The 110,730-nt window shown below is 67.0% G+C and carries 107 protein-coding genes, 1 tRNA gene and 1 pseudogene (2 of these 109 only partly in view); 60 read left to right on the plus strand and 49 right to left on the minus strand.

Annotated features, from left to right (window positions below):
• From C8J30_RS00265 to C8J30_RS00295, 7 genes are all read left to right on the plus strand, one after another.
• Positions 1–906 carry the 3' end of a molybdopterin-dependent oxidoreductase gene (locus C8J30_RS00265; protein ID WP_110803738.1) on the plus strand. The gene continues 1,854 nt to the left of window position 1, outside the view, so the window shows 906 of its 2,760 coding nt (coding positions 1,855–2,760); its start codon lies off the left edge, out of view; its stop codon occupies positions 904–906.
• Positions 903–1,604: a 4Fe-4S dicluster domain-containing protein gene (locus C8J30_RS00270; protein WP_110803739.1), complete on the plus strand. Its 702-nt coding sequence runs from the start codon at positions 903–905 to the stop codon at positions 1,602–1,604. Before C8J30_RS00265 ends, C8J30_RS00270 begins: the two co-directional genes overlap by 4 nt.
• Positions 1,604–2,470: a dimethyl sulfoxide reductase anchor subunit family protein gene (locus tag C8J30_RS00275; protein ID WP_110803740.1), complete on the plus strand. Its 867-nt coding sequence runs from the start codon at positions 1,604–1,606 to the stop codon at positions 2,468–2,470. Before C8J30_RS00270 ends, C8J30_RS00275 begins: the two co-directional genes overlap by 1 nt.
• 210 nt (positions 2,471–2,680) lie before the next feature.
• On the plus strand, positions 2,681–3,148 hold the full coding sequence (locus C8J30_RS00280) for a rhodanese-like domain-containing protein (protein WP_110803741.1): 468 nt from the start codon (positions 2,681–2,683) through the stop codon (positions 3,146–3,148).
• A gap of 52 nt (positions 3,149–3,200) precedes the next feature.
• Complete coding sequence (gene epsC / locus C8J30_RS00285; protein WP_110803742.1) at positions 3,201–4,160, plus strand: serine O-acetyltransferase EpsC; 960 nt, start codon at positions 3,201–3,203, stop codon at positions 4,158–4,160.
• Between the two features lie 78 nt (positions 4,161–4,238).
• A complete protein-coding gene (locus C8J30_RS00290; protein WP_110803743.1) occupies positions 4,239–5,162 on the plus strand; it encodes a family 2A encapsulin nanocompartment shell protein in 924 nt (307 codons plus the stop codon).
• Positions 5,137–6,936 carry a family 2A encapsulin nanocompartment cargo protein cysteine desulfurase gene (locus C8J30_RS00295; RefSeq protein ID WP_110803744.1) on the plus strand — a complete coding sequence of 600 codons (1,800 nt, stop codon included), beginning with the start codon at positions 5,137–5,139 and terminating at the stop codon, positions 6,934–6,936. Before C8J30_RS00290 ends, C8J30_RS00295 begins: the two co-directional genes overlap by 26 nt.
• A 60-nt stretch (positions 6,937–6,996) precedes the next feature.
• On the opposite strand, the gene C8J30_RS00300 is transcribed toward C8J30_RS00295, so the two are convergent.
• From C8J30_RS00300 to C8J30_RS00310, 3 genes are all read right to left on the minus strand, one after another.
• Positions 6,997–8,250, minus strand: coding sequence for an ABC transporter permease subunit (locus tag C8J30_RS00300; RefSeq protein ID WP_110803745.1), 1,254 nt, complete (start codon positions 8,248–8,250; stop codon positions 6,997–6,999).
• Positions 8,247–9,062 (minus strand): ATP-binding cassette domain-containing protein, encoded by an 816-nt coding sequence (locus tag C8J30_RS00305; RefSeq protein ID WP_110803746.1) that lies wholly within the window; start codon positions 9,060–9,062, stop codon positions 8,247–8,249. The genes C8J30_RS00300 and C8J30_RS00305 overlap by 4 nt, the downstream gene beginning before the upstream one ends.
• A gap of 74 nt (positions 9,063–9,136) precedes the next feature.
• A complete protein-coding gene (locus C8J30_RS00310; protein ID WP_110804254.1) occupies positions 9,137–10,135 on the minus strand; it encodes a taurine ABC transporter substrate-binding protein in 999 nt (332 codons plus the stop codon).
• 323 nt (positions 10,136–10,458) lie between these two features.
• Between C8J30_RS00310 and C8J30_RS00315 the strand changes: the two genes are divergently transcribed.
• From C8J30_RS00315 to C8J30_RS00345, 7 genes are all read left to right on the plus strand, one after another.
• Positions 10,459–11,838, plus strand: coding sequence for an aminotransferase family protein (locus C8J30_RS00315; RefSeq protein WP_110803747.1), 1,380 nt, complete (start codon positions 10,459–10,461; stop codon positions 11,836–11,838).
• 51 nt (positions 11,839–11,889) lie between these two features.
• Positions 11,890–13,344 carry a MocR-like taurine utilization transcriptional activator TauR gene (gene tauR / locus C8J30_RS00320; RefSeq protein WP_110803748.1) on the plus strand — a complete coding sequence of 485 codons (1,455 nt, stop codon included), beginning with the start codon at positions 11,890–11,892 and terminating at the stop codon, positions 13,342–13,344.
• A gap of 82 nt (positions 13,345–13,426) precedes the next feature.
• The gene (xsc, locus tag C8J30_RS00325; protein ID WP_110803749.1) at positions 13,427–15,199 is read left to right on the plus strand and encodes a sulfoacetaldehyde acetyltransferase; all 1,773 of its coding nucleotides are present in this window, start codon (positions 13,427–13,429) and stop codon (positions 15,197–15,199) included.
• 419 nt (positions 15,200–15,618) lie between these two features.
• Positions 15,619–16,845 carry a radical SAM protein gene (locus C8J30_RS00330; protein WP_110803750.1) on the plus strand — a complete coding sequence of 409 codons (1,227 nt, stop codon included), beginning with the start codon at positions 15,619–15,621 and terminating at the stop codon, positions 16,843–16,845.
• 31 nt (positions 16,846–16,876) lie between these two features.
• Positions 16,877–17,746, plus strand: a complete 870-nt coding sequence (locus C8J30_RS00335; protein ID WP_110803751.1) for a nucleotide-binding protein — start codon at positions 16,877–16,879, stop codon at positions 17,744–17,746.
• Position 17,747: 1 nt separating this feature from the next.
• A complete protein-coding gene (locus C8J30_RS00340) occupies positions 17,748–19,103 on the plus strand; it encodes a nitrogenase component 1 (protein ID WP_110803752.1) in 1,356 nt (451 codons plus the stop codon).
• On the plus strand, positions 19,103–20,425 hold the full coding sequence (locus C8J30_RS00345) for a nitrogenase component 1 (protein ID WP_110803753.1): 1,323 nt from the start codon (positions 19,103–19,105) through the stop codon (positions 20,423–20,425). The genes C8J30_RS00340 and C8J30_RS00345 overlap by 1 nt, the downstream gene beginning before the upstream one ends.
• 76 nt (positions 20,426–20,501) lie before the next feature.
• On the opposite strand, the gene C8J30_RS00350 is transcribed toward C8J30_RS00345, so the two are convergent.
• From C8J30_RS00350 to C8J30_RS18480, 9 genes are all read right to left on the minus strand, one after another.
• Positions 20,502–21,062 carry a hypothetical protein gene (locus C8J30_RS00350; RefSeq protein ID WP_110803754.1) on the minus strand — a complete coding sequence of 187 codons (561 nt, stop codon included), beginning with the start codon at positions 21,060–21,062 and terminating at the stop codon, positions 20,502–20,504.
• A gap of 258 nt (positions 21,063–21,320) precedes the next feature.
• On the minus strand, positions 21,321–22,658 hold the full coding sequence (locus C8J30_RS00355; RefSeq protein WP_110803755.1) for an FAD/NAD(P)-binding protein: 1,338 nt from the start codon (positions 22,656–22,658) through the stop codon (positions 21,321–21,323).
• A 233-nt stretch (positions 22,659–22,891) separates the two neighbouring features.
• Positions 22,892–23,440 carry an RBBP9/YdeN family alpha/beta hydrolase gene (locus tag C8J30_RS00360; protein ID WP_110803756.1) on the minus strand — a complete coding sequence of 183 codons (549 nt, stop codon included), beginning with the start codon at positions 23,438–23,440 and terminating at the stop codon, positions 22,892–22,894.
• Between the two features lie 132 nt (positions 23,441–23,572).
• On the minus strand, positions 23,573–24,046 hold the full coding sequence (locus tag C8J30_RS00365; RefSeq protein ID WP_110803757.1) for an Lrp/AsnC family transcriptional regulator: 474 nt from the start codon (positions 24,044–24,046) through the stop codon (positions 23,573–23,575).
• A 454-nt stretch (positions 24,047–24,500) separates the two neighbouring features.
• Positions 24,501–25,232, minus strand: a complete 732-nt coding sequence (locus C8J30_RS00370; protein WP_245909675.1) for an ABC transporter ATP-binding protein — start codon at positions 25,230–25,232, stop codon at positions 24,501–24,503.
• Positions 25,233–25,320: 88 nt separating this feature from the next.
• Complete coding sequence (locus tag C8J30_RS00375) at positions 25,321–26,301, minus strand: ABC transporter substrate-binding protein (RefSeq protein ID WP_110803759.1); 981 nt, start codon at positions 26,299–26,301, stop codon at positions 25,321–25,323.
• Between the two features lie 34 nt (positions 26,302–26,335).
• Positions 26,336–27,187 (minus strand): ABC transporter permease, encoded by an 852-nt coding sequence (locus C8J30_RS00380; RefSeq protein ID WP_110803760.1) that lies wholly within the window; start codon positions 27,185–27,187, stop codon positions 26,336–26,338.
• Positions 27,188–28,558, minus strand: coding sequence for an LLM class flavin-dependent oxidoreductase (locus C8J30_RS00385; protein WP_110803761.1), 1,371 nt, complete (start codon positions 28,556–28,558; stop codon positions 27,188–27,190).
• Between the two features lie 477 nt (positions 28,559–29,035).
• Positions 29,036–29,176, minus strand: coding sequence for a hypothetical protein (locus C8J30_RS18480; protein WP_181420719.1), 141 nt, complete (start codon positions 29,174–29,176; stop codon positions 29,036–29,038).
• Positions 29,177–29,950: 774 nt separating this feature from the next.
• On the opposite strand from C8J30_RS18480, the gene C8J30_RS18985 reads away from it, so the two are divergent.
• Positions 29,951–30,121 (plus strand): helix-turn-helix domain-containing protein, encoded by a 171-nt coding sequence (locus C8J30_RS18985; protein ID WP_245909676.1) that lies wholly within the window; start codon positions 29,951–29,953, stop codon positions 30,119–30,121.
• Positions 30,122–30,406: 285 nt separating this feature from the next.
• On the opposite strand, the gene C8J30_RS00395 is transcribed toward C8J30_RS18985, so the two are convergent.
• From C8J30_RS00395 to gltX, 5 genes are all read right to left on the minus strand, one after another.
• A complete protein-coding gene (locus C8J30_RS00395) occupies positions 30,407–31,252 on the minus strand; it encodes a M10 family metallopeptidase C-terminal domain-containing protein (protein WP_181420720.1) in 846 nt (281 codons plus the stop codon).
• A gap of 198 nt (positions 31,253–31,450) precedes the next feature.
• The gene (locus tag C8J30_RS19450) at positions 31,451–31,690 is read right to left on the minus strand and encodes a WCX domain-containing protein (protein WP_220033680.1); all 240 of its coding nucleotides are present in this window, start codon (positions 31,688–31,690) and stop codon (positions 31,451–31,453) included.
• A 24-nt stretch (positions 31,691–31,714) separates the two neighbouring features.
• On the minus strand, positions 31,715–32,095 hold the full coding sequence (locus C8J30_RS19455; RefSeq protein WP_220033681.1) for a WYL domain-containing protein: 381 nt from the start codon (positions 32,093–32,095) through the stop codon (positions 31,715–31,717).
• A 50-nt stretch (positions 32,096–32,145) separates the two neighbouring features.
• On the minus strand, positions 32,146–33,441 hold the full coding sequence (gltA, locus tag C8J30_RS00405) for a citrate synthase (RefSeq protein WP_110803763.1): 1,296 nt from the start codon (positions 33,439–33,441) through the stop codon (positions 32,146–32,148).
• A gap of 101 nt (positions 33,442–33,542) precedes the next feature.
• Positions 33,543–34,943, minus strand: coding sequence for a glutamate--tRNA ligase (gltX, locus tag C8J30_RS00410; RefSeq protein WP_110803764.1), 1,401 nt, complete (start codon positions 34,941–34,943; stop codon positions 33,543–33,545).
• Positions 34,944–35,079: 136 nt separating this feature from the next.
• On the opposite strand from gltX, the gene C8J30_RS00415 reads away from it, so the two are divergent.
• Complete coding sequence (locus C8J30_RS00415) at positions 35,080–37,215, plus strand: ComEC/Rec2 family competence protein (RefSeq protein ID WP_181420721.1); 2,136 nt, start codon at positions 35,080–35,082, stop codon at positions 37,213–37,215.
• On the opposite strand, the gene lexA is transcribed toward C8J30_RS00415, so the two are convergent.
• The 5 genes from lexA to C8J30_RS00440 all read right to left on the minus strand — a co-directional run bounded on the left by lexA (position 37,209) and on the right by C8J30_RS00440 (position 40,898).
• Positions 37,209–37,925, minus strand: coding sequence for a transcriptional repressor LexA (lexA, locus tag C8J30_RS00420; RefSeq protein WP_110803766.1), 717 nt, complete (start codon positions 37,923–37,925; stop codon positions 37,209–37,211). The genes C8J30_RS00415 and lexA overlap by 7 nt on opposite strands.
• 120 nt (positions 37,926–38,045) lie before the next feature.
• A complete protein-coding gene (gene moaC / locus C8J30_RS00425; RefSeq protein WP_110803767.1) occupies positions 38,046–38,519 on the minus strand; it encodes a cyclic pyranopterin monophosphate synthase MoaC in 474 nt (157 codons plus the stop codon).
• Positions 38,513–39,307, minus strand: coding sequence for an indole-3-glycerol phosphate synthase TrpC (gene trpC / locus C8J30_RS00430; protein WP_110803768.1), 795 nt, complete (start codon positions 39,305–39,307; stop codon positions 38,513–38,515). The genes moaC and trpC overlap by 7 nt, the downstream gene beginning before the upstream one ends.
• Positions 39,304–40,314: an anthranilate phosphoribosyltransferase gene (trpD, locus tag C8J30_RS00435; protein ID WP_110803769.1), complete on the minus strand. Its 1,011-nt coding sequence runs from the start codon at positions 40,312–40,314 to the stop codon at positions 39,304–39,306. Before trpD ends, trpC begins: the two co-directional genes overlap by 4 nt.
• Positions 40,311–40,898 (minus strand): anthranilate synthase component II, encoded by a 588-nt coding sequence (locus C8J30_RS00440; protein ID WP_110803770.1) that lies wholly within the window; start codon positions 40,896–40,898, stop codon positions 40,311–40,313. The genes trpD and C8J30_RS00440 overlap by 4 nt, the downstream gene beginning before the upstream one ends.
• Before the next feature lie 147 nt (positions 40,899–41,045).
• Between C8J30_RS00440 and C8J30_RS00445 the strand changes: the two genes are divergently transcribed.
• Entirely contained in the window at positions 41,046–42,434 is a 1,389-nt protein-coding gene (locus C8J30_RS00445; protein ID WP_110803771.1) for a divergent polysaccharide deacetylase family protein, read from the plus strand.
• 203 nt (positions 42,435–42,637) lie between these two features.
• On the opposite strand, the gene trpE is transcribed toward C8J30_RS00445, so the two are convergent.
• The 6 genes from trpE to fabI form a co-directional block, all read right to left on the minus strand.
• Positions 42,638–44,146, minus strand: a complete 1,509-nt coding sequence (gene trpE, locus C8J30_RS00450) for an anthranilate synthase component I (protein WP_110803772.1) — start codon at positions 44,144–44,146, stop codon at positions 42,638–42,640.
• Positions 44,147–44,157: 11 nt separating this feature from the next.
• Positions 44,158–46,011, minus strand: coding sequence for a SurA N-terminal domain-containing protein (locus C8J30_RS00455; RefSeq protein WP_110803773.1), 1,854 nt, complete (start codon positions 46,009–46,011; stop codon positions 44,158–44,160).
• Positions 46,012–46,097: 86 nt separating this feature from the next.
• On the minus strand, positions 46,098–47,276 hold the full coding sequence (locus C8J30_RS00460; RefSeq protein ID WP_110803774.1) for an aminotransferase: 1,179 nt from the start codon (positions 47,274–47,276) through the stop codon (positions 46,098–46,100).
• Between the two features lie 143 nt (positions 47,277–47,419).
• Positions 47,420–47,926, minus strand: a complete 507-nt coding sequence (gene gpt / locus C8J30_RS00465) for a xanthine phosphoribosyltransferase (RefSeq protein ID WP_110803775.1) — start codon at positions 47,924–47,926, stop codon at positions 47,420–47,422.
• A gap of 10 nt (positions 47,927–47,936) precedes the next feature.
• A complete protein-coding gene (locus C8J30_RS00470) occupies positions 47,937–48,554 on the minus strand; it encodes a LysE family translocator (RefSeq protein ID WP_110803776.1) in 618 nt (205 codons plus the stop codon).
• A 1-nt stretch (position 48,555) separates the two neighbouring features.
• On the minus strand, positions 48,556–49,377 hold the full coding sequence (gene fabI, locus C8J30_RS00475) for an enoyl-ACP reductase FabI (RefSeq protein ID WP_110803777.1): 822 nt from the start codon (positions 49,375–49,377) through the stop codon (positions 48,556–48,558).
• Between the two features lie 127 nt (positions 49,378–49,504).
• On the opposite strand from fabI, the gene pdxH reads away from it, so the two are divergent.
• The 7 genes from pdxH (at position 49,505) to C8J30_RS00510 (ending at position 57,223) form a co-directional block, all read left to right on the plus strand.
• Entirely contained in the window at positions 49,505–50,128 is a 624-nt protein-coding gene (gene pdxH, locus C8J30_RS00480) for a pyridoxamine 5'-phosphate oxidase (RefSeq protein WP_110803778.1), read from the plus strand.
• 187 nt (positions 50,129–50,315) lie between these two features.
• Positions 50,316–50,849, plus strand: coding sequence for a cold-shock protein (locus tag C8J30_RS00485; RefSeq protein WP_110803779.1), 534 nt, complete (start codon positions 50,316–50,318; stop codon positions 50,847–50,849).
• Positions 50,768–51,313 (plus strand): DUF192 domain-containing protein, encoded by a 546-nt coding sequence (locus C8J30_RS00490; protein WP_146227833.1) that lies wholly within the window; start codon positions 50,768–50,770, stop codon positions 51,311–51,313. Before C8J30_RS00485 ends, C8J30_RS00490 begins: the two co-directional genes overlap by 82 nt.
• Before the next feature lie 49 nt (positions 51,314–51,362).
• A tRNA-Pro gene (locus C8J30_RS00495) sits at positions 51,363–51,439 on the plus strand.
• Positions 51,440–52,123: 684 nt separating this feature from the next.
• Entirely contained in the window at positions 52,124–55,810 is a 3,687-nt protein-coding gene (locus tag C8J30_RS00500) for a vitamin B12-dependent ribonucleotide reductase (protein WP_110804255.1), read from the plus strand.
• Between the two features lie 75 nt (positions 55,811–55,885).
• Positions 55,886–56,131: a hypothetical protein gene (locus C8J30_RS00505; protein WP_110803781.1), complete on the plus strand. Its 246-nt coding sequence runs from the start codon at positions 55,886–55,888 to the stop codon at positions 56,129–56,131.
• A 267-nt stretch (positions 56,132–56,398) separates the two neighbouring features.
• Positions 56,399–57,223, plus strand: coding sequence for a hypothetical protein (locus tag C8J30_RS00510; RefSeq protein WP_146227834.1), 825 nt, complete (start codon positions 56,399–56,401; stop codon positions 57,221–57,223).
• Between the two features lie 670 nt (positions 57,224–57,893).
• On the opposite strand, the gene C8J30_RS00515 is transcribed toward C8J30_RS00510, so the two are convergent.
• Positions 57,894–58,754 (minus strand): DMT family transporter, encoded by an 861-nt coding sequence (locus C8J30_RS00515; protein ID WP_110804256.1) that lies wholly within the window; start codon positions 58,752–58,754, stop codon positions 57,894–57,896.
• Between the two features lie 113 nt (positions 58,755–58,867).
• Between C8J30_RS00515 and C8J30_RS00520 the strand changes: the two genes are divergently transcribed.
• Complete coding sequence (locus tag C8J30_RS00520; protein ID WP_110803783.1) at positions 58,868–59,770, plus strand: helix-turn-helix transcriptional regulator; 903 nt, start codon at positions 58,868–58,870, stop codon at positions 59,768–59,770.
• Here C8J30_RS00520 and C8J30_RS00525 read toward each other — a convergent pair.
• Positions 59,691–60,140 (minus strand): hypothetical protein, encoded by a 450-nt coding sequence (locus C8J30_RS00525; protein WP_110803784.1) that lies wholly within the window; start codon positions 60,138–60,140, stop codon positions 59,691–59,693. The genes C8J30_RS00520 and C8J30_RS00525 overlap by 80 nt on opposite strands.
• A 96-nt stretch (positions 60,141–60,236) precedes the next feature.
• Between C8J30_RS00525 and C8J30_RS00530 the strand changes: the two genes are divergently transcribed.
• Positions 60,237–60,704 (plus strand): MarR family winged helix-turn-helix transcriptional regulator, encoded by a 468-nt coding sequence (locus C8J30_RS00530; protein WP_110803785.1) that lies wholly within the window; start codon positions 60,237–60,239, stop codon positions 60,702–60,704.
• Positions 60,705–60,756: 52 nt separating this feature from the next.
• Here C8J30_RS00530 and rsgA read toward each other — a convergent pair whose 3' ends face one another.
• The 4 genes from rsgA to C8J30_RS00550 form a co-directional block, all read right to left on the minus strand.
• A complete protein-coding gene (gene rsgA, locus C8J30_RS00535; protein WP_110803786.1) occupies positions 60,757–61,791 on the minus strand; it encodes a ribosome small subunit-dependent GTPase A in 1,035 nt (344 codons plus the stop codon).
• A 229-nt stretch (positions 61,792–62,020) separates the two neighbouring features.
• The gene (locus C8J30_RS00540) at positions 62,021–62,395 is read right to left on the minus strand and encodes a GFA family protein (RefSeq protein WP_110803787.1); all 375 of its coding nucleotides are present in this window, start codon (positions 62,393–62,395) and stop codon (positions 62,021–62,023) included.
• Between the two features lie 67 nt (positions 62,396–62,462).
• Entirely contained in the window at positions 62,463–62,783 is a 321-nt protein-coding gene (locus C8J30_RS00545; protein ID WP_110803788.1) for a DnaJ family domain-containing protein, read from the minus strand.
• Positions 62,783–63,397: a TetR/AcrR family transcriptional regulator gene (locus C8J30_RS00550; RefSeq protein ID WP_110803789.1), complete on the minus strand. Its 615-nt coding sequence runs from the start codon at positions 63,395–63,397 to the stop codon at positions 62,783–62,785. The genes C8J30_RS00545 and C8J30_RS00550 overlap by 1 nt, the downstream gene beginning before the upstream one ends.
• A 1,032-nt stretch (positions 63,398–64,429) precedes the next feature.
• Between C8J30_RS00550 and C8J30_RS00555 the strand changes: the two are divergent.
• The 9 genes and pseudogenes from C8J30_RS00555 to C8J30_RS19205 all read left to right on the plus strand — a co-directional run bounded on the left by C8J30_RS00555 (position 64,430) and on the right by C8J30_RS19205 (position 72,491).
• Positions 64,430–66,465 (plus strand): annotated as a pseudogene (locus C8J30_RS00555) (type VI secretion system Vgr family protein).
• A 12-nt stretch (positions 66,466–66,477) separates the two neighbouring features.
• Positions 66,478–67,296, plus strand: coding sequence for a hypothetical protein (locus C8J30_RS00560; protein ID WP_110803790.1), 819 nt, complete (start codon positions 66,478–66,480; stop codon positions 67,294–67,296).
• Positions 67,297–67,555: 259 nt separating this feature from the next.
• Positions 67,556–67,780: a hypothetical protein gene (locus C8J30_RS18820; RefSeq protein ID WP_110803791.1), complete on the plus strand. Its 225-nt coding sequence runs from the start codon at positions 67,556–67,558 to the stop codon at positions 67,778–67,780.
• Positions 67,781–67,786: 6 nt separating this feature from the next.
• Positions 67,787–68,326, plus strand: a complete 540-nt coding sequence (locus C8J30_RS00570; RefSeq protein WP_110803792.1) for a hypothetical protein — start codon at positions 67,787–67,789, stop codon at positions 68,324–68,326.
• Positions 68,327–68,341: 15 nt separating this feature from the next.
• Entirely contained in the window at positions 68,342–68,710 is a 369-nt protein-coding gene (locus C8J30_RS00575) for a hypothetical protein (protein WP_110803793.1), read from the plus strand.
• 122 nt (positions 68,711–68,832) lie between these two features.
• Positions 68,833–69,852 carry a PAAR-like domain-containing protein gene (locus C8J30_RS00580; RefSeq protein WP_181420722.1) on the plus strand — a complete coding sequence of 340 codons (1,020 nt, stop codon included), beginning with the start codon at positions 68,833–68,835 and terminating at the stop codon, positions 69,850–69,852.
• Positions 69,853–69,871: 19 nt separating this feature from the next.
• Complete coding sequence (locus C8J30_RS19460; protein WP_110803795.1) at positions 69,872–71,476, plus strand: type VI immunity family protein; 1,605 nt, start codon at positions 69,872–69,874, stop codon at positions 71,474–71,476.
• On the plus strand, positions 71,464–72,042 hold the full coding sequence (locus C8J30_RS19200) for a DUF2169 domain-containing protein (protein WP_110803796.1): 579 nt from the start codon (positions 71,464–71,466) through the stop codon (positions 72,040–72,042). Before C8J30_RS19460 ends, C8J30_RS19200 begins: the two co-directional genes overlap by 13 nt.
• Positions 72,009–72,491, plus strand: a complete 483-nt coding sequence (locus tag C8J30_RS19205; RefSeq protein WP_281269348.1) for a DUF2169 domain-containing protein — start codon at positions 72,009–72,011, stop codon at positions 72,489–72,491. Before C8J30_RS19200 ends, C8J30_RS19205 begins: the two co-directional genes overlap by 34 nt.
• 252 nt (positions 72,492–72,743) lie before the next feature.
• Here the strand turns inward: C8J30_RS19205 and C8J30_RS00600 are convergent, their stop codons facing one another.
• Positions 72,744–73,268: a hypothetical protein gene (locus C8J30_RS00600; RefSeq protein ID WP_146227837.1), complete on the minus strand. Its 525-nt coding sequence runs from the start codon at positions 73,266–73,268 to the stop codon at positions 72,744–72,746.
• Here C8J30_RS00600 and C8J30_RS00605 point away from each other — a divergent pair.
• Positions 73,267–73,533, plus strand: coding sequence for a hypothetical protein (locus C8J30_RS00605; protein ID WP_110803798.1), 267 nt, complete (start codon positions 73,267–73,269; stop codon positions 73,531–73,533). The genes C8J30_RS00600 and C8J30_RS00605 overlap by 2 nt on opposite strands.
• Here C8J30_RS00605 and C8J30_RS00610 read toward each other — a convergent pair whose 3' ends face one another.
• Both C8J30_RS00610 and C8J30_RS00615 read right to left on the minus strand, forming a co-directional pair.
• Positions 73,534–74,367, minus strand: coding sequence for an alpha/beta fold hydrolase (locus C8J30_RS00610; protein ID WP_181420723.1), 834 nt, complete (start codon positions 74,365–74,367; stop codon positions 73,534–73,536). It lies immediately after the preceding gene.
• A 107-nt stretch (positions 74,368–74,474) separates the two neighbouring features.
• Positions 74,475–74,810: a hypothetical protein gene (locus C8J30_RS00615; protein ID WP_110803800.1), complete on the minus strand. Its 336-nt coding sequence runs from the start codon at positions 74,808–74,810 to the stop codon at positions 74,475–74,477.
• 406 nt (positions 74,811–75,216) lie between these two features.
• Here C8J30_RS00615 and phnC point away from each other — a divergent pair, with 406 nt between their 5' ends.
• Genes phnC through C8J30_RS00645 form a run of 5 tightly spaced genes read left to right on the plus strand, consistent with a single transcriptional unit; the run spans position 75,217 to position 79,869 of the window.
• Positions 75,217–76,038 (plus strand): phosphonate ABC transporter ATP-binding protein, encoded by an 822-nt coding sequence (gene phnC / locus C8J30_RS00625; RefSeq protein ID WP_110804258.1) that lies wholly within the window; start codon positions 75,217–75,219, stop codon positions 76,036–76,038.
• A gap of 43 nt (positions 76,039–76,081) precedes the next feature.
• Complete coding sequence (gene phnD, locus C8J30_RS00630; RefSeq protein ID WP_110803802.1) at positions 76,082–77,005, plus strand: phosphonate ABC transporter substrate-binding protein; 924 nt, start codon at positions 76,082–76,084, stop codon at positions 77,003–77,005.
• Positions 77,006–77,065: 60 nt separating this feature from the next.
• Complete coding sequence (gene phnE, locus C8J30_RS00635; protein ID WP_110803803.1) at positions 77,066–77,920, plus strand: phosphonate ABC transporter, permease protein PhnE; 855 nt, start codon at positions 77,066–77,068, stop codon at positions 77,918–77,920.
• Entirely contained in the window at positions 77,917–79,239 is a 1,323-nt protein-coding gene (gene phnE, locus C8J30_RS00640; RefSeq protein ID WP_110803804.1) for a phosphonate ABC transporter, permease protein PhnE, read from the plus strand. The genes phnE (C8J30_RS00635) and phnE (C8J30_RS00640) overlap by 4 nt, the downstream gene beginning before the upstream one ends.
• A 3-nt stretch (positions 79,240–79,242) precedes the next feature.
• Complete coding sequence (locus C8J30_RS00645) at positions 79,243–79,869, plus strand: LbetaH domain-containing protein (protein ID WP_110803805.1); 627 nt, start codon at positions 79,243–79,245, stop codon at positions 79,867–79,869.
• Here C8J30_RS00645 and phnF read toward each other — a convergent pair.
• On the minus strand, positions 79,848–80,582 hold the full coding sequence (phnF, locus tag C8J30_RS00650) for a phosphonate metabolism transcriptional regulator PhnF (RefSeq protein ID WP_110803806.1): 735 nt from the start codon (positions 80,580–80,582) through the stop codon (positions 79,848–79,850). The genes C8J30_RS00645 and phnF overlap by 22 nt on opposite strands.
• Before the next feature lie 77 nt (positions 80,583–80,659).
• Here phnF and phnG point away from each other — a divergent pair, with 77 nt between their 5' ends.
• The 3 genes from phnG to C8J30_RS00665 are packed head-to-tail and all read left to right on the plus strand — an operon-like array spanning position 80,660 to position 82,760.
• Positions 80,660–81,121 (plus strand): phosphonate C-P lyase system protein PhnG, encoded by a 462-nt coding sequence (gene phnG, locus C8J30_RS00655; protein ID WP_110803807.1) that lies wholly within the window; start codon positions 80,660–80,662, stop codon positions 81,119–81,121.
• The gene (gene phnH / locus C8J30_RS00660; RefSeq protein ID WP_110803808.1) at positions 81,121–81,687 is read left to right on the plus strand and encodes a phosphonate C-P lyase system protein PhnH; all 567 of its coding nucleotides are present in this window, start codon (positions 81,121–81,123) and stop codon (positions 81,685–81,687) included. The genes phnG and phnH overlap by 1 nt, the downstream gene beginning before the upstream one ends.
• Positions 81,687–82,760 carry a carbon-phosphorus lyase complex subunit PhnI gene (locus C8J30_RS00665; protein ID WP_110803809.1) on the plus strand — a complete coding sequence of 358 codons (1,074 nt, stop codon included), beginning with the start codon at positions 81,687–81,689 and terminating at the stop codon, positions 82,758–82,760. Before phnH ends, C8J30_RS00665 begins: the two co-directional genes overlap by 1 nt.
• Positions 82,761–82,762: 2 nt before the next feature.
• Here C8J30_RS00665 and C8J30_RS19210 read toward each other — a convergent pair whose 3' ends face one another.
• A complete protein-coding gene (locus tag C8J30_RS19210; protein ID WP_281269349.1) occupies positions 82,763–82,891 on the minus strand; it encodes a hypothetical protein in 129 nt (42 codons plus the stop codon).
• A 28-nt stretch (positions 82,892–82,919) separates the two neighbouring features.
• On the opposite strand from C8J30_RS19210, the gene C8J30_RS00670 reads away from it, so the two are divergent.
• Genes C8J30_RS00670 through C8J30_RS00685 form a run of 4 tightly spaced genes read left to right on the plus strand, consistent with a single transcriptional unit; the run spans position 82,920 to position 85,813 of the window.
• Positions 82,920–83,783 (plus strand): alpha-D-ribose 1-methylphosphonate 5-phosphate C-P-lyase PhnJ, encoded by an 864-nt coding sequence (locus C8J30_RS00670; RefSeq protein ID WP_110803810.1) that lies wholly within the window; start codon positions 82,920–82,922, stop codon positions 83,781–83,783.
• Positions 83,780–84,589 carry a phosphonate C-P lyase system protein PhnK gene (gene phnK / locus C8J30_RS00675; RefSeq protein WP_110803811.1) on the plus strand — a complete coding sequence of 270 codons (810 nt, stop codon included), beginning with the start codon at positions 83,780–83,782 and terminating at the stop codon, positions 84,587–84,589. Before C8J30_RS00670 ends, phnK begins: the two co-directional genes overlap by 4 nt.
• 4 nt (positions 84,590–84,593) lie before the next feature.
• On the plus strand, positions 84,594–85,277 hold the full coding sequence (gene phnL, locus C8J30_RS00680; protein WP_110803812.1) for a phosphonate C-P lyase system protein PhnL: 684 nt from the start codon (positions 84,594–84,596) through the stop codon (positions 85,275–85,277).
• Positions 85,274–85,813: a phosphonate metabolism protein/1,5-bisphosphokinase (PRPP-forming) PhnN gene (locus C8J30_RS00685; protein ID WP_110803813.1), complete on the plus strand. Its 540-nt coding sequence runs from the start codon at positions 85,274–85,276 to the stop codon at positions 85,811–85,813. The genes phnL and C8J30_RS00685 overlap by 4 nt, the downstream gene beginning before the upstream one ends.
• Here C8J30_RS00685 and C8J30_RS00690 read toward each other — a convergent pair.
• Positions 85,795–86,466 carry a DUF1045 domain-containing protein gene (locus C8J30_RS00690; RefSeq protein WP_110804259.1) on the minus strand — a complete coding sequence of 224 codons (672 nt, stop codon included), beginning with the start codon at positions 86,464–86,466 and terminating at the stop codon, positions 85,795–85,797. The two genes, C8J30_RS00685 and C8J30_RS00690, sit on opposite strands and share 19 nt — an antisense overlap.
• An 89-nt stretch (positions 86,467–86,555) precedes the next feature.
• Here C8J30_RS00690 and C8J30_RS00695 point away from each other — a divergent pair, with 89 nt between their 5' ends.
• Positions 86,556–87,701 carry an alpha-D-ribose 1-methylphosphonate 5-triphosphate diphosphatase gene (locus C8J30_RS00695; RefSeq protein ID WP_110803814.1) on the plus strand — a complete coding sequence of 382 codons (1,146 nt, stop codon included), beginning with the start codon at positions 86,556–86,558 and terminating at the stop codon, positions 87,699–87,701.
• 85 nt (positions 87,702–87,786) lie between these two features.
• Here C8J30_RS00695 and metZ read toward each other — a convergent pair whose 3' ends face one another.
• Positions 87,787–88,986, minus strand: coding sequence for an O-succinylhomoserine sulfhydrylase (metZ, locus tag C8J30_RS00700; RefSeq protein WP_110803815.1), 1,200 nt, complete (start codon positions 88,984–88,986; stop codon positions 87,787–87,789).
• Between the two features lie 142 nt (positions 88,987–89,128).
• Between metZ and C8J30_RS00705 the strand changes: the two genes are divergently transcribed.
• A complete protein-coding gene (locus C8J30_RS00705; protein WP_110803816.1) occupies positions 89,129–91,009 on the plus strand; it encodes an elongation factor G in 1,881 nt (626 codons plus the stop codon).
• Between the two features lie 66 nt (positions 91,010–91,075).
• On the opposite strand, the gene C8J30_RS00710 is transcribed toward C8J30_RS00705, so the two are convergent.
• Positions 91,076–91,564 (minus strand): hypothetical protein, encoded by a 489-nt coding sequence (locus C8J30_RS00710; RefSeq protein ID WP_146227838.1) that lies wholly within the window; start codon positions 91,562–91,564, stop codon positions 91,076–91,078.
• Positions 91,565–91,721: 157 nt separating this feature from the next.
• On the opposite strand from C8J30_RS00710, the gene C8J30_RS00715 reads away from it, so the two are divergent.
• Positions 91,722–92,150 (plus strand): SufE family protein, encoded by a 429-nt coding sequence (locus C8J30_RS00715; protein ID WP_110803818.1) that lies wholly within the window; start codon positions 91,722–91,724, stop codon positions 92,148–92,150.
• Positions 92,151–92,249: 99 nt separating this feature from the next.
• Positions 92,250–93,017: a gamma-glutamyl-gamma-aminobutyrate hydrolase family protein gene (locus C8J30_RS00720; protein WP_110803819.1), complete on the plus strand. Its 768-nt coding sequence runs from the start codon at positions 92,250–92,252 to the stop codon at positions 93,015–93,017.
• 43 nt (positions 93,018–93,060) lie between these two features.
• Here the strand turns inward: C8J30_RS00720 and C8J30_RS00725 are convergent, their stop codons facing one another.
• Genes C8J30_RS00725 through glmU form a run of 3 tightly spaced genes read right to left on the minus strand, consistent with a single transcriptional unit; the run spans position 93,061 to position 97,055 of the window.
• Positions 93,061–93,900 carry a DNA alkylation repair protein gene (locus tag C8J30_RS00725; RefSeq protein ID WP_110803820.1) on the minus strand — a complete coding sequence of 280 codons (840 nt, stop codon included), beginning with the start codon at positions 93,898–93,900 and terminating at the stop codon, positions 93,061–93,063.
• A complete protein-coding gene (gene glmS, locus C8J30_RS00730; RefSeq protein WP_110803821.1) occupies positions 93,897–95,708 on the minus strand; it encodes a glutamine--fructose-6-phosphate transaminase (isomerizing) in 1,812 nt (603 codons plus the stop codon). Before glmS ends, C8J30_RS00725 begins: the two co-directional genes overlap by 4 nt.
• Positions 95,709–97,055, minus strand: a complete 1,347-nt coding sequence (glmU, locus tag C8J30_RS00735) for a bifunctional UDP-N-acetylglucosamine diphosphorylase/glucosamine-1-phosphate N-acetyltransferase GlmU (RefSeq protein WP_110803822.1) — start codon at positions 97,053–97,055, stop codon at positions 95,709–95,711.
• Positions 97,056–97,157: 102 nt separating this feature from the next.
• On the opposite strand from glmU, the gene C8J30_RS00740 reads away from it, so the two are divergent.
• The 3 genes from C8J30_RS00740 to C8J30_RS00750 are packed head-to-tail and all read left to right on the plus strand — an operon-like array spanning position 97,158 to position 100,235.
• Positions 97,158–97,835, plus strand: a complete 678-nt coding sequence (locus tag C8J30_RS00740) for an HAD-IA family hydrolase (RefSeq protein WP_110803823.1) — start codon at positions 97,158–97,160, stop codon at positions 97,833–97,835.
• Positions 97,828–99,042, plus strand: coding sequence for an MFS transporter (locus C8J30_RS00745; RefSeq protein WP_110803824.1), 1,215 nt, complete (start codon positions 97,828–97,830; stop codon positions 99,040–99,042). Before C8J30_RS00740 ends, C8J30_RS00745 begins: the two co-directional genes overlap by 8 nt.
• Positions 99,039–100,235, plus strand: a complete 1,197-nt coding sequence (locus tag C8J30_RS00750; RefSeq protein WP_110803825.1) for a DegT/DnrJ/EryC1/StrS family aminotransferase — start codon at positions 99,039–99,041, stop codon at positions 100,233–100,235. The genes C8J30_RS00745 and C8J30_RS00750 overlap by 4 nt, the downstream gene beginning before the upstream one ends.
• Here C8J30_RS00750 and C8J30_RS00755 read toward each other — a convergent pair.
• The 3 genes from C8J30_RS00755 to C8J30_RS00765 all read right to left on the minus strand — a co-directional run bounded on the left by C8J30_RS00755 (position 100,226) and on the right by C8J30_RS00765 (position 104,392).
• Entirely contained in the window at positions 100,226–100,978 is a 753-nt protein-coding gene (locus tag C8J30_RS00755; protein WP_110803826.1) for a hypothetical protein, read from the minus strand. The genes C8J30_RS00750 and C8J30_RS00755 overlap by 10 nt on opposite strands.
• A gap of 139 nt (positions 100,979–101,117) precedes the next feature.
• Complete coding sequence (locus tag C8J30_RS00760) at positions 101,118–103,790, minus strand: hybrid sensor histidine kinase/response regulator (protein ID WP_110803827.1); 2,673 nt, start codon at positions 103,788–103,790, stop codon at positions 101,118–101,120.
• 35 nt (positions 103,791–103,825) lie between these two features.
• Entirely contained in the window at positions 103,826–104,392 is a 567-nt protein-coding gene (locus C8J30_RS00765) for an oxidoreductase (RefSeq protein ID WP_110804260.1), read from the minus strand.
• A gap of 249 nt (positions 104,393–104,641) precedes the next feature.
• Between C8J30_RS00765 and C8J30_RS00770 the strand changes: the two genes are divergently transcribed.
• A complete protein-coding gene (locus C8J30_RS00770; protein ID WP_394341893.1) occupies positions 104,642–105,244 on the plus strand; it encodes a response regulator transcription factor in 603 nt (200 codons plus the stop codon).
• A gap of 122 nt (positions 105,245–105,366) precedes the next feature.
• Here C8J30_RS00770 and C8J30_RS00775 read toward each other — a convergent pair whose 3' ends face one another.
• Positions 105,367–105,621, minus strand: coding sequence for a hypothetical protein (locus C8J30_RS00775; RefSeq protein WP_110803829.1), 255 nt, complete (start codon positions 105,619–105,621; stop codon positions 105,367–105,369).
• Between the two features lie 212 nt (positions 105,622–105,833).
• Here C8J30_RS00775 and C8J30_RS00780 point away from each other — a divergent pair, with 212 nt between their 5' ends.
• From C8J30_RS00780 to C8J30_RS00795, 4 genes are all read left to right on the plus strand, one after another.
• Entirely contained in the window at positions 105,834–106,994 is a 1,161-nt protein-coding gene (locus C8J30_RS00780) for an acyl-CoA dehydrogenase family protein (protein WP_110803830.1), read from the plus strand.
• Positions 106,991–108,595, plus strand: a complete 1,605-nt coding sequence (locus C8J30_RS00785; protein WP_110803831.1) for a carboxyl transferase domain-containing protein — start codon at positions 106,991–106,993, stop codon at positions 108,593–108,595. Before C8J30_RS00780 ends, C8J30_RS00785 begins: the two co-directional genes overlap by 4 nt.
• Positions 108,596–108,744: 149 nt before the next feature.
• Complete coding sequence (locus tag C8J30_RS00790; RefSeq protein ID WP_110803832.1) at positions 108,745–110,667, plus strand: acetyl/propionyl/methylcrotonyl-CoA carboxylase subunit alpha; 1,923 nt, start codon at positions 108,745–108,747, stop codon at positions 110,665–110,667.
• A protein-coding gene (locus C8J30_RS00795) for a glutathione S-transferase family protein (RefSeq protein WP_110803833.1) crosses the window boundary here: on the plus strand, positions 110,664–110,730 show its 5' portion. It continues 581 nt past the right edge of the window; 67 of the gene's 648 nt are visible here — the first part of the coding sequence; the start codon lies at positions 110,664–110,666; its stop codon lies off the right edge, out of view. Before C8J30_RS00790 ends, C8J30_RS00795 begins: the two co-directional genes overlap by 4 nt.

Genomic DNA, 110,730 nt, shown 5'->3' on the forward strand with positions numbered 1-110,730 from the left:
AAGGACTATGCCGATTACCTTGTCACGCACCAGCGCCGCCCCGGCATCGGCGTGCTGGCAGGCTGGCGCGGCGACGGCACCGAACATGGCCGTGGCGCACCGAATCCGGCGCAGCTTGATCGCTACATCGAAAATGGCGGCGTGTTTCAGGCGGAAATCCCGCCCGAGGCGCAGTTTTGCAAGCCCTGGAACCGGGCCTGGCAGGACTGGGCGGTGAAGATGGGGCTGCAGGACAAGCCGCAGCCCTATCTGTTCAGCCTCTGGTGCGAGCCGCTGCGGCGCTTCCAGCTGGCGGCCGAGGGGCACGGCGCGCAGCAACCGCCCGATCATCTGCGCCTGTCGCTTCTGGGGGCGATGGACCCGCTGCCGCATTGGACGGCGCCGCAAAACACCGACACCGAGGCCGAGTATCCGCTGCATGCGCTGACGCAGCGCCCGCCCGCGATGTATCATTCCTGGGGCTCGATGAATGCCTGGTTGCGGCAGATCCTGGGCCACAACGTGCTCTACATCCCGAAGCCGGTCTGGCGCGACATCGGCTTTCGCGCGGGTGACTGGGCGCGGGTGATCTCGCCCCACGGCGCGATCGAAGTGGCGGTGGCGCCGATGGCCGCGCTGAACCCCCACACCGTCTGGACCTGGAATGCGATCGGCAAGCGCAAGGGCGCCTGGGGGCTGTCGCAAGATGCGCCCGAGGCCGAAAAGGGCTTTCTGCTCAACCACCTGATGCACGATCTTATGCCGCCCGATGCCACCGGCGCGCGGGTCTGGAATGCCGATCCGGTGACCGGGCAGGCCGCCTGGTTCGACCTGCGGGTGCGGATCGAACGCATCGCGCGGCGCCGCTTCAGCCTGCCGCGCCTGCCCGAACTGTCGCTCAAGATCCTGCGCCGGAGACCTGCATGAGCCGAACCCTCGTCATCGACCTCGACAGCTGCACCGGCTGTCACGCCTGCACGATTGCCTGCAAGGGCTGGCAGAATGCGAACGAGGACACCCGCCTGCCCGATGCGGAGGCTTACGGCGCCGCCCCCTTCGGCGCCTTTCTGAACCGCGTGCATTCCTACGAGGTGATCGCGGACGACACCCCGGCGCGGCTGATCCATTACCCCCGCACCTGCGTGCACTGCGAAAATCCGCCCTGTGTTCCGGTTTGCCCGACCGGGGCGAGCCATCAGACCGCCGATGGTCTGGTGCAGATCGACGCCAAGCGCTGCATGGGCTGCGGGCTTTGCGCCTGGGCTTGCCCCTATGGCGCGCGGGAGCTCGACCCGGTGGCGGGGGTGATGCGCAAATGCACGCTTTGTGCCAATCGCATCGACGATCCCGCCCGGCCCGCGGAAGACCGCATCCCCGCCTGCGTCCGGGCCTGTCCGACCGGCGCGCGGCATTTCGGCGACCCCACCGACGCCGAAAGCCCGCTGGGCCGGTTGGTGGCCGCGCGCGGCGGCTTCGCGCCGATGCCCGAGTTCGGCACAAAGCCCACCAGCCGCTACCTGCCGCCCCGACCCAAGGACCGGCTCGGCGCGGGGGCGGTGCCGACGCCGCTCGTTCCCGGCGGTGGGCTGCAGGTCTGGCTCGACAAACTGCTGGGGAGGGGCTGATGCGCGCGGTTCCCTCGGTCATCCTGTTCACCACGCTTTCGGGCGCGGGCTTCGGCACCTTGGCAGCCGCGGGCCTTGGGCTTGGCGCGGGGCCGGGCGTCTGGCTCGCGGGCTACGGTCTTGCCGGGGCGGGGCTGATCGCCTCGGGTTTCCATCTGGCGCATCCGCTGCGCGCGCCGCTCGCGTTTCGGCGCTGGCGCACCAGCTGGCTCTCGCGCGAGGCCTGGGCGGCGGTTGCGGCGCTGCTGGTGCTGGCGGCGCCCGCGGCCTCGGCGCTGATCGGTGGGCCGGAGTTGCGGTTTCTCGGCGCCCTTGGCGCGGGGCTGTGCCTTGCCACGGTGGTCTCGACCGCGATGATCTATGCCAGCCTGCGCGCCGTGCCGCGCTGGCATCACGGATCGGTGCCGCTGACCTATCTCGCCTGCGCGGGAACCGGCGGCTGCTTTCTGACCACCGCGCCCGGGGTCACCGCGCTCGCCTGCCTTGCGCTGGCCGTGCTGCTTGGCGCGGTCTTCGTGCTGGGCGACCGCCGCGTCGCCGCGCTGGGCCTGACGCGGGGCTGGGCCACCGGCCTTGGCAGCAGTGGCACGGTCCGCAGTTTCGAGCTGCCCCGCAGCGGTCCGAGCTTCATCACCCGCGAACTGGTCGAGCGCGCCGCCGGGGCCGGATCGCCGCTTCTGCGGCTGCTGTCGCTCCTGCTGGCGGGCCTTGCCCCGGCCGGGCTGCTGCTCGCAGGCACCCCGCCCGCCGCGGCACTGGCCGTGCATCTTGCGGGCATCCTCTTGTCGCGCTGGCTCTTTTTTACCGAGGCAACGCATGTGGCGGCGCTTTTCTACCGCGGGGATTTGACGCCGAGCCGCCCCTGAGTCGTCCGCCCGTCGGGCAGGACAGTCAGGGCGGAGAAGAAAACTTCTGTCCGCGGCGGGGGACGGAATGGATTTCCTCCAAAGACACCGCGCAGACGAAAAATCATTAATATCCATCTTTTCAATCGTGAATTGACGTGGTCCCGTTTCCCCAATCCGGAGGGCGCAACGACCGTCCTTGTGGAGATCCATCTTGCCAGGGGAGTTGCCATGAATGCCGTTTCCGCCGCGCTCACGCCGCCCGATGCGCTCGAAAAGATCCGTGCCGCCGCAGTCGCGGCGGGTCTGACCCATGCGGGCGATGTGCCGCCCGATCTGGCCCATGCGCTTGTCGAGGCGGGGCAGGCGGTGCTGATCGATGTCCGCGCCCCCGAAGAAATCCGCTTTGTCGGCCATGTTCCGGGCGCGATCAACGTGCCCTGGGCCACCGGGCTCGATCTGGCCCGCAACCCGCGCTTTTTGCGCGCGCTCGAGGCGGCCGCGCCGAAAGAGGCGGTGATCCTGCTTCTGTGCCGCTCCGGCCAGCGCTCGGTTTCGGCGGCGGTGGCGGCCACGGCCGCAGGCTTTGCCCGGGTGTTCAACGTGCTTGAGGGGTTCGAGGGCGCGCTGGACGAGGCCGGGCAACGCGGGCGGCTCTCGGGCTGGAAGGCCCGAAACCTGCCCTGGCGGCAGGACTGAAGATCGACCCGGACCTTTCTGAAAAATAACACATATTTTTATTGGGGACAGCATGACGCTTGACGATCAGAAATTGGAACCTGCACCGGAGGCAGGCTTTTCCCTTGTGCCGGTCCTTGCCGCCTTGACGCGGGCCCGGGTGGATTGGCGCGCGGCGCATCACCGGGCCACCACGCCCGGGGGACGCGAATTGCCTGCGCCCGAAGCGATCGAGCGGATCGTCTCGGGGCTGCGCGGGGCGCTGTTTCCGATGCGGCTTGGCCCGTCGGATCTGCGGCAGGAAAGCGAACAGCTGTACGTCGGCCACACGCTCGATGTGGTGCTGCGCGATCTGGCCGAGCAGGTGGCGCTGGAACTCGGCGGCCGCCCGAGCGAGGCTGACCCCGCCCGGCAGGCCGAAATCCGGGCGCGCGCCCATGCGCTCGTGCGCAGCTTCGCGCAAAGCCTGCCCGAGATCCGCGCGCAACTTGACAGCGATGTGCTGGCGGCCTTTGGCGCCGATCCGGCGGCGCGCAGCGTCGACGAGGTGCTGCTGTGCTATCCCGGCATGGGCGCGATGATCCATCATCGCCTCGCGCACCGGCTTTACGCCCTTGGCGCGCCGCTGATCGCCCGGATGATTTCGGAAGCCGCGCATCGGGCGACCGGCATCGACATCCACCCCGGCGCGACGATCGGCGCGGGCTTCTTCATCGATCACGGCACCGGCGTCGTCATCGGCGAGACCGCGATCATCGGCAACGGGGTGCGGCTGTTTCAGGCGGTCACGCTGGGCGCGAAAAGCTTTCCGACCGATGCGACGGGCCGCGCGATCAAGGGCCAGCCGCGCCACCCGATCGTCGAGGATGACGTGGTGATCTATGCCGGCGCCACCGTGCTCGGCCGGATCACCATCGGGCGCGGCTCGGTCATCGGCGGCAATGTCTGGCTGACCGAAAGCGTGCCCCCCGGCACCCATGTCACGCAGGCGCATCTGACCCGGGCGACGCAACCCGGCGCCGGGACCGAGTGACCCAACCACCCTTTTCCCTGCCAGCCCCGCGGCCCTGCCTGCGGGATGGCTTTTCGCACCGAAGCAAGGAGAGACTGAATGACCGAACCCCTTCAGCTGGCGCTGGGCGACAATGCCGCCCGCCAGCTTGCCAATGCGACGAAGACCGCGCCGATCCTGCCCACGATCACGCCGCGCTGGCTTGTCCATTTCCTGCAATGGCTGCCGGTCGAGGCGGGCATCTACCGGCTCAACACGGTGAAGAACGCCGATGCCGTCCGCGTCACCTGCACGAGCCGCGACGAGGCCGTGCTGCCGCAGACCTTCGTCGATTACTCGGAAACGCCGCGGGAATATTTCCTCAACGCCGTCTCGACCGTGCTCGATGTCCATACGCGGGTGAGCGACCTGTATTCCTCGCCCTTCGATCAGGTGAAGGAGCAACTGCGCCTGACCATCGAGACGGTGAAGGAGCGGCAGGAAAGCGAGCTGATCAACAACCCCGATTACGGGCTTCTGGCCAATGCCGCCGACAGCCAGATCATTTCGACCCTGACCGGGGCGCCGACGCCCGATGATCTGGACGAGCTGATCACCAAGGTCTGGAAGGAACCCGCCTTCTTCCTCGCCCATCCGCTCGCCATCGCCGCCTTTGGCCGCGAATGCACCCGGCGCGGCGTGCCGCCCGCGACGGTCTCGCTGTTCGGCGCGCAGTTCCTGACCTGGCGCGGCCTGCCGATCATTCCGTCGGACAAGATCCCCGTATCAGGCGGCAAGACCTCGATCCTGCTTTTGCGTGTCGGCGAGAAGCGTCAGGGCGTGGTGGGGCTGTTCCAGCCGGGGCTTGAGGGCGAGCAAAGCCCGGGTCTTTCGGTGCGCTTCATGGGGATCGACCGCAATGCGATCGCCTCGTATCTGATCTCGCTTTATTGCTCGCTCGTCGTGCAATCGCCCGATGCGCTGGCCGTGCTGACCGATGTGGAGGTGGGGAAATATCATGACTACCCCGACACCTACCGCTGAGCGCGCGGCCCCGCAGGGCCTGCCCGATATCGCGCGCCTGACGGCGTTGGCACGGGAGTTTTTCACCGCATTGCCGGGAGAGGGGGGCGCAAGCCCCTCTTACCTTGCCGAGCCGGATGCGGGGACGGCGGGCGCGCTCGCGCGCCGCGCGACGGCCGGTCACCCCGGCGCGACCGGCCCGGCGGCGGATCTTGCCCCGGGGGCCGGACTGACGCCTGGCGCAAGCGGCACTGCGCCGCTCGGCGCTGGTCACGCCGACAGCCTCGACAGTCTGGCACGGCAGGCCTTCGGGCTTCTGACCGGCAAATCGGCTGCCCATGCGCCCGATGTGTCGGGGGCCCCGACGCTGGCCCCGCAGGAGGCCGCGCCCCCGTCCTTGCACGCGCCCAAGCTCCATGCCCGACCGGCCGCGGCGCCGGCCACGCCCCGGCTTGGGGCCGCGCCCCATGCCCCGGCACACCCGGCCTCCTCGGGTCAGTTCTACTTTCTGCCCGAGGAATCGCAGCCCCTTGTGCCTGCGGCACAGCACGCTCCGGCCACGCCCGCCGCGGCGCCTGCCTTCGACGTGCAGGCGGTGCGGCGGGACTTTCCGATCCTTGCCGAACGGGTGAACGGGCGTCAGCTTGTCTGGTTCGACAATGCCGCCACGACGCAGAAACCGGCCTGCGTGATCGACCGGCTGTCCGATTTCTACCGCCACGAGAATTCGAACATCCACCGGGCCGCGCATACGCTGGCGGCGCGGGCCACCGATGCCTATGAACATGCCCGCGACACGGTGCGGGATTTTCTGGGCGCGGCCTCGTCGGAGGAGATCGTCTTCGTGCGCGGCGCGACCGAGGGGATCAACCTTGTCGCCCGCACCTGGGGCGTGGCGAATGTGGGCGAGGGCGACGAGATCATCGTCTCGCATCTGGAGCACCACGCGAATATCGTTCCCTGGCAACAGCTTGCGGCCGAGAAAGGCGCACGGATCAGGGTCATTCCGGTCGATGACACCGGTCAGGTGCGGTTCGAGGAGTATCTGAAGCTGCTCTGCCCGCGCACGAAGATCGTCGCGGTCACGCAGGTCTCGAATGCCTTGGGCACGGTCGTTCCGGTGCGCGAGATCGTGGCGGCGGCGCATGGCGTTGGGGCCGTGGCGCTTGTGGACGGGGCGCAATCGGTCAGCCACATGCGGGTGAACGTGGCCGAGATCGGCGCCGATTTCTTCGTCTTTTCCGGGCACAAGGTGTTCGGGCCGACGGGGATCGGCGCGGTCTACATCCGCCGCGCGATCGCGGAAACCCTGCCGCCCTGGCAAGGCGGCGGCAACATGATCGCCGATGTCACCTTCGAGCGCACGCTCTATCAGCCGCCGCCCGCGCGGTTCGAGGCGGGCACCGGCAACATCGCCGACGCGGCCGGTCTGGCGGCAGCGCTGGGCTATGTGCAACGCATCGGGCTCGAGGCGATCGGCGCTTATGAACATGCGCTTTTGGACTACGCCACCGGCGCGCTTGCGCAAGTGAAGGGCGTGCGGCTGGTCGGCACGGCGGCGCACAAGGCCTCGGTCCTGTCCTTCGTGCTGGAGGGCTTCGAGCCGCTGGACGTGGGCCGGGCGCTGGATCGCGAGGGGATCGCGGTCCGGGCGGGGCATCACTGCGCGCAACCGATCCTGCGCCGCTTCGGGCTGGAGGCCACGGTGCGGCCCTCGCTCGCCTTCTACAACACCCGCGACGAGGTCGATCTGTTCGTCGCCGCCGTCGCAAGGCTCGCCAGCCGCCGCCGCTGAGAAAGCCCCCAAAACCAAAGGCCCCGGATCGCTCCGGGGCCTTTTTCGTCTCGGAGCCTGTCAGCCCCCGGTCTTGCCGCGCCAGGGCACGAAGCGGCGCTCGGCCGCGCGCAGGGCAACGTCGATGCCATAGCCGATGAAACCGATGAGCAGGATCCCCATCACCACGATGTCGGTCAGCTGGAATTTCGAGGCGACAAGGATCATCATCCCCGCGCCCTTTTCCGCTGCGACCAGTTCCGCCGCGACCACAGTGCCCCAGCACACCCCCATCGCTACCCGCGCCCCGATGAAGAGATCGGGCAGCGAGTTGGGGATGATCACATGCGTCAGCACCTGCAGCTTCGAGGCGCCCAGGCTGTAGGCGGCATGGACCTTGGAAAGCCGCACCCCCGCCACGCCCGAGCGCGCCGCAATCACCATGATCCAGAGCGCGGCGAGGAACAGCAGCACGATCTTGCCGGTCTCCCAGATCCCCCACCAGATGATGATCAGCGGAATGAGCGCGAGCGGCGGCACCGGGCGCATGAACTCGACGATCGGATCGAACCAGCCGCGCACCCAGCTGGAAAGCCCCATCGCATAGCCCAGCGGAATGCCGATCAGCGCGCCAAAGAAGAACCCGGCCAGCACGCGGAAGAGCGAAAAGCCCAAGTGTTCCCAAAGCGGCTTGTTCTGATAGCCTTCCTGCGCGATCTGCACGAACCGGGCGACGACGCTTTCGGGCGCGGGCAGCCAGATCGGCTCCATCTGCCAGCCCTTGTCGGGCTCGAAGGAGAGCGAGCCTTTCGGCGTCAGCGTCACCTGCCCATGTGCCACGCGCTGGGCCACCCCCACCGCAAGCGGCTGCCCGTCGATCGCGGTGAGCCGCACCCCCGGCGCGTCATTCGCCGTCGGGCGCACCAGCGCAAAGCGCCAGGCGGCGACCGAGGCGGCATCGTCCTGCGCCAGCCCGTTGCGGGGCGCGGGCAGAAGCGGTTTTTGCGGCGTCTTGTCGGCCGGGGCCAGCACGTTCACCCGCACGGTGGCGGTATCGCTTGCGCCATCGGGCGCGGTGACTGTGTAGGAAAACGCCGTCTCGCCGATGAAGGGGCCGGGCACATGCACCGGCACCAGTTTCGAGCCGGTGAACGCGCCCCAGATGAGGAAAATCGTCAGCACCGACAGAGCCGAGGCGATGCGGTCGGGCCGCACGGCGCCCGCGTCGCCAAAGGTGACGGTGCGGCGCGCGGTGTCGACGCGGCCGCTGCGGATCAGGCGCAGGCTCAGACCCGCCCCCAGAAAGATCGCCAGATAGGCAAGGGCAAGGATCATTGCGCCGCCTCCGCCTGGTCGGAACGGCCCATGATTTCGTCCTCCATGCCCCAGATCAGCGACAGGATCTCGTCGCGGGTTTCGATGAAGTCGCGCCGACGCCGGATCTCGCGCAGATCGGCGCCGACGGCGGCTTTGGCAAAGGGCAGGGCATATTCGCGCAAGATCCGCCCCGGCCGCGGCGCCATCACGATCAGCCGTTGCCCCAGCAGCAGCGCCTCCTCGACCGAATGGGTGATCAGGATCACCGTCTTGTCGGTTTCCTTCCAAAGCTTCAGGATCAGCCCCTGCATCTTTTCGCGCGTCAGCGCATCAAGCGCGCCCAAGGGCTCGTCCATCAAGATCAGCTCCGGGTCATTGGCAAGGCAGCGCGCCAAAGCCACCCGCTGCTGCATGCCGCCCGAGAGCGCATAGACCGGCTTGTCGCCAAAGCCCTGAAGCCCAACGCTTTCCAGCAGTTGATCGGTGAGGGCCGCGCGCTCGGTCCGCGAGACCCCGCGCATTCGCGGCCCGAAGTCGATGTTGTGCCGCACGCTCATCCACTCAAAAAGCGCGCCTTGCTGAAACACCATGCCCCGCTCCGGTCCGGGGCCGGTGACGGGCGCATCGCCGAGCCGCACGCGTCCGCCGGTGGGGGCCAGAAAGCCTGCGACAATGTTCAGAAGCGTGGTCTTGCCACAGCCCGACGGGCCGAGGATCGACACAAGTTCGCCCTTGCGGATCGTCAGCGAGACATCGCGCAGGGCTTCGGTGGGCGGGCTTGCGGCTTGCGCAAACCGCATCGACAGGGCGTCGATGAAAAGATCGGACATGGGGCACCGGGGGTCAAAACGGGGAAAGGCGCGGGAGAAGCCCCCCGCGCCGCAGTCCTGCAGGTCAAGCCGCGTCAGAGTTTCGAGGCGGCTTCGAGATAGCTTGCATCGACCACGCCATCGTAGCTCTCAAGCGCCGAGGGGATGTTCTTCGTGGTCACGAAGAAATCGGCGACCGATTTCAGAAAGGCCTGCAACCCGCCGCCAAGCCATTTGTCAGAGAGCTTTTCTTCGATCGTCGGCAGGGTGAAGCCCGCCAGCTGCGCCTTGGTGCCCGCCTCGTCCAGCCCCGAGTCCTTCGCCAGCGCCGGGATGAACCTGTCGGGATCGGCCAGATAGGCGGCGTTCTCGTCGTTCACCACCTTGAGGAACCGCGTCACCAGATCGGGGTTTTCCGCCGCAAAGGCGCCGGGCGTCGAGATCACGTCGAAGACCCGAATGCCGGCTTCTTCCTTCTCGGCCCCGGTCAGCAGCACGTTGCCATAGTCCTTGGCGCGGGCGAGCGAGCCACCCCAGCCGCAGAAGACGTCGATATTGCCCTGCGCAATCGCCGCCGCCGCATCGGGCGGCGTCAGATCGACCACCTGCAGCTGGCTGGCATCGAGCCCGAAATGCTCGAGCTGCTTGAGGAACCCGTAATGCGCCGCGGTGCCCAGCGGCACGCCGACCTTCTTGCCGATCAGCTCCTTGACGTTTTCTTTCGTGATTTCAAGATCCTTGCGCACCACGCAGTTGTCGTTTTCCGAATAGCTCACCGAGATGTCGATGGCCTTCAGATCCTGCCCGGCGGAGGTGGCGGTGACGAAGGGCGGCACGCCTTGCGAGATCAGGAACTGCACATCGCCCGAGGCGGCGGCGGCCGACATCGCCACGCCGGTGTCGAAAGCGCGCCAGTTCACCTTGACGCCGAGGGCCTTTTCGAAATCGCCATCGACCTTGGCCTGTTCGAACGGCAGCGGCCACTCAAGGAAATAGGCGATGGTGATCTCGTCCGGGGCTGCGGTGGCAGCCGCGCTCGAGGCGAGAAGCGCAAGCGCAGACAGCGCGGCCGCAAGATGGGGGGCTTTGGTCATGGTCGGTCCTTTCGAGGCGGAAAAATACATTAGATCGATCGTTATTTGTGACATGATCCGATCTCGACACCGGAAGCCATTCCAAAGGCGCGCCTCGGAGAGCAGGAAAAATCTCCGGAACGTGAAGCGTGAAGTGGAATTCTTCTCTCGCCCAGCAAAAAAAGGCGTTTGAAGCCGACTCGTGGCGGCCCGCAGAGGAAGAAAATACGCGCTGCGGTAGAAATTCGATACTCTGGACTTAATGGCGCGCTGAATCTGGACCTAATTCGGGAGGCTACGCCCTGCCATGGTCATCCCAATCCCACTCCCAGCCAGAGGCCCCCATGCACGCCGCCCCGATTCCTCAGGATGCCGCCCCGATCATTGCCGCCGACCGCGCCCATGTCTGGCACCACCTGAGCCAGCACAAGCCCTATGAAACCACCGACCCGCGCGTTTTCGTCGAAGGCAAGGGGATGCGGCTGTGGGATGCGACAGGGCGCGAGTTTCTGGACGCCACCTCGGGCGGGGTCTGGACGGTGAACCTGGGCTATGGCCGCGCCGACATTGCGCGGGCGGTGCAGGAGCAGCTTCTGCGGCTGCCCTATTATGCGGGTGCGGCGGGCACGGTGCCCGGGGCGCGCTATGCCGAGGCGCTGATCGCCAAGATGCCGGGGCTTGCCCGCGTCTATTATTCGAACTCGGGCTCCGAGGCGAACGAGAAGGTCTACAAGATGGTGCGGCAGATCTCGCACCGGCATCATGGCGGCCGGAAGGGGAAAATCCTGTTCCGCGAGCGCGATTACCACGGCACCACCATTGCCGCGCTGGCCACTTCGGGGCAGGCGCAACGGGCCGAGCAATACGGGCCGTTCCCGGATGGGTTCGTCAGCGTGCCGCATTGCCTCGAATACCGGGCGCAATGGGATGTGTCGAACTATGGCGAGCGTGCCGCCGATGCGATCGAGGAGGTGATCCTGCGCGAAGGGCCGGACAGCATCGGCTGCCTCGTGCTCGAGCCGATCACCGCAGGCGGGGGCGTGATCGTGCCGCCCGCGGGCTATTGGGAAAAGGTGAGCCATATCTGCCGCAAATACAACATTTTGCTGCACCTTGACGAAGTCGTCTGCGGGCTTGGCCGCACCGGGGCGTGGTTCGGCTACCAGCACTACGGCATCCAGCCCGATTTCGTCACCATGGCGAAGGGGGTGGCGTCGGGCTATGCGGCGATTTCCTGCACCGTGACGACCGAGGCGGTGTTTGAGCTCTTCAAGGATACGCCCACCGATCCGCTGTGCCATTTCCGCGACATTTCCACCTTCGGGGGCTGCACCGCGGGTCCTGCGGCCGCGCTCGAAACGCTGCGGATCATCGAGGACGAGGGCCTGCTCGAGAACACCACGCGGATGGGCGAGCGGTTGCTGGCGAACCTGCGGGATCTGGCCGAGCGCCATACGGTGATTGGTGATGTGCGCGGCAAGGGGCTGTTCTGTGGCGCCGAACTGGTGGCCGACCGGCGCACGAAAGAGCCGCTCGCCGAGGCGAAAGTGCAGGCGGTGGTGGCCGATTGCGCGGCGCAGGGCGTGCTGATCGGTGCGACGAACCGCTCGATCCCCGGGCTCAACACCACGCTGTGCCTTGCGCCCGCGCTGATCGCCTCGGAGGCCGAAATCGACCGGATCACCGATGCGATCGACGCCGCGCTGACCCGTCTCACGGCTTGACAGCATCGCTGGACCTATCTTTCATAGGTCCAGTGATTTCGCGGAGCACCGATGCCCATTCCGGTCGAAAGCTTCTTCCTCGCGCCGGGCGGGCAGGGTTCGCTGCAACACCGCCTGCGCCAGATGGTGACCGAGGGGATCCTTTCGGGGCGGTTTCGCCCCGGCGACCGGATGCCCTCGACCCGGGCGCTTGCGGCGCATCTGGGCGTGGCGCGGATCACCGTGACGCTGGCCTATGCCGATCTCGTCGCCTCGGATTACCTGCTGGCCCGGGGGCGGTCGGGCACCTTCGTGTCTGCTGCTGCCCCCGATGCGCGCCGCGCCCAGCCCTTGCCCCAGGACGGGCCGCGCGCCGATTGGCCGCGGCTTTTGCATCCTCGCGCCCAGGGTCTGCCGCGCCCGGATCGGCCCCGCGACTGGTCGGTCTACCGCTATCCCTTCATCTACGGGCAGGCCGATCCGGAGCTGTTCGATCATCAGAACTGGCGGGCCTGCGCGCTGCAAGCCCTTGGCCGGCGTGAATTTCATCGGCTTTCGGCGGATTGCTACGATGAAGACGATCCGATGCTCGTGGAATATATCCTGCGCCATATCCTGCCCCGTCGCGGCATCGCGGCCGTGCCTTCGGAGGTGTTGATCACCCTCGGCGCGCAGAACGGGCTCTGGCTGGCGGCGCAAGTTCTGCTCGGCCCCGGCGAGCGCGCGGTGATGGAAAACCCCGGCTATCCGGGCACGCGCGCGGTGCTCGCCACGACGGGGGCCGAGGTGGTTTCGGTCGATGTCGATGACCTTGGCCTGCCGCCCGATCGCCTGCCCGCGCGGCCAAAACTCGTCGTCACCACCGCCAGCCACCACTGCCCGACCAATGCGACCTTGCCTTTGGAGCGGCGTCTGGCCCTTCTGGCAGCGGCGGAAGCGGGGGATTTCCTGATCCTCGAGGACGATTACGAATTCGAGATGTCCTTCCTGCATTCGGCCGCGCCGTCGCTCAAGTCGCTCGATGCGGGCGGCCGGGTCGTGCATGTGGGCTCGTTCTCGAAGTCGCTGTTTCCGGGGCTCCGGCTTGGCTATCTTGTTGCGCCCGCGCCTTTCGTTGCGGCGGTGCGGGCGCTGCGGGCCACGGTCTTGCGCCATCCGCCGGGGCAGCTGAGCCGCACGCTCGCGCTGTTCCTGTCGCTCGGCCATTATGATGCGCTTGTGGCGCGGATGAAGGCCGCCTATCGCCTGCGCCGGGAGGTGATGACCGAGGCGATCTTGCGTCATGGCCTGCAGAGTGCCGGGCAGGGCGGGTTTGGCGGCTCATCGTTCTGGATGCGGGCGCCCGAGCAGATCGACACCGAAGAGCTGGCGCTGCGGCTGCGCGCGGACGGTGTGCTGATCGAGCCCGGCCGCGTGTTCTTCGACCCCACGCGCGCGCGGCGCAACTACTACCGGCTCGCCTATTCCTCGATCGGCCCCGGGGCGATCCCCGAAGGCATTGCCCGCATCGCACAGGCCCTCGCCTGACTGGATCTATCCGATTTCACGGTCTGGACCTAAGATTTTGCGCCGCGCCGCGGTTGACTGGCACAAAGTTCAGGAGCGACCCATGCGGATGACCACGGAAGAAGCCTTCGTCAAGGTACTGCAGCGCCACGGGATTGACACCGCCTTCGGCATCATCGGTTCGGCCTTCATGCCGATTTCGGATCTGTTTCCGCGCGCGGGCATCCGTTTCTTCGACTGCGCGCATGAGGGCTCTGGCGGCGTGATGGCGGATGGCTTCACCCGCGCCTCGGGGCGGATGTGCATGATCATCGCGCAAAATGGTCCCGGGGTGACGAATTTCGTCACTGCCGTGAAGACCGCTTACTGGAACCATACGCCGATGCTGGTCGTGACGCCGCAGGCCGCGAACCGGACGATCGGGCAGGGCGGCTTTCAGGAAGTCGAGCAGATGGCGCTGTTTCGGGACATGGTCTGCTGGCAGGAGGAGGTGCGCGATCCCGCCCGCATCGCCGAGGTGCTGGCCCGCGTGATCCGCAAGGCGCGTCGGGCCTCGGCGCCCGCGCAGATCAACGTGCCGCGGGATCTTTTCACGAAGATCATCGACATCGACCTGCCGCAGGCGGTCGATCTGCCGCCCCCCGCGCCCGATCCCGAGGCACTGGATCAGGCGGCGGCGCTGCTCTCGGGCGCACGGTTTCCGGTGATCCTGAACGGGGCGGGGGTGGTGCTGGCGGGGGCAATCCCCGACACGGTGGCGCTGGCCGAGCGTCTGGGTGCTCCGGTCTGCGTCGGCTATCAGCACAACGATGCCTTTCCAGGGGCTCATCCGCTTTTTGCCGGGCCTTTGGGATACAACGGCTCGAAAGCAGCCATGCAGTTGATTGCAAAGGCCGATGTGGTGCTGTGTCTGGGCACGCGGCTCAATCCGTTCTCGACGCTGCCGGGCTATGGCATCGACTATTGGCCGAAGGGCGCGGCAATCATTCAGGTGGACATGAACCCCGACCGGATCGGTCTGACGCGGCCGATCAGCCTTGGCCTCGCGGCGGATGCCGGGGCGGTGGCGCGGGGCATTCTGGCGCGGCTGGGCGCGCAGGCGGGCGAGGCCGATCGGGCCGAACGTCAGGCGCTGATTGCGACGACGAAAAGCCGCTGGGCGCAGGAACTGGCCTCGATGGATCACGAGGATGACGATCCCGGCACCAGCTGGAACGAGCGCGCCCGCGCCGCCAAGCCCGACTGGATGAGCCCGCGCATGGCCTGGCGCGCAATCACCGCCGTGCTTCCGCGCGAGGCGATCCTCTCCTCGGACATCGGCAACAACTGCGCTATCGGCAATGCCTATCCGAGCTTCGAGGCGGGGCGGAAATATCTGGCCCCGGGGCTCTTCGGCCCCTGCGGCTACGGCCTGCCTGCGATCGTTGGCGCGAAGATCGCCTGCCCCGAGACCCCGGTTGTCGGCTTTGCGGGCGATGGCGCTTTCGGGATTTCGGTCACCGAATTGACCGCGATCGGCCGCGCCGAATGGCCCGCGATCACCATGGTGGTGTTCCGCAACTACCAATGGGGCGCGGAAAAGCGCAACTCAACCCTCTGGTATGACGACAATTTCGTCGGCACCGAGCTGGATCTGCAGGTCAGCTACGCGGGCATCGCGCGCGCCTGCGGCCTGAAGGGCGTTCAGGCGCGCACGATGGAGGAACTGAGCGAGGCGCTGCGGCAGGCGCTTGACGATCAAAAGGCGGGCAAGACGGTGCTGATCGAGGCGCTGATCAATCAGGAACTGGGCGAGCCGTTCCGCCGCGATGCGATGACGAAGCCGGTCGTGGTGGCGGGCATCGATCCGGCCGACATGCGGGCGCAGCCGGTCTGACCGGGGCGCCTGTCCCGGGCTTCGGTTTGGCCCGTGAGCGGGGCTGAGCAAACCCCGTTTCAAAACCTCATCACGCTGGGATCGCCCGCCGCGAACGCAGAACCGTTCGGCGGGCGATTTTGGTCCGCGCTCTGATGCCAACACCTTCGCGCGGCGCAGTCGCGGAGACCCGCCGGGTGGTTCCGTGCCGCCGACGGAAAAACCATCCTCTGCAACCGGTTTCGCGCAGGGCGATCCTTCCCCGAGGGGCGGGCAACTTGGAATGGAATCGGGCCGGGTTCCGTGGCATCTAAATGACGACGGAATTAGCCGTGTATCGGCGCCCGCCTGACCCTGCAGACCGAACCCTCCCGCGCACACGGCCCTCCGGCCGTCGGTTTCGCGCATCTTGTTGCAACCGCTTTTCCAAGGATGACCCGATGAATGCTCCCGTGATCCCCCGCCAGCCTGGCCTCAAGGATCGGCTCTGGGCCGAACTCGCGCTGAAGGCGCGGCTTTACACCGATGGCGTCTCGATCAGCCCCGAGGCGCTCGCCCACATCGCCCCGGGGATCAAGACGCAAGAACAGGTCCACACGCTCTTCGAGATGGATTTCGTCACCCATGAGGACGAGCAACCCAGTTACTTCCGCCTCGATCACGGTCTTGTCGTGCCGTTCCGGCTGAACCCCGAGGCGCGCGACCGGATCGAGCTTGACGGCACCCGCACCATCGTCGTGCGCGACGGCCATCAGCTGGCCGAGGCGTTTTTTCCCGACCGGCCCGCGTTCTACGGCAAGACAACCTCGGACGGGGTCGCGATGTCCACCATCGCCACGCTGGGCTCGGAAGGGCAGTTCTTCGTCGCCTATTCGAACGAGTGCTCCTACAAGGCGAAGGGCGAGGACTGCCTGTTTTGCAACATCAATTTCACCAAGGACACCTACGGCGAAAAGACCGGGATCTTCTGGAAGACCGCGAAACAGATCGGCGAAACCTATGCCGAGGCGCATCGCGCGGGGCTGGTCGATCATGTCAACATCACCGGCGGCGTGATCCCCGAGCGGCGCGAGCTGGAATATTATCTCGATGTCGCCGAGGCGCTGCGCAAATATGCGGGCGTCGAGGATTTCAACGGCACCGCCGTCGTCGCCGCGCCGATCGATCTGCGCAATCTCGATCGGTTCAAGGAGGCGGGCTACCGCACCGTCGGGCTCAATCTCGAATTCTGGGACAAGGGCATCTACAACGCGATCTGCCCCGGCAAGGCGCGGGACTCGGGCGGTTGGGATCACTGGCTGAAGGCGATCGAATATTCGGTCGGCGTCTTCGGTCATGGCAATGTGCGCTCGAATTTCGTCGGCGGCATCGAGCCGAAGAAAAGCCTGCTCGCCGGCATCCAGTATCTGGCCGACAAGGGGGCGGTGGGCACCGCCTCGATCTGGTGCCCGAACCCGGGGTCCGATCTCGAGGGCCACCGCGCGCCGGAGCCCGGCTGGTATCTCGACCTTGGCCACAAGATCGCGTCGATCTGGCAGAGGGCCGGGTTCACTTGGGCGAACCTCTATGACTCGAACGCCGATGTGACGAGCCTGCAGCACGACATCTGGCGGATCGAGGCCGAGACGCTGCCGATCTTCAAGGGCGCCGCCGTCGCCGCCGAATGACCGCGCAATGCGCACCTGAAAGGACAAAGAATTGAGCCTCGAACATCCCCGCCACATCGCCATTTACGGCAAGGGTGGCATCGGCAAATCCACCACCACCTCGAACATCGCGGCGGCGCTCGCCGAAGCGGGCCACCGCGTCATTCAGGTGGGCTGCGATCCGAAATCCGACTCGACCACCATTCTGCGCGGCGGCGCGGAGCTGCCCACCGTGCTTGACAGCCTGCGCGACCGCGCCCGCAAACCGAAGCTTGAGGATATCTCGGCGCTTGGCTTTGGCGGCGTGCTCTGCATCGAGGCGGGCGGGCCGGTGCCGGGGGTGGGCTGCGCCGGGCGCGGCATCTCGGCCGCGGTCGATCTGCTCGAAGAGCTGCGCGTCTTCGAAACCTTCGCCCCCGACTACGTGCTTTATGACGTGCTGGGCGATGTCGTCTGCGGCGGTTTTGCCGTGCCGATCCGTGACGGCATTGCCGATCGTGCTTTCGTCGTGACCAGTTCCGATTTCATGGCGATCTTTGCCGCCAACAACCTCTTCAAGGCGATCGACAAATACGCGCCCTCGGGCGGGGCGCGGCTGGGTGGCATCATTGCCAACTCGCTGCAACTCGATCACGCGAAGCCGCTCATCGACGATTTCGCCCATCGCACCGGCACCGAGGTCGTGGGCTATGTGCCGCGCTCGGTCGAGGTGGCGCAGGCCGAGCTTTATGGACAAACGGTGATCGAGGCCGCGCCCTATTCCGAACAGGCCGAGGTCTACCGCAAGCTGGCGCGCCGGGTGACGGGCGATCTGGAAACCCGGTTGCCGAAGCCGCTGAACGGCCCCGACCTCAAGGATTGGGCACGGGACTGGGGCGACCGGATCTTCGGCGCCGAACGCGCCGCCCTGCGGAGCGCATGACATGGCCCGTCGTCCAAGACTTGAACCGCGCGAGACCCGGACCGAGGCGACGCAGGCCTGGCTGGGCCGCGCTGCCGATCTCGCCCTCGAATTCGCGCGAAGCGCCCCCCCGCGCCGGATCCGCACCTTTTCCGAAGCCGCCCCCGACGATCTGCGCACGGCGCTGGCGATCTTGTCGGAAATCCCGGATCTTGGCCTTGTCGTGCACGGGCCGCGCGGCTGCGGCGCGCGTGCCCCGGGGGCGGCGCCGCTTGCGGTGACCGATCTTGACGAGCGCGACACCGTGCTCGGCTCGGGCGAGGTGCTGGCCGAGACGATCCGCGCGCTTGATGCCGCGCATCCTCTGGCGGGCGTCGCGGTTCTGGGCAGTCCGGTCGTTGCGATCAATTCCGATGACATCCGGGCCACCGTGGCCGAACTTGGCACTGCGCTCGACAAGCCGGTGGTCTGGGTCCGCACCGAGGGGTTCCGCTCGGCCGTGACCGCGACCGGGGGGGATGCGGCGGCGGATGCGCTGTTGCAGCTCGTGGATGCCGAGGAAAGCGAGCGCGAGGTGGGGCTTTTGAACCTGCTCACCAGCACGCGCGGCCCGGAATTGCAGGCTTTCGCGCGCCAGATCGAGGGCTTGGGCTGGCGCGTCAACATCCTGCCCGCGGGGGCGAGTGTCGCCGATATCGCGCGGGCGGGTCGGGCCGAGGCGAGCCTTGTTCTGGCCCCCGATCTGCTCGATCTTTTCGCCGAGGGGCTGGAGACCCGGTTCGGGGTCGTCCGGCTGGATGTGGCGCTGCCGCTGGGCGCGCAGGCGACGACGGCGGTGCTGCGCCGGGTGGCGGCGCTCGGTGGGATGGCGCCTCCGCTCGCGCCGCCGCGCAATCCGTCGCAACCGCTCGCCGGGCGGCGGATCGCCCTGGCGCTGCCCACCGCCTGGGGGCTTGCGACGGCGGATCTGATCGGGGATCTCGGCGGCGCGGTGGTGGCGCTGTCGGTGCCGCATGTCGAGCGCAGCCATGCCGCGGCGCTGGGCGGTCTGGCCGAGCGCTGGCCCGATCTGCAGATCCATGTGGGCGAGGGGCAGGGCTTCGAGCGCGCCGGTCTTTTCCGCCGCACTTCGCCCGATCTGCTGCTGGGCGAAAGCGACGCCGTGGCGGGGGCGCTGCGGCAGGGGCTTCCCGCGGCCGTTCTTGATCCCGCGCGGCTGATCGGGGCGGGCGCGGCCGAGACCCTGACCGCGGCGGTCGAAACCGCCCTTGCCCGGGTGGCGCTTGCCCGCAGTGCCGCGCAACACGCGCGGCCGGGCTATACCCCGGGCTGGCTCAAGCGCAGCCCCGACTGGCACATCAAACAGGAGGTGCGCTGATGGGCCATCCGACGCTTTTTCCCTTTGGCGGCTGTGCTTTGCACGGCGCAATTCATGCGGCAGCGGCGATCCCGGGGCTTATCCCGGTCGTGCATTCCACTCCCGGCTGTGCCCTGCGTGCGGGGCTTTCTGCCGGGGGCGGGCGCTATGGGGCGCCGCCCGGCCTGCCGCGGATCGCCTCGACCAACATGGCCGACAAGCATGTGGTTTTCGGCGGCACCTCGCGGCTGCGCGAAGAGATGAAGAACGCCCTTGCGGTGATCGAGGGCGGCGCGCTGGCGGTGCTGACCGGCTGCCCCGCCGAGATGATTGGCGACGATGTCGGCGCGATGGTGAAGGAGCTGACCGGGCAGGGCGAGCGCGTCGTGGCGGTGCAGACGGCGGGGTTTCACGGTCCCGCGCATGAAGGCTACGCGCGGTTGCTGGCGGGTCTTCTGGCCCATGTCGAGCCGGTGCCGACCCGCGCCGATCGGCCGCTCGTCACCCTCTTTGGCATCGCCCCGGGGCTCGATCCGCACTGGCTGTCGGAACTCGAAACCCTGTCGCGGCTGCTGGAGGGCGTCGGTCTGCGCGCCAATCCGATCTTTGGTCCCGAGGGGGGGCTGGCCGCGCTCGACGCCGCGGCGGGGGCGTCGATCAGTCTTGTTGTCGCGCCTTGGGGCGTGGCGCCCGCCGAGGTGCTGGCGGCGCGGCATGGCATTCCGGTGCTCGTGGCGGACGGGCTGCCGGTTGGGGCCGAGGCGGCGGAGGCTCTGGTGCGGAGGCTCTCCGACCGTCTCGGCCATCCGCTTGATGCGGCGGCCGAGGCGTATCTCGCGCGCGAACGGGCGCATCAGGGCTGGCGCTTCGATGCGGTGCTGGAGCGGCTGGCGGCGCTGACCCCGCGCCGGGTCGTGGTGGCCGATGGCAGCCTGCGCGCCGGGCCGCTGGCGCGGTTTCTGCGCGAGACTTTGGGCTGGCAGGTCGAGGTGATCGTGACCGACAGCCCGCCCGAGGCGTTCCGCGCGGATCTGGGCGCGGCGGGCGTGAAACTGGCCGCAGACGGGGCGGACCTGGTGCGGCTTCTGCGCGACAGGGGCGCCGATCTGGTGCTGGGGACCACGCCTGCGGCGACGATTGCCGCGGCGCAAGGGAGACCCGCGGTCGATCTGGGCGCGGCTCCGGGGCTCGAGGTGCTGGGGGGCGGCCTGAGCGGGCGCGCCGGGGCCGAGCGGATCTTTGCGGCGCTTCTTGCGACGCTTGAACCGATGCCGCAGGCCGCGCCGGTGCCCGCGATCCTGCCACCGCTGCCGCACGCCGTGTTCGCTCAGGTGGCCGAGTAATCCGCGCCGCGGGGCCGAGACGACAGAAAACCCCCTGTCCTTGATCGGGACAGGGGGTTTTCTTGTGCGGGATCGCTCAATGCAGCCGCGAACGGCCCGGGGCAGTTCTGGCGGCGGCCTGCAACTCGGCCAGTGTCCGGGTCTGGCTGGCGACGGCGCCGATCTGCTCGGCCAGCTCGCCGATGCCCTCGGCGCTCCAGCCGCCGGTCGTGAGGTCAAGCAGGCTCTCGCGGCGCAGATCGCCCGGATGCATCACCACCAGATAGGCGAATTCGAGCGCGACCGAGATCCGTTCGCCGACGCGGGCGCACAGCGCGGGCGGGATCCGCCACGGCGGGCCATCCAGATCCTCGGCGCACAGCGGCGCCGGCGGAAAACGGCCATAGGGGCCGGGGCGCGAGGCCGAAGCTGCCTCGGCGCCGATCAGGGCGGCAAGCTGCGCATCGGTCTGACGCAGCAGCGTGAAGAAGGTGGCGGGCTGCCCCTCGGCGATCAGCAGGCGCTCGACGAAGGCCAGCACCGTGCGACGTTCCAGTTGCGACATCGCAGGCAGCGACGAGGTGGCGGCGTCCATGCGCAAATCGGGGCGCAGATCGGGCAGATGCAGCTCAGGGGGCAGGATCTCGTGGCGGGACATGGCGGGCCTTCCTTTCCTGGGATGTCGAAGACTGTCTTGGTGCAGAGTGACAGAGCGTCGAAGAAAAGACGATAAAATAAGGCGTGTTTTTTGGGGTGGCTGGCGGGAAGGAAATTTCCTTTTGAGGCCCGGCAGGAGAAGGGAGCCGCGCCGCCCCCGAATCGTGCGCAAAACAGGACCGCCGCCCCGGAGGGATCGGGGCGGCGGCATCTGGACGGTGGGCGGGCGCGGGGGCGCTGTGGTGCTGGCCCGTCCGTCTCAGCGGGTGGCAGGGGCGCCGGAGAGTTCGGTCGCGATCCGGGCGGTCTGGGTCCGGATGTCGGGGATCGCGGTGATTTCCCAAAGCGCGGCGCGCGCAGCGGGGCCGATCGCCTGCAGGACGTGGCTGGTCTCGCCCGCGGGGGTGACGATCCGGCCGCTGCGATCGGTGACAAGACCCAGCCGGAGCGGGTCAATCTGCGCCAGCCCGTCGTCAAGCAGATGGCGCAACAGCGGACTGGCGCCGATCTCGGGGTCGCGCCGCACGCCGCGACAATCGATGACGGCGGCCAGATTCAGCGCGGTGGTGCCGGTCTTTCGATGCGGGCGATAATGCAGCCAGACGCCGCGCTTGTGCGGCTCGACCCGGTCAAAGGCGCCGCGCAGGATCCGCAGCTGGCCGCGGGCCTGCGCCACCGCGAGCCCGGCGGCGGTTTCGGGCGGCATGCGGTGGCGATGCACCTCCCACCAGGCGGCGGCGTGGCGCAGGGCGCGGGCGCGCTCGGGGCCGGGCAGGGCGTTCCAGATCCCCTGAACATGCGGCCGCACCCCGTCGATCGCATCGCGCCAGCTGCCCCCCGCAATCTCGGCCCGGCGCACCTGCCGGCGCAGCCAGTGCAGCAACACCGAGGCCGGGGCGCCGAGCGGCACCTCGCCGAGCGAGGTTGCCAGCGGCACTCCCGGGCCATGCACGCGCGGCAGAAGACCCCGGCGCGACAGCGCGAAGATCGTGCCGCGATGCCCGGCCTTGAGCAGCGTCGTGACCTGATCGACCATGCTCAGCCCGGTGCCAAGGATGGCCACCGGCAGGTCGGGGTCGAGCGGCACCCGCGTCACATCGGCTTGCAGGCCATGCACGGCCTCGGGGCGGGGATGGCCGGTCGCCAGAATCGCGTGATCGGCGATCAGCGTCTGACCGTCATCAAGCGTCAGCGTCACCCGGCCCGCAGGCACCTCGGTCAGGCGCACCGCCTCGGCCTGCACCAGCCGCAGCCGCGGCCCTGCCGCCCAGGGCGCGAGAAGGCTTTCAAGATAGCGCCCATAGGTCGCCCGCGACACGAAAGAGGCGCCGGAGACCGCCCGATTCCCCTGCCAGAGCCAGCGCAGGAAATGCTCGGGGTCCTCGGGCAGGGCGCTCATGTTGATCACCCGCGTGTTCAGCAGGTGGTCCGGGTCCTCGGTCGCATAGGCCAGACCGATGCCGATGCGCGGGCTGCGCTCGATCAGGGTGACGCGGGCGTCGGGGGCGGCGCGCAGCAGGTGATAGGCCATCAGCACGCCCGAGGCGCCACCGCCGATCACCAGCACATGCCGACGCAGGGGGGGCTGGGCGGTCATTGCTGCCGCCATCCGCTGAGCAGACGGGCCAGCCAGCGCGGCAACGGGCGGATCGAGTCGGCCCGCGGGGCCAGAAGACGGATCAGGTCGGGGTCAAGGCGTCCGTCGAGCATGTCGGTCTCCTATTGAGGGTCAGTGCAGGAAGATCGCGGCGATCAGGCTGGCCCAGCCTGCCAGAAGCAGGCCGAGCACCAGCCAGTTGCCGAAGGTGGGCGGGCGCCAGAACAGCTGTCTCATGCGCTTTTCTCCACGGGTTGGGGGAGGCGGGCCAGAAGCCGGTCGCGCAGCGCCTTGCCCGCGGGCCAGGGGCCGAACCCGGCGGCGACATTGATGTGCCCGGCCGCCCCCAGATCGACGAGTTCCGAACCCCAGGCCGTCGCCAGCTCCGCGGCGCGGGCAAAGCTCATCCAGGGATCATTGCGCGAGGCGACGACCATGCTCGGCACCGGCAGCGGGCGGCGCGAGGGCGAGCCGAAATGGCCGATCCGGCGCGTGCTGCGGGTGTCGGCCGGGGCCACGAACATCGCCGCCCGCACCTCGATCTGCGGCCATTTCGCCAGCATCCGCGCCACGAGGATGGCGCCAAGGCTGTGACCCACCAGCACAGCATTCGGGTGTTGCAGCACCATCCCCGCCAGTTCCGCCTCCCAAAGATCGGGCATCGGCCGGTCGGGGCAGGGCAGATCGACCATCAGCGCGGTCGGATCGGTGGCGGCCCACCAATCCTGCCAGTGCGGCGCCGGCGAGCCGTCGAGGCCCGGAACGAGCAGCGTCTTGATCATGGGAACCTCCGGGGTCCGGTTTCTGTTCCCTAATATCTACCACGGCTGTCGTGATTGCGGGTTCCAAAGACCGGCGCAGAAAGAGAAGATCCTGCCCTTTTGCGCGGCCGGGGCAGGACGCTGTTCCTGGCCTCACCAGCTCTTGGTGTCGATCGGATAGGCGGTGGAGAATCGCAGCCGCTCCATCGCGAAATGCGAGGTGATGTTGCGGATCGGCACGGCATCGGTCAGCCGACGATAAAGCAGGTCATAGGCCGCCATGTCGGGCACCGAAACGCGCAGCAGGTAGTCCATCTCGCCTGCCATGCGCCAGACCTCCATGATTTCGGGCAGTTTCGCGACTTCGGTGGCAAAGGTGTCGCGCCAGTCCGGGCCATGATCGGGGGCCTCGATCGCCACGAAGACCGTCAGCCCCAGTCCCAGCGCCTGCGGATTGGCTAGGGCGACGCGCTTCTCGATCACGCCCGAGGCCTCGAGCTTCTGGATGCGCTTCCAGCATGGCGTTTGCGACAGCCCGACCCGGTCGGCGATCTGCGCCACCGGCAGTGTCGCATCGCGCATCAGTTCGGCGACGATCTTGCGGTCGATCAGGTCAAGCTGGGTCATCGATCTCTCCCTTCGGTGGTCTTGCCGTAGAATGACATCAAAGATGTAAATGTCTACCGGTATTATAGAGAATAATTCTCCAGATCCGATTTCGGGCAGATCGACACTGTTCCGCGGCCGCGGCGGCAGCCGCATCCGCAAGGTCTTTGCGGCGGTGGTCCGGTCTTGTCGGGGCCGCATCGAATTGCGGGGCTGTTCTGGCTCGGCTGCTGTCATGAGGTGATCGGCGCTTTCCGCGGTCGCGATGATCGAGACCCGCACTGTTCGGCCGCACCCTTCCTGCGCAACCGCGTCCCGCGTCTTCGGCGGATCGAGGCGCGTTCCTTGATCCCGGAAAGCTGATGGGGCGCTTGCGCGCCCCGATCCCTCTTTGGTCTGTCGGCCTTACGCCGTGAACGCGGGCCCGCGCAAAGGGTTGCCCCCGGCACGTTTCGCCTGCGGTTTTTTTTGCGGTTCAGTGCAGCCCGAAGCTGCGCATCAGATCGCGCCGCAGCGCGACAAACTCCGGGGCGTTGCGATCGCGCGGCCGGGGCAGGGGGACGTCAAGCAGCCGGGGCGGCAGCTCGGTCTCGCGCGACAGCACCAGCACCCGGTCGGCCAGATAGATCGCCTCTTCAAGGTCATGGGTGACAAGGATCATCGTCACCTTTTCCTCGGCCCAGATCCGCGCCAGCTCTTCCTGAACGGTCAGCTTCGTCATCGCATCGAGCGCGGCAAGGGGTTCGTCGAGCAGCAGAATCTCGGGCTGCACGGTCAGCGCCCGGGCAATGCCGACGCGCTGCGCCATGCCGCCCGAGAGCTGCCGCGGCAGGGCGGTCTCGAAGGCCTCGAGGCCGACAAGGCGCAGGTAATGCCGGGCCCGTTCGCGGGCCCTGGCGCGGGGCGTGCCGCGCACCTCGAGCCCGAAGGCGACGTTTGCAAGCACGTTGGCCCAAGGCAGCAACCGCGGTTCCTGATAGATGATCGCGCGCTCGGTACCGACGCCCACGACCGGGCGACCGTCGATCAGGACGCTGCCGCGATCGGGGGTTTCCAGCCCCGCGAGCACCCGCAGAAGCGTGGTCTTGCCGCAGCCCGAGGGGCCGACGATGGCGAGGCTTTCGCCGCCCGCGACGGAGAGGTTCAGCCCGCGCAGCACGGCCAGCGCCGCGCGGTTGAGGGTGAAGGACTTGTAGAGATCCCGCACCGAAACCTCGCCGCGGGATGCGGCGAGGGTCCGGGGCAGATCGGTCCCCGATGGGGAGGAGGGAGGAGCGGTCGGGGCCATCTCTGCCTCAGTTCGTGGTCGGGGCCGGGGCTTCGGCCGATTGATAAAGGATGTCCTTCGCCGCGATCTTGCCGGGCGCAATCTTGCCCTCGCGCGTCAGGATATCGATCCAGAACTGCACGTCGCGTTCCGTCGCAAGGCCGCCTTCGCGCACGCCATAGCCGGCAAAATACTGCGCCACCTCGGGATTTTCGCCACGTTCCTCAAGCACGCGGGCAAAGATCGCCTTGGTTTCCTCGGGGTGGGTGCGGGCATAGTCGAGCGCCTTCGTCGCGCCATCGACAAAGGCGCGGGTCTCTTTCGGATGGGCGTCGATCCAGTCGCGGCGCAGCACGGCAAAGCCGCCCGCGATGTCGCCCAAAACATCGGTATCGTCAAAGACCGCCCGGATGCCGCCTGTCTTTCGCGCCGCGCCCTCGAAGGTGGTCTGCCAGTAGCCGAAGGCCGAGACATCGACCTGCCCCGCGCGCAGCACCTGTTCCAGCTGCGGCCCGGGCACGACGATCAGGTTCGCGGCATCCTCGGGCAGTCCTTTCTGATGCAGCGCCTCGCGCACGACATAATCCAGATGCGCGCCGAGCGTGTTCACCGCGATCGTATGGCCGGGCAGATCGGCGATGGTCTTGATCGGGCTGTCGTTCAGCACGTAGAAGATCGACTGCGACTGATCATTGATGCCGTTCGTCGGGAAGACGGCGACGAAATCATTGCCGCCCGCGATGGAATTGAGCACGGCGGGCGTCGCGGCCGAGCCGATATCGGCGCTGCCGCCCGCAAGCGCGATCAGCGTTTCCGGCCCGCCCGTGGCATAGCCGAGGTTCTCCAGCGTGATCCCGGCCTCCTTGTAATACCCAAGCTCGTCGGCCAGCTCAAAAGCGGCAAGCCCGCCATGGTTCGGAAGGTAGCGCAGCGTCACCGGATCAGCGGCTGCGGAAAGTGCGGTACCGGACAGGAGTGCGGCAAGGGCGAGGGAGCGAAGATGGGTCATGGGTTTGTCTTTCGTTGGGAAGGAAGGGAAGGGGTCAGCGCGGCTCGGACCAGCGGCAGAACCGGGCCTGCGCGGCGACAAGGGCGGCGTTCAGCGCGAGCCCGATGAAGGCCAAAAGGAAGATCGCGGCGAACATCAGATCGGTGCGGAAGTTGAACTGCGCGTTCATCACCTGAAAGCCGAGGCCCTTGTTCGCGCCGATCATCTCGGCCGCGATCAGAAGCAACAGCGCGGTGGTGCCTGAGAGCCGCAGCCCGACAAAGATCGCGGGCACGGCGGCGGGCAGGATCACCCGGCCGAAGAGCGTGAGCCGCCCGGCGCCGAAACTGCGCGCCATTTCAAGCAGTTTGCCATCGACCTGCTTCACCCCGCCGATCGTGGCGAGCAGGATCGGGAACAGGCTCGCCCAGAAGATCACGAAGACCTTCGAGGTTTCGCCCAGCCCCAGAAGCAGGATGAAGACCGGATAAAGCGCCAAGGCCGAGGTTTGGCGAAAGAGCTGCAAGATCGGGTCCAGCGCGCGCTCGACCACCGGCATTTGCCCCATCGCAAGGCCAAGCGGCACCCCCACCGCGACCGAGGCGGCAAAGGCGATCCCCGCCCGCTGCAGGCTGATCGCGATGTCATCGAGCAGCGCGCCCGAGAGGATCCCCTCGGCCAGTGTCGTCACGATCCGGTCGAGCGGCGGAAAGACCGAGGGGTTGAGCCAGCCAGCCGTCGAGGCGACTTGCCAGACCCCAAGGAAGCCCAGGAGCAGCCCGTAGCGGGTGGCAAGCCGCGCGCTGGCCTCAAGGCCCCGGCGCAGGTTTGCGCCGGAGAGCGGGGGCGGCGGGCCATCCGGTCTTGCGACCGGCGTCACCGAGATTTCAAGTCCTTGAAATGCCATCTATTCCGCCGCCTGGGTGCTGTGCCGGGCCAGCGCCCAGCGGGTTTCGGGGAAGGGCAGGCCGAGGTTCTCGCGCAGGGTGCGGCCCTCGTATGCGGTGCGGAACAGGCCGCGGCGCTGCAATTCGGGGATCACCAGATCGACGAAATCGGTCAAGCCGGTGGGCAGCCACGGCGGCAGGATGTTGAAGCCGTCGGCGCCGTCGTTTTCGAACCACTCCTGCAAGGTATCGGCGATGCTTTGGGGCGTGCCGACCAGCGTCAGATGCCCGCGTGCCGAGGCAACCCATTGGTAAAGCTGGCGGATGGTGAAACCGTGTTCATCGGCGATGGCGCGGATCAGCGCCTGACGCGACTTCATCCCCTCGGTGGGCGGCGCGGGCGGCAGCGGCCCGTCCAGATCGTAGCCGCTCAGATCCAGCGTGCCGCCAGTCAGACCGTTGAGCAAGCCGACGCCGTCCTCGGGCAGGATGAGCGCGGTCAGTCGGTCGTATTTCTCCTGCGCTTCCTCAACGGTTCGCCCGACGAAGGGCGAGACGCCCGGCATGATCAGCACATGATCCGGGTTGCGCCCGAGGCCGCGCGCGCGGGCCTTGATGTCGCGATAGAATTCCTGCGCCGTTTCAAGGTGTTGATGCGCGGTGAAGATCACCTCGGCATGGGTGGCGGCAAAGCTGCGGCCGTCTTCCGACTGCCCCGCCTGCACGATCACCGGATGGCCCTGCGGGCTGCGCGAGACGTTGAGCGGCCCCTTGACCTGAAAATGCGTGCCCTTGTGGTGGATCGCATGCACCTTCGCCGGATCGAAGAACCGGCCGGTGTCCTTGTCGCGCACAAAGGCGTCGTCCTCGAAACTGTCCCACAGGCCCTTCACCACATCGACATGTTCATGTGCGCGGGCATAGCGGGCGGCATGCGGCGGTTGGGTGTCGCGGTTGAAATTCTGCGCCGTGGCATCGCCCGTCGTCGTGACGACGTTCCAGCCCGCGCGCCCCTCGGTGATCAGGTCGAGCGAGGCGAATTTGCGCGCCAGCGTGTAGGGTTCCTCGTAGGTGGTCGAGGCGGTGGCGATGAAGCCGAGGTGTTTCGTGTGGCTCGCGAGCGCGGCAAAGAGCGTCACCGGCTCGAAGCCCGCCACCTTGGCATTGCCGCCCTCGATGCCGCCGCCGAAGCTGACCGAGAGGCCATCGGCCAGGAAATAGGCGTCGAACAGTCCGCGCTCGGCCTCCTTGGCAAGCTGGATGTGAAAGCCGAGGTTCGTCGCCCCGTCGGCGGGTTGATCGGGCTGGCGCCAGGCGGCGATGTGCTGGCCGCCACCGGGCAGGAAGGCGCCAAGGCGCAGTTTGCGGTTCGCGGGGGTATTCGTGGTCATGAGGGAACTCCTGAGCGTGCAAGAAAGGGGCCCGTCGCTTGCGGCGACGGGGGAGAAGCTGGGGAAAGGGCAGAGGGATCAGGCGGCGGCGCGCGCCGGTGCGGGTTGATCGTCAAGCGGGATTGCCGGCGCCTTGGCCAGCGTCAGACCGGCCCGTGCGCGGGGCGTTGCCGCTCGGCCGAGCGCGCCGAAACACCCGACGCGGCGCAAAGGGGAGAGAAGCGGGGACATGGCGGCTCCAAAACACGAGTTATCTTATCGTGTAATGTGGCATCGCGCACGCTTTGGAGCCATTCCAAATTTCCGGGGCATGACGACAGCCGGCTTCTTTGGCCGGAGGTCGAGGCGGAATTTCCTTCCCTGAGCTTTCCGTTGTCGATCCTCTCCCCCGCAGGCTGGCCGAAACGGTGGTTCACCTGCTTGAAATGAGCGAGATCGAGCAGAAGCGCCGGTTCAAGAGCCCGGTCGGCGCATCGGTTACCGCCGCTTGCGGTCGATGAAAGCGCCCAGCATCAGACAGCGCAGATGCCCCTGCGCGATCCGGGGCGCAAGCTGGGCCCAGCCGAGCCCAAGGAGGCCAGAAAGCGCCAGCGCGAAACGGCCCGGAAGGGCCGCCAAATGGGGGCTGATCGAGAGCCCTCCCGGCCGCAGCCAGCGCCCCCGACAGCAAGATGCCCTCGGGCCCGACGAAAGCCCCGGCAAAGCCGATGAACAGGGTCCGGCAATCGAGTTTCGCATCTTCGAAAACGAAGGCTGGTTGCCGCATCGAAAACACCGCCTCTCAGCCCGAAGGCGGCACCCAAAAGCAGCTGACGCTCCCGCATCGACCAAGGTGCCCGTCCGAGCACGCCACAAACGACGGCGATCGCGGCCATCATCGTCCTGCTGCCCATGACGTGCGGAACAGTTTCCATCTGCGCGCTCCCGGGAGGGGGCGGGGGCCCTCCATCGCTTCCCGGCAAGGCCAGCAAACAAAGGCCGCAGACGCGACAGGATACGGGGCGGCCGGATCGGCTGGCGAGAGCGTCGGTTCACTCGCGTCCCGCAGTGTTTCAAGATCGGCGATCCGGCAGCAATGCCCGCCCGGCCAAGGCTTCACCTCGCGGTGCTCTTGCCATTCGGTAAGGTGCGGGGCGGCGTCGCCGCGCGTAAGCAAGGGCCGAGGCCGAGGAGAAAGGCAGGCAGAATGAAGATCCTGATTGCCGAAGACGATGCCAAGACCGGCGCCTGTCTGCGCAAGGGGCTGTTGGCCGAGGGCCATTCGGCCGATCTGCTCGGCGATGGGCGACGGGCGACGGGCGACGGGCGCGAGGTCTGGCGCGCGGGCCAGCGCATCGACCTGCAACCCCGTCGTTTCATGCTGCTGCGCCCTTTCATGGAGCGCCCGGTCGAGTGCAGACGCAAACGATCCTGCTCGAAGCGGTCTGGGACATCCATTTCGATCCGAAGACCAGCGTCGTCGAACCCCATGTCAGCCGGTTGCGCGGCAAGATCGGCAAGCCCTTTGCCAAGCCGTACCTGACCAGGCTGCATGGCATCGGCGACGTGTTCGACCCGCCATGAGGGCGCGTCTGTCCGCCTTGATGCGCTTCGCGCTGGCGATCCCGGCGGTGTTCGTCGGCGCGGCTTTGGGGGCGGGGATGCGCGCCTATGCGCTTCAAACCGCGCAGATCCGGCGGGCGCTTTTGCGCAACGACGCCGAGGTGGTGCGGAGGTCCGCGACGACGTCCCGGCATTCCCGAGGCCGATCTGGCGAACGCCGGGCCGGGCCTATGTGCGCGCATTGTCTTTGCCCGCGCATAGCCTTGGACCGCGCCTTTGCCGCCCGCCCGGACCGATGTCACAGGTTCAGAACAGCAGGAAATCATCCACCGTCAGGGCGGGGGCGTTGACGAGCTTCGCCAGCGTCGTCTCGGCCATCCCGCCGGTGCCATCCGCATCATAGGACAAGATCCCGGAGGCGCTGTGATAGATCAGCGTCGGGGCCGCACTGACCGCGACCGCGCTTTCGCCAACGAGGAAATTCCCCCCCGCCACGAGGCGCGCAAAGCCGAAATTCGCCGCCTCAAGGGCAATATGATCGATGCCCGAAACGAAATCGCTGATCTTGTCGCCGCCGTCGCTGATGCCGTGGAACAGAAAGACATCCGCGCCGTCGCCGCCCTTCAGGACATCGATGCCCTTGCCGCCATCCAGCGTGTCGTTGCCCGCCTCGCCCTGCAAGCTGTCCCGTCCTAGATCGCCCTGAATCAGGTCGTCGCCCTTGCCGCCAAAGAGCTTGTCGTTATCAAGGCCGCCGTTCAGCGTGTCATTCCCGCCAAGGCCCCGCATCACGTCCCGACCTTCGGACCCGGTCAGAACGTCATCCGTGCCCGTCAACCAGGTGAACGCGCGCACGCTGGACGGATTGCGGCTCGCCAGCATGTCGAGGAAGGGCTGCAACGGCAGATCCGTCACCGCCGATTGCAGCAGATCCGCGCCGCTGTAATGGTCCCAGCCCACGATCCGCATCACCGGCGCGCCATTGGTGTCGGGCACGGCCGTGCTGCGGATCACGAACATCGTGCCATCGGTACAGAAGGAGTAATGCAGCACGAAATTGAGGACGCGCTTGGCGACGATCGAAGTGATGTCGAAGGTCTGATTTGGTGAGAGATAGAGGTCGTTGCCCGGGAAATAGGTGACGTCTGCCATGGGAGTCTCCCTTCGCAAGGTTTGATCCGAAAACTTCGCGGCGCGGCGATCTGCGGCGCCGCAGATGAGATGCCGAACTGTTCGGCACGCCAGACCCTCGCGCCTCTTCGCGCCGCGTTCCATCCATCGGCCGTGGTACGCGATGGTAAATAAGCACCTGCGTATGGCGTCGCAGCCGCAGGATCAACGCACGCCGCCTCAAGGCATCGAGCTGAAATCACCCCGCCGGTGGCCCTCGACCCGCGCGCGCTGGCCCTCGGGCTCCAGCACCTTGACCGCATCGCCCCATTGATAGAGGTGCCAGGCCATTTCGAGCCATCCCGCCGCCTCGAAGCGCACGATCAGGCTGCCGTCCTTCTGCCGCTCCAGCCGTTGCGAGGGGTGGAAGCGGAACCCCGCCGCGCGTTCGGCAGCGTGCGGGGCAAAGTGCCAGACCACCGGGCCGAACTGTGCCGGGTCCTGTCAGACGCCGTAGGAGCGCGCGGCGAACCGCTCCATCGAGAACGCCGGGTCCATCGCGAAACTCTCGTCAAGCACCTCGGCCGAGAGAATCTGATCCAGCCGGAAGGTGCGGATCAGAGCGCCCTTGGCCGGGTCGCGGGCCACCAGATAGGTGCGATGGCCGAGCAGAACCCCATGCGGTTCCAGCACCCGCGCGCGCGCCTCGTCGGATTTGTAGCGCACCCGCAGCCGCCCCTCGGCCACGGCCTCGCACCCGGCGATGTCGAGTGCCTCGATCGCGGTTTCGGGGCGCAGCTGCAGCCGGTCGAGCGTGCCCGGGTCGATCCGCCCGGTCCGCTTGCGTGCCGGAGCCGGATTTCGTCGGATCGAACCAAGGCACATGACCAAAAGGCCGGGGTTTCCCCCGGCCTTTTTCAGTCGTGACCTGTCGCTCAGCGCTTCGGCACCGGAACGTATTCGCGCTGCACCTTGCCGGTGTAAAGCTGGCGCGGACGGCCGATCTTGCCCGTCGGATCGCCAAGCATTTCCTTCCATTGCGAAATCCAGCCCACGGTGCGCGACAGCGCAAAGATCGGGGTGAACATCGCGGTGGGGAAGCCCATCGCCTCGAGGATGATCCCCGAGTAGAAGTCGACGTTCGGGTAAAGCTTTTTCGAGACGAAATATTCGTCCTCGAGTGCGATCCGTTCCAGTTCCTTGGCGACTTGCAGGATCGGGTTGTCGTGCACGCCCAGAAGGTCAAGCACCTCGTCGGCCGATTCCTTCATCACCTTGGCGCGCGGGTCGAAGTTCTTGTAGACGCGGTGGCCAAAGCCCATCAGGCGGAACGGGTCGTTCTTGTCCTTGGCGCGGCGGATATATTCCGGGATCCGGTCCACAGAGCCGATTTCGCGCAGCATTTCCAGACAGGCCTGGTTCGCCCCGCCATGCGCCGGCCCCCAAAGGCAGGCGATCCCGGCTGCGACGCAGGCGAAGGGGTTCGCCCCCGACGAGCCCGCCAGACGCACCGTCGAGGTCGAGGCGTTCTGCTCGTGATCGGCATGCAGCATCATGATCCGGTCCATGGCCTTGGCCAGTTCCGGTTTCACCACATAGGGTTCGGCGGGGACCGAGAAGCACATGTGCAGGAAGTTCGCCGCGTAATCGAGATCGTTGCGCGGATAGACGAAGGGCTGGCCGATCGAATATTTATAGGCCATCGCGGCGATCGTCGGCAGTTTCGCGATCATCCGCATCGCGGCGACTTCACGCTGCCACGGGTCGTTGATGTCGAGGGAGTCGTGATAGAAGGCCGACATCGCGCCGACGACACCCACCATCGTCGCCATCGGGTGGCTGTCCCGACGGAAGCCGCGGAAGAACATGTGGATCTGTTCGTGCAGCATCGTGTGCCGGGTGATCCGGTATTCGAAATCGGTCATCTGCTTCTCGGTCGGCAGCTCGCCGTTCAAAAGCAGGTAGCAGACTTCAAGGTAGTGCGACTTTTCGGCAAGTTCCTCGATCGGGTAACCGCGGTAAAGAAGCTCACCCTTGTCGCCGTCGATATAGGTGATTTCCGACTCGCAAGCCGCCGTCGAGGTGAAGCCGGGGTCGAAGGTGAAGACGTCGGCCTGCGCATAAAGCTTGCGGATGTCGAGCACATCCGGCCCCACCGAGGGCGACAGCACCGGCAGATCGTAGGTCTTGCCGTCAAGCGTCAGCGTTGCCGTGCGTTTCGTTTCAGCCATGGTTCCCTCTCCATTCATCCGGCGGGCCACGCCGGTGCATCCTTCCCGGTTCCCGCGCGCCGGTTCCCGACGAACCGGCTGCGGGAGAGGGCGGCCCGGCCTCAGGCCGCCTGATCACTCAGCCGGGCCAGCACTTCCTCGCGGCCCAGCAATTCCATCATGTCGAAGACCGAGGGCGTTGCCGCCCGTCCCGCCAGCGCTGCCCGCAAGGGCGCCGCGATCTTGCCAAGGCCCAGTCCATGCGCCTCGGCCACACGCGCGACCACGCTTTCGAGCTCCTCTCGCACCCAGCTAGCATTTTGCAACTGCGGCGTCAATTCTTTCAGTATACCACGGGATACCGGATCGAGCGATCCCATCGCCTTCTCGTCGATCTCGACGGGGCGGGAGATCAGGGCGAAACGGGCCTTTTCGAGCAATTGGCCGAAGGTTTTCGCCCCCGATTTCACCACGGGCAGCGCCTTGTGCAAAGCTGCAGATTGGGCCTGCGTCAGCGCAGGCTGGTGCGCCGCCTCCAGATAGCCCGAAATCTGGGCGATCAAGGCGTCATCGGCGATCTGGCCCATGTGATGGCCGCAGACATTTTCGAGCTTCTTGAAATCGAGCCGCGACGGCGCACGCCCGATTCCCTCCAGTTCGAACCACTCCTGCGCCTGCGCGTCAGTGAAGACCTCGTCATCGCCGTGGCTCCAGCCCAGACGCGCCAGATAGTTGCGCATGCCCGCGGCCGGGTAGCCCATCGCCTGATATTCCTCGAGGCCCACCGCGCCGTGACGCTTGGACAGTTTCTTGCCGTCGGGGCCATGGATCAGCGGGATATGCGCGAACACCGGCACCTCCCAGCCCATCGCGTGATACACCTGCATCTGCCGCGCCGCGTTGATCAGATGGTCGTCGCCCCGGATGATATGGGTCACGCCCATGTCGTGGTCATCGACGACGACGGCAAGCATGTAGGTAGGTGTACCATCCGAGCGTAAACAAACCATATCGTCGAGCTGGTCGTTCCGCACCGTGACCTCGCCCTGCACCTTGTCGGCAATCACCGTCGCGCCGTCGCGCGGCGCCTTCAGGCGGATTGCATAGGGCGCATCCGGGTGCGTCGACGGGTCGGCATCGCGCCAGGGGCTTTGAAACAGCGTCGATTTCCCCTCGGCCCTTGCGGCCTCGCGGAAGGCTTCGATCTCGTCCTGGCTCGAGAAGCACTTGTAGGCCGCGCCCCGCGCCAGCATCTCGCGCGCGACTTCGGCGTGCCGCGGCGCACGGTCGAACTGGCTCACCACCTCGCCGTCGAAATCGAGGCCGAGCCAGTCGAGCCCCTTCAGGATCGCTGCCGTCGCCTCGGGGGTCGAGCGGGCGCGGTCGGTATCCTCGATCCGCAAAAGGAAGGTGCCGCCGTGACCGCGGGCAAACAGCCAGTTGAACAGCGCCGTCCGGGCGCCGCCGATATGCAGATAGCCGGTGGGCGAGGGGGCGAAACGGGTGACGATCTTTTGCGACATTGCGGCCTTTCTCGCGGGCTCCGGGACCGCCGGAGGGCGCGTTTTAACCTTTTGGAAACCATGAAGCCCGTAGGCTTGCTTGAGGGTTTCTCTAATGCAGGAGAGGGCGACAGGACAAGTGGCGCAGGCATCCCCCATGCACCCCGGCGCAACAAGGCTCCGGCTTTCGGGGCTCTGGGGGGGATTGGCCGATCCCTTGGCGGCGCTTGATCGGGCGCAGCTCGATTGGGTGCTCTGGGCGCCTTTGGGGCTTGGGACCGGCGTCGGGCTTTATTTCCTGTTGCCCTTCGAGCCCGGCGTGCCCGTCTTTGCCGGGGCGGCCCTTGTCATCGTGCTGGCGGTGCTTGTCTGGCTGCGCGGCCCGGGCTTCCTGCATCTGCCCGCGACGCTTCTGGTGATGGCGGCGCTCGGGTTGATGTCGGCCAGCTGGCGCGCGCATGCGGTGGCGGCTCCGGTGCTTGGGTTCAACTATTACGGCCCGGTCGAGGGGCGGATCATCGGCATCGACCGCTCGGCCCGCGACGTGATCCGGTTGACGCTGGATCAGGTGACCCTTTCCAGGGTCGCGCCCGAGGCCCGGCCCGCCAAGATCCGCATCGCGCTGCATGGCGATATCGCCCGCCTTGCGCCCGAGCCGGGTTTGCGCGTCGCGACGACTGCACATCTCAGCCCCCCCGCCGAGCCGATCGCCCCCGGCGCCTGGGATTTTCGCCGCAACGCCTGGTTCGAGGGGCTGGGGGCGCTTGGCTACACCCGCAGCCCGGTGGTGGTGATTGCCCCGCCCGCGGAGGATTGGGGGTTGGCCGCGCATCGGGTGCGGATGCGGCTCTCGGCGGCGATGCAGGCGCACATCGGCGGTCAGGCCGGGGCGGTCGCGGCGGCGTTGATGACGGGCGATCGCTCGGGCATTGCCGAGGCGACGAATGCCACCATGCGGGCCTCGAACCTCTATCACATCGTCTCGATTTCCGGGCTGCACATGGGGATGCTGGCAGGCTTCGTCTTTGGGGCGCTGCGCTGGGGGCTGGCGTTGATCGGCCCCTTCGCGCTGATCTGGCCGACGAAGAAGATCGCCGCCGCCGTCGCGCTGGCGGCCTCGACGCTTTATCTTTGGGTTTCGGGCGGCGATATCGCGACGCAACGCGCCTGGATCATGACCGCGGTGATGCTGAGCGCGATCCTCGTTGATCGTCGCGCGCTGAGCTTGCACACGGTCGCGCTCGCGGCGATTTTCCTTTTGCTTCTGTGGCCCGAGGCGCTGACCGGCCCCGGATTTCAGATGTCCTTCGCCGCGACCGTGGCGCTGATCCTGATGGCGGCGCCCTGGGCGGCGCATCACCACCGCCTGCCCTGGGTGTTGCGGCCGGTGATCATGCTGGTGCTGACCTCGCTCGTCGCGGGACTGGCGACGGCGCCGATCGCCGCGGCGCATTTCGGGCGGATGTCGCAATACGGCATTCTGGCGAATCTGCTCGCCGTGCCGGTGATGGGGATCGTGGTGATGCCCGCGGGCGTGCTGGCCGCCGTGCTGGCGCCCCTGGGTCTTGCCGGTCCGGCGCTCTGGCTGATGGGGCTTGGGACCGAATGGGTGCTGGCGGTGGCCGAGTTCGTCGCGGGGCTTGCCGGGGCGCAGACCTTCCTGCCCGAGCCGCCCGGCTGGGTGCTGCCTGTGCTGGCCCTTGCTGCCGGGGCGGCGGTGCTCTCGCGCGGGGCGTTCCGCTCGGCGATGGTCGCGGTTCTGCTGCTTGCTTTCGCGGGCTGGGGGCTCGCCTCGCGTCCCGCGCTGCTCATCGCCCCCGAAGGCGCCCTTGTCGGCCTGATGACGCCCGAGGGGCGGGCACTGTCGAAAGCCGCGCCCAGCTTCACCGCCGAGGGCTGGCTTGAGGCCGATGGCGATGCCGTGACCCCGAAAGAGGCCGTGGCGCGGGCGGGGTTCAGCGGTCCGAAGGGGGTCAGGCAGGCCGCGTGGCAGGGCAGGGCGCTTTGGCATCTAAGCGGCAAATCGGCGCTCGCAAATCTGGAAAAAACCTGCCGGGACGGGGCCTTGGTCGTTCTTGATACGATCGCACCCGAGGGGTTCAAGGGCGATTGCCAGCTTTACGACGCCCGCAGGCTGGCCCGCACCGGGGCGCTTGCTTTTGATGCGCTGGGGCAGAGCCGCGCGGCCCGGACCGAGGCCGGGCACCGGCTCTGGACCGATCGTCCGAAACGCAAAACGCCGCCCGCAAACCGGACGGCGCCAGACTCGAACTCACCCGAGGGCGATCAGTAGCTGCGAATGAGCCCGACCAGACGGCCCTGCACCTTCACCTGATCTTCGCGCAAAAGCCGCGTCTCATAGGCCGGGTTCGCGGCTTCAAGCGCAATCATCCCGCCGCGGCGGTGATAGCGCTTCAGCGTCGCCTCGTGATCCTCGATCAGCGCGACGACGATATCGCCATTCTCTGCCGTCGACTGGCTGCGGATCACCACGATGTCGCCATCGTTGATCCCCGCCTCGATCATGGAATCGCCCTTGATTTCAAGCGCATAATGCTCGCCCCGACCCGCGAGCATCGAGCCCGGAACGGTAACGTTATGGGCGACCTCGGCAATCGCCTCGATCGGCACACCCGCCGCGATGCGCCCCATCATCGGGATCTCCAGCGCCGCGGCCGAAACCTCCATCGCGCCGCGCGGCGGATCGATCCGGCTGCCCGGGATCACCGTCGGGTTGAAGCCCGGCTGGGTCTGCAGCCCGCGTTCCGCCTCGACCGCGCGTTCCATCGACTCGGGCAGCTTGACGATTTCCAGCGCCCGCGCGCGATGCGCCAGGCGCCGGATGAAGCCGCGTTCCTCGAGCGCCGTGATCAGCCGGTGGATCCCCGATTTCGAGCGCAGATCGAGCGCATCCTTCATTTCGTCGAACGACGGCGGAACCCCATCCCGCGCCATGCGCTTCTGGATGAAATCCAAGAGTTCCAATTGCTTGTGTGTCAGCATCCGGTTGCCCCCGCTCGCGTCAGTGCCCGACGTTCCGCAAGTGTTCTAACCCCGTTCCCGTTTCGTGTCAATGACACCCCCGGGCTCGGCGTTAATGCACTGGCAAGGGTTGTGGCGGTTTCAGGGCGCCGCACGATAGGGGCCGGACTTGCCGCCGTCTTTCGACAAAAGCCGTATCCCCTCGATATGCATCGATTTTTCGGCGGCCTTCAGCATGTCGTAAAGCGTCAGCGCCGCACCCGAAACGGCGGTCAGCGCCTCCATCTCGACCCCGGTCGGGCCGGTCGTCTTCACCGTCGCTTCGATCCGCACGCCGGGAAGGGTGGGGTCGGGCGTCAGTTCGACCGAGACCTTGGACAGTGCCAAGGGATGACAGAGCGGGATCAAATCGGCGGTCTTTTTCGCCGCCATGATCCCCGCGACGCGGGCAATTCCCAGCACGTCGCCCTTCTCCGCCGTGCCGGCAAGCACCAGCGCCAGCGTTTCGGGCGCCATCACGATGCAGCCCTCGGCCACCGCGACCCGGGTCGTCGGCAGCTTCTCGGACACGTCGACCATATGGGCTTTGCCCGCGGCGTCGAAATGGGTCAGCATGCCAGAAGCGCTTTCGTGGCGGCCGCAACATCGGCCTGCCGCATCAGGCTTTCGCCGATCAGGAAGCGCCGCGCGCCGACCGCGGCCATCGCCTCCATGTCATCGGGGGTAAAGATGCCGCTTTCGCAAACCAAGTCCCGCCCTTCGGCCAGGATCGTCGGGGCAAGCTCGCGGGTCACGTCGAGCGTCACCTCGAAGGTCTTCAGATTGCGGTTGTTCACCCCAAGCAGCGGAGATTTCAGGCATTTCAGCGCGCGGTCGAGTTCGGCGCGGTCATGCACCTCGATCAGCACATCCATGCCCCAGCCCATCGCCGCGTCTTCCAGATCGACCGCCAGCGCGTCCTCGACCGAGGCCATGATGATCAGGATGCAATCGGCGCCCCAGGCCCGGGCCTCGGCCACCTGATAGGTGTCGTAGAGGAAATCCTTGCGCAAAGCGGGCAGGGCACAGGCGTTCCGCGCCGCGATCAGGTACTCCGGCGCGCCCTGAAAGCTGGGCGTATCGGTCAGGACGGACAGACAGGCGGCGCCGCCCTCTTCGTAAGCGCGTGCGAGGGCAGGCGGGTCGAAATCGGGCCGGATGAGCCCTTTCGACGGCGAGGCCTTCTTGATTTCCGCAATCAACCCATAGCCTTGCGCGGCCTTCTTGCGCAAAGCCTCGGCAAAGCCGCGGCAGGGGGCCTGTGCCTTGGCCTGCGCTTCAAGCTCCGCCAAGGACACACGGGTTTTCGCCTCGGCCACTTCCTGAAGCTTGTAGGCCTTGATCCGGTCGAGGATGTTCGTCATGCGCCCAGCACCTCGCGCAGCGCCACAAGACGTGCCTTGGCGGCCCCGGACTCGAGACTTTCCGCCGCCATCGCCGCCGCCGTCTTCAGATCGCCCGCCTTGCCCGCGACGACCAGCGCCGCGGCGGCATTCAGCACCACCGCATCGCGGTAAGCGCCTTTGCGGCCATCCAGCAAGTCATTGAACGCGCGCGCATTCTCGGCCGGTTCGCCGCCGATGATCGCCTCGAACGGATGCGTCGGCAGACCGGCTTCCTCGGGGTGGACCTCGAATTCGGAAATCTCGCCATTGCGCAGCGCGGCGACCCAGCTCACGCCGCAGATCGAGAGTTCATCGGTGCCGTCCGAACCATGCACGAGCCAAGCCGAGTCCGAGCCGAGCGCCTTCAGCACCTCGGCCATCGGCCGGATCCAGGCGCGCGAGAACGCCCCGGTCAGCTGCCGCTTCACCCCGCCCGGGTTCGTCAGCGGCCCGAGCAGGTTGAAGACCGTGCGCGTGCCCAACTCGACCCGCGCCGGGCCGATATGCTTCATCGCAGGATGGTGCATCGGCGCCATCAGGAAGGTGATCCCGGCATGGGCCAGCGCCTTTTCAGCGGCCTCCGGCCCCTTCATCACGTCAAGCCCCATCGCCGTCAGCGCATCCGCCGCGCCGGATTTGGACGACAGGTTGCGGTTGCCGTGTTTGGCCACCGGCACGCCCGCGCCAGCGACGACGAAGGCCGTCGCGGTCGAGATGTTCAGCGTCCCCTTGCCGTCACCGCCAGTGCCGACAATATCCATCGCCCCCTCGGGCGCGGTGATCCGATGCATCTTCGAGCGCATCACCGAGGCGGCGGCGGCGATTTCATCCACCGTCTCGCCGCGGGTGCGCAGCGCCATCAGCAGGCCGCCCATCTGCGCAGGCGTCGCGGCGCCCTCGAAGAAGATCTCAAAGGCCGTTTCGGCCTCGGCACGGGTCAGCGGGCGGTCGGCGGCAAGGCCGATCAGGGGCTTGAGTTCGCTCATGCGCTCACCTTCACTTTCGCTTCCGTCAGGAAATTGCGCAGCATCGCGTGGCCATGCTCGGACGCGATGGATTCAGGGTGGAACTGCACCCCCTCGATCAGTTTGGTGCGATGCCGCAGCCCCATGATCATGCCGCTGTCGAGCCAGGCGGTGACTTCAAGGCAATCGGGCAGGCTCTCGCGCTCGACGATGAGCGAGTGATAGCGCGTCGCCTGAAACGGGCTCGGCAGACCGGCGAAGACGCCTTTGCCCTCGTGATGGATCGTGCCCATCTTGCCGTGCACGATCTCGCCCGCGCGGATCACCTTGCCGCCGAAAGCCTCGCCAATCGTCTGATGGCCAAGGCAGACACCCATCAGCGGCACCCCCGCCTCGGCCGCGGCCAAGGTCAGCGGAATGCAGATCCCCGCCTGCGCCGGATCGCAGGGCCCGGGGCTCAGCACGATCGCTTCGGCGCCCAGCCCCATCGCCTCCTGCACATCCATGGCGTCGTTGCGCACCACCTTCACCTCCGCGCCGAGCGCGCCGAAATAATGCACCAGGTTCCAGGTGAAGCTGTCGTAGTTGTCGATGAGCAGGAGCATGCGCAAATCCTTCTGGCCGCCCGCATTCTGGGGGTGAACCGGGTCAGGCGTCGCGGTATAGATGTTCAGAGCAAGCGGCCGGGGTCAAGCCTTCAAGGCCGCGATCTAGGCGCGCAGAAAGCGGCAAAAGCGGCGAAGAGGGGCAGAATGGCAGGCGGTCTGATCAAGGGCGTGGTTGCGGGGGTGATCGTCTCGGGGTTGGGGCTCGGCGGGGTCTCTCTGGTGATGCCGCTGCCGCAGCATGGCCCGGGCGAGACTGCCCCCCCCGATGCGACGCCCGCAGTGGCCCTGCCCGAGGCTTCCGAATTCGCCCGCACGGGCCTCGAGGTGCCACCCGCGGCCCCCGCCGCGACGCCCGTGCCCGAGGAATCGCCCGCCGTGCCCGCCGCCCCCGCGCAGACACCGGTCATCGAGACCGCGCCTGCGCCCGCGACCGAGCCGCCCGCGAAACCGGAAACGGCCGAAACCCCGCCGGTGATCGCGCCGCCGCCGCAAACCGCTGCGGTCGCGCTCGATACGCCGCCACAGGCCGAGCCCGCGATGCCGGTGCCGCCGCCCGGCGAGGCTACGGCCCCCGATCTGCCGCCGGCCGAAGCCGTGCCTGCGCCCGCTCCGGGTGGCGAGATCACCTTGATGCCCGATGGCGCGCTGGTGCCGCAAAGCCCGGATCTGCCGCGGGTGATCGTGCCGGGCGACAGCGCGGGCTTTGCCGCGGCCGCGGGCACGAAGGTGAACCGGCTGCCGCAGATCGGCTCGAAGCCGCAGGGGAGTTCGGTGCCGCCCTCAAGCACCCCGGTCAAACCCTTCGGCAAGACGGAAGCCGCCCCCGCCGAGGTGCCGCAACCCGCGCCCGAAGACACCGGCCCCGCGCTCGAGCGCTTTGCCGCGCCTTTCGTCGCCAAGCCCGGCAAGCCCAGCGTGACGGTGCTTCTGGTCGATGTCGGCACCCCGAAGGGCGGGCTTGATCCGCAGACGATCGCAGCGCTTGGCGATTGGGTGACGGTGGTGCTGGATCCCGCCGCGCCCGGCGTGACCGAGGCGGCGCAAGGCTACCGAGACGCCGGGATCGAGGTCGCGATGCTGGCCGATCCCCTGCCCGAAGGGGCGACGGCGCAGGATCTCGAAGTGGCGCTCGCCGCCTGGCATCAGGCCGTGCCGCAGGCGATTGCGCTTGTGGAACCGGAAACCCCGGTGCTGCAGGGCAATGCCCGTCTCGTGACGCAGGCGGAAAAGGCCCTTGGCGCCGAGGGGATGGGCTATGTCACGCAACCGGGTGCGATCGGCGTGAAGGCGACGCGGGACACCCCGCGCGAGGGCATCTTCCGCGTGCTCGATACGCAGCGCGACAAGGCGTCGGTGATCACCCGCACGCTTGGCCGCGCGGCTTTTGAAGCGACGAAGGACGGCTCGACGGTGGTCATGCTCTCGGCCTGGCCCGAATCCGTGGCCGGTCTGACCGCCTGGGCCTCGGAAGACGGGGCAAAATACAATCTCGCGCCGCTTTCGGCGTTGCTGAAGGCGCAGCGCGGCAAGTAAGGCCGCGCCCGGCCCGGCCCCCTGCAAGAGCGTATTTGGACCAAGAAGAAACGGCATCGGCTTCTTCTTGGAACAAATACGCCCCTTCTCCGCAGGTCGTCCCGGGCGCCACCGCCGTAATTGCGTATTTCGTTCAAGAAAAAGCCCTCCCCGAAGGGAAGGCTGTTTTTCCTGGTCCAAATACGCCCTTCGCGCGGGCGGGCTTACAGGTTGCCGCGTCGCACGAAGAGCCCCGCATCTTCCGCCGCGCGGCGCAGGGCTTTGGATTTGTTCACGGTTTCCTGGAACTCGGCCTCGGGGTCGCTGTCATAGACGACACCGCCGCCCGCCTGGATGTAAAGCGTCTGATCCTTCACCACCGCGGTGCGCAGCGCGATGCACATGTCCATCTCGCCATTCGCCGCGAAATAGCCGACGCCACCGCCATAGATGCCGCGCTTTTCCGGTTCCAGCTCGTCGATGATCTCCATCGCCCGCACCTTCGGCGCGCCCGAGACCGTGCCCGCAGGCAGACCGGCGAGCAGGGCCGAGAGCGCATCTTCGCCCGTCGCCAGTTCCCCCACCACGTTCGAGACGATGTGCATGACGTGGGAATAGCGCTCGATCACGAATTTCTCGGTCGGGCGCACGGTGCCGATCTTCGCCACCCGGCCGACATCGTTGCGGCCCAGATCAAGCAGCATCAGATGCTCGGCCAGTTCCTTCTTGTCGGCGAGCAGATCGGCTTCCAGCGCCTTGTCTTCCTCGGGCGTCGCGCCGCGCGGGCGGGTGCCCGCGATCGGGCGGATCGTCACCTCGCCGTCGCGCAGCCGCACGAGGATCTCGGGCGAGGCGCCGACGATCTGGAAGCCGCCGAAATTGAGGAAGAACATGAAGGGCGAGGGGTTGGTGCGCCGCAGCGAGCGGTAAAGCGCAAAGGGCGGCAGCGGGAAATCCGCCGACCAGCGCTGCGCGGGCACGACCTGAAAGATGTCGCCCGCGCGGATGTAGTCCTTCGCCTTTTCCACCGCGGCCTTGTAGCCCTCGGGGGTGAAGTTCGAGCGCAGCGGCCCGACCTGCGCGGCCTCGCCCATCTCGCGGCCCTGTGCCGGGGTGCGGTCAAGATCGCGCAGCGCATCCATCACCCGTTCCGCCGCCTGCGCATAGGCCGCCCGCGCCGAGAGGCCCGCGCCGTGGAAGGCAGGCGCGCAGAGGATCACGTCGCCCTTGACGCCATCCAGCACGGCGACGACCGAGGGCCGCATCAGCACCGCATCGGGCACGCCGAGCGGATCGGGATTGACGTTCGGCAGGTGTTCCACCAGCCGGATCGTGTCATAGCCAAGATAGCCGAAGAGCCCCGCCGCCGCCGCGGGCAGGCCCTCGGGCATGTCGATGCGGCTTTCGGCGATCAGCGCGCGCAGGCTTTCGAACGGATGCCCGGGCAAGTCTTCGAAGCGCTCCTCGAACCGGGCCTGCCGGTTGATCCGCGCCGCCGTACCGCGGCATTCCCAGATCACGTCGGGCTTCATGCCGATGATCGAGTAGCGCCCGCGCACCTCGCCGCCGGTCACCGATTCCAGCATGAAGCTGTTCTTCTGCGCGTCGGCCAGCTTCAGCATCAGCGAGACCGGCGTATCAAGATCGGCCGCCAGCCGCGCATAGACGAGCTGGTTGCGGCCCTCGGCCCAGGCGGCCTCGAACGCGTCATATCCGGGGAAAAGCGCGACCATCGGGGCCTCCGTCACTGAAACTGCGATTGCACGGCAGCGATCATGCCGCTGTCGAGCTTGATCCCGGCCTCGGCCTGCGCCGCGCGGGCGTAGAAGGCGACGAGATCGGTGCCGATCGACTGGCCAAGCCGCGCATCGAAGGTCTTGCGCAGCTGCACCAGTTCAGCATCGGCCATGTCGGCCGGTTTCACCGCGCGCACGATCAGCACGAAGACCTTGCCGTCCTCGGTCACAACGGCGGTCTTGCCGGCCTCGGTCGTGAAGGCGGTTTTCGCCAGCGTCTGCGGGCCGCCCTCGACAAAGCCGTCGCGCTGCAGATCGGGGGCCGATTTCTCGGTCAGCCCGGCCTCGGCCAGCGTCTTGCCCGCCACCAGCGTCTCGCCCACGGCCTTGGCTTTCGCCTGTTTCGCCTGCACGAGCTCGGCCGCGCGCCAGCTGGCTTCGACCTTGTCGCGGACCTGCGCGAAGGGGATCGGCGCCGCCGCCGTCACGCCATCAAGACGCAGCGCGAAAACGCTGCCATCTTCGAGCGTGCCGAGTTCGGGGAAATCGTCGGCGGTGACCTTCGCCGCCGCCTCGCGGAAGGCGTCATAGGCGGCGATGCCGTCGCGGGTGTCGGCGGCCATCGAGATCTTGCCCGCCTGCATCTTGGTTTCCTTGACCATGTCCTCGAGCGTCGCGCCCGAGGCCAGCTTGTCCTCGAGATCCGAGGTCATGTCGCCGATCATCCGCCGCGCCTTGTCGATCGCCAGTTCGGCGGCAATGTCGCCCTTGGCCTCGTCGAAGGTGGTGGTTTCGCTCGGCACGAGGCTTTCGAACGCAAAGATCGCCGGGCCAAGATCGGTGTCGAGCGGCCCGACCGGGCCGGGGGTCGTCTGGGCAAAGACGGTCTTGCCCGCTTCGCCGCCGACCTGATCCTGCGAGACCTCGCCAAGGTCGATATCCGTCGCGCTCAGCCCGCGCTCCTTGGCCAGATCGACCAGCGTTGCCGTGCCCGCGGTGATCTTCGCCATCGCGGCTTCGGCCTCGGCCATCGTCGGGAAAACAAGCTTCTGCAGCTTGCGCCGTTCGGGCTGCACATAGTCCGACTTGCGCTCGTCATAGGTCGATTTCAGCAGCGCCTCGTCGATGGTGATGTCGTTCTTCAGCATCTCGGGCGTCAGCCAGACGTAGGAAATCTCGCGCGTTTCGGGCTTGGTGAATTCGGCGATCTGCGCCTCGTAGTACGCCTTCAGCGTCGCGTCATCGGGCTTGGGCAGGGTCTCGACGATCCCGGCATCCGGAATTTCGGCAAAGGCCACGTCGCGGGTTTCGCCCAGATAGCCGACGTAGCTGTCCAGAAGCGGCGCCGGAGCCGCCACGCCGCCCGCGGCCGCGCCCTGCAGGATCGATCGGGCGATGTCGCCGCGCAGCTGCGTCTCGAAGCCGCTTTCGGTCATGCCCTGACGCCGCAGCGCCTCGCGGTAGGTCTCGCGGTCGAATTTGCCATCGGCGCCCTGAAACGGCCGCGCCGAACGGATCTGCTTGCTGACCTCGGCGTCGCCCACCGAAAGCTCCAGCCGCCGGGCCTGTTCACTCAGTGCCGCGCCGTTGAAAAGCTGCGCCTGCACCGCCTGATCGAGCCCCATCGCCCGCACTTCGGACATCGAGGGCGGATGGCCGATCTGCTGCGCCACGGCGTCAATTTCCTGCCGCAGCGCCTGGGTGTATTCGCGCGTGGTGATCTCGCTTTCACCCACCGCCCCGATGCTTTGACCGCGGTTCGAGAAGCTGCTGACCTTGTAGCCGCCAAGGCCGAGCACAATCATCGCCAGAAGCACCCAGACCATCACGCTCTTGCCAGAGCTGCGCAACAACGTCGACATCGGACCTCCCGGGGTTTTCTGGTCTTTTGGGGTGTTTAGGGCTTTGGCCGCAAGGCCGCAAGCGTCAGAGCCGCAAGCGGCCCGGATCAGGGCTGCAATGCGGCAAGCCGCCTCATCAATTCCGCGATACCCGCGGTGTCGATATTGGCAAAAGCGATGCGCAGCTGGCGTTGCCCGGCGGGATCGGTCGCGGGCATGAACATCGTGCCCGGCAGCAGCAGGACTGAAGCCTCGGTGACAAGGCGCTTGGCAAACTCCGGCGCGGGCAGGGGCGAGGGATGTTCGACATAGGCGAAATAGGCGCCACAGCCGAGCGTTGTCCACCCCGGCAGCGCGGCGAGCCCCGCCGTCATCGCCGCGCGACGGGCAAGGATCTCGGCCCGCTCGCCCGCGACCCATTGCGTCAGGTTCTGCATCCCCCAAAGCGCCGCGATCTGGCCGAGCTGGCTTGGACAGATCGCGACGGTATCCAGAAATTTCTCCACCTCGGCCAGCCGCGCGGGGCTGGCGACGATCGCGCCGACGCGGTGGCCGGTCAGGCGATAGGCCTTCGAGAAGGAGTAAAGCTGGATCAGCGTGTCGTCCCAGTCGGGATCGGTAAAAAGATCATGCGGTGCGCCGGTGCGGGCGTCGAAATCGCGGTAGGTCTCGTCGAGGATCAGCGCGAGGCCATGACGGCGGGCCAGATCGGCAAAGGCGCGCACCAGCTCGGCCGGATATTCGACGCCGCCCGGGTTGTTCGGTGTCACCAGCACGATGGCGCGGGTGGCGGGGGTGATCAGCGCCGCGGCGTGAGCCGGGTCGGGCAGCAGGCTTGGCCCGGTCGGCAGCGGCACCGTCGTCACACCCGCCATGTCGAGCCACATTTTATGGTTGAAATACCAAGGCGTTGGCAGGAGAACTTCATCCCCCGCACCCGCCAGAGTGGCGAGCGCCGCGCAGAAGGCCTGATTGCAGCCCTGGGTGATCGCGACCTGTGCCGGGCGGATCGTGCCGCCATAGGCCGCCGACCACTGCGCCGCCACCTCGGCGCGCAGATCGCCATTGCCAAGGACGGGGCCGTAAAGATGCGCAGCAGGGTTATCGAGCGCCGCCTCGGCAATCGCCTGCCGCAGCGCAAGTGGCGGCGGATCAATGGGCGCGGCTTGGCTGACGTTGATCAGCGGGCGCTCGGGCGGGAAGGTCACGCCCTCGATCCAGCGCCGCGCCTCCATCACCGGGGGCGCAAAGGTCGCGCCAAGCGCGGGGTTCAGCGGGTGGATCATGGCGGCCTCCGGTCAGTGTCGCGCCACCCTTCCATTCGCCCGCGCCCTTGGCAAGGGGAGGACGCCTGCGGCGGGCGCGTATTTGCACCAAGAAGAAACCCGCAGCTTTTTCTTGGCCCAAATACGCCCTGTCGCGGGCGGCGTCAGTCGGTGCCGCGATAGGGCTGGACGTATTGCAGCGCCATGTCCCAGGGAAAGAAGATCCAGGTGTCCTGCGAGACTTCGGTGATGAAGGTGTCGACCTGCTCGCGGCCCTTCGGTTTTGCATAGACGGTGGCAAAATGCGCCTTGGGATACAGGCGACGCACCAGTTCCAGCGTCTTGCCGCTGTCCACGAGGTCGTCGATCACCAGAATGCCTTCGCCCTCGGCGCCCATCAGATCGTCCTGCGGCGCCTTGATCACCACCGGGTCCGATTGCGTCTGGTGGTTGTAGCCCTTGACCGAGATCGTGTCGATGATGCGGATGTTCAGCTCGCGCGCGATGATCGCCGCCGGGACCATGCCGCCGCGGGTGATGCCGACGATGGCCTTCCAGGCGCCGTTGTCCGGTCCCTTGCCATCGAGCCGCCAGGCCAGCGCCCGCGCATCGCGGTGCAGCTGGTCCCAGCTGACGTGAAAACCTTTTTCATGCGGCAGGCGCTCGGCCATCTTTGCCTCCTCAGGTCAGGGCAAGCTTCAGGCCCATCAGCCCCAGAAGCCCGCCGAAAGTGCGGTCGATCAGCGTCTTCAGGCCCAGATAGATCGCCCGCGTCCGATCGAGCGAAAAGATCCGAGCGACAAGCACGTTCCAGACCGTGTCGTTGAAGAAGATGATGCCCAGAATGACGCCGTAAGCCCAGAAGGGCACCACCGGCGGCAGGAAGGTCAGAAAGACCGTGCCGAAGAAGACGGCCGGCTTCGGATTGGCGAGCTGGGCCGCGATGCCGCGCCAGACTTGCCCGAGCGCGGTGCGCTGCGCGTCCTCCTCGGGCAGCTCCATCGACATCGGCTCGGTCGAGTGGCGCCACATCTTCCAGGCCAGATAGAGCAGATAACCTGCCCCCGCGAATTTCAGCACCACAAGCAGGGTGGGGGCGATCTTGAACAGAAGCGCCAGCCCGAACATCGCTGCGACCGCCCAGATGCAGGCGCCAAGGCCGATGCCGACGGCAAGCCAGGCGCCGCGCACGAAGCCCTCGCGCAGCGATGTGCGGGCGGCCAAAAGCACCGCCGGACCCGGAGAGATCGCCGCCGCCAGGGAAATCATGTAGATGCCCAGAAGGGCGGCGAAGCTCATCTCAGTCCTTGCGCCCCGTCACGACGTCGATATCGGGCGCATCCACCGCCTTCATGCCCACGACATGATAGCCCGCATCGACGTGCAGGTTCTCGCCCGTGGTGCCGGATCCCAGATCCGAAAGGAGGTACAGCGCGGCCTTGCCGACCTCTTCTTGCGTCACGTTGCGGCGCAGCGGGCTGTTCAGCTCGTTCCACTTCATGATGTAGCGGAAATCGCCGATGCCCGAGGCCGCCAGCGTCTTGATCGGACCGGCCGAGATCGCGTTGCAGCGGATGCCAAGCTTGCCCAGATCCTCGGCGATGTATTTCACCGAGGCTTCCAGCGCGGCCTTGGCCACGCCCATCACGTTGTAATGCGGCATCACCTGCTCGGCGCCGTAATAGGTCAGCGTCAGAAGCGAGCCGCCCGCGGGCATCATCGCGGCCGCGCGGGCACAGACGGCGGTGAAGGAATAGACCGAAATGTCCATCGTCATGGTGAAGTTGCCGCGCGAAGTGTCGACATAGCGACCGCGCAACTCGTTCTTGTCGGAGAAGCCGATCGCATGAACGACGAAATCGAGCGTGCCCCAGGCGTCTTTCAGCCCGGCAAAGAGCGCATCCATGCTCTCTTCATTCGCCACGTCGCATTCGAACAGGAGCGGCTTGCCAAGGCTTTCGGCCAGCGGCTCGACGCGCTTTTTCAGCGCCTCGCCCTGATAGGAAAAGGCAAGCTCCGCGCCCGCATCGGCCAGCGCCTTGGCGATGCCCCAGGCGATCGACTTGTCATTGGCGAGACCCATGATCAGGCCCCGTTTTCCCGCCATCAGGCCCGTCGTCATTTCCGGATTCTCCCGCTTGCCTCTGGAAAGTGCGCCTTCCTTAGGCGAAGATTGCAAAGTCATCAAGGCGGGTTGACGTCAGGGCAACGGCGCCTTGGCGTCGCATGCGCAGCGGAAAGGGCAGGACATGAGCGACAGAACCGGCATCTTTGCGGGAGACGATCCCTTCGCGATCGCGCAGTCCTGGCTGAGCGAAGCCGAGAAAAGCGAGATCAACGATCCGAACGCGATCGCCCTTGCCACCGTCGATGCCGAGGGGCTCCCGAATGTGCGGATGGTGCTTTTGAAAGAGATCGAGGGGCAGGGGGCGGACTCGGGCGGGGCGTTCCTGTTTTACACCAATTACGGTTCTGCAAAGTCGGCCGAGATCGAGGCCGCAGGCAAGGCCGCTTTCGTGCTGCACTGGAAAAGCCTGCGTCGGCAGATCCGCGTGCGCGGGCTTGTGAGCCGCGAAGAGGGGCCGCAGGCGGATGCGTATTATGTCTCGCGCTCGCTCAAGTCGCGGCTCGGTGCCTGGGCCTCGCGGCAAAGCCAGCCGCTCGCCTCGCGCAGCGCGCTGATGGCCGAGGTGGCGAAAGTCACCGCGCAGCATGGCACCGCCCCCGCGCGTCCGCCGTTCTGGGGCGGCTTTCGCATCGTGCCGCTCGAGATCGAGTTCTGGGCGGACGGGGCTTTCCGGCTTCATGATCGCTTCCGCTGGCGGCGGTCGGAACCGGGGGCCGCGTGGGACATTTCCCGGCTCAATCCCTAGGTCTTGACGTCACGTAATCTATATATTTCGCGTATAATTCGAAGCAATTCACGCTTCGTCAACGGTATCCTGCCTAAAAAGACAAGCCAAATCAGCTTGAAACCGGTCGCAAACCTGTGACAACTGGGGGGAGGCGCATTGACGGACGTCCACAGTCCCGGCGCATCAGAAAAATGGACGGCAGCGGATGGTTGACGAAGCGGGCGCGGCGCGTGAAGTCGCGGGTCGAGTGAAGTGGTTCGACGCGGGCAAGGGGTTCGGGTTCATCCTCGATGGCGAGGGCGGTCCGGATATCCTTCTTCACGCCAATGTGCTGCGCAATTTCGGACAGAGTTCGGTCGCGGACAATGCGGGCATTCGCGTGCTGGTGCAGGCGACGCCGCGTGGCGCGCAGGCGATCGAGGTTCTGGAAATCTTGCCGCCCGAAAGCGACAATCGCCTCGCCCCGATCGAGGATCTGGGCGAAACCGACCCCGAGGTGATCGCGGCGCTGCCGCTGGAACCGGCGCGGGTGAAGTGGTTCGACAAGGGCAAGGGTTTTGGCTTTGCAAACGTCTTCGGCAGGCCCGAAGATGTCTTCATCCATGTCGAAGTGCTGCGCCGCTCGGGATTCGCCGATCTGGCGCCGGGAGAGGCGGTATGTCTGCGGGTGATCGAGGGGCGGCGCGGCCGGATGGCGGCGCAGGTCACAAGCTGGGAATCCGCGCTGCGCACGCGCTGATCCTTTCCGTCATTGCGGGTCTTTGCGGGCTGGCGGCCCCTGCGGCCGCCGCCGACTGTGACGTTGCCGGTTTCGAGGCCGCGCGCGAAGGGCAGGGCGCCGCCGTGCTCTGCATCGAGCGCCCCGAAGGTCCGCTGCGCCTGAGCGTCGAGATCGCCGATACCGAGGCCGAGCGCGAAAGCGGGCTGATGGGGCGCGATCATCTTGATCCGGGCAGCGGCATGATCTTCGTCTATCCGGGGCCGCGCACGGTCGCGTTCTGGATGCATGATACGCCCTTGCCCCTCGACATGCTTTTCATCGATGCGACGGGGCGCATCCTGACCATCCATCCCGATGCGCGCCCCTATGACGAGACGCCGATCTGGTCGGGCGGTCCGATCCAATATGTGCTCGAGATCGCGGGCGGGCAGGCGGCCGCGCTGGGGTTGGCGCCCGGACAGCGCGTCCTGCCGCTCGACTGAGGCATTTCCCCTTTTCAGCGCCCGCCGGTGTCGCTATTGAAGGCGCCATCGGGGCGTAGCGCAGCCTGGTAGCGCGTCTGTTTTGGGTACAGAAGGTCGTGAGTTCGAATCTCGCCGCCCCGACCATCGCACTCCGTGCGGAAATGCCGAAGACCGGGGCGAATCTGCCCGGTTCGGCGCCGGGGCGATAGCGTCCTCGCACGGGGGGGGCACCAGATATGGTAGGCCAAAAGTGGTCGATCGGGTGTGGTTCTACACCTTCCGGATACCATCCATAGCGAATCTGTCCATTAAGATTCCTTAAGAATTCCTTAAGGTTTTCTATCCGGTTGCGGGAAACCGTGTCGTTTTGTCCACACCCCGCCGAAAGGGCCCGGTCCGGGCGGATTTCGACGGAAGTTCTCCACAAGATATGGGGGGCTGTGGATTAGTTACGGATTCGTCACAACTGCGACGGGTAATCTGGCTGAAAGCAACGGAAATTCATGTGTCCCCGCGGCGATGCATGCCGCCGGGGGAATGTGGAAGAATCTGGGCGCATCTTGCCTGTGCCGCCGTCAACCCAAAAACACCCCCGCATTTGGTGAAAATTCCATTGACGATGCCGTGCTCACGCGGCAGGTTGTGGGCTGTCGGCGGGAAAGCCACCAGATATAGTGGTGGAGGCGAGCGCAGGACAGCCACTCACACCGGTCTACACCCCCGAATGGGTTCGACCTGGCCTCGGGCCTTCGGGCACCGGGCTGGCTGTCATTGCTGTCGCCCGAGCAGATGATGATTGCCAAAAAACGGCGATGGAGCGAGGGGCAGATGAAGATCGAGCGCAAGTTCACCACGGTGGAAGGCGGCGCCTACGGCGGGATGACGTTCACCACGACCACTTCGGAAATCCGCAATCCCGATGGGAAGGTGGTGTTCCGCAACGAGGCCGTCGAGGTCCCCGAGGGCTTCAGCCAGGTTGCGTCGGATGTGATCGCGCAGAAGTACTTCCGCAAGGCGGGCGTGCCCGCGGCGCTCAAGCGCGTCAAGGAAAAGGGCGTGCCCGAATTCCTGTGGCGCTCGGTCCCCGATACCGCTGCCCTTGAAAACCTGCCCGAAGATCAGCGCTTTGTCGGCGAAAGCTCGGCCAAGCAGGTGTTCGACCGGATGGCGGGCGCCTGGGCATATTGGGGCTGGAAGGGCGGCTATTTCACCACCGAAGACGACGCCCGCGCCTATTACGACGAAGTGCGCCACATGCTGGCCGCGCAGATGGCCGCGCCGAACTCGCCGCAATGGTTCAACACCGGCCTGCACTGGGCCTATGGCATTGATGGTCCGTCGCAAGGCCATTACTATGTCGACTACGCCACCGGCGCGCTGACGAAATCCGCCTCGGCTTACGAACACCCGCAGCCGCATGCCTGCTTCATCCAGTCCGTCCGCGACGATCTGGTGGGCGAGGGCGGGATCATGGACCTGTGGGTCCGCGAAGCGCGTCTGTTCAAATACGGCTCGGGCACCGGCACCAACTTTTCCAGCTTGCGCGCCGAGGGCGAGAAGCTTTCGGGCGGCGGCAAATCCTCGGGCCTGATGGGCTTCCTGAAGATCGGCGACCGCGCGGCGGGCGCGATCAAGTCGGGCGGCACCACGCGGCGCGCCGCGAAAATGGTGATCTGCGACATGGATCACCCCGACATCGAGGAATTCATCAACTGGAAGGTCATCGAAGAGCAGAAGGTCGCCTCGCTGGTGGCCGGCTCGAAGATGCACGAGCGCGAGCTCAACAAGATCTTCGAAGCGATCCGCGCCTTTGACGGCTCGGACGAGGGCCGCACCGATCCGGCCGTGAACACCGCGCTCAAGGCCGCGATCCGCTCGGCCAAGAAGGCGATGATCCCCGAGACCTACGTCAACCGCGTGCTGCAATATGCGCGTCAGGGCTTCAGCTCGATCGAATTCCCGACCTATGACACCGATTGGGACAGCGACGCCTATATCTCGGTGTCGGGTCAGAACTCGAACAACTCGGTCCGCGTGACGAACGCCTTCCTGAAGGCGGTGAAGGACGACGCGCCGTGGGAGCTGCTGCGCCGCACCGACGGCAAGGTGGCCAAGACCGTGAAGGCGCGCGAGCTGTGGGATCAGGTCGGCCACGCCGCCTGGGCCTGCGCCGATCCGGGCATCCAGTTCCATGACACCGTGAACGAGTGGCACACCTGCCCCGAGGACGGGCCGATCCGGGGCTCGAACCCGTGCTCGGAATACATGTTCCTGGATGACACCGCCTGCAACCTCGCCTCGCTGAACCTGCTCACCTTCTACAAGGGCGGTCAGTTCGACGCCGAGGCCTATGTCCACGCCTCGCGGCTCTGGACGGTGACGCTGGAAATCTCGGTGCTGATGGCGCAATTCCCCTCGAAGGAAATCGCGCAGCGCAGCTACGACTTCCGCACGCTGGGTCTGGGCTATGCCAATATCGGCGGCCTTCTGATGAACATGGGCCTTGGCTATGACAGCGACGAGGGCCGGGCGCTGTGCGGTGCGCTGACCGCGATCATGACCGGGATCGCCTATGCGACCTCGGCCGAGATGGCGGCGGAACTGGGCGCCTTCCCGGGCTATGCCCGCAACCGCGCGCACATGCTGCGGGTGATCCGTAACCACCGCACCGCCGCGCATGGCAAGGCCAAGGGCTATGAAGGGCTCGAGGTTCTGCCGGTGCCGCTCGATCTCGCCAACTGCCCGGACGAGCATCTGCTGCGTCTGGCCAAGATGGCCTGGGACGAGGCGCTGCGTCTGGGCGAGGAACACGGCTTCCGCAACGCGCAGGTTTCGGTGATCGCGCCGACCGGCACCATCGGTCTTGTGATGGACTGCGACACCACCGGCATCGAGCCCGATTTCGCGCTGGTGAAGTTCAAGAAACTGGCCGGTGGCGGCTATTTCAAGATCATCAACCGCTCGGTCCCCGGCGCGCTGGAAACGCTGGGCTACGGCTCGGCGCAGATCGCCGAAATCATCGCCTATGCGGTCGGTCACGGTTCGCTTGGCAATTGCCCCGGCATCAACCACACCGCGCTGATCGGCCACGGCTTCGGCCCGCGCGAGATCGAAAAGATCGAGGCCGCGCTTCCGAGCGCCTTCGACATCCGCTTCGTCTTCAACCAGTGGACGCTGGGCGAGGAATTCTGCACCAAGACGCTCGGCATCCCGGCCGAGAAGCTGGCCGATCCGACCTTCGACCTGCTGCGTCACCTCGGCTTCACCAAGGCGCAGATCGATGCGGCGAACGACCATGTTTGCGGCACGATGACGCTCGAAGGGGCGCCGTTCCTCAAGCCCGAGCATTACGTGGTCTTCGACTGCGCCAATACCTGCGGCAAGAAGGGCAAGCGCTACCTGTCGGTCGACAGCCACATCCGCATGATGGCGGCGGCGCAGAGCTTCATCTCGGGCGCGATCTCGAAGACGATCAACATGGCGAACACCGCCACGATCGAAGATGTGAAAGCGGCTTACGAGTTGAGCTGGTCGCTCGGCATCAAGGCGAATGCGCTTTACCGCGACGGCTCGAAGCTCAGCCAACCGCTCGCCTCCGCGCTGGTCGAGGATGACGAGGAGGCCGAGGAAATCCTCGCCACCGGCTCGCAGCAGGAAAAAGCCACGGTTCTGGCAGAGAAGATCGTCGAAAAGATCGTCGTCAAGGAAATCGTGCGCTCGCATCGCGAGAAGCTGCCCGATCGCCGCAAGGGTTACACACAAAAAGCCGTTGTCGGGGGCCACAAGGTCTATCTGCGCACCGGCGAATATGGTGACGGCTCGCTTGGCGAGATCTTCATCGACATGCACAAGGAAGGTGCGGGCTTCCGCGCGATGATGAACAACTTCGCCATCGCGGTCTCGGTCGGTCTGCAATACGGCGTGCCGCTGGAGGAATTCGTCGACGCCTTCACCTTCACCAAGTTCGAACCCGCGGGCATGGTGCAGGGCAATGACAGCATCAAGAACGCGACCTCGATCCTGGACTATGTCTTCCGCGAACTGGCGGTCAGCTACCTCGACCGCACCGATCTGGCGCATATCAAGCCGCAGGGCACGATGTTCGACGATCTCGGCGGTGGCCAGAACGAGGGCAAGCGCAATGTCGAGCCGGTGAGCGAAAGCGCCGCCTCGAAATCGCTCGAGGTGCTGCGTCAGATCTCCTCGACCGGCTATCTGCGCAAGCGTCTGCCGCAGGAACTGGTCGTGCTGCGCGGTGGCGCCTCGCAGATGGACCCGATGGCGGCGCTGAACACGCTCGTGCCCGAAACCGCTGCCGTGGCGGTGGGGGCGGTGGCCTCGACCTCGATCTCTTCGGGCGTCCTGGGGGGCGTGGTGTCGATGGACGCGCGCGCCAAGGCGAAGATGCAGGGCTACGAGGGCGAGGCCTGCGGCGAATGCGGCAACTACACGCTGGTGCGCAACGGCACCTGCATGAAGTGCAACACCTGCGGCGGCACCAGCGGCTGCAGCTGAGTTGAGCTCTGAACTCCGCCCCGCAAGGGGCGGAGAGAACACGAAAATTCCCGTAGTCGAACGGACCGGACCGCCATGCATCTGATCATCGCCACCGAAAGCTTCTCCGACGTGCCCCTGCGCCGCATCCCCGGCGGTTACGAGGCCGTGCTGGCGGGCGAGACCCTCAAGCGCCTGATCGACGCCAGCTTTCAGGGCGCCTCGATCGAGGTTCTGGGCGGCGATCTCAACGCGCATGGCTTCGATGTGACCGACATCCGCATGCGCGGCGCGACGACGACGGTGACGCTGATGAGTTCGGGCGCGAAAGCGCTGCACTGAGATCCGGGGCAGGTGCGCTTGCCCCAGACGTCGAGAAGGCCCAGGCGAAACCAAAACCTCGGGCACCAAAGATGAGCCTGATCGACGAACCTGGCCCCTGTCCGCAAGGACGGGGGCCCTTTCGTTTTCGCCTCCTGCCGCTGCCCCCCGCTTCTCCGCGCAAGATCGAAACAGCGCTTGGCGCGCGGGGCGGGGAGGCGTTAGGCTTGGTCCTCACCGCGCGGGCGAGACAGAACGAGGGCGTGGCAGCGGAACAGGGGGGGCACGATGCGACGGGCAGGGCAGATCGGGGGCATGATGGCGGCGCTGCTGGCGTTTGGCGCAGGGGCGGCCGAGGCCGAGATATTGCTGGGCTTCGAGCGCTTCACCTCGAACGTGCCGCCGCAACAGGGCGACATGGCGCAGGTGATGACCGAGAGCGTTCTGGCCGATGTTCTGGCCGCGATGGAGCAGGCCACCTGTCCGATGCGCATGGTCGAAACCCTGCGCCTCGCCGATCTCGAGGCCGAGCGCGCGCTGCAAGCAAGCCCCCTTGTAGACCCGGCCTCGCGGGTGGGCGGAACGCCGCATCAGCCCAATGTGATGGTGCGCGGGCGGGTGATCGACAGCGGCACCAGCACGGTCTGGCGGATCGAGGCGGTGCGCAGCGATACCGGCGCGGTGCTGGCCACCCATCAGGGCGGGACCGCGAACGACACGATCTTTGACGCCACAGAAAAGATTGCCGCTGCGCTGGTCGCCGATCTGTGCCCGAAACCGCCCAGCCCCGCCTATCACGTCAGTTGCGGCGGCGGCGATCCGGTCGAGCAGGACGTCTGCGACATCGCCCAGCCCTTCGTGCTGGAAGGGGCCCTGTTCGGCGTCGGGTTCAGCGGCGGCATGGCGGGCACCACCCGGTTCGTGCGCACCCCCGCCCTCGCCGGTCTGAACTGGAGCGGCGAGGGCAGCTACACCGTCACCCTGCCAGAGGGGCCGGGCAAGCCGGGCAGCCTGACGATCACCGCAGGCGGCACCACCACCGCCGGGGGGCTGTCGCGCACCACCTCGGGTCAGGATATCTGCGCGCTGACCCCGATCCCCGCCTGCCCCTGAGCGCCGCGCGCCCCGCGCAAAGTTGTCGGACGCGGCAGAGTTTGTGCAAACTGCCCTGCTTTGCCGCGGACCTGGGCGCCCGGAACACCGAAAAGCGCAAGGAAACGAGGGCTTTTTCCCAAGACAAGGCCAGACGCTCCCGTCGGGATGACCGCAAGGACGCAGACCCCGTGCACCTGATCATTGCCACCGACGCTTTCGAAAACCTGCCCTGCGCCGCATCCCCGGCGGCTACGAGGCGGTTCTGGCGGGCAAGGCGCTCAAACGCCTGATCGATGCGACCTTCGAGGGCCCTCGATCGAGGTTCTGGGCGGCGATCTGGCGCGGCATGGGCTGGCTGTGACCGACATCCGCATGGGCGGCGCCACCACGACCATCACGCTGATGAGCTCGGGCGCGAAAGCGCTGCACCGAGATCCGGGGCAGGAGTCTTGCCCCAGACGTCGAGACGGCCCGGGCGAAACCAAACCTCGGGCACCAAAGATGAGCCTGATCGACGTGCCCGGCCCTGACCGGGCGTTCGAGCCTCCCTCCATCGGACGCCGAAGCGGTCACTCGATCCGCTTCCAGCGCCGGCGCAAGGCCGCCCATCTCGCCGGTGCCGGGCGTGATGTCGCACTGGACTCTTGCCGAGTCGATGAGCCTGGCACGCAAGATGTGCGGGGGCGCCCTAACGGCGGCGGAACATCACCACATTGCCCAACAGCGCGAGACCTGCACCGAGGATCGAGAGGGGCGTCCAATGGTAGCCCTCGAACAGCGTCGAGGCGGTCAGCGCCACGATCGGGAAGAGCACTGTCGCATAGCCTGCCCGCGCCGAGCCGATGCGGGCGACGAGCGAGAGGTAAGCGGTAAAGCCCACGATCGAGCCGATCACCGCCAGATAGGCGAGCGCGACCCAATAGCCGGGCGCCTGCGGCAAAGTCAGCTTCTCGCCGGTGGCGGTGACGATCCCGAGCAAAAACACCGCGCCGATCCCCATGCCCCAGGCGTTCGCGGTGACGGGGGTCACGCCGCGCGCGGTGTTGGCGCGCGAGGCCATGTTGCCCCAGGAGAAGAACGCGGTGCCCAAGGCGGCCCAGCCGATGCCGCGCAGCGCGTCGGGGTTCAGCGTCACGGCGAGGTCGTGCCAGAACAGCAAGCCCACGCCGGTTGCCCCCAGGCCTCCGGCCAGAAGCGTCTGGCGGCTGATCGGCTCGCCAAAGAAAAGCCGTGCGTTCAGCGCGTTGAAGATCGAGGCGAGCGAAAAGATCACCGAAACAAGGCCCGAGGGGATCAGCGCTGTCGCCGAATAAAGCCCGACGAAGTTGCAGCAAAACAGGCAAGCCGCCTGAACGAAGACGAAGCGCCAGACGGCGGGGCGTTGCAACCGCCCCATCAGTGCCAGCCCGGCCAGCATCACCACGCCCGCCAGCGCGAAGCGGTAGAAGATCGATACCACCACCGGGGCAAGGCCCACCTGCGCGGCAATGGCGATCCAGGTCGTGCCCCAGATCAGGACGGTGGCGAGAAAGAGGGTGGATGTGGGCATGGGCGTCTCCTTGCGGGGCAGATACACCGAAACCCCGACGCGCCATTGCACGATCTTGCGCCGAAATCGCCCGCGCCCTTTGCGGCCCGGCGCGCGGCGCGGTAGGGTGGCGCATGACCCGCACCATCCGCGATACGCTTGAAACCTCTGCCAGCGCGCGCGCCACCGCTGCGCTCAGCCTTGGTGCGGCGGGCTCGGTGGCGATCTGGGAAAACCGCGATGACCGCGTGTGTTACGGCGGCCACAGCGGCCATGTCTTCAGCCTTTACCTGCAGGGCGGCACCGGCACGCGGCGCACCGATGGGCGCTTCGGACATGGTCGGCCGGGGGCGGTCTGTATCCTGCCCGAGGGGCAAGGGTCGGATTGGGAAATCACCACGCCCTTCCGCTTCGTGCATCTGTACCAAAGCGACGCCCGGCTGCGCGCCGATTTCGCCCGGATCCATGACTGCGACGCGCGACGGCTCGATCTGCCGGAGCTGACCTTTGCCGAGCGCCTCGAGATTGCGACCCCGCTGGCGCGGCTGGCGCAGGCGGCGCAATGGGCCGACCTGCTCGGGGCCGAAGCCGCGCGGGCCGATCTGATCGGTGCCCTTGGGAACCGACCGGTGACGCTGAAAGGCGGGCTTGCGCCGCATCTTCTGCGCCGGATCGACGACTGGATCGCGGCGCATCTCGACGCTCCGATCCGGCTTGGTGATCTGGCGGACGTCACCGGCCTTTCAGAATTCCACCTGCACCGGATGTTTCGCACCGCGCGGGGGGTGACGCTGCAGGCGTGGGTTCTTGCGGCCCGGATCGCGCAGGCGAAGCGCTGTCTTGCCACCGACACCCCGCTGATCGAGATCGCCCTTGGCTGCGGGTTTTCCAGCCAGAGCCATTTCACCCGCGCCTTCAGGTCAGAGACCGGGCTGACCCCGCAGGTCTGGCGCGAGGTTACACGCGGCCCGCAGCGCGCCGCCCGGCCGTCATCCGGCGTCCGTCGCGCAGGTTCAGTCCCAACAGTCCCAGGTTGACCGCCCCCGCAATCAGCTCGATCGCCTGCACCAGTGTGAAACCCGGCCCGAACTCCCCGGACCGCGCCCGAGCGGCAAGGAAAAACGCCGAGGGCACCAGAACCAGAAGCCCGTTGGCGGCGATGATCGGCATGCGCTTGCGTTTGACCCCGATCACCCCGCCCTTGGCGCCGCGTGCCAGCGCAAATCCGCTGGCGCCGGTGGCGGCGAGCGCCGGGATCAGGATCAGAAATCCCCACAGAACCGCCGTCTTGACCGTGGCGATGGTGGTTGGGGAGCCGAAGAGTTCGGAAAGCACGGTGGCGCTCCAGAAGCTGGCGATGGTGGCCAGCGCCACAAGGCCGGCAATCGGGTGAAGGGACTTGGTCATCGGGAACTCCTTGGCTTGAAGGCAGCGCGGGGCTGCGGTATCGTCAACAAGAACTCCAATTGACATCATGTTGTCAAAACGAAAGACTGTTGACGAATGCACACAGAGTTGCGCAGCCCGGCAGGCGAGGCCCTGACCGCGCTGGTGCTGGAGCTTTTCCGGGTGAACAACCTGATCCTAGGCTGGGGGGATCGGCTGGTGGCGCCCCTGGGCCTGACCTCGGCGCGCTGGCAGGTGTTGGGCGCGGTGGGGACGGCCGATCGCCCGCAGCCGGTTGCCTGGCTCGCCCGCGATCTGGGCGCCAGTCGGCAGAATGTGCAGCGCATCGTCAACGATCTGGCGCAGGCGGGGCTGGTGGAGTTTGCCCCCAACCCGCATCACAAGCGCGCCCAGCTGGTGGTGCTGACCGAGGCGGGGGCGGCGGCCTCTGCGGCGGCGCTGGCGCTTTATGATCCGCGGTCGAACGTGCTCGCCGCGGGGATCGCGGCCGAGGATCTCGCGGCGGCGCGTCGGGTTCTGGCGGTGCTGCGGGCGCGGCTGGACGCGGAAGGGACCCAGCCTTGAGGGGCGCGCGACCGGCGTTGCCTCCGGTCGCGCGGTTTGACTTCTGCTCGGGTCACTCCCCCCGCAGCCGGGCCTTGTCGCGTCCGGCCTTGCGGGTCAGACGGCCAAAGGCGCGGTCGCGGGCATGAGCCTCGGCCAGGGTTTCCGAATTGATCCGGTCCTCGCGGCGCAGTTTTTGCCAGCGCGCCAGCCGCGCCGGATCGACGGCGCCCGCCGCAATCGCCGCCTGCACGGCGCAGCCGGGCTCAGTTTGATGCGTGCAGTCGTGAAAGCGGCATTCCCCGGCCAGCGCATCGAGGTCGTCGAAGGTCGCGGCAATGCCCGCCTCGGCCCCGCTGAGGCGCAATTCACGCATCCCGGGCGTGTCGATCAGCCAGCCGCCCGCCGAAAGCGGGCGCAGATGCCGCCCCGTGGTGGTGTGCCGCCCCTTGGCATCATCGGCGCGGATCGGCGCGGTGGCCTGCACCTCGCCGGTCAAAGCATTGGCAAGGGTGGTTTTTCCGACGCCGGAGGAGCCAAGGAGCGCTACCGTCTGCCCCGCCCGCGCCCAATCGGCAAGCCGCTCTCCGGGGGCACGGGCGTCAAGCGTCACCACCGCCACACGGCGATCGATCGCCTCGGCCCGGGCCTGCCAAGCCTCTGGATCGGGGCTCTCGTCGGCCTTGGTCAGCACGATCACCGGAGTGACCTCGGCCGACCGCGCCAGCGCCAGATAGCGCTCGATCCGGGCCGGGTTGAAATCGGCGTTGCAGGAGGTGACGAGGAAAAGCGTGTCGACATTGGCGGCGATCAGTTGCCGCTCGGCCCCGGTGCCGGCGGCGCGGCGGGCAAGGGTGGAGCGGCGTTCGAGCAGGCGGATCAGCCGCGTGCCATCGCACAGCGCCCAGTCGCCCACGGCGATTTCGGCGGTGGAAAGCCCCGGCGGCGGCAGAAGCGAGAGCGGCCCGGTGGCGGCAAGCGCCTCGATCCGGCTGCGATGCACCGCCGCGACGCGGCAGGGGGTGAGGGTGGAGAGGTCGTCAAGCGTGAGTTGACGCAGAAAGTCAGGCGCCCAGCCGAGTGCGGCGAGCGGGAGAGTGTCGGTCATGATGATCCTCGCGGGACACTGAAAGACAGGCGCGAAAGCGCCGATGACGTTCAGGGGGACGAGGCGGAAGCGGAAACCCGCTCAGATAGCCCCGGCCCGGAGGCGCGCAAGATCCGACAAAAACCCCTCCTGTGTTGCGACCCCTTCTTGTACGCCCCTTTGCCCGAGTCGGCCAGCGGTGAGGCTGCGCGAGATGCCGCGCCGTGACCTTCCCGGCACGGCGCGAGCCTCAGTCGTTGCGATCTCCGGGGAAGGCGCGCAGCCCCGGGAAGGGCGGCAGCCAGCTTTCGCGGCGGATCGTCCAGAGCTCGTAGCTCGGGCGGAACTGGTCGGGGGCGTCCAATGCGCCGAGGTTGACCTCGATCTCGGCGCCGCTGATGCCAAAGACCGAAGAGCCGCAGACCGGGCAGAAGTGGCGGCCCTGAAAGTCGGAGGTTTGTCCGGACACGACCACCGCGGTGGCGAGAAACACCGCCGAGGCGTGAAAGAGCGTGCCGTGATGCTTGCGGCAGTCAAGACAATGGCACAGGCCGACCCGCAATGGCGGCCCGCTGGCCACCATCCGCACCGCCCCGCACAGGCAGCCTCCCTCAACGCGTTTCATCCCCGGCCCTCCGCTGTTTCGCCCAGCTTCGCGGCTTTTTGGCCATCGGTCAGCCCCCCGCGTGCGCTCAGCGGCCGTAAAACCGCCGCCGCGCCTCGGCTTCGATGTCAAGGCGCAGCTGCAGATCGGCCAGAACCTTGGCCTCGCGGCGGCGGTCGTCCTCGGTCCTCGCCGCGCGCAGCCGTTCGGTTTGCGCCTCGACCGCCTTGCGCAACTCGATCTCGCGCGGCAGGGCCCCCGCCTCGGCCATGATGCGAAAGCCGACGGCATCGGAGCTGCCCGCGTCATTCTCCATGTTGAGCGGTTTGCCCGCGCCGCGCAGGTTCTCGAACTGCCCCTCGGCCTGCGCCTTCAGGATCTGCCGCTCGGCCATGTCGGAAAACTTCATCACATTCCTCCCTTGGGTCGGGCCTGCAGCCCGCGTTCGATTTCGGTGAAGACCGGCCAGAACTGCGCCAGCCCTCCGGGGCCGCGCGGCCCAAAGGCGGTGAGCGCCCCGGTGATCATCAACGCCGTCGGCAGTGGCGCGAGATTGGCGCGGAAGCTGCCTTGGGCCCGGCCAAGCGTCAGGATCTCGACGTAGCGGGCACACCAGTTGCGGGTGAAATCCTCGATCAGTGCGCCGATCGCGGGCTCGGAGGGGGCGATCTGCGTGAGTTGCGCGAAACAGGCGGCCAGTTCGGGGCGGTCACGCAGACTGTCGTGATAGGCCTGCACCTCGGCGCGCAGCTGATCTGGCGCGGGGCGGTCGGGGTCGGGCAGGGGGGGCAGCAGCGCCTCAAAGGCCGTGCGCACCGTCTCGGCCACCAGCCGCAGCATGTCGGATTTCGTCGCGACATGGAAATGCAGCGTCGAGATGTTGATGCCCACGCGCGCGGCCACATCGCGGGTGCGCAGCGCGGCGGCGCCTTTTTCGAGGATCACTGCGATGGCCGCCGCCGCGATCATCTCGCGCCGCGTCTCGTGCCGCAGATAATGTTGGGGGGGAGAGTGCTCTTCCATGAATCAATCATATGATTGGTTAGTGGATATTGCAAGACCGGCGCCCGCGCCACACGGCGTTGATGCAGCACTCTGACTATCGAGGATTCACATTTTGAATCCATGTGGTTAGACGGTCTTCGTGAACAAGCCATCCTCCGCTCGCCATCGCACGACGAACTGGTCCAGCCAATGCGCCATTCAGAGGCGCTCGACGACATGGGGCTGAGCGAGGCCGACCGCCGCGCCGAATGCCGGCTGTGGTTCTGGCAGGGCAGGGATCGGTGAGGCCCGCGCGGCCGGATCGGGTGCGATCTCGGTTTCCCGCGCTTCGCCACCCTGTCGAAAGAGCTTGCCATTCACCCGAATGCACTTCGGAAGCGCCTTGATGCAGAGGGCATTGAGCCTGGCGTGATCCGATCCGCCTACAGGCACGGCTGTATCGGCGCGCAGATATTGACTCACTTTGAGGATTGCTCGCGCCCCGTGTGCTCAGAGATTGCGGGGCAGAGGCGAGGCGGTTTCCGTGCCAGCCTTCATGTGTGACGGAAACGCAATCTGACGGAACTACGGACCTGATTTTACGGAGCGATGGCCAGGATTCCACGAAACTTTCCCTCTGATTTCCTGCCCGCTGCGCTTTTGCCCCTAGGAATATCAGAGGTTTACGGGTGAATTTGCGCCAGCTTTGCGTCGTCTTTAACCCCGCACGGGGCGGAGAAAACAGAAAAATTCCCGTAGTCGAACGGACCGGACCGCCATGCACCTGATCGACGAACCTGGCCCCTGTCCGCAAGGACGGGGGCCTTTTCCTGCGGTGGGCCGTGCCGTGCGAAGGGGGCATCGGACCTGCTGTCGATGGCAAGTCCGCCGCGGCGGCCATCTTGCCCCCGCAACGGGCAGATCGGCGTCCGCGGCCCCGAGCGCCCATCCGATCTGCGCTCCGCGCTTCGCACAGTCTCGCGCCAAACACCGCGGGGTTGTTTTTTTCTTGCCGGATATTCCGTTTTGGATAGGCTCGTCTTGGTTTCCTGACGAGTGTTCCCGATCACGATGCTTTCCCAAGACGCACGCACCGGTCGTCTTTCCACCGTTTTGGGCAAGGACGTCCTTGTCCTGCAGCGCTTTTCGGGCATCGAAAAACTCAACGATCTCTTTGACTTCACTGTCGAATGCCTTGCCGCAAGCGCCGAGATCGACTTTGATCAGCTGATTGGCACCCATGCCACGGTGACGCTGGAAACCGCCGCAGGCGAGCGGTACTTCGACGGCATCGTCACCGAGGCGCGCTGGCTCGGCGCGGGCGAGAACGGGTTGCGCTATTCCCTGCGCCTGAACCTTGGTTCTTCCTCGCCTCGCTGCGCCGCAACCAACGGATTTTCCATGACAAAACCGTTGTGCAGATCGTCTCCGAGGTGCTCTCGGATCACGCCGACGCCGGGCGGTTCGAGGGGACGCTGTCGCATGACGACCCGACCCTTGAATACACCGTGCAGTTTCGCGAAAGCGACATGGATTTTGTCCGCCGGATGCTGGAGCGGCACGGGATTTCCTATCGCTTTCAGCATGATATGTGGACGCACACGATGGTGCTTTCCGACATGGTGGAAAGCCACCCCTCGATCGGCACGCGGCCCTATCACCCGGCCGAGGGGCATCATCAGCAGGAGATCGAGCATTTCCAAAGCTGGCAGCCGGCGCGGCGGATCGGCACCGGCGCGGTCCGGCTGACCGATTGCAACTTCAAGAAACCGAACGCGGCGATGGCGGTCGAGGCACTGGGCGACGCCGCCTATCCGCATGGAAAGATTGAGAGTTTCGACTGGCCGGGCGATTGCCTCGAGCAGGGCCGGGGCAAGGTCGTGGCGCGTCTGCACACAGGGTCCGAACGCGGGCAGGACCGCCGTTTCGCCGCCGAGGGCGATATCCCGGGTCTTGCCGCAGGCACCCGGGTGACGCTCTCGGGCGATGCGGTTCCGGGGCGGGGCGAGGCGTTTCTGTGCCGCGTCGCCGAGCACAGGGTCAGTTCCGACAGCTACGGCACGGGCACCGCGGCCGAGGATTTCGCCTATGCCGGGCGCCATATCCTGATGCCCTCCACAGCGCCGATGGTGCCCGAACGCAAGACCCAACGCGCCGATGTCTGCGGGCCGCAGACCGCGAAAGTGGTTGGCGAGGGCGAAATCGATTGCGACGAATACGGCCGCATTCTGGTGCAATTTCATTGGGATACGATGGCCGCGCGATCGATGCGCTGCCACGTCAGCCAGAACTGGGCGGGGGCGGGCTGGGGCGGCATGGTGATCCCGCGGATCGGCATGGAGGTTGTGGTCGACTTCCTCGACGGCGATCCGGATCAGCCGCGCGTCACGGGGGGCGTGTTCAACGGGGCCAATCCGCTGCCCTATGACCTGCCCGCCCACAAGACCCGTTCGACCTTTCGCACCAACACCCATCAGGGCCGGGGTTTCAACGAGCTGCGCTTCGAGGACAAGGCGGGTGCGGAGGAGATTTTCGTTCACGGACAAAAGGATATGAACGTCGAGAACCTCAATGACCGGTCAGAGCGCATCGGCAGAGACCAGTCGGAACAGGTCGGCAACGACAAGTCGATCGAGGTCGGTGGCGATCATGACGAGGTGATCTCGGGCAACATGTCGATCGCGGTGGGGCAAAACCCGCTTTCGGACCTGCTGATGGCGAAGACGAAGCTGCTCTTTGACGGGGTCGGCAAGATGATGGGGAAGCTGAAGATCCCCGACCCGTTCAACTTCGGCAAGGGCAATTATCAGCTTTTCGTCGAGAAGAACCGCTCCGAGGTGGTCGGCGTCGGCAGTTCCGAAATCGTCGGCGCCGCGAAGTCGATCGTCGTCGGGCACACGTTTCAGACCACGGTCGGCAAGGCCCGGAGCCTGATCTTGCGCGGGCGGGCGGATGTGGATGTGGGGCAGGTGATGAACATCCGGGTGGGCGATCAGCTGACGATCAAGGTCGGCGAAAACGCCATTCTGACGATGTCGAAGGAGGGCAACATCGTGATCAAGGGCAAGTCGATCATGCTCAAGGCCGACAAGATTTCGCAAGACTGAGGGGCGCGCGGGATGGGCGGGCGGGACAGCGGGCAGGCGGCGAGCACCGTGACGGGGATCCTCTGGACAAGGTCCGAGGGGACGCAGCCCGTTCTCGACATGCTCAAGACCGACCTGTCCACCTTTGATCGCTATCCCTGGTGTCCGGCGCCGAAGCGCCCTGGGCCGATGCTGATCGGGCTGGGGATGCCCCGACTGACGCCCACGCCGCCGCCCGTGGCTGGAGCGCCCTCGCCGCATGGTCCCGACGTGAAGGCCGCGCAAGACTTTGCCGTCGCCTCGCCCGTCAATGCGGTTGTTCCGGCGGCCTCCGCCCCGAAGGACACCGCGAAACCTGCGGAAAGCCCGCTGAAGCTTGGACAGGTCGGCCGGTCCTATGACGAGGCGGGGAAAAGCGTCGCGGCGCAGCGCGGGGTGCGGGAATATCTGGCCTCGGGCTACACCCGTCGCAACCCCGACGGCACCCGCGCCATCGACAAGGACTGGACGGGCAAGTGGAAGCCGATCGATGTTCAGCTGGCCGAAAAGACCTGGGGCAAGTCCGAGGACGTTGCCGCCTTCAAGGATGGTTTCGGCTCGGCGGGGGCCAGCTTTGCCTCGGGGAATTCTGGCATCGGCAAGGTGGAAGGCGCTGCCACTTCGGCGTTTTCGATCACCAAGGGAGGGGTGACCCTTTCCCCGATCTCGGCAAAAGGCGCGGCCGCGGTCGCACAGGGGCATGTCGATCTGAACAAGGACGGGCTGGTCTCGGCCAGCGGCGATGCTGCCTTCCTGAAAGCTGCGGGCAGTGCCGAGGCCGTCGCCATCCTCACCCCCGGGAAGCGACCTTGAAGGGCAAGCTCGGTGCTTCGGTCAATGTCGTGGAAGTGAAGGCGGGCGGCGAGCTGTGCCTGACGCCGATGCGGGCGGTCGATGCCTACAACCGGTTTTACAACTGGGCGTTCGACGGCCATGGCGCGATGCTCGACCAGACGTGGGACATCGGCCTTTGTCTCGGGGGCGAGGCCTCGGGCGCGGTGGGCGCGCAGGCCGAGGGCAAGCGATTGCGCTTGCAGCGATCCTGGCGGGCGGTTTCCCGGGGGCTCGGGCCGTGGCTGAGCCGAACTGGGACACCCATCTGCCGCTGCGCCCTGTCGCGCAGCCCTCCGAGACGCGGCAGAGCTTTGCCTGCCCGGCAAGGACTGCGGGCGATCAGCTGCGCCTCGCGCTGAGCGCGCCCGGCAACATGCTTTGGTTCGTCGACGAGACCGACGCCCAAACCCCCGGCGAGCCGATGGCAAGTCGCGCGGTGCCCTCGCTTGGGCGGATCGCCTAGGCCTATGTGCCCGAGGACCGCGATCGGCTGGAACTGGATCTTTATTGTGGCGAGATCGCCCCCGATCTGATTGCGCGCGGCTTCGATTACGCTCGCGAGATGGCGCAGGTCTGGGGGCTTTTCCCGGTCTTCGGGCAGAGCCGCGGGATCGACCGGGGCGAGGTTCTGGCGCCAACGGTCGCGCGTGGCTCCGAACGGCTGGTGCGGATCGGCGCCTGGCGCTTTGGCACCCGTCTGGTGGTGCTGCGCGCCGATTATGCAAAGGATCACGCGACCTGGGCAGAGCCGATGCTTGCGGGGATCTTCGGCACGCTTGCCGCGCAGGATGTCGCGGCGGACCCGGTCAGGACGGCGCTGGCCTCATGGCCGCTGGCGACCGACGGCACGGCATTGAGTGGGGACTTGCCCAAGAATTGGCAGCTGCACTCGGCCGATGCCGCGCCCGGGGCCGCGGCGGCGATCCGGCTTTTCACCGACCGCAACGACCCTGACGGCAACAGCGCGGTGACGGTGGTCTGGCGCCGGACCGATCCCGTGGAGGCGTAAAGGCTGCGCAAGGCGTTGGCGACGGCCGACGATGCCTTTGCCCGCAAGATCGCCGCCGATGTGGTCGATATCGAACTGTCGAACCTGCTCGCGCCCGACACGCCCTGGCGGCTGGAGGGGGGCGTTGCGATCCTGCCCGCCCCCGAGGACAAGGTCGGCTTGGCCACGCAGATCTTTTCCGACCGGATCACGCTCGGCGAGGGCGCCCCCACGATCGCCGCCACGACGACGGTGATTGCGGGCGTGGATCAGATGGTGGTCCTTGGCGTGCTTGCCGCAGACCCGGTCACTGACCTGAGCCGCGCGCGCTTCCTGCATGCCGATTGCGTCGTCGAGACGATCAAGGTTGCGCTGCGGCGTCAGCCCGCCTTCGCGACGCAATGACCCGGTCGGGCCGAGGAGAAAGGACAGTCGATGCGTGAATTGCAGGAGGCCGATTTTTCCGAGCCCGCCGCGGCCGGGTTGACCGCCCCGAGATTGCGCAGCTTCGGGCGCCGTTGCAGGTGGTGCGGGATGATCCGCACGAGCGCGCCTTTGTCGTCGAGACCGGCGCCGCCCGGCTGACGGTGCGCGCCGATGGCACGGTGCGCATCGACGCGGCAAAGATCGTGCAGGTGGCCGAGGGCACGACCACGGTCTTTGCCGATGGCGGGAACAGTTGCGCCAATCGCGGCTCCGAGGTCTCGACATCGATCGGCGACGAACCGGGCTCTGGCGGCGGGGTGAAATCGGGCACCAACAGGGACCGCGCGACCTGGCTCAGCTGGTCGGCCGATGTGTTTCTCGGGGGCCAACCGGCCTGTCGGCTGTCCGACAAGATGCTGTTGAACAACGGCAATACCGCCGCGCTGGGTGGCTTGAACCAGCAATGTCTGAGCGTCGACGAGATCAAGGACAAGCTGTGCGATTCCGCCTGTGCCTGCAAGACCGTGACGCTGAAACAGAAATGCGTCGCCGAGAAGATCGAGAAGGACAATTACGACGGCCAATATCCCAAGCAGGATGCGCAGATCTGGCGCGAGGTCTCGTTTCGCAAGAATGGCGATGGCGGCTTCTCGATGATCATGAGCCAGGGCGGCAAAGGCTCGGTGCCGACGAGCAACCCGATGACCCCCGGCGGCGGGATCCGGCCCGATTGCATCCTGCGCGACGGCTCCGGCACTGTCACCCGGCTTGTCGAGATGAAATGCCCCCGCGACACATTGCGCCCGACGCAGGCCCTGACGCGGGGCTCGCCCTACAATCGTGCGGCACAGGGTCTGGGGACGGATTGCGATCTGTTGGATGTCACGGAATGCGGCTGCTGGGATGATCCGCCCCCGGGCGCGCTGGTTCCGGTGACGGTGCCAAGCCCGCAGAAGGAACCGGCGACAGACTGGGGCAAGGTCGCCAAATACACCGCTGTCACGGCGGGCGCGGGCCTTGCCATTTTCGCCTGCTGGGCCAGCGGCGTGTGCGAAGCGGCGGCAGCCGCTGCCGGGGCCGCCGCCGCCGGAACTGCCGCCGTGACCCTTGTCACGCAATGAGACTCGGGGGGAATAGGACATGGAACAGGATCTGAAAAAGCTCGACGAGTTGATTATTCTGGACACAAAGCGGCAGCGTTGGCGAGTCTTGCGCTTCGCCTTCCAGGTGTTGCTCAGCTATCCCGACGGGCGCGCGCCCGCGATGCGCGAGGCGCTGGTCGATGTCGCGGGCCGCTACTGGAAGGATACGCGCCCGGCCACGAATGCCTTCCTGCGCGCGGGGGCCAACCGCTATTCTCCGATCCGCGATGCCTCTTTCCTTGACTGTTACCGCAAGCGCCTCGCCCCGGAAGAGATCGATGGCGATGATGAATGGATCACCCTCATCGATGGCGCCGATGGCAAACCCCCGGCGCAACACCAGTTTTCCGGCCATATCGGGATGGCGATGGAGGGCCCGGGGCGGCCGGAGTACAAACGCTCCACCCTCGAGGTCTGCTGGCCGGTGGCGCGCTGCGTCGATCATGCCGACACGCTGATCGCGCTGATCCTCGAGTGGTGCAACCGGCTGCATCCCGAGCAGGGCACCGCCGGCATCGCGCCCATTTCCGAGCGCGGCATGCTGCCGATGCGGACCGAAGAATACACCCCGTTTCTCAAGCGGTTCCCCGGTCTGGATTTCAGCTGGCCGGGCTACGAGGCGCCCTTGTGGGGCGGTATCCGCACGGTGAACTTGCTGACCATCCTCGGGCAGGGCTATGTCGATGCGCTGGGCGGCCGGGAGGCGCTGGCGGGGATGCTGGATCCGCAGATCACGCTTCATGACTACGATGGCGGCGTGCTCTTGCGCGCGGGCGCGCTGCCCGAGATGGGGGCGGATGCGCCAATTTCCGCTATTGGCGCGCGTGCTCTTGCGCGCGGGCGCGCTGCCCGAGATGGGCGATGTGAACCACGGTCTGTGGCCCGAATGGTACCGCCATGTCGATGCGATCCTCCGGCCGCTGCGCTTCATGGACTATCCCAACGCGCCCGGGTGTCTGATCCGTATGCCCGAGCCGATGGCCCCTTATCAGGAAACCCTCGCCTGGCTGCGGCGGTTCGAAAGGCGTTGATCATGGCCACGCCCCTTGCGCTGATCCTGCGCCTGCGCATCACGCCCGAGGCTCTGGCCGAGGGGCTTGCCCGCCCGGGGCCGGGGTTTGACAGCCATCCCGACTGGGAGCGGCTGCCGATCCTTCTTGGGCCCGATCTGCCGCAGATCGCGCGCGCGAGCGACCCCACCCCGGCGGGGCAATTCCTTGCCGAGATCCGCAGGTTTTCCGCGCGCCAGAACGGCTTCCTCTTCGAGTATGACCCGAGGCAGACCCGGCTGTCCTGTCTCGATCTGCTGCATCCCGGCAGCTGGTCGGTGCTGATCGTGACGCTGGCGCGGTTGCGCCCCCTGCGCGCCTCCGAGGGCTTCCTGCTGATCCACGATCTGATCTCGGGTTGCGACGAGACCCATGCGGCGGTGCAGTTTCAGGGCGGCACATCGCGCGTTCTCGACATCGACGCCGGCGAGGCGCAGGCGCTGATCGCCGAGGGCTGTGCCCTGGCCCGCCCCCGGCTCGAGGCCCTGCAGGCGGCGGGCGAGGGACCGCTTCCGGTCTTGCCCGATCAGTTCGAAAGCTGGTGGCGCGGGTGAAACTCTGGGCGCTGGAAAACCACACCCCCTTTGCGGCCTTCACCCTGCCGGATCGAGACGTGCAGGGGCGGCAGCACTGGGTCGTGGCGATGCGGGCCAGTTTCGGCCTGCCGGTCTCGGACGGGTTCGTGACGCCGCTGCAGGATCTGCCCCCGGTGCGGCTTGCGCCCGAATATGCGCCCGATGGCGGGCTTTTGCACGAGGACGATATCCTGCCCTTCGCCCCCTGCAGCGAGGTCCTGCTGCACGGCACGCTGCATCCGGCGACGCCCGACGCGCGCGCGCCGCAGTCCTTTGGTTTCCGGCTGGGCAAGCTGGAGAAAACGGCCGTGCTGCATCCTCCGGCGCAGGCGGTGTTGCGATCCGGGCGCTGGCGTGTCGAACCGCTCGGGCCGCTGGCCGCCACACCGTTGCGCTGGGAAAATACCTTTGGCGGCACCTCCCCCCGGGGGCAGGCCGATCCCGAAAACCCGACCGCACCGGTTATGGCCTGCACGAGGCCGGATCTCTGCCCGAGGGCACGGTTCTGCCCTTGCCCCGGATCTTGCCGCCAGGCATCGGTGTGACCGAATTCGAGCGCCTGCAGCCGGTGGGCTTTGGACCGGTCGATCGCTGGAGACCCGCCCGGGCGGCCCTTGCGGGCACCTGCGGGCCGGAGTGGGAAGCGATCCGCGCGCCGCTGCCCCCCGCTGATTACGACCCGCATTTCCAGCTTTCAGCCCCGCGCGACCAGTGGATCGCCCCGGTCCTGCATGGCGGCGAGGAGGTCGCGATCGCGGGCACCGGTCCCATGCCGATCGGGCGCTTTCGGCTGCCGCAGATCGTGCCTGCCGCGGTGGTCACCTTTCGCGGCCGCAGGCAGACCCTGCACTTTCGGCTCTCGCGGGTCGATCTTGATCTCGATCTGCGCAGCGTCTCGATGCTTTATCTCGCCACTCTGCCCTGCGGCCCGTTCGAAACCGACATCGAGAAGACCGTGCTGCGCCTGCACCAGATTGCGGGGGTGGCCCGATGATCGCGGCAGAGATCCTGTTTGGCGCGCTGCAGACCCCGTTTGGCGATGCGCCCGCCACCTTCGCGGCCCTCGCTGCGGGGGAGAATGCCTTTCGCCGCCATCCGGTTTTCATCAGACGCGATGGCCGCCCGCTCGAGGGCGCCTTCGATCCCGCGGTGCAGGACATGCCCGCGCTGGCAGACCGGCTGGCCGGATTGCTGACGCCGCCGCCCCGCAGGCTCTGCCCGCCGTCTTCGAGCGGCTGGCGCGCGGTCAAGGGTGCTTTGGGCGGCGGTGGACAGTCTGGTCGCACCGCTGCGGCTGGACCTCGACGCGTTGAGCGCCCGCCCCGTCTTCGGTCCCGCCCATCCCCATGCGCCGCTGCCCTCCGAGGCCGCCTGCGTCGATCTGCTCGGGCCCTGCGATCCCGCGCAGGCCTCGGCGCAGCGGGTGCGGTTTGCGCCTCCGGCTCTGGCGCAAGGGCCGTTTGCCGCCGCCGACCCCGGCCGTGGTCTGCTGGGACAAGGTCTTCGGCAGGCGATCTTCGGGGTCCGGCGGGATCAGGAGGCCGCGCTTGACGGGATCGTCAGCGATCTGAATGGCGAGCGGTTCCGCGCCGAGGAATATGGCGTCGTGGCCCAGACCCAGTTGCCTCGGGGTCATGCCGATCCGCTTTGCCCGGCGATGATGCTGGGCGAGACGGGGACGGCCAGCCCGCTTCTCGGGCTCGGATGCGCGCTTGGGCGCGGGGCCGCCTTCGAAAAGGCCGGGCAATGGCGGTTCACGCCGCCGACCCATGTCGCCGATCCTCGTCCCCTTCCTGTCGCCCGCCGACCCCGCCTTCGATTTCGCGCGCTTATCTGCGGCGATGAAGGCGCGGGGCTTCCTGATCTGTCCGGGCAAGCTGACCGTGGTCGAGAGCTTCCGCATCGGCTGCATCGGGCGGATCGATCCCGAGATGAGAAGCCGCGTCGGGCTTGCGGTCAAGGAATCGCTGCAGGAGATGGGCGTGCGCTCCGCCGCTCCCGCGCCCGAGGCGCTGGCACAGCGGATGCCCTTGTGATCAGCGCGCCCGCAGAAGGTCGAGCCAGGCGGTGATGCAGCCCAGCGCCGCGCGCTCGTCCAGAAACGGGATATGGCCGCGGTCGGGCACTTCGGCAAAGAGCATGTCCGGGCGGCGGCGGCGCATCTCGGTTGCCGTCTCGGCCGAAAGCACGTCGGAATTCGCGCCGCGGATGAGCGCAAGCGGCAGGCCCGCGCAGGCGTCAAACAGCGGCCAGAGATCGGCTGCCGGGGCCGCCATCGCCGCTTCGAAGGCCTCGCGCAGCGCCGGATCATAGCTCAGCCCGACGCCATCGGCCAATTGCACATAATGCCGGACGGCTTCCTCGGCCCAGCGCAAGCTTGGCACATGGACGAAACCGGGCATTGCTGCGGCCAACCGGTCGGCCACTTCCTCCAGCGTCGGCACCGTCGGGCGCAGGCCGATATAGGTGCCGATCCGGTCGAGCCCCGCGCGCTCCAGCACCGGGCCGACATCGTTCAGACAGAGCCCCGAAAGACGCCCCGGCGCGGTCGCGGCCAGCGCCATGCCGAGCAGCCCCCCGCGCGAGGAGCCGATCACCGCCACCTGCGCCAGATCCAGATGGTCGATCAGCGCCAGCGCGTCGCGGGCCTCCTGTGCCACGGTATAGCTCGCCGCCCCGGTCCAGTCCGAGGCGCCGCGGCCGCGACTGTCGAGCCGGATCAGCCGCACATCATCGGGCAGATGATGTGCCAGATAGTCGAAATCATGCCCGTCGCGGGTCAGCCCCGCCAGCGCCAGAAGCGCAATCCCGTCGCCCTGATCGCGATAGGCCAGTCTTGCGCCATCCTCGGCCCGAAATTCCTGCATCACCCCTCCCGGTGTCTCTTTGCCGGGACACCATCGAAGCGCGGGGCCGGACTGTCAATGAGGCTCCGGCCCGAATGGGCCGTTGCGGTGAAAGGTGCTGACGGGGCCGATCACATCGAGGCGCCCCGCGGCTCCGTGTCAGGGGTCAGAACCGGCGGGCCGTCCTCGGCGTCCTGCGCGAGGAAGATATCGCTGCGGCGGCGCAGCGCCGCGAGGCGCAGCACCAGCTGCTCGGTGGCATCGCGCTGACAGGCGACCCAGGCCTCGAAGCTGGAGCGCTGCGCGCGGTTGTCGTGAAAGGCGGCAATCAGGGCTTCGGCCTGTTGCATCGCCGCCGTCAGCCGCGCCGAATGGCCGGCTCTGACGCGGCTGCCGTGCGGGTGCGGCGCCGCAGAAGGAAGATCGGCGGCGCGGGCCGGATAAGTGTCCTCAAAGACGCGGACCATGGCGGCCTCCTCGGGCGGTGATGGAATGGCCGTCGTCGATCGCGTGGATCCCGGCGGTCAGGGTCTTCGCTTTGGACGCGGCCAGAAAGGCAGCCATCGCGCCGATGGTCTTGATCGTCGCCCCCCGGGTCCTTGGCAGCGCGCAAGGCACCGGGGGGCGTCGCCCGCGCGGTGCCATCCGCCCGGCAGAGGTCCGCGGCACGGTGCGCCCCGGTCGTGACGGGCAAATATCGAAGCGGTGACAGAAAGGAATCCGGCTGCGGCGATGTCGGCGGCGCGGCCGCGGGGGGACGCGCGTTGCAAAGGCCGTTGCCCCGCAGGAGCGTTACCGAAGCTTCAGGGAACTGCCATGCCGCTGTTGCCCGGACGGGCGAAGACTTTGCCGAACCGAAAGGCGGAGGGGCAGATGCTGGAGCTTCGGAAGCTGACGCGGGAGTTCGGGGCCCGAAAGGCCGTGGACGGCGTGTCGCTGCAGTTCGACCGGCCCGCCTTCGTCGGCATCATCGGCCGCTCGGGCGCGGGGAAATCGACGCTGTTGCGGATGATCAATCGCCTGACCGATGCCAGCGCCGGGGAAATCCTGTTTCAGGGCCGCAATGTCGCGACGCTGACGGGGCGCGAAAAGCGGGACTGGCAAAGCCGCTGCGCGATGGTGTTTCAGCAATTCAACCTCGTGCCGCGGATGGATGTGGCCTCGAACGTGCTGCATGGCCTTCTGGGCCGCCGCCCGACGCTGGCCGCGATCTTCGACTTCTGGTCCGACGCCGATATTGCCCGGGCGCTTGCCATCCTTGACCGGCTTGGCATCGCCGATCAGGCCGCCAAGCGGGCCGAGGCGCTGTCGGGCGGCCAGCAGCAGCGCGTCGCCATTGCCCGCGCGCTGATGCAGGATCCGGCGATCATCCTTGCCGACGAGCCGATCGCCAGCCTCGATCCGATGAATGCGCAGATCGTCATGGACACGCTCAAGCGGATCCAGAGCGAGGACGGGCGCATGGTGATCGCGAACCTGCACACGCTTGATACTGCGCGGCGCTATTGCGACCGGGTGATCGGGATGCGCGATGGCCGGGTGGTGTTCGACGGGCGGCCCGATCAACTGTCAACTGGCGTCGCGCGCGAGATCTACGGCGCCGATGCCAGTTTCAACGAGGCCGCGACCTCGACCGCAATCCCCCCCGACACAAGCGCCGACGAGAGCTACGCCACGGCGATGCTCGGCGCGTAACCCCTTTCCCGGCCGGGGTGGCCGGGGTCAACCGGAGACGACCATGAAGATCCTTCCCGCCGTTCTGGCCGCCACGACGCTTCTTGCCGGTGCCGCTCATGCCGAGGGCATCACCCAGTTCAACATCGGCCTTCTGGGCGGTGAAAACGCGCAGGACCGGCTGAATTCCAATGAATGTCTGCGCAAATATACCGAAGAGGCGCTGGGCGTGCCGGTGAAGCTCTTTGCCCCGGCCGATTATGACGGCGTGATCCAGGGCCTTCTGGGCGGCACCATCGACATGGCCATTTTGGGCGCCTCGGGCTATGCGAAGATCTATCTGGCCGATCCGAAGGCGGTGACCCCGGTTCTGGTGCAAGCGAACTCGGATGGCTCGTTCACCTATTTCTCGATCGCCATCGCCCGCAAGGACAGCGGCATCACCAAGCTCGAGGATGCCAAGGGCAAGGTCTTCGGCTTTGGCGATCCGAACTCGACCTCGGGCTATCTGATTCCCTCGGTCGAAATTCCGAAGACCCATCCCGAGATCAAGCGCGAAGACCTCGCCGATGGCGCCACCGGCTATTTCAAGACGGTGAAATTCACCGGCGGGCATGAACAGACCATCGTCGCGGTGAAGAACGGCGATGTCGATGCGGGCGTGACCTGGGCCGATGGTCAGGGCAATTGGGAAGACGGCTACAACTCGGGCGCGCTGCGCAAGGCGGTGGATGCCGGTCTGGTCAACATGAACGACCTCGTCGAGATCTGGCGCTCGGCGCCGATCCCGGAAGGCCCGGTGGTGCTGCGCAATGCGCTGCCCGAGGAGGTGAAGACGAAGATGACCGCGCTGATGGCGGATCTGAACGCCAAGGACCACGACTGCGCCTATGGCGTCGCGGGCGGCGAAACCTCGGGGTTCAAGCCGGTCACCCATGCCAATTACGAAGGCATCATCGAAACCCGGCGCGCGACGCAGGGGAACTGATTTCAGCACGGTCGGGCGGGGGCGTCCTGCCCCCGTCCATTTCCCGAAAGGTTTTGCCGCATGCACGCCGCCGCGATCACCTCAACGGCCGAGTATCTGGCGCTGGTGCGCCGGCGCCGGGCTTATGGCGGGGTACTGACGGCGCTGTTCGTCGTCTTGATGACGACGGGCTGGCGCGCGGCCGATGCGCGCAATGCCGGAAGCTTTGCCGACGGCATCCGACATGTCTTTGACTTCCCGGCCGAAATCCTGACCGAGGCGGCGCGCGACTGGGCCAACCTGCCGGGCTATCTCGGCCAATACATCCCATCGCTGATCGAGACGCTGAACATCGCGGCGGTCTCGACGCTTCTGGGCGGCGTCTGCGCCTGCATCCTCGCCATCCTGTCGGCCCGCGCGCTGGCGCCCGTCGCCGCCCTTGTGACACCGATCCGGCGGCTGATGGATGTGATGCGGGCGATGCCCGAAATCGTCATCGCGCTGGTCTTGATCTTCCTGCTCGGCGGCGGCCCGGTGCCCGCGATGATCGCGATCACGCTGCACACCGCGGGCGCGCTCGGCAAGCTCTTTTCCGAGGCGGCGGAAAATGCCGATCTGAAACCGCTGGAGGGGCTCGCCTCGGTCGGCGCCGGATGGCTGGCGCGGATCTGGTTCGGCATCCTGCCCCAAGTGGCGCCGAACTGGTCCTCCTATGCGCTCTTGCGGTTTGAAATCAACATCCGCGCCTCGGCGATCCTTGGCTTCGTCGGTGCGGGCGGCATCGGCTACGATCTGCGCACGACGCTGCAATGGGGGCAGGGGCGTTACGATCAGGTGGTGGCGATCTTCGTGCTGCTCTTCCTGACCATCGTCGCCGTCGACGCCCTGTCCGATCGCGCCCGCACCCGTCTTGTCAAGGGAGGGCAGGCGGCATGACTGCCCCGATGCTGTTGATCGCCGAGACCGAAATTCGCCGCAGCCTTGGGCGTCGCCGCGCCGTGAGGCTGGCCGCGCCGCTGCTGCTTGCCGCCTATCTGACGACGATCTTCTTCAGCTTCGATCTGCCGGGCATCGCCGCGCGGATCCGGCCTGACAATGCGGCAACGCTTCTGGGCGATTTCTGGAGCTTCAAGACCCATGTCAGCCGCGATCTGCGCAAGCCCGGCCTCAAGGTGGCGATCGAGGGCGAGGCGAAGGGCCGTTACGCGCCCGGGCACTTCCCGCGCTGGGTGCAGGATGGCGCAACCCCGGGGATCGATCTGCCGGGCGGGGGCCGCGTGACCTATACCGCCACCGGCGCCCGGATCGAGCGGCCGGAGTTCGGCCTGATCGAGGTGACGCGGAGCGGGCGGCGCATCGCGGTGACACTGCCCAAGGGGGCCGTCACGCCCGACTGGCTCTCGGCATCCTCGACCCGGGTCGACATGCGTGGCCCGTGGTGGCGCTTTTCGATGACGCCCCAGCGCACCGAAACCTTCCGCTATCAACCCGGCTGGGAGCTGTTCTTCTTCGACCTGCAAAGCCCGTTTCACGGCAAGGGCGCTGCCGAACTGGCGGCGCTTGCGCTGTGGGAGCCGCGGCTCGATCCGGCGCGGGCCAACCTTGCGGGAATGCTCCATGACATCTGGACGAACCGGATGTGGCGGCATGGCGATGTGGTCTGGGCGCTGGGCGAGACGGTGCTGATGGCCTTTCTCGGCACCTTTGGCGCGGCGCTGATCGCGGTTCCGCTGGCGTTCCTCGCCGCCTCCAATTTCGCGCCGGGGCGGGCCGTGCGGTTCGGCCTGCGTCGTCTTTTCGATCTTTTCCGCGGTATCGACGGGCTGATCTGGACGGTGATCCTCAGCCGTGCCTTCGGGCCGGGGCCGCTGACCGGGGCGCTGGCCATCTTGATGACCGACACCGGCACCTTCGGCAAGACCTTCTCCGAGGCGCTTGAAAACATTGACGAAAAACAGCGCGAGGGGATCGCCTCCACCGGCGCGAACGGCGCGCTGCAGGCCCGTTTCGGCGTCGGCCCGCAGGTGGCGCCGGTGATCCTCAGCCAAGTGCTTTACTATCTCGAGAGCAACACCCGCTCGGCCACCGTCATCGGCGCGCTGGTGGGGGGCGGCATCGGGCTTTTGCTGACGCAGGCGATCCAGACCCAGAAGGACTGGGAAGAGGTCAGCTATTACATCGTCCTGATCATCCTCATGGTGATGGCGATGGACAGCCTCTCGGGGTGGCTGCGCACACGCTTCATCAAGGGGTAGACCATGGCGAAACTGCATCCCGTGACACCGCTGATCGCGCCCGATTGCGAGATCATCAACGCGAGCTTCGGCGCTTATGTCGAGATTGGCCGCGGGGCGCGGCTGACCAACGTCGAGATGGGCGATTACGCCTATTGCGACCGGCTGGCCGATATCGCCAACACGACGGTGGGCAAGTTTGCCAATATCGCCGCGATGACAAGGATCGGCCCGACCGACCATCCGTTCCGCAACGCGGCGCAGCACCATTTCCTCTATCGCTCGCATTACTATTGGGACGATGTGGGCGATGACGCCGCCTTCTTCCTGCACCGCGCCGCGCGGCGGATACACCTTGGTGCCGATTGCTGGATCGGGCATGGCGCGATCATCAAGCCCGAGGTGACGGTGGGCATCGGCGCGATCGTCGCCTCGGGCGCGGTGGTGACGAAGGACGTGCCCCCCTTCATGATCGTTGCGGGCTGCCCCGCCGTACCGCTGCGGATGCGGTTTTCTGAACCCGTGGCCGAGCGATTGCTGGCGATGGCGTGGTGGGAGTGGGATCATGCGACGTTGCGCGCAAGGCTGCAGGATTTTCGCACTCTTCCGGCGGAAGAGTTTCTCGATCGCTACGAAGACGTGCCGGCCTGAGGCCGCGCATCGGGCGCTACGGTGAGCGCGACGTGATCGCCTGCAAACCAGGTCAGCCCGTATTCCACCGGCACCCCTGTGGCATCGACATTCACCGCTTCGGTGCGCAGAAGCGCCGCCCCCTCGGGCAGGTGCATCAGCGCCGCCTGTGGGTTGCGCGCGATCTTGGCCGTGATCCGGGTCGAGGCGCGGGTGTAGTCGCAAACGCCCATTTCCGCCAGTGCCGCCGTGACCGACCCAAGACGCGCCAGCGCCTCGGGCAACGCCGGGAAGCGCTCGGCCGGAAAGGCGGAGCGGAACTGCGCCAGAACCACCCCGTCGGCCAGCGATAACCCCTCGTAGAGATGCACAAGCGCAACCCCCAGCGCGGCGCGTTCCGCCGCCTCGGCGGGGCGGGTCTCCAGCCGCAGCACCTGCCGCGACGGCGTGCGCCCTGACGCAGTGACGTTTTCCTGAAACCGCACCCGCCGCCCGAGGGCATAATCCGTCGGCGGCAGCGCCGCGACGAACACCCCCGCGCCGCGCCGTGCGATCACCAGCCCTTCCTCGGCAAGCGCGGCCAGCGCATGGCGCAGGGTGTGGCGGTTGACGCCGAACCGCGCCGAGAGCGCGGCTTCCGTCGGCAGCTTCGAGCCCGGCGGGCAGGCGCCCGAGGCGATCTCGGCGCGCAGGATCGCGGCAATCGCCGCCCAGACGGGATCGCGTTTTGTCATGCAAACTTCATTGGCGGAATCGGCCCCTGTGCTGCAATATTTGTCTAGTTGTATATTTATCTGGACAAATCCGCAAGATGTCTGCCCCGGTCTCCAACGCTGCTTCCGACACATCGGCCCGTGCGGCGACACTGTCGCTTTTGGCCCGCGCCCCCGGCGTGCGTCTCGCCACCCTGCTGCCAGACCTCCCGCCGTTCGACTGGCTGCGCCGTCCCGAGGTGGGGGCGGTGATGCTGCGCGGCCGCATGGGGGCGGGCGGTGGGGCGCCGTTCAACCTTGGCGAAATGACGGTGACACGCTGCGCGCTGCGTCTGGCCGATGGCACGGTCGGACATGCTGCCGTGCAGGGCCGCGACAAGGGCCATGCGACGCGGGTGGCGGTGATCGATGCGCTGATGCAGGGCGAGGACGCGGTGCGGATCGAGACTGCGGTGCTTGCCCCCCTGCGCGCCGAAGAGGCCGCGCGGCGCCGTCTGCGCGCCGAAAAAGCCGCCGCCACCAAGGTCGAATTCTTTACGCTGGTCCGGGGAGAGGATTGATGGAGATGCACGCTCTGTCCGGGGGCTTTGCCGATCCCGCGATCGAGGCCGCCCACGCCTTTCGGGCCGCGCTTGACGCGATGGCGCGACCCGGGCGGATCAACCGTCTTTCGGGCGCCTGCCCGCCCGCGCCGCTTTCGCCTGCGGCTGGGGCGCTTTTGTTGACGCTGTGCGATGATACCACGCCGCTCTTTCTCGCTGCGGCGCTCCTCACACCTGCGCTCGTCGACTGGATCGCCTTTCACACCGCCGCCCCCCTGTGCCCGCCCGAGGAGGCGCTCTTTGCCCTTGGGCGCTGGGAGGATCTGCCGCTTGACCAGTTCCGCATCGGCACCCCCGATTATCCCGACCGGTCGGTGACGCTGATCGTCGAGATGGCGGCTTTGACGCCGCCCAATGCGCGGCTGCGCGGCCCGGGGATCGAGACGCATCAGGACGCGCGCCTGCCCGCGATCGCGCCGTTCACCGCCAACCGCGCCCGCTTTCCGCTGGGGTTCGATTGCTATTTCTGCGCGGCCGAGGGCGTGACCGCCCTGCCGCGCTCGACCCGGGTGGAGGCGTTCTGATGTATGTCGCAACCAAAGGCGGCGAGCGGGCGATCGACGCGGCCCATGCCTGGCTTGCCGAGGAACGCCGGGGTGACCCTTCTGTGCCGGAGCTGAGCGTGGCGCAGATCGCCCAGCAGCTGACCTTGGCGGTCAATCGCGTGATGGCCGAGGGCTCGCTTTACGATCCCGACCTGGCCGCGCTGGCGATCAAGCAGGCGCGCGGCGATCTGATCGAGGCGGTGTTCCTGATCCGCGCCTATCGCACGACGCTGCCGCGTTTTGGCGCAAGCCTGCCCGTCGAGACCGAAGCGATGCAGATCACGCGCCGGATTTCCGCCACCTTCAAGGATGTGCCGGGCGGGCAGGTGCTGGGGCCGACCTTTGACTACACGCATCGTCTGCTGGATTTCGCGCTGGCCGCCGAGGGGGCGCCGCCACCCGCCGCGCGCGTCCCCGCCGACGCGGCCCCCGCGCCGCATGTGCTGGGGCTGCTCGATCGCGACGGGTTGATGGAGCCGCTGACGGCTGGCCCCGAAACGCCGCCCGATCTGACGCGCGAACCGCTTGAGCTGCCCGCCGCCCGCGCGACGCGGTTGCAGGCGCTGGCGCGGGCCGACGAGGGCTTCGTCCTTGGCCTCGCCTATTCGACGCAACGCGGCTACGGGCGCACCCATGCCTTTGTCGGCGAATTGCGCATCGGGTTGTGCGCGGTCGAAATGGAGATCCCCGAGCTTGGGTTCGTCCTCGAGATCGGCGAGGTCGAGCTGACCGAATGCGAAACGGTGAACCAGTTCACCGGCTCGAAAACCGAGCCGCCGCAATTCACCCGCGGCTATGGCCTCGTCTTCGGCCAGTCCGAACGCAAGGCGATCTCGATGAGCCTCGTCGACCGCGCGCTCCGCTGGGAGGAACTGGGCGAAGACGCCACCGGCGCCCCGGCGCAGGATGCGGAATTCGTGCTGAGCCACTGCGACAACATTCAGGCGACGGGGTTTCTCGAGCACATCAAGCTGCCCCATTACGTCGATTTCCAGTCGGAACTGGAACTGATCCGGCGCCTGCGCCGCGACACTGAGGGAGAGCCGCAATGAGCCTATTCGCGCTCGCCCGGGGCCTCGCCTTCGTTCCCGGCGGTGTCGGCCTTCTTGCCGCCCGCCTGACGGCGCAGGAACGATCCGACGAGATACACCCCCGCCACGGTGAAGAAAATCCAGTGCAACATCGTTTCCGTCCTTGTCTGGGAGAGCACCATGTCTGAGGGCTACAGTTTCGCCTATCTGGACGCCGCAACCAAGCGGATGATCCGTCGCGCCCTGCTGAAAGCGCTGGCCGTGCCGGGATATCAGGTGCCCTTTGCCTCGCGCGAGATGCCGATGCCTTACGGCTGGGGCACGGGGGGCGTGCAGGTGACGGCGGCCTGTCTGATCCCCGAGGATGTGCTGAAGGTGATCGATCAGGGTGCCGATGACACCACGAACGCGGTCTCGATCCGGCGCTTTTTCGAACGCACGGCGGGCGTCGCTACCACCACCCGCACGACCGAGGCGAGCGTGATCCAGACCCGCCACCGCATCCCCGAGGCGGCGCTGACCGAGCGGCAGATCCTTGTCTATCAGGTGCCGATCCCCGAGCCCTTGCGGTTTCTGGAACCGCGCGAGGCCGAGACGCGGCGGATGCATGCGCTGGCCGATTACGGGTTGATGCATGTGAAGCTTTACGAGGATATCGCGCGGCACGGGGCGATTGCCACCTCCTATGCCTATCCGGTGCTGGTCGAGGGGCGCTATGTGATGGACCCGAGCCCGATCCCGAAATTCGACAATCCCAAGCTCTCGGGCTGCCCGGCAATCCAGTTGTTCGGCGCCGGGCGCGAGGCGCGCATCCATGCGCTGCCGCCCTATACGCGCGTGGTCAGCCTTGATTTCGAGGATCATCCGTTTGTGCCCAGCAAGGCCGATGCGGCCTGTGATCTGTGCGGGGCCGAGGCGAGTTATCTCGACGAGGTGATCACCGACGATGCTGGCGGGCGGATGTTTTGCTGCTCGGACACCGATTTCTGCGCCGGGCGGTGCGCGGCGGGGCATGCGGGGCGGTTGTCGGAGGGGCGCGCATGAGGAACGGCGCGCAAGGGCGTATTTGGACCAAGAAGAAGCCGGAGGCGGAAGCGGGGCCGCTGTTGCAGGTCGAAGGCTTGGGCAAGCACTGGGGCGCGCGGATCGGCTGTGCCGAGGTCGACTTTGATCTTTATCCCGGTGAAGTGCTGGGGATCGTTGGCGAAAGCGGCTCGGGGAAATCGACGCTTCTGGGTTGCCTTGCCGGGCATCTGAGCGCGGATGCCGGGCGGATCCACTATCGCGGCCACGATCTGCGCGCGATGGGCGAACCCGAGCGGCGGCATCTGGCGCGCACGGAATGGGCCTTCGTGCATCAAAATCCGCGCGACGGGCTGCGCATGGGGGTGACGGCGGGCGCGAATGTCGGCGAGCGGCTGATGGCGGTCGGCGCGCGGCATTACGGGGCGATCCGGGCGCAGGCGCGTGACTGGCTCGGCCGCGTCGAGATCGACCCCGGCCGGATCGACGACCGGCCGCGCGCCTTTTCGGGCGGCATGCAGCAGCGGCTGCAGATCGCGCGCAATCTGGTGACCGGGCCGCGGCTGGTCTTGATGGACGAGCCGACCGGGGGGCTTGATGTGTCGGTGCAGGCGCGGTTGCTGGATCTTCTGCGCGAGCTGGTGCGCGAGATGGGGCTTTCGGTGATCATCGTCACCCATGATCTCGCCGTGGCGCGGCTTCTGGCCGACCGGCTGATGGTGATGAAAGACGGCCGGGTGATCGAGGCGGGCCTGACCGATCAGGTGCTCGATGATCCGCAGGCGGCCTACACCCAACTTCTCGTTTCCTCTGTCCTGCAGGTCTGAGCCGATGATCGAGATCGAAAATCTGTGCAAAAGCTTCACCTTGCACACTCAGGGTGGCGCGGTTCTGCCCGTTCTTGCCGGGGCATCCTTGCGCGTCGGGCCCGGCGAATGCGTGGCGCTGACCGGGGCCTCGGGGGCGGGAAAATCGACGCTGATGCGGATGATCTGGGGCAATTACCGCGCCCAGACGGGGCGGCTGGTCGTCGACGGACTTGACCTTGTTCGCGCCACGCCACGCGAAATCATCGCGCTGCGCCGGGAGCGGATGGGCTATGTCAGCCAGTTCCTGCGCGTCGTGCCGCGGGTGCCGACACGGCGCGTCGTCGCCGACCCCCTGCTTGCCACGGGTGCGCCCGAGGACGAAGCCTTTGCCCGGGCCGAGGCACTGCTGACCCGGCTCAATATCCCCGAACGGCTCTGGTCGCTCTCGCCCACCACCTTTTCGGGCGGCGAGCAGCAGCGGGTGAACATCGCGCGGGGCTTTGCGCATCCGTTTCCGGTGCTCTTGCTCGACGAGCCGACCGCCTCGCTCGATCCGGTGAACCGGGCGGTGGTGCTGGAGTTGATTAGCGAAGCCAAGGCGCGGGGGGCTGCCATCCTCGGCATCTTCCATGACGAGGCCGCCCGCGCCACCGTGGCCGATCGCGAGATCGACGTGACCGGCTTCACCCCCGCGAGGGCGGCATGACCGGGCGTCTGATCGCCATCGTCGGGCCATCGGGGGCGGGCAAGGATACGCTGATCGCCGGGCTGATCGCGGCGCGACCGGAGATCCACCGCGCGCGGCGCGCGATCACCCGCCCGGCGGCGCCGAGTGAAGACTTCGAAACCCTGTCACCGGCGGAATTCGCGGCGCTGCGCGGCGGCGGCGGGTTCGCGATGTCGTGGCTCGCGCATGATCTTGGCTATGGCATCCGGCACGCCGAGCTTGCGCCGCTCGCGCAGGGGCGCGACGTGATCTTCAATGGCTCGCGCGCGGCGCTGCCGGACTGTCTGGCCGTCTTCCCGCAGTTGCAGGTGATCGAGATTGTGGTCTCGCCCGCCAAGTTGCAGGCGCGGCTTGCCGGGCGCGGGCGCGAGGATGCGGCCGAGATCGCGGCGCGGCTCGCGCGGGCCGAGATGGTGCTGCCGCCGGGCCTTGGGGCGGTGCGCATCGTCAATGACGGCGCGCGCGCCGCCGGTATCGCCGCGCTGATCGCGGCGCTTCAGCCGGAAAGCGCGTGAGCCGTCAGAAGATGGAACCGCCCGCCCGCATCCTCGCCAAAAAGACAGAGCCGATCGAGCGTCACCGCAGGCTCGAGATGCGGTGCGAAGAACGCCTGCGCAAGCGGCGCGAGGCGGGCGACCTCGTCCGGTTGCAGATCGCCGGTCAGCGAGATGTGGAAACGGAATTCCTCGAAAACAAAGGGATAGCCGTAGATGTTCAGAAGCTCGCGTTGCCGCGGGCTCAGCCGGTCCGGTCGACGCCGTGCGATCTCGGCCGCGGTCAGGGGGGCGCGGAAGGGCTCGAACCGGGTCACCACCTCGGTCGCAAGCGACGCGAGCGCGGGGCCGGTGGTGTCGGGGGTCAGGGCAAGGAAAGACCCGAGCTGCCGGACGGCAAGCCCGTCCAAGGCGACCGGGGCCAAAGCCGCCGCCATCGCGGCAACGGCTGCGCGCAGGGCTTCGGGGGTCTGATCCTCGGCCAGCCGGAACGGCGCCTTCAGCGTGGCGTGAAAGCCGTATTTGCGGGCGGTTGCAGTGGCTTCGGAAAGCCCAGCAATGCCGGGCTGACCGACCGGACGGCCCGTGCAGGCGTCCCATCCAAGCCAGTCCGACCCGGCCCGCCAGAGCCCCGCATCCGCGGGGGCGTAATAAAGCGCGTAACGTTTGATCATCATGGCCCCGCTTTCGCACCGCTGCGTCACCGCAATGTGACACTCGCCTGCCAAAACCCTGTCTGCAAACCGAAATCCCGGAGGACCGGATGACCGAGACGATCCTGGCCAATGCCATGCTGGTGCTGCCCGAGGGCGTTTGCCCGGGGCATCTGGTGCTGCGCGACGGGCTGATCGCCGAGATCGGCATGGGCCGCGCGCTGCCCAAGGGCGCGCTCGATTGCGCGGGCGATCTGCTCGCGCCCGGGCTGATCGAGCTGCACACCGACAATCTGGAGCGCCACATCGAGCCGCGTCCGAAGGTGGCCTGGCCGCATGCCGATGCGATCATCGCCCATGATGCGGAACTCTGTTCGGTGGGGATCACCACGGTCTTCGACGCGCTGCGGGTGGGCTCGATCGGGCCCTCGGGCGGGCGCTCGGATTACCGCGAATATGCCCGCGCGCTGGCCGATGAAATTCTGGGGATGCGGGCGCGTGACGGCTTTCGGATCTCGCATTACCTGCATCTGCGCGCCGAGGTCTGTTCGGAAACCCTGCTCGACGAGCTGACGAAATTCGGGCCCGAGGATCGCGTGGGGATCGTGTCGCTCATGGATCACACCCCGGGCGAGCGGCAGTTTCGCGACCTCTCGAAGCTGCGCGATTATGTGCGCAAGAAGCATGGGCTGAGTGAGGCGGAATTTCTCGCGCATGTGGAGCAGGAAAAGGCCCTGAAAGCCCGGCACGGCGCCGCGCATGAGGCCGGTGCGGTGGCGGCGGCCTCACGGCTGGGCGCCGTTCTGGCCAGCCATGACGACACCACGGCAGAACAGGTTGCCGTGTCGCGCGGCCACGGGGTGCGCTTCGCCGAGTTCCCGACCACCTTCGAGGCCGCCAGCACCTGTCGCGATCATGGCATCGCGGTGATGATGGGGGCGCCGAACCTGATCCGCGGCGGCTCGCATTCGGGCAATGTCGCGGCGCAGGCGCTGGCCGAGGCGGATCTGCTCGACATCCTGTCCTCGGACTACGTTCCCGGCGCGCTCCTGTCGGCGGCGCTGATGCTGGGCGATATCTGGGGGGACACGGCGCGGGGGATCGCCACGGTGACCTCGGCGCCCGCGAAGGCGGTCGGCCTCGCGGACCGCGGAAGGATCGCCCTTGGCTTGCGCGCGGATCTGATCCGGGCGCACCGGGTCGAGCGCACGGCGGCGCTGCGCGGGGTATGGGTCCGCGGGCGGCGCGTCGGCTGAGGGAAGAGCCACCGCACGGGTCAGGGCCGCAGGCTGTCCCTTGTGCCCTCGCCTGAGCTTGGCGAGGGCAGGGGCAAAGCGGGTCTCAGCCCGCCTCGCCGCATTCGCCCAGCGCGACTTCCAGCGCCGACTGGATATCCTCGACCAGATCGGCCGTATCCTCGATGCCGAAGGATATCCGCACCAGCCCGGGGGTGATGCCGATCGTCGCCCGGTCCTCGTCACTCAGGTTCTTGTGCGTCGTCGTCGCCGGATGCGTCGCGATCGATTTCGCATCGCCCAGGTTGTTCGAGATCGAGACCACATCCAGCGCGTCGAGGAAGCGGAAGGCGATGTCCTTGCCGCCCTCGAAATCAATCCCCAGCATCGTGCCGCCCGCGCCCATCTGCGCCATGGCAAGCGCATGCTGCGGATGGCTCGGCAGGCCCGGATAGATCACGCGGCTCACATGCGGATGGCCCTCGATCGCCTCGGCCACGGCCTTGGCGGAGGCTGCCTGTGCGCGCACCCGCAGATCGAGCGTCTGCAGACCATTGAGCAGCAGCCACGCATGGAACGGGCTCATCGCGCCGCCGGTGTGTTTGACATAGGTCTCGAGCGGGCCGCGGATGAACTCTTTCGTGCCGCAGACGACGCCGCCGAGCACGCGCCCGCCGCCGTCGATATGTTTCGTCGCCGAATAGACGACGACATCGGCGCCCAGATCGACCGCGCGCGAAAAGATCGGGCTGGCGAAGGCATTGTCCACGACGACGATGGCGCCGACCGCATGGGCGATCTCGGAGACGCCCTTGATGTCGATCACCTCAAGCCCCGGGTTCGAGACGCTTTCGAAGAAGCAGATCTTCGTGTTGGCCTTCACCGAAGCGCGCCAGTTTTCCAGATCGGCACCGTCGATCAGCGTCACCTCGACGCCGAACCCGGCCAGCACCTTGAGCACATGCAGGCACGAGCCGAACATCTGCCGCGCCGCGACGACATGATCGCCCGCCTTGAGGATGCAGGTCAGCGCGCCGTTGATCGCCGCCATGCCGGAGGCACAGGCAAAGGCATCCTCGGTGCCCTCGATCGCGGCCATCCGGTCTTCGAACATCCGCGTCGTCGGGTTGCCGTAACGGGCATAGATGAATTCGTCTTCCCCGGCCTCGATGAACCGCGCTTCGGCGGCGCTCGCCGAGGGGTAGATGAAGCCCTGCGTCAGGAACAGCGCCTCGGCCATCTCGCCGAACTGGCTGCGCCGGATGCCCTCGTGGACCAGTTTCGTGCGTGTGCGCCACTCGCTCATCGTCGTCTCCCAAGGGCTCGTGCAGAATTTTCCCGGATAAGCCTCTGTTTGGCATGGGTCAAGGCCGGGGTCGCTTCGAAGGGTTAAGAGAATCACATGCGACACGAAAATGACGTGCGCAACAGACCCGAGGAGGTGCCCAATGAAAGTCGTATCCATCGTAGGCCCATCGCAGGCCGGCAAGACCACGCTTGCCGAGGCGCTGGCCACGCTCGAAGGGGCAAAGCCGCGCAAACATGTGCTTTTCGGCGAAACCGCCGTGACGCGCTTCGCTTTCATGGGGGAAGACTGGGCGCTTCTGGATGCGCCCGGAGGGGCCGACCATTTGCCACAGCTTGGCCCGATGCTTGCCGCGTCGGATGCCGTTGTTTTGTGCGTTCCCGCCGAGGCCGAGGCCGCGGTGCTGTGCGCGCCCTATCTGCGGCTGGTCGAAGCCGCGAACCTGCCGACCTTCATCTTCATCAACAAGATCGACGTCGCGCAGGATCGCACCAGTGAAATCGTGGCGGCGTTGCAGACTTTCTGCCCGCATGGGATCGTGCTGCGGCAGATCCCGATCCGCAAGGATGGCCATGTGATCGGCGCGGTCGATCTGATTTCCGAACGCGCCTGGGAATATCATGATCACGCCCGGTCCTCGCTGATGGAGCTGCCCGCCGAGATCCGCGACCGCGAAGCCGAGGCGCGGGCCGAACTGCTCGAACATCTGGCCGATTTCGACGAGACGCTGTTGACCGAACTGATCGAGGATCAGCGGCCGATGACCGACGAGGTCTATGAGGTCTCGACTAAGGTCTTGCAACATCACGATCTTCTGCCCGCGCTTCTGGGCTCGGCGAGCCACGGCAATGGCATGATGCGGCTGATGAAGAGCCTGCGTCACGAAGTGCCGGGCGTGGCCGAAACGAAGGAACGCATCGGCGCGCTGGCCGTGGGCGCCTTGGCCGATACCGTCAAGCACCTTGGCAAGACCGTGCTCGTCCGTGCGCTGGCCGATGGCGTGGCACCGGGGGCGAAGCTCTGCGGGGCGGCTGTGGGGTCGATCGTCGATGTCGATGGCAAGACCCAGTTGGGTGCGCTGAAGGCGGGCGAAATCGGACTGACCGTGAAGACCGATCACCTGAGCCTGACCGGGCCGCTTTACACCGCCGAAGGCATCGCGCCGAACCCCGACTGGATGGCGGCGCATGCGGCGAACCACAGGCTCATCCTCGAGCCCGAGAACGAGCGCGACGAAACCCGTCTGGCGGCGGCGCTGCCGAAACTGCTCGAAATCGATCCCGGCCTGACGCTCGGCACCGATCCGGCGAGCGGCAAGACCGTGCTGGGCACGCAGGGCCCGCTGCATCTGCGCCGGACGCTTGAAAAGCTTGATGCCGATTTCGGCATCAAGGTCGGCACGGCGCCGCTGACGGCGGCTTTGTGCGAAACCATCACCGGCTCGGCGCAAAAACAATACCGTCACCGCAAGCAATCGGGCGGGGCGGGGCAGTTTGCCGATGTGGTGATCGAGGTCAGCCCGCTCGGCCGCGGCGAGGGCTTCCGCTTCACCGAGACGGTGAAGGGCGGCGCGGTGCCGCGCAACTACATCCCCTCGGTCGAGGCGGGCGCGCGCGAGGCTCTGGTGGCCGGTCCGAAGGGCCATCCGGTGGTCGATCTGGCGGTGAACCTCTCGGACGGCAAGCACCATGCGGTCGACAGCTCCGACCATGCCTTCCGCACCGCGGGCAAGATGGCGCTGCGCGAGGCGATGGCGGAGATTGGCACGGTCGTCCTCCAGCCGGTCTCGAAAGTGGTGATTTCGGTGCCGTCGACCTATGCGGGCGGGCTTTCGCCGCTTGTGTCTGGCCTCAAGGGGCAGGTGCTGGGCTTCGAAGCCGATCCGGCCGCGAAGGGCTGGGATCTGTTCGAGGCGCTGATGCCGGCGTCGTCGCTCTCCGAGCTGTTCCAGTCGCTCGGCGGCGCCACCCGTGGCACGGCCAACTTTGTCGCGACGCTCGATCACTACGAAGAGCAATATTGAGCGCCTGATCGAAACGAGGAAGGGCGGTCCCGCGGGACCGCCCTTTGTCATTTCGATGTCGCGTGCTCAGCGGCTGATCGAGCGCTGATTGTCGGCGCCGATCACGACGATCTTCGTCACCTCGGCCAGCATGACATTGTCGATGAAGGCCGCCGCCGTCACGTCGCGCGACTGCGGGGTGCTGACGCGGCTCGCGGCCGGGCTTTTCGGATCGGGCCAGGCGACAACGAAGCGATAGGTCATGACGCCCTCGACGGGCTTGCCGTCATTCTCGGCCAGAAGCTTCGCGCCCCACCAGCCCTGCGTCGGCGTCTGGCCGGTCGCGGCGACGATGGCGCCGCCCTGCGTCGGGTTCACCTCCAGCGCGGTAACCTGCGCGATCAGCTCGCGCGGGTCTTCCTTGACGTCCGGATAGCCCTCTTTCGGCGCGAGCGTCATCACCTGTTCATGCTTGAACCAGTTCCACGGGTTCAGCTTCGACTGTCCGCAGCCCGCGAGCGCCAGCGCCAGCGCAAGCGAAAGGGCCACGGGGGCAGGGCGGGCACGCAGGAACATGAGGCACCTCGGAGCGGCTGGGTCGGTCTTGCCTTTGGGTAGCCGATCCGGCCCGGTTTGAAAAGCGGCGTTTGGCCCGGCGCTTGCACGGGCTGCCGCCTGCCTCTTGCCGCGCCGCCGCATGAGGGCTACGCAGGGGAAAACGCAGGAGTTTCCCATGGCCAGCCCCGCTTTCGAAGAGATCGCCGAAACCTTCGACTTCCTGGAAGATTGGGAGGATCGCTATCGCCATGTGATCGAACTGGGCAAGGCGCTGCCGCCCTTGGACGAGGCGCTGAAAGTGCCCGCGACCAAGGTCGAGGGCTGCGCCTCGCAGGTCTGGCTGATGCCGCGCATCGCGGGTACCGGCGCGGGGGCGGTCTTTGATTTTGAAGGCGCCTCGGATGCGATGATCGTGCAGGGGCTGATCGCGCTTTTGCACGCGCTTTATGCCGGGCTTTCAGTGACCGAAGTGGGTGCGGTCGATGCGAAAGCCGAACTTGGGCGGCTTGGTCTGAACGAACATCTGAGCCAACAGCGCTCGAACGGTCTGGCCGCGATGGTCGAGCGTATCCGCAAGCTCGCCGCCGAGGCTGCCGCCGCCTGATCCGGCGTTGCGACCCTGCACGCCTGCACAGATCCTGCGCGTCCTTCCCTCTTTGCGCAACGACGTGGCTTTGCTACGTTTTTGCGAAAGGAGCATGACATGACACAGAGCGCACATCGCCCGGTCGTGGGGGTCATCGGCAACCGCGGGCTGATCAACGACCGCTACCCGATCCATGAGGGCGGGCAGATGAACTCCTGTGCCATTTCCAATGTCTCGGGCTGTCTGCCGCTGCTCATTCCCGCCGATCCCGAGATGGTCTCGGTCGAGGAGCTGATGCAGGTCTGCGACGGCTTTTTGCTGACTGGCGGGCGGCCGAACATCCATCCCTCGGAATACGGTCATGAGGCGACCGAGAAGCACGGCTTTTTCGACCGCGCCCGCGATGCGATCACGCTGCCGCTGGTGCGGGCCTGCGTCGCGGCGGGGCAGCCGTTTCTGGGCATCTGCCGCGGCTTTCAGGAGGTGAACGTGGCGATGGGCGGCACGCTGCACCCCGAGATCCGCGAATTGCCGGGCCGGATGAACCACCGGATGCCGCCCGAAGGCACGCTGGAAGAGGCTTTCGCGCTGCGCCACAAGGTCGTGCTGACCCCGGGCGGGCGGTTTGCCAGCCTCTTCGGCACCGAAGAGGTGGTGACCAACACCCTGCACGGGCAAGGAATTTTCGAACCGGGACCGCGCATCGTGATCGAAGGCCGGGCCGAGGATGGCACGCCCGAGGCGATCTATGTGAAGGATGCGCCGGGCTTCACGCTGGCCGTGCAGTGGCACCCAGAATGGAATGCGCAGAACGATCCGGTGTCGCGGCCGCTCTTTTGCGCCTTTGGCGATGCGGTGCGCAAGTTTGCCGCCGCGCGCGGGTGACGCGCGGCGCGAAGGGCGTATTTGGGCCAAGAAGAAAGAACCGTCAGGTCAGGTATTTCGACGCTTCCTTGCGGGCGAAGGTCTTGAGCGTCGCGCCATGTTCGGCGAGCCAGTCGGCGACGGCCTGCGCGTCGTGTTTCGACAGTTCGCGCAGCCACCACGCGATCGCCTTCTGAATGAACCAGTCGCGGTCCGGGGCAAGACGGACACACCAGCCCAGAATGCGGGCGCGGGCGGCCTGTTCGGCGGCATCGGGGTGGTTCGATTTCGTGAAGGGCAGCGTCATGACGAGCGTCGCGCGGCGGGTCCACATGGTGTCGGCGTCAAGCCAGGTTTCGATCTCGTCGAGCCGCTCGGGCGCGCCCGCAAGCCGCCGTCCGCCCGCATTGCAGGCGTGATCGGCAATCGCCCAGGCGTCGAAGCCGGGCACCCAGCCCGCGATCGTGCGCCAGACCCCGTCATCGGGGCGGATGCGGGCCTGCGTCAGCAGTTTCGCCGCTGCAACTTTGGCTTCGTGGATATCGCTCTGCCAGAGCCCGTCGGCCAGCGCGATGCGTTCATCGAGCGTCGCCTGCGCCCGCCAAAGCCGCGCCATATCTTCGATCAGCGGCACTGGCACGCCCAGATAGCGCCGTTCCACCTTGTGGTAAGCCGCGGCGCCCGCGGCCTTTTCCGCATCGCCACAGGCTTCGAGTGCGGCGATCGCCTCGGCCAGAGTGGGGGGCGGGCCGAGGTCGTCACCCTCGGCCTCTTCCTCATATTGCGTATAGGCCGCATCCGAAGCCGCATAGGCGGCGGCCTCGGCGGCCAACGCCGATTCTTCTGCAGTGAGCGGCCGGTCCTCGGCGACGATCACCCGGCTGCCGCGCTTCCGTGCCATCACTCCACCGTCACGGATTTTGCAAGGTTGCGCGGCTGGTCGACATCCGTCCCCTTGGCGATGGCGGTGTGATAGGCCAGCAGTTGCGCGGGCAGGGCATAGAGGATCGGCGCGAAGGGCTCGGCCACTTCGGGCAAGCGCAGCTGCGCCCAGGTGCCCTCGGCGGCGGCGATGCCCTTGCTGTCGGTGATCAGAAGCACCTTGCCATGCCGGGCCATCACCTCCTGCATGTTCGACACGGTCTTGTCGAAGAGCCGGTCATGCGGCGCGAGCACGATCACCGGAACCAAGCGGTCGATGAGCGCAATCGGCCCGTGCTTGAGTTCGCCCGAGGCATAGCCCTCGGCGTGGATGTAGCTGATTTCCTTGAGTTTCAGCGCACCTTCCAAGGCCAGCGGGAACATCGGGCCGCGCCCGAGGAAGAGGATGTCCTGCGCCTCGGCCAGTCGCTCGGCCAGTTTCGCGATGTCGTTCGAGGTGGTCAGCGCCGCATTCATCAGCCCCGGCAGCGCGCGCAGGGTATCAAGATGCCCCTGCACCTGATCCGCGCTCAGGTGGCCGCGGTCGATGCCCGCTTTCAGCGCCATCACCGCCAGCACCAGCAACTGGCAGGTGAAGGCCTTGGTCGAGGCGACACCCACCTCGACCCCGGCAAGGATCGGCAGGGCCAGATCGCATTCCCGCGCGATCGAGGACGAGGGCACGTTCACCACGGCAATGGTTTTCTGAACCTTTTCCGTGCAGTAGCGCAGGGCGGCGAGGGTATCGGCGGTCTCGCCCGATTGGCTGACGAAGATCGCGTAGCTTTTCGCGGGCAGTGGCGGCTCGCGGTAGCGGAACTCGGACGCCACATCGATTTCGCAGGGCAGGCCCGCCAGTTGCTCGAACCAGTATTTCGCCACCGAACAGGCGTAAAAGGCCGTGCCGCAAGCCACCAGCGTCAGCCGCTCAAGACCCGAAAAATCCAGCTCGGCAGGCAGGTTGACGCCCTCGGGCGTGAGGTAATGGCGCAGCGCATCGCCCAGAACCACCGGCTGCTCGGCGATTTCCTTGGCCATGAAATGCTTGTAGCCCGCCTTTTCGACCCGCGTCGACGAGAGGTCGATCCGGGTTTCCTCGCGGTTCGCGCGCCGCCCCTCGGCGTCGAAGATCTCGGCGCCGGCACGGGTGACGAAAGCATAGTCGCCCTCGGCCAGATAGGTGATGCGGTCGGTCACCGGCGACAGCGCAATCGCATCCGAGCCCACGAACATCTCGCCCGCGCCGTGCCCGATGGCGAGCGGCGAGCCCTTGCGCGCGGCGATCAGCAGATCGTTTTCACCCTCGAACAGCCACAGCAGCGCAAAGGCGCCTTCGAGCTTTTTCAGCGTCGCCACCGCGGCCTCGCGGGGCGCCAGACCGCGGTCGATGAACATCCGCGTCAGAAGCGCGACGGTTTCAGTGTCGGTCTGGGTTTCGGGGGTGATCCCGGCCTCGGCCAGTTCGGCGCGCAGCTCGCGGAAATTCTCGATGATGCCGTTATGCACGACCGCCACCGGACCCGAGCGATGCGGATGCGCATTGCCAAGGTTCGCCGCGCCATGCGTCGCCCAGCGGGTGTGGCCGATGCCCGCCTTGCCCGCCAGAGGCTCGTGCACGAGAAGGTCGGAGAGGTTGACCAGCTTGCCCACGGCGCGGCGGCGGTCGAGCCGACCTTCGTTCACCGTGGCGATGCCCGCCGAGTCATAGCCCCGATATTCCAGCCGCTTCAGGCTTTCGACCAGCAGCGGCGCAACTTCATGAAAGCCAAGAACGCCAATGATCCCGCACATTTAAATGCCTTTCTTCTGCGCGGCCTTCTTTGCGCGCAGCATGTCGAACAGTTTCGTCGCCAGCCCCGGCCTGTTCACCTGTTTCGCCCGGCCGAGCGCAATGGCGCCCGCCGGGACATCCTCGGTGATCGTCGAGCCCGAGCCCGTCAGCGCGCCATCGCCCACCGTGACCGGCGCGACCAGCATTGTATCAGATCCGATGAAGGCATTCGCGCCAATCGTGGTGCGATGCTTGAAAACGCCGTCATAATTGCAGGTCACCGTGCCCGCGCCGATATTGGTGAACTCGCCCACGTCGGCATCGCCGAGATAGGTCAGATGCCCGGCCTTGACGCCCTCGCCGAGGATCGAATTCTTCACCTCGACGAAATTGCCGATATGCACGTCTTCAGCCAGTTCCGCTCCGGCGCGCAGCCGTGCGAAGGGGCCGACGGTGGCCCCGCGCGAGATGTGGCAGTCTTCGAGATGACAGAAGGCCTCGATCGTCGCCCCGCTTTCGATCGTGACGCCGGGGCCGAAGACGACATTCGGCCCGAGCACCACATCGCGGCCGATGCAAGTGTTGAGCGCGAAATAGACCGTCGAGGGATCAACCATCGTCACGCCGTTTTCCAGCGCCTCGGCGCGGGCGCGGGCCTGAAAGGCGGCCTCGGCGGCGGCAAGCTCGGCGCGGGTGTTGATGCCCAGCGTCTCGGCCTCCTCGCAGCGCACCACCTCGGCCACATAGCCCTTGGCGCGGGCGCTGCCGACGATGTCGGTCAGGTAATATTCGCCCGAGGCATTGTCGTTCCCAAGCTCGCGCACGAGCATCGCCAAAAGCGTGGCGTCGCAGCAGATCACCCCGGAATTGCAAAGGGTTATCGCGCGTTCTTCCGCGGTCGCATCCTTGAATTCGACAATCCGCTCCAGCCGGTCGCCCTCGGCGATCAGCCGCCCGTAGCGGCCCGGATCGGCCGCCTCGAAGCCCAGTACGACGACATCGGCGGTGCTTTCGACCAGAAGTTCCAGCGTCTCGGGCGAGATGAAGGGGGTGTCGCCGTAAAGCACGACGATCTTGCCCTCGAACATCGGGATCTGCATCAGCGCCTGCGCCACCGCATGCCCGGTGCCGAGCTGCTGTTCCTGCAACGCGATCTCGGCCTCGGGCTCGAGCTTGCGCACGGCCTTCTCGACCAGATCGGCGCCGTGCCCGACGACGACCACCACCCGCTCGGGATCGAGCCGCTGCCCCGCCGCGAGCGCATGCGCGACCAAGGGCGCGCCGCCCAGTCTGTGCAGCACCTTCGGCAGGTCGGAATTCATGCGGGTGCCTTGGCCTGCGGCCAGGACAATAAGGGCAATGGCCATGAGGACGCCTTTTCTTCTGCTCGTGCCTGTTTTACCGATACCATATCTCGCTGCAAGAGGGCGAGGATCACGCAATCTTTCGGGGGCGTAACAGTGACGACGATGGCGGGCACGGTGGTTTTCGATCTGGACGGCACGCTGGCCGATACCTCGGCCGATCTGATCGCGGCGGCGAATGCCTGTTTCGTCGCGCGGAGCTTGGGCGCGGTGCTCGATCCCGTCGCGGATGCGGCTACGGCCTTTCAGGGCGGCAGGGCGATGCTGGCGCTTGGTCATGCGCGACTTGGCACGCCCGATGCCGCGCCGATCGTCGCCGAGGATTACTTCCGCCTGCTGCTGCATTACGGCGAGAATATCTGCGTGCACACAAGGCTTTATCCCGGCGCTGCCGGGGCGGTGGCGGCGCTGCGGGCCGCCGGTTATCGCACCGCGATCTGCACCAACAAGCCCGAGGCGCTGGCGGTGCAACTGCTTGATGCGCTGGGGATCGCGTCCCTTTTCGATGCGCTCGTCGGCGCCGACACCTTGCCCACCCGCAAGCCCGATCCCGCGCCCTACCATGCGGCGGTGACGCGCGCGGGCGGTACGGTGGCGCGGTCCTTGCTTGTGGGCGACACCGCGACCGACCGCGAAACCGCGCGGGCCGTCGGCGTGCCCTGTCTCCTCGTCGCCTTCGGTCCCGAAGGCCGCGCGATCGAACGCCTTGTCCCCGAGGCGATGCTCGACAGCTTCGCCGATCTGAGCCTGCGCGTGGCGCAATTCCTGCCGCGCCATGGCTGAGGCCGTCCTGCATCCGCGCCGTGCGACGATCTTCATCCTGATCGTCGTCTTCTTCGACATGGCGGGGGTCGGGCTGATCCTGCCGGTGCTGCCGAAGCTGATCGAAGAGGTGGGCGGGCTGCAACTGAACGACGCGGCGCAGATCGGCGGCTGGCTTTATGCGGTCTATTCGCTGGCGCTTTTTCTGACGGCGCCGCTTCTGGGCGCGCTCTCTGATCGCTTCGGACGGCGGCCGCTTTTGCTTTTGTCGTTGGCGGGGCTTTGCATCGACTACGTCCTCTGCGCGTTGGCGCCCTCGCTTTTGTGGCTTTTCCTCGCGCGGAGCGTCGCGGGGATTTGCGGCGCGACGCAGGGAATCGCGAATGCCTATGTCGCCGATTTCACCGCGCCCGAGGACCGTGCCCGGGCCTTTGGCTGGCTTGGCGCGGCGCTGGGGCTTGGGTTCGTGCTCGGCCCGGCCTTGGGCGGGCTTCTGGGCGCCTTTGGTCCGCGGGTGCCGTTCTGGGCCGCCGCCGCGCTGGCGGCGCTCAATTTGCTCTGGGGGCTCAGGGCGCTACCGGAAACGCTTGCGCCCGAGAACCGCCGCGCCGTGGTCTGGCGCGAGGCGAACCCGTTCGGCATCCTGACGGTCTTTCGCCGCCACAAGGGGGTGCTGCCGCTGGTGGCGATCTATGCGCTCTATTTCTTTGCCTCGGCGGTCTATCCGGCGGTCTGGTCCTATTGGGGGATCGCGAAATTCGGCTGGTCCGAGGTCACGATCGGCGTCTCGCTGGCCGCTTTCGGCATCGTCTGGGCGCTGTTTCAGGGGCTGCTCACCGGCCCGGTGGTCAAGCGGCTTGGCGAACGGCGGGCGGCGCTTCTGGGTCTGGCCATCGCCTGTCTGGCGGCGGCGGGCTACGGGCTGGTGCCCGGCATCGTTGGCGTCGTGATCTTGCTGATCTTCCACGGCCCCGAGGGCTTCGCGCAACCGGCGCTGACCGCGATGATGTCGGCGCGGGTGCCTGAAAGCGAACAGGGCGCGTTGCAGGGCGGCCTTGGCGCGGTGACCAATCTGATGATGCTCGCAGGCGCGCTGTTCTTTGCGCAGGTCTTCGGCTATTTCCTCTCCGACGCGGCCCCGGTGCAAAGCCCCGACGCCGCCTATTTCGTCGCGGCGGTGCTTTTGGCGGTGCCCTTCGCGATGCTGATGCGCAGGAAAGCGACATGACGGACGAGGTCTTTACCGGCAATTTCACCCAGCAGGAACCGATCGACGAGGCGGCGATTGCGGTCGCCGTCGCGGTGCTGCGCTCGGGTCGGTTGCATCGCTACAACGTCGCCGCGGGCGAGATCGGCGAAACCGCGGCGCTCGAGCTGGAGTTTGCCGCCTTCACCGGGGCGAGATACTGCCTCGCCGTCGCCTCGGGCGGCTATGCGATGGGCTGCGCCTTGCGCGCTGCCGGGGTCGGGCCGGGGGATCGGGTGCTGACGAATGCCTTCACGCTCGCGCCGGTGCCCGGGGCGATCGCCGCGCTTGGCGCCGAGCCGGTCTTCGTCGAGGTCACCGAGGATCTGGTGATCGATCTGCAAGACCTTGAGGCGAAAGCGAAAACTGCAGGTGCGCGGGTGCTGCTTCTGTCGCATATGCGCGGCCATATCTGCGACATGGACCGGCTGATGGAGATCGCCACGGCCGCCGGGCTGCTGGTGATTGAGGATTGCGCCCATACGATGGGGGCAAGCTGGCGCGGCGTGGCCTCGGGGCGGCATGGGGCGGTGGGCTGCTATTCGACGCAGACCTACAAGCACATGAATTCGGGCGAGGGCGGTCTGATCGTCTCGGACGATCCGGTGCTGATGGCAAAAATGATCCTGCTTTCAGGCTCTTACATGCTCTATCCCCGGCACGCGGCAGCGCCGCCCGCCGAGGTCTTCGAGACGCTGAAATACGACACGCCCAATGTCTCGGGGCGGATGGACAACCTGCGCGCGGCGATTCTGCGGCCGCAGATCCCGACGCTGCCCGACCGGATCTTCCGCTGGAACGGGCTTTACCGGGCGCTGGAGGCGGGGCTTTCTGCCACGCCGGGGCTGCGGGTGATCGACAGACCCCAGGCCGAAGCCTTTGTCGGCTCGTCCTTCCAGTTTCTCCTGCCCGGTTGGGCCGGTGATCGTATTCTGGCACTCGTCACAACCTGCGCCGCGCGGGGAGTGGAGCTGAAGTGGTTCGGCGCTGCCGAGCCCGTGGCCTTCACCTCGCGCCATCAAAGTTGGCGCTATGTCCCCGCGCAGCCCTTGCCGCGCACCGATGCGGTGCTGGGCGGTTTGCTCGATCTGCGTCTGCCGCTGACCTTCTCCGAGGCCGATGCGGCGCTGATTGCCCGTATCGTCGATGAAGAGGTGCGCCGGGCTCAGCCCTGATCGCCCAGAAGCCGTTCCTGCCAGGCGGCGTTGTTGATCGGCGCCTCGGCGAGCGCGAATTCGAAGCTGGCAAAGGCGCAGGGCAGGCGCAGCGTGATGTCGGCCAGCACCAGCCGCTCGGTTCCGAAATCATGCGCCTCGGCCTCTTCGGTCAAAAGCACCACCGAGAGGTCGGGGCGGTTGAGCCGCAGCCGCATCAGCGGTTCGGCCATTTCGGCAATGCCGCCGAGCGTGTCGAGATCGACGAGCAGCAGCGCGCCCTGCGGCGCCGACCAGACCGGTGCGGTCGGATGCAGCGCGCCGATGCGGCGGAAGGGCAGGCCGTGATCGGCAAACCAGTCGAGACAGATCAGCCCCGGGCCGCTGCGATGCGACAGGAAATAGACGACCGAGACGGCCTCTTCATCAAGGCTGTGAAACCGGGCCGGCTCAATCACGGCGGCTTGCGGCACGGCAGCGGGGCCCGCAAGCTCTGCAATCGGGGTGATCGAGGGGCGCTGCGCGGCCACCAGCGCCTCGGGCCGGGGCGCGCTGCGGCCGATGCGCGTCACGCCGATCCCGACCGCGGTCGGGCCGGTCGCGACGGGGGCATCGGCGGCGGCGATGACGGCGGCGGGCCAGCTGATCGCACGGTCCGGCGCCGGTGCCAGAGCGGCGCGCATCCGCGCCAGGATCCGCCCCAACCATGGTCCGAAAGCGGGCGCTTGCGCGACGGGCTGCGAGGGGTGATGCGTCCAGATCATGCGGGCCTCCCTGACCTTAACCTGAGCTAAAGGTTAATTGCCGTTAGGGAATTTCGGCAATGTGTCGGAGGGATGCCGCGGAGCGCGAAAGGATAGACCGGGCTGCGCGGTCGGAGTCGCAAGCGCCCTGAAGATGTGATCAGGGCGCCGTTGCGGGGGTGGCAGAGAGGCTGGCGCAGGTCTCGGCCCAGACGGTGGCAAGCGAGTCGAGTACCGCCAGCGTCGTGGTTTCGGGCACGCTGCCCGGGCTTGCAGTGCGCAGGGCAAGGTCGATCGCCTTGAGCCGGTGATAGAGCCGCTCGGCCCCGAGCAGCGCCGCAGAGCCGGCGAATTTATGCGCGAGCGCCGCGGTTTCCGCGGGTTTCTCCTGCGCCGAAGCACGCGTCAGCGCGGCCAGCATCGTCTCGCCTTCGGTCAGGAATCGCTGCAGCGTCAGCGCCATCATCTCCGGCCCGAGCGACAGCGCCAGTTCGGCCCGCGTGTCGGCGTCCAGCAACGGGTGTTCCGCCGCGGAGGCAGGGGCGGTTTCGGGCGGCAGGGTGAGACTGCGGTCGCGCAGGCGTGGGCACAGCTCTTCGGCCAGAACCTGATCCAGCAGCTTGCGGGTGATCGGCTTCGAGATCACCCGGCAGACCCCGGCCGCCTCCAGCCGGGCGCGGGCCTCGGGCAGCACGTTCGCGGTGACCGCGATGAAAGGCGTGTCACAGTTCGGCCCGGTGCCCGAGCGGATCGCCTCGGTCGCGTCGACGCCATTCATCCGCGGCATGTTCAGATCGATCAGCACCACGTCAAAGCGCCGCTCGGCGGCCTTCTCGACGGCTTCGACGCCATCGCGGGCTTCCTCGAATGTGTGACCGGCGCGGCGCAGCATTTCGCACATCACGACGCGGTTGATGTCATTGTCCTCGACCACGAGCACGTCGATCGACATCGGCAGGCGGCTTGGCGGTGCCCCGTCGGTGTTGCAGGGCTGCGCCGGGGCGGCCGCCCGGACGGGAGCGGAGCTCGCCGGGGCCGCGGGCGCCGGGGCGGGTCTGCTCAGCACCACCGGCGCGGGCAGGCTGATCCAGAAGGCCGAGCCCTGACCCACATCGCTTTCGACCCCGATCTGACCGCGCATCGCCCGCATCAGGCGCCGGGCGATCGACAGACCAAGGCCCGAGCCGGTCGCCTCGCGCGAGAGTTCGGGGTCCAGCGTCACGAAATCGTCGAAAATCCGCTCGGTCTCGCCCGCCGGGATGCCGATCCCGGTGTCGATGACGCGGTATTCGAGCAGGCCCTGATCGCGGTGATATTCCGCCTCGAGCGTGATCGCGCCGTCGCGGGTGAATTTGATCGCATTGCCGACGAGGTTCAGCAGCACCTGCCGGATCCGCATCGCATCGCCTTCGACGAACTCGGGCAGCTTGCCTTCTGCGCGCGCTTTCAAGGCGTTGCCACGCGCAGCTGCGCCCGCCGCCTGCATCTGCACGATCTCGTCAAGCACCGACATCGGGGCAAAGGGCTCGCGCGTCAGCGACAGCTTGCCCGCGTCGAGCCGTTCGACATCAAGCGTGTTGTTCACATGCGTCAGCAAGATCTCGCCCGCCTTTTGCATCGAGGCCAAAAACGCAGTCTGACTTTCGTCGAGCGGGGTTTCGCGCAACAGATCAAGCGTGCCGAGCAGCCCATTGAGCGGCGTGCGCATCTCGTGGCTCATGACGGCGACGAATTCGGCCTGCGCCTGCTCGCCCGCCATCGCGGCATCGCGCGCGTCGATCAGCTCTTTCTCGGCGGCGACGCGGTCGGTGATGTCGCGCATGTAGCCGACGAAAATCTCTTTCCGGCCGATGCGCGTGGCGGTGACCGAAATCTCGGCCGGGAAGACCGAGCCATCCTTGCGCCGTGCTTGCAGCCCGATCAGCCCATGCCCCGCGATCCGCGGCACGCCGCCGGTGCGGTAGCGTTTGAACCCCGCCAATTTCGCGGATTTCATGTTGTCGGGCACGATCAGCTCATTCAGATGCCGGCCCATCGCCTCATCGCGGCTGTAGCCGAAGACCCGCTCGGCCGCGCCGTTGAATTCGAGCACGAGGCCGTCCTGATCGACGACGATCACCGCATCGAAAGAGGTGCCGATCACTGCCTCGAGCCGGGCTTTGGCGGCCGAGAGCGAGCCGGTCTGCCGCATCCCGAAGCGCCAGAGCGACCAGGTGATGACAAGCCCGGCCGTGATCGCGGCGAGCAGCGCCGTCGTCAGCGAGGCCAGCAGCATCAGCGAGGAAAACACCTGTTCGCGTTGCTGCTTGGCATCTTCGGCGAATTTCCGCACCCCTTCGAGCGAGACGGTGCGGACGTCGTGTTCGAGCGCCTCGGCGCTGCGGCGCAGATCGGGCAGGGCGGGGCCAAGCGCTGAGGGACCGGCGTCGACCAGCGTCGCAGCCTGGTGCAGGAAGCTGTCGATGCGACGGATCTCGGTGCCGGCGACCTCGGGGGTGACGATGGCGGTGAAGCCGCGGCCCTCCAGTATCGTGTGCACGCGGCTGTAGAAGATGTCGAAGCTGCGGCTGAATTCCGCGATCGTCTCGGGCGCGTCCGGCTTGGCGCGTACGAGGGCGCCGTCCATGTGGAAATACTCGACCTCGAGCTGGGCAAGCGTCCATTGCAGGCTGTCGGAATTGGCGATGGCCAGGTTGTCGATTTCCGACTGCACCATCACGCCGTAGCGATAAAGCGCGCCCACCGCGCCAAGAAACAGCACGACCAGTCCCGCGATCAGGAAGGGGCGCAGACGCTGACGCGTGTCGGGCAACGAAAGGGAACTGTCGGACATGAAACCGATGTGCAGTTGGGGGCAAGTGACCCGGATTACGGCTGGACCTCGATCCGGTCGACTTGCCAGACGGACCGGGAATAGACGACTTCGTTGCGGAATTCTGAAGCGGAATCATAGGGGTAGACGAGCCAGAGCGGCCCTTTGTCGCGCACGGTCATCAGCTTGCCATCGCGGTGATCGGCGAGCAGCGCCCCCCCCGCAGCGATGTCCGAGACCGGGATCTGCACCGAGTAATCGTTGATCGCGGTGATCTTCAGCGTGCCGTCGGTCACGCCCAGACGATCGAGCAAGGCGCGCAATTCGATCCCCGAAAAGGCTTGCACCCCCTCGGTCCAGATCGTCGAGGTCTCGAAATTCGTGCGCGGCAGCGCGGCCAGCATCGTCGCATCGAATTTCGCGGCGCCCTCGGCATTGGTGACACCGATCTTGCCGGTAACGGTGAGCATGACTGTCCCTGTCGGCGCGTCGAGCGGTGCGGCCGCGACAGGGGCGGGCGACTCGGCCAGCGCGCCCTGCGCATGCAAGGTGAAGCCCGCGGCGGCGAGCAGGGACAGACTGAGGATCACGGCGGCCATCGCCGTCTTGGTGGTGCTGCGCATGTCTTTCCCCCGTTTGATCATGCCCGATCGCGGGATTGTCGCATAGCCCTACGGTCAAGCCATGCTGAATTAAGTATATTTACCTATCCGAAGGGATAGGATCACGCTCCGAAACGGTAGGTCCGGTGTCGCTTAGGGCGATGCCCGCCGAAACTTCCCGCCGCGGTCTTGAAATAGCCCGCTTTCTTTAAGATTACCTTTCTGCAACCCCTGCGAGAGAGCCGCGGGGCGAGATTTTCGGAGGTGAGGGTGAGACTTCTGATTGCCGACGACCATGATCTCGTGCGCGATGCGATTGCGGCGCTGTTGCGCGCAGGCGGATGCGACGAGGTTGCGGTGGCGGGAACACTGCCCGAGGCGCTTGCGGCGGTGCAGGCCGCGGGGAGCTTCGATCTGGTGCTGCTTGATTACGACATGCCGGGCATGGAGGGAATCGAGGGGCTGATCGAGATGAAGCGCACGTTTCCCGCGCAGGCGGTGGCGATCATCTCGGGCGTTGCCCGTCCCTCGGCCGCGCGCGAGGCGCTCGATGCCGGGGCGATCGGTTTCGTGCCGAAGGCGATGCCGGCGCGCTCGATCATCGGGGCGGTGACGCTGATGGCCTCGGGATCGGTCTTTGCGCCCTTCGACTTTCTCAAGCAGGAGGAACCACCCAGTCAGGGCGGCCTGTCGGCGCGGGAAACCGAGGTTCTGCGCGGCATTTGCGCGGGGCGGACGAACAAGGAAATCGCCCGCGAGATGGACCTGCAGGAGGTCACGGTGAAGCTGCATGTGCGCACGCTGACGCGCAAGATCGGCGCGCGCAACCGCACCCATGCTGCGATGATCGCCCGCGAGAACGGCTGGTTTTAAGCGCATTCCCGCGGGCGGGGTTTGTAAAGGCGGTGCCGAAGCACCGCCTTTCGCCGCCGGATCGAGTGGGACGGCGGCGCGCCGATCCGCCTATTGGGTCAGGCGCGGACCGGCTTGTCGGGTCATCTGCGGCTGGGGAAGGGCACCACCTCTGCAGACCGGTCGCGCTCTGCGCGCGAAGAGAAGGGCGAGACCCGGCGCGGCCGCAGCGGCGCCGCCGGGGCAGGGTGCGGAAAGACCACCGGTTCCATCCGCTCGATCGCCCGGGTGATTGCGGCGGAAACCTCGGCAAGCCCCTCGTTACGGCAATAATCGTTCATCTCGATCAGCACGGCATAGATCCAGGCGTGCTGACTGGCGGTGGCGATCGGGCTCATGGCGCTGCTCTCCGTCGTTATTCGTTAAGAAATCTTTACCAATTCATCCCGCCCTTGGCGCGTGCGCGGAAGGCCATCGGCGGGTATCGAAAGTGCACAAACTATCCTTTCGTATAGTCGGCCCGCGCGAAGTGACGTTGCGGCACGTCCGCTTGACGGAATCGCCCTCTCCGGAAATAAATGAACAAGCGTTCAATAACGGGGAGGGGCAGATGTTCACGGGCTCGATGCGGTTCGATCTGGGGGAAGATATCGCGGCGCTGCGCGACATGGTGCAGGCTTGGGCGCGCGACCGGCTGGCGCCGATTGCGGCCAGGGTCGATCGCGACAACCTCTTCCCGAACGAGCTTTGGCCGGAGATGGGGGCGCTCGGTCTTCTGGGCATCACCGTGCCCGAGGAATACGGCGGCGCAGGCATGGGCTATCTGGCGCATGTGGTGGCGACCGAGGAGATCGCCCGGGTCTCGGCCTCGATTTCGCTTTCCTACGGGGCGCATTCGAACCTCTGCGTCAACCAGCTGAAGCTGAACGGCTCACCTGAGCAGAAGCGCAAATACCTGCCCGATCTGGTCAGTGGCGCAAAGATCGGCGCGCTGGCGATGAGCGAGACCGGCGCGGGCTCCGATGTCGTCGGCATGAAGCTGCGGGCGGAAAAGCGCGGTGATGTTTACGTGCTGAACGGCCACAAATACTGGATCACCAATGGCTGCGATGCCGATACGCTGGTGGTCTATGCGAAAACCGATCCGGGCGCGGGCTCGAAGGGGATCACCGCCTTCCTCATCGAAAAGGGGATGAAGGGGTTCTCGACCTCGCCGCATTTCGACAAGCTCGGCATGCGCGGCTCGAACACGGCGCAGCTTTTCTTCGACAATTGCGAGGTGCCTGCGGAGAACGTGCTCGGCGCCGAGGGCAAGGGTGTGCGGGTGCTGATGTCGGGGCTCGATTACGAGCGGGTGGTGCTGTCGGGGATCGGCACGGGGATCCTGATGGCCTGCCTTGACGAGGTCGTGCCCTATGCCCAGACGCGCGAGCAGTTCGGCCAGCCGATCGGGACTTTCCAGCTGATGCAGGCGAAGATCGCCGACATGTATGTCGCCGCCAATACCGCCCGCGCCTATACCTACGAGGTGGCCAAAGCCTGCGACCGCGGCGAGGTCACCCGGCAGGATGCCGCGGCGACCGTGCTTTATGCCTCGGAACAGGCGATGGTGCAGGCGCATCAGGCGGTGCAGGCGCTTGGCGGGGCAGGGTTCCTGAATGACTCGACCGTCTCGCGGCTCTTCCGCGATGCGAAGCTGATGGAGATCGGGGCGGGCACTTCCGAAATCCGCCGCATGTTGATTGGCCGCGAACTGGTGGAGGCGAAATGAAGCTGACCTCCGCCGCCCTGCCAAGTTCCGAAACCTTCCGCGCCAATCGCACCGCGCATCTGGCGCTCTTGGACCACGTGCGCGAGGCCGCCGCCCATGCCGCCGCGGGCGGCGGGCCGGAGGCCACGAAACGCCATGTCGCCCGCGGCAAGATGGCCCCGCGCGAGCGGGTGGCGGCTTTGCTCGACCCGGGCAGCCCGTTTCTGGAAATCGGCGCCACCGCCGCGCATGGGATGTATCACAACGCCGCGCCCTGCGCGGGGGTGATCGCGGGCATCGGGCGCGTGAGCGGGCAGGAGGTCATGGTGGTCGGGAACGACGCCACCGTGAAGGGCGGCACCTATTACCCGATGACGGTGAAGAAGCACCTGCGCGCGCAGGAGATCGCCGAAGAATGTGCGCTGCCCTGCGTCTATCTGGTGGATAGTGGCGGCGCCAACCTGCCCAATCAGGACGAGGTCTTCCCCGACCGCGACCATTTTGGCCGCATCTTCTACAATCAGGCGCGGATGTCGGCCAAGGGCATTCCCCAGATCGCCGTCGTCATGGGGTCGTGCACCGCGGGCGGCGCCTATGTGCCCGCGATGTCGGATGTGACGATCATCGTGAAGGATCAAGGCACGATCTTTCTGGCCGGTCCGCCTCTGGTGAAAGCCGCGACGGGCGAGGTCGTCAGCGCCGAGGATCTGGGCGGTGGCGATGTGCACACGCGGCTCTCCGGTGTGGCTGATTATCTGGCCGAGGATGACGCCCATGCGTTGGCGCTCGCCCGCCGGGCCGTGAGCCATCTGAACCGCGCCAAACCCGCGACGGTGCAATGGCAGAGCCCCGAAGATCCGGCCTATGACCCAGAAGATATCCTCGGCGTCGTGCCCGCGGATCTGCGCACCCCCTATGACATCCGCGAGGTGATCGCCCGGGTGGTCGATGGCTCGCGCTTTGACGAATTCAAACCGCGCTTTGGCGAGACGATCGTCACCGGCTTCGCCCATGTGATGGGCTGCCCCATCGGCATCATCGCCAACAACGGGGTGATCTTTTCCGAGGCCGCGCAAAAGGCCGCGCATTTCGTCGAGCTCTGCTCGATGCGGAACATCCCGCTTGTTTTCCTGCAAAATGTCACCGGCTTCATGGTCGGGCGCAAATATGAAAACGAGGGCATCGCCCGGCACGGGGCAAAGATGGTGACGGCTGTGGCCACGACGAACGTGCCAAAGATCACCATGCTCGTTGGCGGTTCCTTCGGTGCGGGCAATTACGGGATGGCGGGCCGCGCTTATTCGCCCCGGTTCTTGTGGACCTGGCCCAACTCCCGCATCTCGGTGATGGGCGGCGAACAGGCGGCGGGCGTCCTCGCCACGGTCAAGCGCGAGGGGATCGAGCGCAAGGGCGGGCACTGGTCCCCCGAGGAAGAGGCCGAGTTCAAACGCCCGACGCTCGAGATGTTCGAGCGCCAAAGCCAGCCGCTCTATGCCTCGGCGCGGCTTTGGGACGACGGCATCGTGGACCCCCGCAAGACCCGCGATGTGCTGGCGCTGAGCCTCTCCGCCAGCCTCTGCGCGCCGATCGAGGCGACCCGCTTCGGCCTTTTCCGCATGTAACTTTCCATGCCTCCGGCGGAGGTATTTGCAGCAAGATGAAACCCCATCCCTTTCATCTTGCAAAAAATACCTCGGGGGGCCCGGGGGGCGGAGCCCCCCGCTACTTAAGGCACGGGGCAACGCCCCCGCCGCTGATCAAGGAGACCGCGATGTTTCAAAAGATCCTGATCGCCAACCGTGGCGAGATCGCCTGCCGGGTGATCGACACCGCCCGCCGTCTGGGTGTCGCCACGGTCGCGGTCTATTCCGACGCCGACGCGGGCGCGCGCCATGTGGCGATGGCCGATGAGGCGGTGCATATCGGTGGCCCGCGCCCGGCCGACAGCTACCTGCGCGGCGCTGCGATCATTGAGGCCGCGCTGAAAACCGGGGCCGAGGCGATCCATCCGGGTTACGGCTTCCTGTCTGAAAACCCCGATTTCGTCGATGCGGTTCAGGCCGCGGGGCTGGTTTTCATCGGCCCCTCGGGCGCGGCGATCCGGGCGATGGGCCTCAAGGACGCCGCCAAGGCGCTGATGGCAGAGGCGGGGGTGCCCATCGTGCCGGGCTATCACGGCGACAACCAAGACCCGGACCACCTTGCGGGCGCGGCCGAGGCTTTGGGCTATCCTGTGCTGATCAAGGCGGTGGCGGGCGGAGGCGGCAAGGGCATGCGCCGCGTCGATCACCCAGCCGATTTCGCCGCCGCGCTTCTCAGCGCGCAGGGCGAGGCGCAGACCGCCTTCGGCAACCCCGCCGTCTTGATCGAGAAATATGTCGAAAAGCCCCGCCATATCGAGGTGCAGGTCTTTGGCGATGGCACCCGCGCCGTGCATCTTTATGAGCGCGATTGTTCGCTGCAACGCCGCCACCAGAAGGTGATCGAGGAAGCCCCGGCGCCGGGCATGACCGACGAGATGCGCGCTGCCATGGGGCAGGCCGCCGTGCGCGCCGCCGAGGCGATCGGGTATAGCGGCGCGGGCACGGTCGAATTCATTGTCGATGCCTCGGATGGTCTGCGCCCGGATCGGTTCTGGTTCATGGAGATGAACACCCGCCTGCAGGTCGAGCACCCGGTGACCGAGGCGATCACCGGCGTCGATCTGGTCGAATGGCAGTTGCGCGTCGCCTCGGGCGAGCCCTTGCCCGCCAAGCAGGACGATCTGCAGATCCGCGGCCATGCGGTCGAGGCCCGGCTTTACGCCGAGGATGTTCCGGCCGGGTTCCTGCCCGCGACCGGCACGCTCAAGCATCTGCGCTTTCCCCCCGGCATCCGGGTCGAAACCGGGGTCCGGCCCGGGGATGTGATCAGCCCCTGGTATGATCCGATGATCGCCAAGGTGATCAGCCACGGCCCGACCCGCGCCGCCGCGCTGATCGCGCTTGCCCGGGCGCTCGAGGCGACCGAGGTTGCGGGCACGGTGACGAACCTCGGCTTTCTGGCGCGTCTCTCCCGCCATCCGGGCTTTGTCGCGGGCGATGTCGATACCGGGCTGATCGCCCGCGATCTGCAGCCGCTCACCCATCCGCTGCCAACACCGCCCGCCGCCCGGGCGCTGGCCGTGATCGCCGCGGCGGGGCTGCACGAGGCCACCGGCACCGGCTTCAGCCTTTGGGCGCCCTTGCGCCGCCCCGTGCCCTTCGAGGCGCCCGCGCATCTGCAGGTCATCGGGCCGAACCGCCTCCGCGTCGAGATCGACGGGCAGGGGCACGATTGCGCGCTGCACCCCGACGGCTGGTGGGTCGATGGCGCCAAGACCGGGGCGCAGATCCATGTTGTGGGCGACGAGATCACCGTCTTCCTGCGCGGCGCGCATCGCTTCCAGCGGCCCGATCCGCTGGCCCGCGAAAGCAGCGCCTCCGCCTCTGGCCTCACGCTTGCGCCGATGCCGGGTCTGGTGAAAGCTGTCTTCGTCGCGCCCGGTGCGCAGGTGGCTGCGGGCGACCGGCTCGCCGTGCTGGAAGCGATGAAGATGGAGCATACGCTGTGCGCCGCGCGAGCGGGCCGTGTGGCCGAGGTGCTGGCGGGCGCGGGCGATCAGGTGGAGGCCGGGGCGGCGCTGATCCGACTGGCCGAGGAGGAAGTGGCATGACGATCCTGCATCACATTCAGGGCTCGCGCTCGCATCGCGTGCTGTGGCTCTTGGAAGAACTGG

The sequence above is a fragment of the Rhodobacter viridis genome, assembly GCF_003217355.1.
Taxonomy (GTDB): domain Bacteria; phylum Pseudomonadota; class Alphaproteobacteria; order Rhodobacterales; family Rhodobacteraceae; genus Rhodobacter; species Rhodobacter viridis.

What these genes read in the sequence shown, in the direction of transcription:
- C8J30_RS00270 (WP_110803739.1), top strand. Translation starts at nt 903, where the DNA reads ATGAGCCGAACCCTCGTCATCGACCTCGACAGCTGCACCGGCTGTCAC.
- C8J30_RS00275 (WP_110803740.1), top strand. Translation starts at nt 1,604, where the DNA reads ATGCGCGCGGTTCCCTCGGTCATCCTGTTCACCACGCTTTCGGGCGCG.
- C8J30_RS00280 (WP_110803741.1), top strand. Translation starts at nt 2,681, where the DNA reads ATGAATGCCGTTTCCGCCGCGCTCACGCCGCCCGATGCGCTCGAAAAG.
- epsC (WP_110803742.1), top strand. Translation starts at nt 3,201, where the DNA reads ATGACGCTTGACGATCAGAAATTGGAACCTGCACCGGAGGCAGGCTTT.
- C8J30_RS00290 (WP_110803743.1), top strand. Translation starts at nt 4,239, where the DNA reads ATGACCGAACCCCTTCAGCTGGCGCTGGGCGACAATGCCGCCCGCCAG.
- C8J30_RS00295 (WP_110803744.1), top strand. Translation starts at nt 5,137, where the DNA reads ATGACTACCCCGACACCTACCGCTGAGCGCGCGGCCCCGCAGGGCCTG.
- C8J30_RS00300 (WP_110803745.1), bottom strand. Translation starts at nt 8,250, where the DNA reads ATGATCCTTGCCCTTGCCTATCTGGCGATCTTTCTGGGGGCGGGTCTG.
- C8J30_RS00305 (WP_110803746.1), bottom strand. Translation starts at nt 9,062, where the DNA reads ATGTCCGATCTTTTCATCGACGCCCTGTCGATGCGGTTTGCGCAAGCC.
- C8J30_RS00310 (WP_110804254.1), bottom strand. Translation starts at nt 10,135, where the DNA reads ATGACCAAAGCCCCCCATCTTGCGGCCGCGCTGTCTGCGCTTGCGCTT.
- C8J30_RS00315 (WP_110803747.1), top strand. Translation starts at nt 10,459, where the DNA reads ATGCACGCCGCCCCGATTCCTCAGGATGCCGCCCCGATCATTGCCGCC.
- tauR (WP_110803748.1), top strand. Translation starts at nt 11,890, where the DNA reads ATGCCCATTCCGGTCGAAAGCTTCTTCCTCGCGCCGGGCGGGCAGGGT.
- xsc (WP_110803749.1), top strand. Translation starts at nt 13,427, where the DNA reads ATGCGGATGACCACGGAAGAAGCCTTCGTCAAGGTACTGCAGCGCCAC.
- C8J30_RS00330 (WP_110803750.1), top strand. Translation starts at nt 15,619, where the DNA reads ATGAATGCTCCCGTGATCCCCCGCCAGCCTGGCCTCAAGGATCGGCTC.
- C8J30_RS00340 (WP_110803752.1), top strand. Translation starts at nt 17,748, where the DNA reads ATGGCCCGTCGTCCAAGACTTGAACCGCGCGAGACCCGGACCGAGGCG.
- C8J30_RS00345 (WP_110803753.1), top strand. Translation starts at nt 19,103, where the DNA reads ATGGGCCATCCGACGCTTTTTCCCTTTGGCGGCTGTGCTTTGCACGGC.
- C8J30_RS00350 (WP_110803754.1), bottom strand. Translation starts at nt 21,062, where the DNA reads ATGTCCCGCCACGAGATCCTGCCCCCTGAGCTGCATCTGCCCGATCTG.
- C8J30_RS00355 (WP_110803755.1), bottom strand. Translation starts at nt 22,658, where the DNA reads ATGACCGCCCAGCCCCCCCTGCGTCGGCATGTGCTGGTGATCGGCGGT.
- C8J30_RS00360 (WP_110803756.1), bottom strand. Translation starts at nt 23,440, where the DNA reads ATGATCAAGACGCTGCTCGTTCCGGGCCTCGACGGCTCGCCGGCGCCG.
- C8J30_RS00365 (WP_110803757.1), bottom strand. Translation starts at nt 24,046, where the DNA reads ATGACCCAGCTTGACCTGATCGACCGCAAGATCGTCGCCGAACTGATG.
- C8J30_RS00375 (WP_110803759.1), bottom strand. Translation starts at nt 26,301, where the DNA reads ATGACCCATCTTCGCTCCCTCGCCCTTGCCGCACTCCTGTCCGGTACC.
- C8J30_RS00380 (WP_110803760.1), bottom strand. Translation starts at nt 27,187, where the DNA reads ATGGCATTTCAAGGACTTGAAATCTCGGTGACGCCGGTCGCAAGACCG.
- C8J30_RS00385 (WP_110803761.1), bottom strand. Translation starts at nt 28,558, where the DNA reads ATGACCACGAATACCCCCGCGAACCGCAAACTGCGCCTTGGCGCCTTC.
- C8J30_RS00395 (WP_181420720.1), bottom strand. Translation starts at nt 31,252, where the DNA reads ATGGCAGACGTCACCTATTTCCCGGGCAACGACCTCTATCTCTCACCA.
- C8J30_RS19455 (WP_220033681.1), bottom strand. Translation starts at nt 32,095, where the DNA reads ATGTGCCTTGGTTCGATCCGACGAAATCCGGCTCCGGCACGCAAGCGG.
- gltA (WP_110803763.1), bottom strand. Translation starts at nt 33,441, where the DNA reads ATGGCTGAAACGAAACGCACGGCAACGCTGACGCTTGACGGCAAGACC.
- gltX (WP_110803764.1), bottom strand. Translation starts at nt 34,943, where the DNA reads ATGTCGCAAAAGATCGTCACCCGTTTCGCCCCCTCGCCCACCGGCTAT.
- C8J30_RS00415 (WP_181420721.1), top strand. Translation starts at nt 35,080, where the DNA reads ATGCACCCCGGCGCAACAAGGCTCCGGCTTTCGGGGCTCTGGGGGGGA.
- lexA (WP_110803766.1), bottom strand. Translation starts at nt 37,925, where the DNA reads ATGCTGACACACAAGCAATTGGAACTCTTGGATTTCATCCAGAAGCGC.
- moaC (WP_110803767.1), bottom strand. Translation starts at nt 38,519, where the DNA reads ATGCTGACCCATTTCGACGCCGCGGGCAAAGCCCATATGGTCGACGTG.
- trpC (WP_110803768.1), bottom strand. Translation starts at nt 39,307, where the DNA reads ATGACGAACATCCTCGACCGGATCAAGGCCTACAAGCTTCAGGAAGTG.
- trpD (WP_110803769.1), bottom strand. Translation starts at nt 40,314, where the DNA reads ATGAGCGAACTCAAGCCCCTGATCGGCCTTGCCGCCGACCGCCCGCTG.
- C8J30_RS00440 (WP_110803770.1), bottom strand. Translation starts at nt 40,898, where the DNA reads ATGCTCCTGCTCATCGACAACTACGACAGCTTCACCTGGAACCTGGTG.
- C8J30_RS00445 (WP_110803771.1), top strand. Translation starts at nt 41,046, where the DNA reads ATGGCAGGCGGTCTGATCAAGGGCGTGGTTGCGGGGGTGATCGTCTCG.
- trpE (WP_110803772.1), bottom strand. Translation starts at nt 44,146, where the DNA reads ATGGTCGCGCTTTTCCCCGGATATGACGCGTTCGAGGCCGCCTGGGCC.
- C8J30_RS00455 (WP_110803773.1), bottom strand. Translation starts at nt 46,011, where the DNA reads ATGTCGACGTTGTTGCGCAGCTCTGGCAAGAGCGTGATGGTCTGGGTG.
- C8J30_RS00460 (WP_110803774.1), bottom strand. Translation starts at nt 47,276, where the DNA reads ATGATCCACCCGCTGAACCCCGCGCTTGGCGCGACCTTTGCGCCCCCG.
- gpt (WP_110803775.1), bottom strand. Translation starts at nt 47,926, where the DNA reads ATGGCCGAGCGCCTGCCGCATGAAAAAGGTTTTCACGTCAGCTGGGAC.
- C8J30_RS00470 (WP_110803776.1), bottom strand. Translation starts at nt 48,554, where the DNA reads ATGAGCTTCGCCGCCCTTCTGGGCATCTACATGATTTCCCTGGCGGCG.
- fabI (WP_110803777.1), bottom strand. Translation starts at nt 49,377, where the DNA reads ATGACGACGGGCCTGATGGCGGGAAAACGGGGCCTGATCATGGGTCTC.
- pdxH (WP_110803778.1), top strand. Translation starts at nt 49,505, where the DNA reads ATGAGCGACAGAACCGGCATCTTTGCGGGAGACGATCCCTTCGCGATC.
- C8J30_RS00485 (WP_110803779.1), top strand. Translation starts at nt 50,316, where the DNA reads ATGGTTGACGAAGCGGGCGCGGCGCGTGAAGTCGCGGGTCGAGTGAAG.
- C8J30_RS00490 (WP_146227833.1), top strand. Translation starts at nt 50,768, where the DNA reads ATGTCTGCGGGTGATCGAGGGGCGGCGCGGCCGGATGGCGGCGCAGGT.
- C8J30_RS00500 (WP_110804255.1), top strand. Translation starts at nt 52,124, where the DNA reads ATGAAGATCGAGCGCAAGTTCACCACGGTGGAAGGCGGCGCCTACGGC.
- C8J30_RS00505 (WP_110803781.1), top strand. Translation starts at nt 55,886, where the DNA reads ATGCATCTGATCATCGCCACCGAAAGCTTCTCCGACGTGCCCCTGCGC.
- C8J30_RS00510 (WP_146227834.1), top strand. Translation starts at nt 56,399, where the DNA reads ATGCGACGGGCAGGGCAGATCGGGGGCATGATGGCGGCGCTGCTGGCG.
- C8J30_RS00515 (WP_110804256.1), bottom strand. Translation starts at nt 58,754, where the DNA reads ATGCCCACATCCACCCTCTTTCTCGCCACCGTCCTGATCTGGGGCACG.
- C8J30_RS00520 (WP_110803783.1), top strand. Translation starts at nt 58,868, where the DNA reads ATGACCCGCACCATCCGCGATACGCTTGAAACCTCTGCCAGCGCGCGC.
- C8J30_RS00525 (WP_110803784.1), bottom strand. Translation starts at nt 60,140, where the DNA reads ATGACCAAGTCCCTTCACCCGATTGCCGGCCTTGTGGCGCTGGCCACC.
- C8J30_RS00530 (WP_110803785.1), top strand. Translation starts at nt 60,237, where the DNA reads ATGCACACAGAGTTGCGCAGCCCGGCAGGCGAGGCCCTGACCGCGCTG.
- rsgA (WP_110803786.1), bottom strand. Translation starts at nt 61,791, where the DNA reads ATGACCGACACTCTCCCGCTCGCCGCACTCGGCTGGGCGCCTGACTTT.
- C8J30_RS00540 (WP_110803787.1), bottom strand. Translation starts at nt 62,395, where the DNA reads ATGAAACGCGTTGAGGGAGGCTGCCTGTGCGGGGCGGTGCGGATGGTG.
- C8J30_RS00545 (WP_110803788.1), bottom strand. Translation starts at nt 62,783, where the DNA reads ATGAAGTTTTCCGACATGGCCGAGCGGCAGATCCTGAAGGCGCAGGCC.
- C8J30_RS00550 (WP_110803789.1), bottom strand. Translation starts at nt 63,397, where the DNA reads ATGGAAGAGCACTCTCCCCCCCAACATTATCTGCGGCACGAGACGCGG.
- C8J30_RS00560 (WP_110803790.1), top strand. Translation starts at nt 66,478, where the DNA reads ATGGGCGGGCGGGACAGCGGGCAGGCGGCGAGCACCGTGACGGGGATC.
- C8J30_RS19460 (WP_110803795.1), top strand. Translation starts at nt 69,872, where the DNA reads ATGGAACAGGATCTGAAAAAGCTCGACGAGTTGATTATTCTGGACACA.
- C8J30_RS00605 (WP_110803798.1), top strand. Translation starts at nt 73,267, where the DNA reads ATGTCGCCGATCCTCGTCCCCTTCCTGTCGCCCGCCGACCCCGCCTTC.
- C8J30_RS00600 (WP_146227837.1), bottom strand. Translation starts at nt 73,268, where the DNA reads ATGGGTCGGCGGCGTGAACCGCCATTGCCCGGCCTTTTCGAAGGCGGC.
- C8J30_RS00615 (WP_110803800.1), bottom strand. Translation starts at nt 74,810, where the DNA reads ATGGTCCGCGTCTTTGAGGACACTTATCCGGCCCGCGCCGCCGATCTT.
- phnC (WP_110804258.1), top strand. Translation starts at nt 75,217, where the DNA reads ATGCTGGAGCTTCGGAAGCTGACGCGGGAGTTCGGGGCCCGAAAGGCC.
- phnD (WP_110803802.1), top strand. Translation starts at nt 76,082, where the DNA reads ATGAAGATCCTTCCCGCCGTTCTGGCCGCCACGACGCTTCTTGCCGGT.
- phnE (WP_110803803.1), top strand. Translation starts at nt 77,066, where the DNA reads ATGCACGCCGCCGCGATCACCTCAACGGCCGAGTATCTGGCGCTGGTG.
- phnE (WP_110803804.1), top strand. Translation starts at nt 77,917, where the DNA reads ATGACTGCCCCGATGCTGTTGATCGCCGAGACCGAAATTCGCCGCAGC.
- C8J30_RS00645 (WP_110803805.1), top strand. Translation starts at nt 79,243, where the DNA reads ATGGCGAAACTGCATCCCGTGACACCGCTGATCGCGCCCGATTGCGAG.
- phnF (WP_110803806.1), bottom strand. Translation starts at nt 80,582, where the DNA reads ATGACAAAACGCGATCCCGTCTGGGCGGCGATTGCCGCGATCCTGCGC.
- phnG (WP_110803807.1), top strand. Translation starts at nt 80,660, where the DNA reads ATGTCTGCCCCGGTCTCCAACGCTGCTTCCGACACATCGGCCCGTGCG.
- phnH (WP_110803808.1), top strand. Translation starts at nt 81,121, where the DNA reads ATGGAGATGCACGCTCTGTCCGGGGGCTTTGCCGATCCCGCGATCGAG.
- C8J30_RS00665 (WP_110803809.1), top strand. Translation starts at nt 81,687, where the DNA reads ATGTATGTCGCAACCAAAGGCGGCGAGCGGGCGATCGACGCGGCCCAT.
- C8J30_RS19210 (WP_281269349.1), bottom strand. Translation starts at nt 82,891, where the DNA reads ATGTTGCACTGGATTTTCTTCACCGTGGCGGGGGTGTATCTCGTCGGA.
- C8J30_RS00670 (WP_110803810.1), top strand. Translation starts at nt 82,920, where the DNA reads ATGTCTGAGGGCTACAGTTTCGCCTATCTGGACGCCGCAACCAAGCGG.
- phnK (WP_110803811.1), top strand. Translation starts at nt 83,780, where the DNA reads ATGAGGAACGGCGCGCAAGGGCGTATTTGGACCAAGAAGAAGCCGGAG.
- phnL (WP_110803812.1), top strand. Translation starts at nt 84,594, where the DNA reads ATGATCGAGATCGAAAATCTGTGCAAAAGCTTCACCTTGCACACTCAG.
- C8J30_RS00685 (WP_110803813.1), top strand. Translation starts at nt 85,274, where the DNA reads ATGACCGGGCGTCTGATCGCCATCGTCGGGCCATCGGGGGCGGGCAAG.
- C8J30_RS00690 (WP_110804259.1), bottom strand. Translation starts at nt 86,466, where the DNA reads ATGATCAAACGTTACGCGCTTTATTACGCCCCCGCGGATGCGGGGCTC.
- C8J30_RS00695 (WP_110803814.1), top strand. Translation starts at nt 86,556, where the DNA reads ATGACCGAGACGATCCTGGCCAATGCCATGCTGGTGCTGCCCGAGGGC.
- metZ (WP_110803815.1), bottom strand. Translation starts at nt 88,986, where the DNA reads ATGAGCGAGTGGCGCACACGCACGAAACTGGTCCACGAGGGCATCCGG.
- C8J30_RS00705 (WP_110803816.1), top strand. Translation starts at nt 89,129, where the DNA reads ATGAAAGTCGTATCCATCGTAGGCCCATCGCAGGCCGGCAAGACCACG.
- C8J30_RS00710 (WP_146227838.1), bottom strand. Translation starts at nt 91,564, where the DNA reads ATGTTCCTGCGTGCCCGCCCTGCCCCCGTGGCCCTTTCGCTTGCGCTG.
- C8J30_RS00715 (WP_110803818.1), top strand. Translation starts at nt 91,722, where the DNA reads ATGGCCAGCCCCGCTTTCGAAGAGATCGCCGAAACCTTCGACTTCCTG.
- C8J30_RS00720 (WP_110803819.1), top strand. Translation starts at nt 92,250, where the DNA reads ATGACACAGAGCGCACATCGCCCGGTCGTGGGGGTCATCGGCAACCGC.
- glmS (WP_110803821.1), bottom strand. Translation starts at nt 95,708, where the DNA reads ATGTGCGGGATCATTGGCGTTCTTGGCTTTCATGAAGTTGCGCCGCTG.
- glmU (WP_110803822.1), bottom strand. Translation starts at nt 97,055, where the DNA reads ATGGCCATTGCCCTTATTGTCCTGGCCGCAGGCCAAGGCACCCGCATG.
- C8J30_RS00740 (WP_110803823.1), top strand. Translation starts at nt 97,158, where the DNA reads ATGGCGGGCACGGTGGTTTTCGATCTGGACGGCACGCTGGCCGATACC.
- C8J30_RS00745 (WP_110803824.1), top strand. Translation starts at nt 97,828, where the DNA reads ATGGCTGAGGCCGTCCTGCATCCGCGCCGTGCGACGATCTTCATCCTG.
- C8J30_RS00750 (WP_110803825.1), top strand. Translation starts at nt 99,039, where the DNA reads ATGACGGACGAGGTCTTTACCGGCAATTTCACCCAGCAGGAACCGATC.
- C8J30_RS00755 (WP_110803826.1), bottom strand. Translation starts at nt 100,978, where the DNA reads ATGATCTGGACGCATCACCCCTCGCAGCCCGTCGCGCAAGCGCCCGCT.
- C8J30_RS00760 (WP_110803827.1), bottom strand. Translation starts at nt 103,790, where the DNA reads ATGTCCGACAGTTCCCTTTCGTTGCCCGACACGCGTCAGCGTCTGCGC.
- C8J30_RS00765 (WP_110804260.1), bottom strand. Translation starts at nt 104,392, where the DNA reads ATGCGCAGCACCACCAAGACGGCGATGGCCGCCGTGATCCTCAGTCTG.
- C8J30_RS00775 (WP_110803829.1), bottom strand. Translation starts at nt 105,621, where the DNA reads ATGAGCCCGATCGCCACCGCCAGTCAGCACGCCTGGATCTATGCCGTG.
- C8J30_RS00780 (WP_110803830.1), top strand. Translation starts at nt 105,834, where the DNA reads ATGTTCACGGGCTCGATGCGGTTCGATCTGGGGGAAGATATCGCGGCG.
- C8J30_RS00785 (WP_110803831.1), top strand. Translation starts at nt 106,991, where the DNA reads ATGAAGCTGACCTCCGCCGCCCTGCCAAGTTCCGAAACCTTCCGCGCC.
- C8J30_RS00790 (WP_110803832.1), top strand. Translation starts at nt 108,745, where the DNA reads ATGTTTCAAAAGATCCTGATCGCCAACCGTGGCGAGATCGCCTGCCGG.